The 81,560-nt window shown below is 35.3% G+C and carries 68 protein-coding genes; 32 read left to right on the forward strand and 36 right to left on the reverse strand.

The features are described 5' to 3' along the window. Positions 1 to 1,794, reverse strand: a 1,794-nt coding sequence (locus tag AACZ92_RS03970) for a metallophosphoesterase (protein WP_339697371.1), incomplete at its 3' end; no start/stop codon positions are given. 22 nt (positions 1,795 to 1,816) lie between these two features. Then, positions 1,817 to 5,509 (reverse strand): phosphoesterase, encoded by a 3,693-nt coding sequence (locus tag AACZ92_RS03975; protein WP_339697373.1) that lies wholly within the window; start codon positions 5,507 to 5,509, stop codon positions 1,817 to 1,819. A 56-nt stretch (positions 5,510 to 5,565) separates the two neighbouring features. Here AACZ92_RS03975 and AACZ92_RS03980 point away from each other — a divergent pair, with 56 nt between their 5' ends. Then, positions 5,566 to 6,774, forward strand: coding sequence for a Pycsar system effector family protein (locus AACZ92_RS03980; protein WP_339697375.1), 1,209 nt, complete (start codon positions 5,566 to 5,568; stop codon positions 6,772 to 6,774). On the opposite strand, the gene AACZ92_RS03985 is transcribed toward AACZ92_RS03980, so the two are convergent. Continuing rightward, positions 6,771 to 9,143 (reverse strand): GAF domain-containing protein, encoded by a 2,373-nt coding sequence (locus tag AACZ92_RS03985; RefSeq protein WP_339697377.1) that lies wholly within the window; start codon positions 9,141 to 9,143, stop codon positions 6,771 to 6,773. The genes AACZ92_RS03980 and AACZ92_RS03985 overlap by 4 nt on opposite strands. Positions 9,144 to 9,294: 151 nt before the next feature. On the opposite strand from AACZ92_RS03985, the gene AACZ92_RS03990 reads away from it, so the two are divergent. Further along, complete coding sequence (locus AACZ92_RS03990; protein WP_339697378.1) at positions 9,295 to 10,416, forward strand: TlpA disulfide reductase family protein; 1,122 nt, start codon at positions 9,295 to 9,297, stop codon at positions 10,414 to 10,416. 78 nt (positions 10,417 to 10,494) lie between these two features. Here the strand turns inward: AACZ92_RS03990 and AACZ92_RS03995 are convergent, their stop codons facing one another. Further along, positions 10,495 to 11,184 (reverse strand): SIMPL domain-containing protein, encoded by a 690-nt coding sequence (locus AACZ92_RS03995; RefSeq protein WP_339697379.1) that lies wholly within the window; start codon positions 11,182 to 11,184, stop codon positions 10,495 to 10,497. An 11-nt stretch (positions 11,185 to 11,195) separates the two neighbouring features. Beyond that, on the reverse strand, positions 11,196 to 11,846 hold the full coding sequence (locus tag AACZ92_RS04000; RefSeq protein ID WP_339697381.1) for a rhomboid family intramembrane serine protease: 651 nt from the start codon (positions 11,844 to 11,846) through the stop codon (positions 11,196 to 11,198). 66 nt (positions 11,847 to 11,912) lie between these two features. Between AACZ92_RS04000 and AACZ92_RS04005 the strand changes: the two genes are divergently transcribed. Further along, positions 11,913 to 12,782, forward strand: coding sequence for a lysophospholipid acyltransferase family protein (locus AACZ92_RS04005; protein WP_339697383.1), 870 nt, complete (start codon positions 11,913 to 11,915; stop codon positions 12,780 to 12,782). Positions 12,783 to 13,045: 263 nt separating this feature from the next. On the opposite strand, the gene glmM is transcribed toward AACZ92_RS04005, so the two are convergent. Continuing rightward, positions 13,046 to 14,431 (reverse strand): phosphoglucosamine mutase, encoded by a 1,386-nt coding sequence (gene glmM, locus AACZ92_RS04010; RefSeq protein ID WP_339697385.1) that lies wholly within the window; start codon positions 14,429 to 14,431, stop codon positions 13,046 to 13,048. Positions 14,432 to 14,503: 72 nt separating this feature from the next. Here glmM and AACZ92_RS04015 point away from each other — a divergent pair, with 72 nt between their 5' ends. From AACZ92_RS04015 to AACZ92_RS04075, 13 genes are all read left to right on the forward strand, one after another. Next, entirely contained in the window at positions 14,504 to 15,088 is a 585-nt protein-coding gene (locus tag AACZ92_RS04015; RefSeq protein WP_339697387.1) for an acyl carrier protein phosphodiesterase, read from the forward strand. Further along, positions 15,085 to 16,815 (forward strand): gamma-glutamyltransferase, encoded by a 1,731-nt coding sequence (ggt, locus tag AACZ92_RS04020; protein ID WP_339697389.1) that lies wholly within the window; start codon positions 15,085 to 15,087, stop codon positions 16,813 to 16,815. The genes AACZ92_RS04015 and ggt overlap by 4 nt, the downstream gene beginning before the upstream one ends. A gap of 252 nt (positions 16,816 to 17,067) precedes the next feature. Continuing rightward, on the forward strand, positions 17,068 to 18,078 hold the full coding sequence (locus AACZ92_RS04025) for a hypothetical protein (protein WP_339697391.1): 1,011 nt from the start codon (positions 17,068 to 17,070) through the stop codon (positions 18,076 to 18,078). Between the two features lie 87 nt (positions 18,079 to 18,165). Then, positions 18,166 to 21,000 carry an excinuclease ABC subunit UvrA gene (gene uvrA / locus AACZ92_RS04030; RefSeq protein ID WP_339697393.1) on the forward strand — a complete coding sequence of 945 codons (2,835 nt, stop codon included), beginning with the start codon at positions 18,166 to 18,168 and terminating at the stop codon, positions 20,998 to 21,000. 91 nt (positions 21,001 to 21,091) lie between these two features. Further along, positions 21,092 to 21,781: a TIGR00730 family Rossman fold protein gene (locus AACZ92_RS04035; protein WP_339697395.1), complete on the forward strand. Its 690-nt coding sequence runs from the start codon at positions 21,092 to 21,094 to the stop codon at positions 21,779 to 21,781. 109 nt (positions 21,782 to 21,890) lie between these two features. Next, the gene (locus tag AACZ92_RS04040; protein WP_339697397.1) at positions 21,891 to 24,704 is read left to right on the forward strand and encodes a metalloprotease; all 2,814 of its coding nucleotides are present in this window, start codon (positions 21,891 to 21,893) and stop codon (positions 24,702 to 24,704) included. Positions 24,705 to 24,876: 172 nt separating this feature from the next. Beyond that, positions 24,877 to 27,291 (forward strand): thiamine pyrophosphate-dependent enzyme, encoded by a 2,415-nt coding sequence (locus AACZ92_RS04045; protein WP_339697399.1) that lies wholly within the window; start codon positions 24,877 to 24,879, stop codon positions 27,289 to 27,291. Positions 27,292 to 27,357: 66 nt separating this feature from the next. Next, entirely contained in the window at positions 27,358 to 27,882 is a 525-nt protein-coding gene (locus AACZ92_RS04050; RefSeq protein ID WP_339697401.1) for a hypothetical protein, read from the forward strand. Positions 27,883 to 28,154: 272 nt separating this feature from the next. Beyond that, positions 28,155 to 29,825, forward strand: coding sequence for an asparagine synthase B (gene asnB, locus AACZ92_RS04055; protein WP_339697403.1), 1,671 nt, complete (start codon positions 28,155 to 28,157; stop codon positions 29,823 to 29,825). 150 nt (positions 29,826 to 29,975) lie between these two features. Further along, complete coding sequence (locus tag AACZ92_RS04060) at positions 29,976 to 31,814, forward strand: tyrosine/phenylalanine carboxypeptidase domain-containing protein (RefSeq protein WP_339697405.1); 1,839 nt, start codon at positions 29,976 to 29,978, stop codon at positions 31,812 to 31,814. A 3-nt stretch (positions 31,815 to 31,817) separates the two neighbouring features. Next, on the forward strand, positions 31,818 to 32,870 hold the full coding sequence (locus tag AACZ92_RS04065) for a glutathione synthetase (protein WP_339697407.1): 1,053 nt from the start codon (positions 31,818 to 31,820) through the stop codon (positions 32,868 to 32,870). Positions 32,871 to 32,922: 52 nt separating this feature from the next. Next, entirely contained in the window at positions 32,923 to 33,819 is an 897-nt protein-coding gene (locus AACZ92_RS04070; protein ID WP_339697409.1) for a succinylglutamate desuccinylase/aspartoacylase family protein, read from the forward strand. Between the two features lie 138 nt (positions 33,820 to 33,957). Then, entirely contained in the window at positions 33,958 to 34,929 is a 972-nt protein-coding gene (locus AACZ92_RS04075; protein WP_339697411.1) for a sterol desaturase family protein, read from the forward strand. Positions 34,930 to 34,932: 3 nt separating this feature from the next. On the opposite strand, the gene AACZ92_RS04080 is transcribed toward AACZ92_RS04075, so the two are convergent. Next, positions 34,933 to 35,772 (reverse strand): 1,4-dihydroxy-2-naphthoyl-CoA synthase, encoded by an 840-nt coding sequence (locus AACZ92_RS04080; protein ID WP_339697413.1) that lies wholly within the window; start codon positions 35,770 to 35,772, stop codon positions 34,933 to 34,935. 193 nt (positions 35,773 to 35,965) lie between these two features. Between AACZ92_RS04080 and AACZ92_RS04085 the strand changes: the two genes are divergently transcribed. Then, positions 35,966 to 37,087: a C1 family peptidase gene (locus AACZ92_RS04085; protein ID WP_339697415.1), complete on the forward strand. Its 1,122-nt coding sequence runs from the start codon at positions 35,966 to 35,968 to the stop codon at positions 37,085 to 37,087. Between the two features lie 31 nt (positions 37,088 to 37,118). After that, a complete protein-coding gene (locus AACZ92_RS04090) occupies positions 37,119 to 37,682 on the forward strand; it encodes a hypothetical protein (protein WP_339697417.1) in 564 nt (187 codons plus the stop codon). Here AACZ92_RS04090 and AACZ92_RS04095 read toward each other — a convergent pair whose 3' ends face one another. Continuing rightward, complete coding sequence (locus tag AACZ92_RS04095) at positions 37,683 to 38,513, reverse strand: S1-like domain-containing RNA-binding protein (RefSeq protein WP_339697419.1); 831 nt, start codon at positions 38,511 to 38,513, stop codon at positions 37,683 to 37,685. An 86-nt stretch (positions 38,514 to 38,599) separates the two neighbouring features. Here AACZ92_RS04095 and AACZ92_RS04100 point away from each other — a divergent pair, with 86 nt between their 5' ends. After that, complete coding sequence (locus tag AACZ92_RS04100; protein ID WP_339697420.1) at positions 38,600 to 39,031, forward strand: hypothetical protein; 432 nt, start codon at positions 38,600 to 38,602, stop codon at positions 39,029 to 39,031. On the opposite strand, the gene menD is transcribed toward AACZ92_RS04100, so the two are convergent. From menD to AACZ92_RS04115, 3 genes are read right to left on the reverse strand one after another with little or no spacing between them, the layout of a single operon-like run. Beyond that, positions 39,015 to 40,679, reverse strand: coding sequence for a 2-succinyl-5-enolpyruvyl-6-hydroxy-3-cyclohexene-1-carboxylic-acid synthase (menD, locus tag AACZ92_RS04105; protein WP_339697421.1), 1,665 nt, complete (start codon positions 40,677 to 40,679; stop codon positions 39,015 to 39,017). The two genes, AACZ92_RS04100 and menD, sit on opposite strands and share 17 nt — an antisense overlap. A gap of 31 nt (positions 40,680 to 40,710) precedes the next feature. Continuing rightward, on the reverse strand, positions 40,711 to 41,778 hold the full coding sequence (locus AACZ92_RS04110; RefSeq protein WP_339697423.1) for an isochorismate synthase: 1,068 nt from the start codon (positions 41,776 to 41,778) through the stop codon (positions 40,711 to 40,713). A gap of 6 nt (positions 41,779 to 41,784) precedes the next feature. Continuing rightward, positions 41,785 to 42,204: a hotdog fold thioesterase gene (locus tag AACZ92_RS04115; protein WP_339697425.1), complete on the reverse strand. Its 420-nt coding sequence runs from the start codon at positions 42,202 to 42,204 to the stop codon at positions 41,785 to 41,787. Positions 42,205 to 42,240: 36 nt separating this feature from the next. Here AACZ92_RS04115 and AACZ92_RS04120 point away from each other — a divergent pair, with 36 nt between their 5' ends. Further along, positions 42,241 to 42,885, forward strand: coding sequence for an esterase (locus tag AACZ92_RS04120; protein WP_339697427.1), 645 nt, complete (start codon positions 42,241 to 42,243; stop codon positions 42,883 to 42,885). A gap of 96 nt (positions 42,886 to 42,981) precedes the next feature. Beyond that, positions 42,982 to 43,692, forward strand: a complete 711-nt coding sequence (locus tag AACZ92_RS04125; protein WP_339697429.1) for a Two component regulator three Y domain protein — start codon at positions 42,982 to 42,984, stop codon at positions 43,690 to 43,692. Between the two features lie 264 nt (positions 43,693 to 43,956). Here the strand turns inward: AACZ92_RS04125 and AACZ92_RS04130 are convergent, their stop codons facing one another. From AACZ92_RS04130 to dnaK, 5 genes are all read right to left on the reverse strand, one after another. Continuing rightward, positions 43,957 to 44,610: a hypothetical protein gene (locus AACZ92_RS04130; protein WP_339697431.1), complete on the reverse strand. Its 654-nt coding sequence runs from the start codon at positions 44,608 to 44,610 to the stop codon at positions 43,957 to 43,959. Next, positions 44,607 to 45,437, reverse strand: coding sequence for an ABC transporter permease subunit (locus AACZ92_RS04135; protein ID WP_339697433.1), 831 nt, complete (start codon positions 45,435 to 45,437; stop codon positions 44,607 to 44,609). The genes AACZ92_RS04130 and AACZ92_RS04135 overlap by 4 nt, the downstream gene beginning before the upstream one ends. Next, positions 45,434 to 46,288 carry an ABC transporter ATP-binding protein gene (locus tag AACZ92_RS04140; protein ID WP_339697435.1) on the reverse strand — a complete coding sequence of 285 codons (855 nt, stop codon included), beginning with the start codon at positions 46,286 to 46,288 and terminating at the stop codon, positions 45,434 to 45,436. The genes AACZ92_RS04135 and AACZ92_RS04140 overlap by 4 nt, the downstream gene beginning before the upstream one ends. Next, the gene (locus AACZ92_RS04145; protein WP_339697437.1) at positions 46,285 to 46,824 is read right to left on the reverse strand and encodes a hypothetical protein; all 540 of its coding nucleotides are present in this window, start codon (positions 46,822 to 46,824) and stop codon (positions 46,285 to 46,287) included. The genes AACZ92_RS04140 and AACZ92_RS04145 overlap by 4 nt, the downstream gene beginning before the upstream one ends. 127 nt (positions 46,825 to 46,951) lie before the next feature. Continuing rightward, positions 46,952 to 48,874 carry a molecular chaperone DnaK gene (gene dnaK, locus AACZ92_RS04150; protein ID WP_339697439.1) on the reverse strand — a complete coding sequence of 641 codons (1,923 nt, stop codon included), beginning with the start codon at positions 48,872 to 48,874 and terminating at the stop codon, positions 46,952 to 46,954. Positions 48,875 to 49,147: 273 nt separating this feature from the next. Between dnaK and AACZ92_RS04155 the strand changes: the two genes are divergently transcribed. From AACZ92_RS04155 to AACZ92_RS04165, 3 genes are all read left to right on the forward strand, one after another. Then, the gene (locus tag AACZ92_RS04155; protein WP_339697441.1) at positions 49,148 to 49,846 is read left to right on the forward strand and encodes a CPBP family intramembrane glutamic endopeptidase; all 699 of its coding nucleotides are present in this window, start codon (positions 49,148 to 49,150) and stop codon (positions 49,844 to 49,846) included. Between the two features lie 82 nt (positions 49,847 to 49,928). After that, on the forward strand, positions 49,929 to 50,933 hold the full coding sequence (locus tag AACZ92_RS04160; protein ID WP_339697443.1) for an alcohol dehydrogenase: 1,005 nt from the start codon (positions 49,929 to 49,931) through the stop codon (positions 50,931 to 50,933). A 77-nt stretch (positions 50,934 to 51,010) separates the two neighbouring features. Next, positions 51,011 to 51,769: an SDR family oxidoreductase gene (locus AACZ92_RS04165; protein WP_339697445.1), complete on the forward strand. Its 759-nt coding sequence runs from the start codon at positions 51,011 to 51,013 to the stop codon at positions 51,767 to 51,769. Here the strand turns inward: AACZ92_RS04165 and AACZ92_RS04170 are convergent. Continuing rightward, positions 51,762 to 53,024, reverse strand: coding sequence for a Y-family DNA polymerase (locus tag AACZ92_RS04170; RefSeq protein WP_339697447.1), 1,263 nt, complete (start codon positions 53,022 to 53,024; stop codon positions 51,762 to 51,764). The two genes, AACZ92_RS04165 and AACZ92_RS04170, sit on opposite strands and share 8 nt — an antisense overlap. 5 nt (positions 53,025 to 53,029) lie before the next feature. Then, the gene (locus AACZ92_RS04175; protein ID WP_339697449.1) at positions 53,030 to 53,446 is read right to left on the reverse strand and encodes a S24 family peptidase; all 417 of its coding nucleotides are present in this window, start codon (positions 53,444 to 53,446) and stop codon (positions 53,030 to 53,032) included. 57 nt (positions 53,447 to 53,503) lie between these two features. Here AACZ92_RS04175 and AACZ92_RS04180 point away from each other — a divergent pair, with 57 nt between their 5' ends. Beyond that, the gene (locus AACZ92_RS04180; protein WP_339697451.1) at positions 53,504 to 54,928 is read left to right on the forward strand and encodes an L-serine ammonia-lyase; all 1,425 of its coding nucleotides are present in this window, start codon (positions 53,504 to 53,506) and stop codon (positions 54,926 to 54,928) included. Between the two features lie 7 nt (positions 54,929 to 54,935). On the opposite strand, the gene AACZ92_RS04185 is transcribed toward AACZ92_RS04180, so the two are convergent. Then, complete coding sequence (locus AACZ92_RS04185) at positions 54,936 to 55,397, reverse strand: nuclear transport factor 2 family protein (RefSeq protein ID WP_339697453.1); 462 nt, start codon at positions 55,395 to 55,397, stop codon at positions 54,936 to 54,938. Between the two features lie 72 nt (positions 55,398 to 55,469). Between AACZ92_RS04185 and panB the strand changes: the two genes are divergently transcribed. Together panB and AACZ92_RS04195 are read left to right on the forward strand one after the other, a co-directional pair. After that, entirely contained in the window at positions 55,470 to 56,288 is an 819-nt protein-coding gene (panB, locus tag AACZ92_RS04190; protein WP_339697455.1) for a 3-methyl-2-oxobutanoate hydroxymethyltransferase, read from the forward strand. A gap of 25 nt (positions 56,289 to 56,313) precedes the next feature. After that, positions 56,314 to 57,015: an RNA pseudouridine synthase gene (locus AACZ92_RS04195; RefSeq protein ID WP_339697498.1), complete on the forward strand. Its 702-nt coding sequence runs from the start codon at positions 56,314 to 56,316 to the stop codon at positions 57,013 to 57,015. Here AACZ92_RS04195 and AACZ92_RS04200 read toward each other — a convergent pair. Genes AACZ92_RS04200 through AACZ92_RS04215 form a run of 4 tightly spaced genes read right to left on the reverse strand, consistent with a single transcriptional unit; the run spans position 57,012 to position 59,481 of the window. After that, the gene (locus AACZ92_RS04200; RefSeq protein WP_339697457.1) at positions 57,012 to 57,662 is read right to left on the reverse strand and encodes a response regulator transcription factor; all 651 of its coding nucleotides are present in this window, start codon (positions 57,660 to 57,662) and stop codon (positions 57,012 to 57,014) included. The two genes, AACZ92_RS04195 and AACZ92_RS04200, sit on opposite strands and share 4 nt — an antisense overlap. Next, on the reverse strand, positions 57,655 to 58,431 hold the full coding sequence (locus tag AACZ92_RS04205; protein WP_339697459.1) for a histidine kinase: 777 nt from the start codon (positions 58,429 to 58,431) through the stop codon (positions 57,655 to 57,657). The genes AACZ92_RS04200 and AACZ92_RS04205 overlap by 8 nt, the downstream gene beginning before the upstream one ends. After that, complete coding sequence (locus tag AACZ92_RS04210; RefSeq protein ID WP_339697461.1) at positions 58,404 to 59,111, reverse strand: hypothetical protein; 708 nt, start codon at positions 59,109 to 59,111, stop codon at positions 58,404 to 58,406. The genes AACZ92_RS04205 and AACZ92_RS04210 overlap by 28 nt, the downstream gene beginning before the upstream one ends. 13 nt (positions 59,112 to 59,124) lie before the next feature. Beyond that, positions 59,125 to 59,481, reverse strand: a complete 357-nt coding sequence (locus tag AACZ92_RS04215; protein ID WP_339697463.1) for a hypothetical protein — start codon at positions 59,479 to 59,481, stop codon at positions 59,125 to 59,127. Positions 59,482 to 59,710: 229 nt separating this feature from the next. On the opposite strand from AACZ92_RS04215, the gene AACZ92_RS04220 reads away from it, so the two are divergent. From AACZ92_RS04220 to AACZ92_RS04240, 5 genes are all read left to right on the forward strand, one after another. Next, entirely contained in the window at positions 59,711 to 60,583 is an 873-nt protein-coding gene (locus AACZ92_RS04220) for a hypothetical protein (protein WP_339697465.1), read from the forward strand. A gap of 10 nt (positions 60,584 to 60,593) precedes the next feature. Then, the gene (locus tag AACZ92_RS04225; RefSeq protein ID WP_339697467.1) at positions 60,594 to 62,024 is read left to right on the forward strand and encodes a phage tail sheath C-terminal domain-containing protein; all 1,431 of its coding nucleotides are present in this window, start codon (positions 60,594 to 60,596) and stop codon (positions 62,022 to 62,024) included. 11 nt (positions 62,025 to 62,035) lie between these two features. After that, complete coding sequence (locus AACZ92_RS04230) at positions 62,036 to 62,476, forward strand: phage tail protein (protein ID WP_339697469.1); 441 nt, start codon at positions 62,036 to 62,038, stop codon at positions 62,474 to 62,476. 63 nt (positions 62,477 to 62,539) lie between these two features. Beyond that, positions 62,540 to 63,091 carry a hypothetical protein gene (locus AACZ92_RS04235; RefSeq protein ID WP_339697471.1) on the forward strand — a complete coding sequence of 184 codons (552 nt, stop codon included), beginning with the start codon at positions 62,540 to 62,542 and terminating at the stop codon, positions 63,089 to 63,091. Positions 63,092 to 63,124: 33 nt separating this feature from the next. After that, on the forward strand, positions 63,125 to 65,734 hold the full coding sequence (locus tag AACZ92_RS04240; protein WP_339697473.1) for a hypothetical protein: 2,610 nt from the start codon (positions 63,125 to 63,127) through the stop codon (positions 65,732 to 65,734). On the opposite strand, the gene AACZ92_RS04245 is transcribed toward AACZ92_RS04240, so the two are convergent. The 13 genes from AACZ92_RS04245 to AACZ92_RS04305 all read right to left on the reverse strand — a co-directional run bounded on the left by AACZ92_RS04245 (position 65,729) and on the right by AACZ92_RS04305 (position 81,318). Next, positions 65,729 to 66,583: a biotin-dependent carboxyltransferase family protein gene (locus AACZ92_RS04245; RefSeq protein ID WP_339697475.1), complete on the reverse strand. Its 855-nt coding sequence runs from the start codon at positions 66,581 to 66,583 to the stop codon at positions 65,729 to 65,731. The genes AACZ92_RS04240 and AACZ92_RS04245 overlap by 6 nt on opposite strands. Next, complete coding sequence (pxpB, locus tag AACZ92_RS04250; protein ID WP_339697477.1) at positions 66,576 to 67,301, reverse strand: 5-oxoprolinase subunit PxpB; 726 nt, start codon at positions 67,299 to 67,301, stop codon at positions 66,576 to 66,578. Before pxpB ends, AACZ92_RS04245 begins: the two co-directional genes overlap by 8 nt. After that, positions 67,298 to 68,110 carry a 5-oxoprolinase subunit PxpA gene (pxpA, locus tag AACZ92_RS04255; RefSeq protein ID WP_339697479.1) on the reverse strand — a complete coding sequence of 271 codons (813 nt, stop codon included), beginning with the start codon at positions 68,108 to 68,110 and terminating at the stop codon, positions 67,298 to 67,300. Before pxpA ends, pxpB begins: the two co-directional genes overlap by 4 nt. 147 nt (positions 68,111 to 68,257) lie before the next feature. Continuing rightward, entirely contained in the window at positions 68,258 to 69,481 is a 1,224-nt protein-coding gene (locus AACZ92_RS04260) for an Nramp family divalent metal transporter (protein ID WP_339697480.1), read from the reverse strand. Positions 69,482 to 69,489: 8 nt separating this feature from the next. Then, positions 69,490 to 70,632 carry a DUF2891 domain-containing protein gene (locus AACZ92_RS04265; protein ID WP_339697481.1) on the reverse strand — a complete coding sequence of 381 codons (1,143 nt, stop codon included), beginning with the start codon at positions 70,630 to 70,632 and terminating at the stop codon, positions 69,490 to 69,492. Positions 70,633 to 70,759: 127 nt separating this feature from the next. Further along, positions 70,760 to 73,630 carry a pitrilysin family protein gene (locus AACZ92_RS04270; protein WP_339697482.1) on the reverse strand — a complete coding sequence of 957 codons (2,871 nt, stop codon included), beginning with the start codon at positions 73,628 to 73,630 and terminating at the stop codon, positions 70,760 to 70,762. A 68-nt stretch (positions 73,631 to 73,698) separates the two neighbouring features. Continuing rightward, positions 73,699 to 76,098, reverse strand: a complete 2,400-nt coding sequence (locus AACZ92_RS04275) for a T9SS type A sorting domain-containing protein (protein WP_339697484.1) — start codon at positions 76,096 to 76,098, stop codon at positions 73,699 to 73,701. 142 nt (positions 76,099 to 76,240) lie between these two features. Continuing rightward, a complete protein-coding gene (locus tag AACZ92_RS04280) occupies positions 76,241 to 77,782 on the reverse strand; it encodes a YifB family Mg chelatase-like AAA ATPase (protein ID WP_339697486.1) in 1,542 nt (513 codons plus the stop codon). 83 nt (positions 77,783 to 77,865) lie between these two features. Beyond that, positions 77,866 to 78,177, reverse strand: coding sequence for a DUF6122 family protein (locus AACZ92_RS04285; protein WP_339697488.1), 312 nt, complete (start codon positions 78,175 to 78,177; stop codon positions 77,866 to 77,868). A gap of 25 nt (positions 78,178 to 78,202) precedes the next feature. Beyond that, positions 78,203 to 78,871 (reverse strand): response regulator transcription factor, encoded by a 669-nt coding sequence (locus AACZ92_RS04290; protein WP_339697490.1) that lies wholly within the window; start codon positions 78,869 to 78,871, stop codon positions 78,203 to 78,205. Beyond that, positions 78,861 to 79,679, reverse strand: a complete 819-nt coding sequence (locus AACZ92_RS04295; RefSeq protein ID WP_339697492.1) for a histidine kinase — start codon at positions 79,677 to 79,679, stop codon at positions 78,861 to 78,863. Before AACZ92_RS04295 ends, AACZ92_RS04290 begins: the two co-directional genes overlap by 11 nt. Before the next feature lie 604 nt (positions 79,680 to 80,283). Next, positions 80,284 to 80,928 (reverse strand): hypothetical protein, encoded by a 645-nt coding sequence (locus AACZ92_RS04300; RefSeq protein WP_339697494.1) that lies wholly within the window; start codon positions 80,926 to 80,928, stop codon positions 80,284 to 80,286. A gap of 9 nt (positions 80,929 to 80,937) precedes the next feature. Further along, entirely contained in the window at positions 80,938 to 81,318 is a 381-nt protein-coding gene (locus tag AACZ92_RS04305; protein WP_339697496.1) for a hypothetical protein, read from the reverse strand. Between the last annotated feature and the right edge of the window lie 242 nt (positions 81,319 to 81,560).

Consider the following 81,560-nt stretch of genomic DNA (forward strand, 5'->3'; position numbering starts at 1 on the left):
TATTGATACTTCACGACCTCTTCGAAGTTTTATAAGGATATCATCTGCTGTTTCAATATCGTCTGGATACTCAAAAAGAGGCTCACCCTGCGTGCTTTCAGCAGGTTCTGTTGTAAGTAAGTAAAGAGCATCCCCAAAATTTTCATTGTAAACGCCTAATTGCTCTTGCTTGGGTATATAAAAGAGTTCTGTTTGATTATGGAATATCCTTGCGGCCTTTGCCAGTGTAGGAAGAGCAAGTGGTGCGTATGGATGAGTTGCAGTATAAAAATCTACCCCAAATGTATTTTTAGGTGTAACTTTAGAATCTTCTTTATCTATCTCTTGTGACTCTGTGTCTTCTTCAAAAACTATTTTTTGAGAAAACTCTAAAGCATTCTTCTTCAAGGCTCGCATACGATACCTATTCCCTTTGGTGTCTTCCAAAATTAAAGCATTATATTCTTCATTCTCTGTTTCTCGTATCACTTTGAGTCCTCCATAAAGCGTATCTAATGATGTGATTTTTGCAGTTACTTTATTGGTATAAGCGTCTTTGTATTTAGCTCCCCAAATGGTTTTAAAAAACAATGCCTCACTAACGCTATCTTGCTCGTAAATAGCAACTTCTTTAGTAGGCTCATAGTTATTAGGCAATACAGAGGCTGGGTATGTTTTATTTGAAGGAAATATTTCTTTCTGAAACAAAAGTTTTGGTTGGTTGTCTTCCGTTCCACCATAATACTTTACAAAGGAAGAACCATCTTCAAAAACATCAAAAACGGCAAAACCTTGTCCTCCATAACTAAAAACACCATTCTGTCCTAAAGCTGCGTATGATGATTTACCTCCAGAACCTGATAATATTTGTACCAATCCTTCTTTTTCTACGTGTTGAAGTGTATGTTCATGCCCTGACGTGAAAACCACTCGACCATGTTTTTTAGCCAAAGCGGCCAAACGATTCATCAGTTTGTTGTAAAGTTCATTATATCTATCTTGAACTGAAACCCCTCCCTGAGAACGTATTTGCACCACTAAAGATGATAATATAGGTAAGGGAAACTTACTCTGTGTAGGGTATAAATGCTTTTCTAACGCAAAATAGCCACCGTGAGTTCCATTGGTGAACATAGGGTGGTGCATCGCAAAAAGAACCGTTTTATTTTTATTTTTTTCAAGTTCATTGGCTATTTCAATAAACAGTTTTTCACGCGTTTTAATTTCACAGTTTTTATTGAAGTCTGGATCACTATTCCAGTCTTCAAGATACCATTGGGAGTCAATAATTAATAATTCAACATTTTCTGAAACTGAAAAATTTATTAACGGGCATCCCCCTGTAGGCTGAAAAGCCAAAGAATCTAAATGTTTTTGAACATACTCCTGCTCACGCTTAAGCCCAACTAACCCTCCAGAATAATATTCATGATTTCCAGGAATAATATAGGTTTGCCCCTTAAAGTCTTCTAGTGCTTTAAACTGGTTGTCCATGTAATATTCGCTGATCTCCCTGTTGGGATGCCCTTCTGCTGGCATGCCATCATCATAGATATTATCACCTAAAAAAATAGCATGATCACTAGCCTTAGTTGGGTTTTTCTTTATGTAATTGTTGAAAATAGTAAGACCATCACTCATTCTATTTAGCGGTGAAATCCCTGCATCACCTACTAAATAAAAAGTGCGTTCTACTTTTCTATCTGCTGGAAAAGAAGGTTTTTCTTCTAGATTTTTATACTGCGGTTCATAAGTAGCACACGCACTTACTATAGTAATTAAAATTAAAAAAAGAGAGTTCTTTTTGAAACGCATACACAATAATAGTATTCTTATTTTACATTGAAAAAGCTACTTTGAAAGAAAACTGAACACCTTCATCTGAAGTAAAAACATTTACCGTACCGCTTAACAAATCGGCAGCATTAATCCAAACACCTCCACCGTAGCTATTATGCCAAACATCTGAAGTATCATTCGGAATCCATACTCTACCCACATCGTACCCGCCAAATACTCCTATTTGTACAGGTGTCACTGCTGTTCTAAAACTATTAAAGCTATATCGTAAATCTGCTCCTCCAGCTAATGCACTACGACCGGTGAAACGGTCTCTTCTATATCCTCTTAATCCATAGTCTCTACCTAATTGCGCGCCTTGATAGAATTCAAAGTTGTTTCCTACATTAAAGTGTCCGACTGCTTTGGTTTTTAAAACCACTTTTTTGTCTTTTGTCAAAGCGTTGTAAAAAGTTAACTTCGGAATTACATATCCAAAAACACGATCACTATCATCAATGCTTTGAGTTCCTCCTGCCGTTAAGCTTGCATGCATCCCTCTACCAGGATTAGCTTTATTGTCAAAACTTTCATAGGTGTATGTACCTTCAGCAGATGCGAAATATTTTCTTTCCTCAACATCTGGGTATCCAATATCTGAAATAAACCTTTCGTCGGTATCTTCTACTTCAACGCCTTCAAATTTCGCTTTAAATTCAAAAGTGCTTCCGTAGCGGCCATCTTTTTTAATTCCTAATGCTCCACCATAACTTCCTATACGCACTCGGTTATAATCTCTACCAAGATCTTCTTCATAATCAAGGTTTACAGTTTCATTTCCGAAGCCAAAAAAGTTTTCAGAAAAATTTGGGTTACGGAAATGCCCTTCGACTAAGAAGTTCCAATCTCCAAAAATATTGGCAAACTCACCGCTATAATTTATATCAAAGCTTTCAGTAGCAAAATAATACCCCGCTTTTATACTGTGCTTTTGTTTAAAAGGATTTTCTTGGAAACCGTGAACGGTAAACGTATCAGAAAGTCCAAGTAAAAACCCATCATCTACATTGTAACCAAAAGCTGGCAATAAGAGATTAATAGTTTTATTTTCTTTTATATAGTCGTAGGTATTGAAATTGTAATTATTGGTAATTCTAAAAGCAGCCCCACCTTTATTTTTAATAGTGTTTTTCTTACTTTTCTGATCATAAACCTTTATTCTACTTCCGTTTTCAATATCGTAGGTATCATTGTTTTGACCACCAACGATCCGAATAAAAATAGGGCGGTTGCCTTTCCCTTTTACTTCAAACACATCATCGTCATCTAAGCCATAAATCCAAAGTTCTTTAGTGTCATCTTTGCTAAAGGTTCTATCAATTATGAGGTCGCCTTTATCACCGTCTTTAATTCTGTAGGCTTTAATATTTGTTTTTCCTTCAGGAAGTCGAGTAATTTCAAAAATATCATCTTTATCGGTTCCTGTAATAATTTGAAGATTTGAAAAATAATCGTAATATTCTGAAGCAATTCTTACAATGTTATCGCGTCTCCCTTTTAGGTTTTCTTTAATTTCTTCAGCAGTTTCATCTTGCACTTCTTTTGGCAAGTCATTAAAAGCATTTTCTATAACTTCATCTGTTACATTTTCTTTTATATATTCTGCTTGTGCCATCCACTCTTCTCTTCCGTAGTTTTCAGCTAAGGCGCGGTCTAGTTTTATTCCGGCGCTATTAAACCATTTGGTATGTTCTAATTCTGGGCCATACACTTGAAATTGACGGGCCGTACTAAATAAAGCACGTACCGCATCTAACAATCCGCCATCAAAATTTGCAAAAACCTGATCTCTATCCCTTGGAATTGGTGTATAAATCTTATCACCATTTTCATCTTCTTGCAAGGCAAATCTCCACTGGTCATTATGACGGTCCCAATCTCCAATCAACATATCGAACATTCGAGCACGGATGTATGCTTTTTGGTTTATTTTATTTTCTTCGTCGTCACGGATTTCTTCCAGCACATCGTCTGTACTAATAATATCTTCAGCATAATCAAATATTGCTTCGTCATATTCTTCGTCAGGACGTTCAACAATCATATACAGTTCATCTCCATAAGTTTCATTAAATTTACCAAGCGCCTTTTGTTTAGGGACGTAAAATAATTTGGGATTGGTATGGAATACTTTCGCTGCATCTGCCAGTTTTGGAATGGCGAAAGCTCCATAGGGATGCGCTGCCGTATAAAAATCTAGGATTAAATCTTCTGGTAAAGTGTTTTTAAAATCGCTTTCAATTACTTCATTTTTAAGAATTACAGTCTGTAAAAACTGAACAGCACTCTTTTTTAACGCTCGCATATTATAATCGTGCCCTTCTTTGTCCACTAACCGAAGAGACACCGTTTGATGACCTCCACCAGCACGTTCTACGGTTAAACCACCGTACAATGTATCTAAGTCTACCGTTGGAGCTAAAACTTCTTTACCGTATGTTTTACGATAATGATCGCCCCAAACAGTTTTGAAAAAACTGCTTCGGTTTACTAAACTATCGTTATAAACAGCTGATTTTACCGTTTTGGGAAACGATTCAGGTAATTTTGAAATATCGTATTCTTTTTCTGAAGCGATTATTTCTTTTTCAAATAGTTTAGTTGAAGTTCCATCTTCTTCTGCTTTAAAAAAGGCAACTGAAGTAGAACCGTCCTTATAAATTGTAACGCTACTGAAACCTTGCCCACCATAGGAAAACAGTCCATTCTCACCTAAAGCTGCAGCGGTAGCATCGCCACCAGAACCTGAAACCACTTGTTTTGCATTCGCTCCTTCAATGTATTGTAATGAACGGTCGTGACCAGAAACCAACACTAAGTTTTTGTGGTCTTTCACTAATACTTCAACTCTTCCCATTAATTCGTTGTAAGCTTCATTATATCTATCTTGCGAAGATATTGCTCCTTGGCTTCTTACTTGAGTTATTAAAGAAGCAATACCAGGAATTGGCAATAAATGATTTTTAGCAGGATATTTCCCTCCATATTTACCATTGGTGTACAACGGATGATGCATTGCTAGAATAATGGTTTTTTGCTTTGCCTTTTTAAGCTCTCCTTCCAGTTCAACTAAAAACTTAGCTCGGTTTTTAATCTGGCACTTATCATTCATTTTTGGATGCTTATTCCAACTTTCAATATACCATTGCGTATCGATCATTATTAAATGAACAGAGTCGCTAATATCTACCTCTTCAATGGGGCATCCGTTGTTAGGTTCTAATACAGAATCTGAGTTTAAAGCTTCTTTCAGTAAATCTTCTTCCAGTTCAAGACCATCTACACCAGATTTCCAATCTAGGTTTCCTGGCAACACATTTACAGTGCCTTGAAACCCTTTAATAGCTTCTAATTGTTTTTCAATTATTTGTTTTGCTTGTTCTTTTTCAGGTGTTTCATCTTCAGGAAGACCTTCAGGATAAAAACTGTTTCCGAGGAACAACAGATTGTCATTCTCTGTATTTTTTTCAGCTATATACTTCTGAAACGATTGTAATGCTAAGTTTTTTTCTGTTTCACCTATGGAAATATAACCGGCATCTCCAATAAGATAGAAGGTTTTATCCACTTCTTTTCCAGCCATTTCCGTAGAGATGGGTTTATTAGTTGAAGAATATTGAGGTTGGTATGTAGCACAAGCAGAAAACAGCAGTGCGATTACAAAAGTTATAAAGATGTTAATTTTTTTCATAAGCAAATTAAAGCGTAGTATTTTTAGTAATTTGGATATTTAAAACTGAAATTTTTATGAGCGATAAAGATATAATTGAAGCAGCGGATAATTTTGTGCTTAATCTTTTTAAGGAGAAATTACCCAACACCTTTGTCTATCATAACTATTCGCACACAAAACGTGTTTATAAAAGTATAAACGAAATTATTGAAGACTCCCAAATTTCTGTTAAAGATGCTACTATCCTTAAATTAGCTGCCATATTACACGATACGGGATACATTAAAACACGTGAAGGACATGAAGAAGAAAGTGTGAAAATTGCCCTCGAATTTTTAGAATCTAAAGATGTTGAAAAAGATATAATCGATGGTGTTGAAAAATGCATCATAGCGACCAAGTTTAAAAACACAACTCCAAAAGATCACTTAGAAGAGATTATGCGCGATGCAGATTCTTCGCATTTTGGAAAAGATTATTTTGAAGAAGCCAGCGAATTTTTAAGGCAAGAATATATAGCCCAGAATATTAAAAATTATACTCCACAAGAATGGCGCGATGAAAACATTGATCTTCTTATAAATAAACACAAATTTTATACTTCTTATGCTTTAAACAATTGGCAAAATACCAAACAGGAAAATCTTGCTGATTTAATTAACAAAAACAAAAAGATTAAGAAGAAGATTAAAAAAGAAGAGTTAAAAGCGCAATTAAAAGCAAAGTATAAGGATAAAAGTGTAGATCGCGGAATTCAAACTTTTTACAGAACTGCGCTTAGAAACCATATAAAACTGAGTGATATTGCCGATACCAAAGCCAACATTTTGCTTTCGGTAAATGCTATTATCATTTCGTTGGTGCTTTCTAATTTACTTTCAAAATTGGATAATCCTTCCAATGATTATTTAATAATTCCAACAGCGATATTTGTGATTTTTAGTGCCGTCACTATGATTCTTTCAGTAATTGCCACACGACCTAATGTCACAAGAGGTGAGTTTACCAAAGAAGATGTTGACAATAAGAGTGTAAATCTAGCTTTTTTCGGAAACTTCCATCGTATGGAACTTTCAGAGTTTGAATGGGCTATGGATGAATTATTGAAAGATAGAGATTATGTGTACTCATCTCTTACTAAAGATTTATATTTTTTAGGAAAAGTACTAGATAGAAAATATCGAATTTTAAGATGGACCTATACCATATTTGTTACAGGAACTATTATTTCAATTCTAGCTTTTGCAATATCTTTCTATTTAGGCGGTTCTAGAATGTCTTAATTATTGATTTCAGTAATTAAATCATCGTAGGTGTAGTATTCTTTTTTATTGTCTTTATTTTTAGAATACAACACACTAACTCGTATTGCTTTGAGCCCTGTAACCCCTTGCAGGTCTTCTAGTTCTACAATCTCAACATCTTTATCTAACTGTCTTTTATGCTGAAGGAATGATATATATTTTAAATATTCTCTCTCATCTTCTCGTTGCGAGTAAATAATAACGATTTTCCCTTCTTGAGTAACGCGTTCTTCAGTGCCTTTTATATTTGCTTTATCAACTCGTTTTTTTACAACTTCGTAACGGGCATTGTAGGTTCCGTCAACATCAAAACGTTTTTCATCCATTCTAAATCGAAGCGATAAGGAGCCGTTAAAAGCTAAAATCATAGAAGCGACATTTAACTTCACCGGCAACTGCTCTTTAAGTTTATAATAGCTATTTTCCATTTCGCACATTACCTGCAATTGCCACAATCTCAAATTATATAAATATACTTTGTTAAAACTTTTATGTTTAGTAATCGCTTCACCTATATACAAATTATGCTCAACCCCATCAGTTTTAAAGCGCTCAAAATAATGTGGGTACATTTCTTGGGCTTCCAATTGTTTTTTATCGATAATTGAGGCCATACGCTTATTGATAGTCATTACAGCATCATCGTAATCTTTTCTATATTTATAAATTAGACCGCTGTTTTCATCTACTTGCTCATGATAGTCTATAATTAAACCCTTTAAATTCTCACTTTTACTACTTAAATGTTTAAATAAAGGAATTATCTCAATGCGTAAAAACTTCAACACTTGGCGCTCACTATCTACTTGCAAACCTTCTTTAAGCTCTGTAAGGTAATTTGAAATTCTAAATTCCAAATGTTCATATATAGGAAGTGGTTCAAGGTTATCTATCTTATTAATAATTTCCTTAATTTGCTTCAATTGAAGTATTAAATCTTTAATAGTGGCATTATTTCTGGCTTCCGAAGAACCTTTCACATCAATTTGTCCATATAATGGATGTACATCTTCAAAAACAACCTCTTTAAAATAAGTTGGGTTTCCTTGTGCAATTTGGTTTAAATATCGTTTAGCTTCTTTTCTAAATTTCCAGTGAACACTTGGGTGTAGTGAAGTACATTCTTCTTGAATAATTAATTCGAGTTTATTCTCAATTTGTTTTTTTCCACGAATCACCGAATCTACTAAAAACGGCATAACCGTATGTAGCTTATTGGCATTTATAGAGTTAAGGTCATTGATGTTTGGCGAAACTAACTCTAAAATACCTAATACTTTATCTTCTTTATTCACTATGGATGCTAAGATGGCACTTTTAATGCCTTGATCCTGTAACTTTTTGTATAAAATATTATCAGGATATAGTTTACGGTATTTTGGTACGTTCGATATACAATAGAACTCTTTCTGCTTAAAAAGTTTGTAGTATGATGCATCGCAAAGTGCTGTTTGGCAATGCTGTTTGTCTTTATCGTTTAGAATGAAACTATCAACGTTCTTAAATATGAATTTTTCGAACAATTGATCTTCTTCATTAAATTCTGAAAATCCAATTTTTAAGTCTTGAAGTTGAAAAATAGATTTGAAAATAGATTCAAACGTTTTAGTGTTATCTTCAGTTTCGGGGTTATTACGTAATAAATTGGATTTAAAGTCTGAAATGGAAGCATCTAAGGTAACATCGAACATATTGGCAATTACAAAGCCTTTAAAAATCCAACTTCCAGGAGGAAATTTTTCTTTCCAAAGTGCAATATTGTCAAACCCATCTAACAACTCTTCAACATCTTCTTTTGTAATATCTTTCGCCTTATCAGTTGGTATTAGATCAACAAAATCACCATTATATAGAATACGGTACGTATGGGTAACACCGTCAGCATCTGGTATTTTATAGTGCAATGGGCTTTTAAAATCTACATTATACCCATAATGCACATTTAAAATGATGCTACAGCTCATTATATAGGTATAGTCATCATCAAAATTGGTTAGCTGTGGTATATATTCCTTTCCAGCTGCTGCAAGGATGTCTTTATATCTTTTTGACGATTTAAAAACGAATTCCTGAAAAGGAATAGTGGCCAACTTTATTTCATTTTCCTGCAATATAGAAGAAAACAACTCATCCAGAATAATATCGATTTGTTCATCATATTTCTCAAATTCAGCCTTGGTGGTAATACCTTCTTCTAGAATAGGATACTTATCAGCAATTTCCAATACAGCTTTTGCACGATCCCTAATCATTCTTTGAGGATCATCCAGGTGAGCGCGATACTTATTAAAAAGCTTACTGAAGCTTACTTGTATCTTTAAGGGAAATTCCCTGCTTTGTGTTTTCATTTTCAATTAATTAACCGCTAATTATTTTACTCTAAATTATAATTTTCTTTCTATAATAATTGATTGTTTTAACAAATTAACAATAATTTGAGAGTTGCATTTTTTTTCAGAAACAAATACTGTTATTTTTGCGCTTACAAATATACCTATTATGAGACGATTATTAGTTACATTACTTACAGCAACATTATTGATTTCCTGTGCAGGTGATAGCAATACATTCACCCTTAAAGGCACAGCCAATAACTTTGATGACGGCACCGAAGTATATGTTTACAGTATCAAAGACAGCAACCAACCCAAGGTAATAGACACACTTACCATAAAAAATGGCACTTTTGAGGGCACGTATCCAAAGAGTGATAGCATTTCTGTTAACTATATTAACGTAGAAGGTGTTCAGGCAAATATTGTTTATTTTCCTGAAAACGAAGATATGAATGCCACGCTTTATAAAGACAGCATTGGCTCTTCTTTTGTTTCTGGAGGAAAACAAAATGAAGCTTTTACTTCTTTTTCTGAAAAAATGCGAACTATCAACGAGAAGAAACAAGCTCAAATGAAAGAGTTTAGGTCTGCTCAACAAAGTAGCGATGTAGCTACCATTAAACAAATTCAGCAAGAAAATGCGGCTTTAACAAAAGAAGAAACTGAATTTAAAAAGGAATTTATAAAGAACAATAAAAATTCTCTTTTTTCGGTAATGCTTCTTTCTGAAATGATTTCTCGTAAAGAGATGAATGCTGAAGAAGCAAGCGAGGTATTAAACAATCTTTCTCCAAAAGTAGCTGCCTCTCCTATTGTTACGCAAGTTGAAGCAATGATTGCAAATGCTAGAAAAGCAGATATCGGCTCAATAGCTCCAAACTTTAGTGCTCCTACTCCAGAGGGCGAAACATTATCCTTAAAAGATGCAATGGGAAAATATACCATTATTGATTTCTGGGCATCTTGGTGTAAACCTTGTAGAATTGAAAACCCTAATGTGGTTAAGGTTTATGAAAAGTACCATGACAAGGGGCTGAACATTATAAGTGTTTCATTAGACCGTCAAAAACAAAAAGACAAATGGATAAAAGCCATAGCCGATGATAATATGGATTGGCACCACGTATCAAACCTACAATTTTGGCAAGACCCCATTGCAAGACAATATAACGTTAGAGCGATTCCGGCTACATTCCTTTTAGATGAAAACGGAAAGATTATCGATAAAGATTTACGCGGTCCTGCTCTAGGGGCCAAAATGGAATCATTGTTAGGTAGTGAATAATTAAACACTAATACTACAAAATAAAAAGCCTTGAAACAAAACTAGTTTCAAGGCTTTTTATTTGATTTGACTTGCATTCTAATTTAATAAAAAGCTAATATTTACTGTTGCTTTTAATTTAATTTCTCCGGGTGCGAGTGGTTGTTGACCACCAGAAGCGTCATTTTCCATCATAGCCGATTTATACATTCTTGGTTGCGGATAATCGGGTTGTTGAAATTCACTGATCAACACCGCTTTACCGATGGATTGATTCAATACACTTGCATATTCCTCTGCCTTCATTTTAGCGTTTTCAACTGCTTTTTTTCTAGCTTGTGCTTTTAATTCATCTTCATTTGAAGCCGAAAAACTTACTCCATCAATACGGTTAATACCACTTTGTAATAAACCATTCATTAAATCTTCATATTTTGAAAGATCTTTCAACTTAATTGAAATTGCTTGGTTCGCACTATAATTATATGTTTTACTGTTATAATCATAATTTTTGTTCAATCGTATGTATTCTGTTCTTACATCTTTCTCATCGATACCCATTTTCTTTATAAATGATAATACTTTTGAAACGGTACGGTCATTTTCTTGTTTAATTATGGTTGCATCTTTTCCGGTGTTTTCTACACGAATATCTATGTTAGCTTCATCTGGAACAGTATTTATAATCCCTTCGCCAGTAACTGATACCGTAGGTGTTGATGTATTTTGAGCGTGTGTCATCATAGTAGTTGTTAAGAGAATAACTAAAATTTGAAATGTTTTTTTCATAATGTTCTTTTTTAAATTTTTCCGAGTTTATGTAATACAAATAATAAAATAATAGGAATGGCCAATACGGCAACAATCCACAATTGCGTTTGCAATAATATAGGTGCAAATGCAATAGTTAAAACATACCCTGCAATAGCCCCGCCAAAGTGTGCATAGTGACCAATATTTCCTAATCTACTTTTCATTCCGTAGATAGAATACAGTAAATACAGGATGCCAAAAATCCAAGCAGGAATGGCGATTGGAATAAAAAACAAGTACAACCCCATATCGGGATAAAATAAAATTGCAGAATACAAAACCCCCGTAACGGCTCCACTTGCTCCTACTGCACTGTAATGGTATTCTTCTTTATGAAAAAAGAAGGACAGTAAATTCCCTACAATCAAACTTGCCAAATAAATCAATACAAACTTGATTACCCCAACCGAACTGATTACGACATTGGCAAAAAAGAATAGGGTAAACATATTAAAAAACAAATGTGACCAATCTGCGTGTAAAAAGCCCGAACTTGCCATTCGTATTTGTTCTCCGCGACGTATTCCGGCTATGTTAAATTTATACTTTTCAAAAAAAGAAAAATCATTAAAGCCTTTTATTGAGATAATTACATTGGCTGCAATGATTATAATGGTTGCAATATGAAGTTCTGGCATATCTTTTCAGTAAAATTAAACGGTTGTTATGCAATAAAATTAGTTAGTTTTGTAGTAAAATCACCTATGCAAAGGCTACTTTATTATTTGTTGTACCCCATACTTTGGCTAGTTTCTATTCTACCCATGTGGCTATTATATATCAAATCGTCAGCACTGTACATAATTACATATTATATAATTGGCTACCGAAAAAAAGTAGTTAAAAACAACTTAAATCTCGTTTTTCCAGACCATTCTTCGGAAGAAATAAATCGTATAGCCAAAGGCTTTTACAAGCATTTATGTGATATTATTTTTGAAACCATAAAGAGTCTTACTATTTCTGAAAAAGTAATTAGCAAACGCTTTCAGTTTGAAAATTTAGAGCTGTTGGAAGAGTTGAAAGCAAAAGGAAAAAGTACTTTGCTTATGAGTGGTCATTATGCCAATTGGGAATGGATGGGGATTTTAAACAAGAAAACAAGCTATAAATGTTACGCGGTTTATAAAAAACTAGATAATCCTTATTTTGATTCCCTCGTAAAAAACATTCGTGGACGTTTTGGGGCTGAAACAATCACCAATAAAAAGATAGTACCATTACTTTTTAGGAATGCGAAAAAAAATATAAACTCAGCAGCACTTATCCTCTCAGACCAATCCCCTAAAAAGAACGCGTACAAACATCGGGATACGTTTATGGGTATTGATGTTCCTGTTTTTACTGGTACCGAAGAACTTGCTAAAAGATTAGACTTCGCAGCTGTTTACTTAAAGATTAAAAAAATAAAAAGAGGCTATTATAAAGCTTCTTTTGAATTGCTTGCCGAAAACCCAAAAGAATACCCTGATTTTGAAATCACCCGAATGTTTTTAACGGAGATTGAAAACCAAATTAAAGAGCAACCAGAGTTTTACCTCTGGTCGCATAAACGTTGGAAGCACCGGTTGTAAGTACGAGTTTTAAGATACAACTTTCAAGGTACTAATGACGATTTAGCCGCAATTTATTGCCAAAGGTGGCTGAGTGATTCCGCTGAAAAGCGGAATTGTATCGAAGCAACCGCCAGACGAATTAGAATTGTCTTCGATAAAATTTTATGGAATCAAGGTTTGACAGTTTTATTGCTATACTTGCACCATAAAATCACTCAGACACCCTTGAATTAAGATGTGGGTTTTGCCTTAAAAGTTTATCAACTCATAACTAACATAACCTACCCCGCAATCGCCTTAATTTCTGTAATAAAGCGATCTGCTAAAGTATCGGCATCTTTCTGTGATGGCCCTTCCGTATAGATTCTAATGATTGGTTCTGTGTTCGATTTGCGAAGATGAACCCAATTTTCAGCAAAATCTATTTTAACGCCGTCAAGCGTATTAATTTCTTCTGAAGCATACTTACTTTCAATCGATTTCAGAATTTTATCTACATCTAATTGAGGGGTTAGCTCAATTTTTTTCTTACTCATATAATATGATGGGTAGTGATTCCTGAGTTCACTTACTGCAATTTTTTCTTCAGCTAAGTGACTCAAAAATAGAGCGACTCCTACCAAGCTATCCCTTCCGTAGTGTAATTCTGGATAAATAATACCGCCATTTCCTTCGCCTCCTATCACGGCTTTCGTGTCTTTCATTTTCTGAACCACATTCACTTCACCAACAGCACTTGCAGTATACGTTCCGTTGTGTTTTTCGGTAACATCGCGCAAGGCACGAGAAGAAGACATATTGCTAACGGTATTTCCCGGATTGTGCTGTAGCACATAATCTGCAACGGCAACCAAGGTATATTCTTCACCAAACATTTCGCCTTTTTCGTCTACAAAAGCCAATCTGTCAACATCGGGATCTACCACAATACCAAAATCGGCGTTTTCATCTACTACTTTTTTCATTAAATCGGTAAGGTGCTCTTTTAAAGGCTCTGGATTATGTGGAAACTCACCCGTAGGTTCACAAAATAACTCTACAGCTTGAACGCCCAACGCTTTAAGTAATAATGGGATTGCAATACCACCCGTTGAATTTACGCCATCGACAACCACTTTAAAATTTGCTTTTTTAATAGCTGAAACATTTACCAAAGGTAATTCCAGTATCTCATCAATATGTAAGTCGATATACGCATCGTTTGTAGTTATTTCTCCTAAGTCGTCTACTTCAGAGAAATTGATGTTTTCGGCTTCAGCAATATTCAAGATTTCTTGTCCGGCTTCAGCATTTAAAAACTCACCGTCTTTATTTAATAACTTTAGCGCATTCCATTGTTTGGGATTATGGCTTGCTGTTAAAATAATACCGCCATCTGCATGTTCCATCACCACAGCCATTTCAACTGTTGGTGTTGTTGATAGGTTAAGATCAATTACGTGGATTCCCATCCCCACTAGGGTATTCATAACCAATTGTTGAACCATCTCGCCAGAAATACGGGCATCACGCCCTACAACTACACGGTATTCTTCTTTCTGTCGTTGTTTTTTCACCCAACTGCCATAAGCCGCTGCATACTTTACAGCATCAATTGGAGTTAAATTTTCACCTTGCGAACCGCCAATGGTTCCACGTATTCCCGAAATAGATTTTATCAATGTCATGAGTTCAAATTTTTAAGCAAATATACTTTTTTTAAGATGCATTACTACCTCATGATTTTGTAAATTGTACCGATGAATTTTTTAGCACACATCTATCTTTCTAGTGAAGATGAAGGTATAACCATAGGAAACTTCATTGCCGATGGCATTAAAGGTAAAAAGTATAAAAAATATCCTTCTAACATTCAGAAAGGTATTTTATTACATCGTGAGATAGACACCTTTACTGATAGTCATCCTACGGTACGGCAAAGTACAGCGAGACTTCACGAGAACTACAGTCACTACAGCGGAGTAATTGTCGATATTCTATACGATCACTTTTTAGCTAAAAATTGGAACCAATATCATAAGCTTCCACTAGATGTGTATGTAGAAAATTTTTATGATTTACTTCGGAGTAACTTTGCAATGCTACCTACACGCATTCAACGTATGATGCCGTATATGATTGCAGACAATTGGTTGTTGAGCTATGCTACCGTTCGTGGTATTAGCACCATTTTAGACCAAATGAATGTTCGCACCAAAGGAAAATCTAAAATGAATTTTGCCGTATTGGAACTCGAACAATATTACGATGAATTTGAAGCCGAATTCACTTCCTTTTTTGATGAGCTAATACTATTTTCAGAAGAAAAACTAAAAGAATTATGAAAGCACTCCCCTATCTTTTTTTCTTTTTACTAATTATATCGTGTAAAGAAGTACCTCAAGTAAAAGAACTTCAAGAAGAAACCAAACAAGAAATAACAAAAAAGCCTGTAAAGAAAGCAGTCATTGCCGATAGTGCTATGGTTGTTTCTGCTCGTGAAGAAGCTTCAAAAATTGGAGTCGAAATCTTAAAAAAAGGTGGTAATGCTTTTGATGCGATGATCGCTACCGAAATGGCACTGGCCGTAACCTATCCCTATGCAGGAAATCTGGGTGGTGGCGGATTTATAGTGTACAGAACCCAATACGGCGAATTAGGAAGCATCGATTACCGTGAAAAAGCTCCCAAGAGGGCTAGCCGCGATATGTATTTGGATGAAAATGGAGTGTACAATACCGAAGAAAGTAAAACAGGAGGTTTGGCTGTTGGCGTTCCAGGAACCATTGCTGGTATTTTTGCAGTTCATGAAAAACTGGGTTCTTTACCTATGGAAGTTATTTTACAACCAGTAATAGACCTCGCTACAAATGGGTTTTCATTAACCGAAAGCCAAGTAAAGCGTTTTAACGAGTACGGTCCTATTTTTAAAAAAGTAAATAGTGAAGAATCCATCTACACTAAAACCTATAGTGCCGGAGATACGTTAAAAAACAAAGCGTTGGCAAACACTTTATCTCGAATTGTAAAAAAGGGATTAGCTGGTTTTTATGAAGGGGAAACAGCAAAAACGTTAGTTAATTTTATTCAGAAAAAAGGAGGCATTATCACTCAAAAAGACCTTGAAAGCTATGAAGCTGAATGGCGCGAACCCGTTGTTTTTGAGTACAAAGATTTAAAAGTAATTTCCATGGGGCCTCCTTCAAGCGGTGGAGTTGTGTTGGGGCAGATTTTAAATATGATTGAGCCGTACCCCATTGAAACGTATGGGCACAATTCGGCTAAATATATTCAATTACTTACCGAAGCAGAACGCAGAGCGTATGCAGATAGAAGTCATTATCTGGGCGATCCAGATTTTATAACTATTCCCACCGATTCTTTATTATCAAAAAACTATGCAAAGCGAAGAATGGATAATTTTTCTTTTGAAGTCGCAACACCTTCAACGGAAATAAATCCTGGTAATGTACAAGGTTATGAAAGCACTGAAACAACGCATTATTCAATAGTTGATCAGTTAGGAAATGCTGTTGCAGTCACGACAACGCTAAATGCTGCTTTTGGTTCAAAATTATATGTAAAAGACTTGGGGTTTTTCTTAAACAATGAAATGGACGACTTTAGCGCCAAGCCAGGAGAACCTAATATGTTTGGCCTAATTGGTGGCGAAGCAAATGCCATAGAATCTCAAAAACGTATGTTAAGTTCTATGACGCCCACTATTATTGAAAAAAATGATAGCCTCTGGATGAGTGTTGGTACTCCGGGTGGCTCTACTATTATTACTTCTGTGTTGCAGACTATCCTAAATGTATCAGAATTTAATATGGACATGCAACAAGCTGTGGATGCCCCGCGTTTTCACCATCAATGGTTCCCAGATGAAATTATATTTGAACCTCAAGGGTTTTCAGAAAAATTAATGGATAGCCTACAAACAAAAGGTTATATTATTAATAAAAAAGAGACTCCCGTTATAGGAAAAGTAGATGCTATTTTAGTATTACCAAATGGAAAATTAGAGGGTGGTGCCGATAAAAGAGGTGATGATACCGCCAAAGGTTTTTAAAATAAGCAGAAAACATCAACACTTAATCGATACTTTTTAACCTTATATCTAATTGTAAGTATTATACTACAATTTGTAAGAAAATTAGTTAATTTTGAGAGAGTTAAATAAGTATAAAAAAAGCTGGGGAGCCTAAATTATATCACACAAAATTTTACCATTTATCTATTTTAATACAAGCCCTACATTGTAGTTGGTTTGTCACGAGTTTCCTTTGCTTTTACACTAAAACTATTTATTTGCCGAGCCCCTATGAAGAAGAGATCTTTTATTAAAGATTTACACACTCTCATTCCACTAGTGTTTAGTGGGCTTCTTTGTATTGGACTAACTTTTATTCTTTGGCAGAAAACTACCTTATTGCTTCAGTTTGAAAAACAATTAATTGATCTTTCTCCAATATTTATTGCTATTAGTGGTTTTCTATCTGTTTTTATTTTGTTGTACTTAATCTTATTAACGGTTAATTTAAAAAAAGACAAAGAAATTGGAGTTAGTGGTATAGAAGTCTTAAACCAGAAAATGCATGCTTTTAGAGAAATCATAGAGATTTTACTTCAATCAAAAATGTGGTTACCTGGATTGAAGGAGTACATTGATGAAGAATTTTCCGGACTTACCTTTTTTCAAGTCAAAGAGTTTTATAAGGGAAAATCAAAATTAGCAATTGAGTTTTTACAAGAAAAAAACAATTATGCCGATACTGAAAATCTCTATCTAGAACTAAAATCACTAGTACAAACAGATGTAAAGCAAAAACACATCCCCGAAATTATTACTAAACCAGAATTTTATAAAAAAGACCTTATTCAAAAATGGTTAGAACATAAATGTGGGTCTGGACTGTGGTACTATTTTGGTTACAAATATGGAGCATATAAAGACGCATTAGACCTTGAAGCTATCTACGAAAGGCATCAAGAAAAAATTATGATGCTTGCTAATTCTATAGATAGTAAAGAGTTTGAAGATTCATCATTTAATGAGGTTTTTTTATCAAAATTAGGAGAATACATGACCAATAACGTTTTACCAAAACTATATCAACTTCAAGAAAAATCATCAGAAAAACTTCCATCTATTTCTCGTTACTTATATGTTATCTTTTTAGTATTGGTGTTTTTTGGTGTGTTGCTTCCTTTGGCGTATTTTCTGTTCAGCCTAAGTATATTGTCATTAATTATTAGCTATGCATTTGTAATCAGTGTTGTTTTCTTTATAAGCACAACTTTTTTCCGCTTTTTGAATAACTCAATTAACTAATAATGAGTTTTTTTTCTTCAGAAAAACATTAGAAGCAAGCCAAACCAAGTTCTAAAATTTCAGTTCAAATGAGTACCTTTGCAAACTATGGCAAAAAATGATGATTTTATTGAAGTTTTAGGGGCACGTGTTCATAATTTAAAGGACATAGATGTTAAAATTCCGAGGGATAAGTTGGTTGTCATTACTGGTTTATCTGGTAGCGGAAAATCTTCATTGGCTTTTGATACTATCTACGCAGAAGGTCAACGAAGATACATTGAAACATTCTCTGCCTACGCTCGCCAATTTTTAGGAAATTTAGAACGTCCAGATGTCGATAAAATTGATGGACTCTCTCCTGTTATTGCTATTGAACAAAAAACCACCAGTAAAAGCCCACGATCTACCGTAGGTACCATTACCGAAATTTATGATTTTCTTCGTTTGTTATATGCACGTGCCAGCGATGCGTATAGTTATAATACAGGCGAAAAAATGGTGAGTTATAGCGATGAGCAGATTAAAAATTTGATTATTGAAGAGTTTAATGGAAAAAAAATTAGCGTTCTAGCTCCAGTTATCCGCTCTAGAAAAGGTCACTACCGTGAACTTTTTGAGCAAATTGCCAAGCAAGGTTTTGTAAAAGTTAGAGTTGACGGCGAGGTGAAAGATATTGTAAAGGGAATGCGCACAGACCGCTATAAAACCCACGATATCGAGATTGTAATTGATCGCTTAAAAGTTTCAACTGCAACAGAAAACAGCAAACGTCTTAGCGAAACCATCAATACCGCAATGTATCACGGCGATGATGTGCTAATGGTTTTGGATAACGAGACCAATAAAGCTCGATTTTTTAGTCGTTCGTTAATGTGTCCTACTACTGGCATTTCGTACCCCAATCCCGAGCCGAATAACTTCTCATTCAATTCCCCGAAAGGAATGTGCCCAAATTGTAAAGGGCTAGGGACTTTATATGAAGTAAACCGCAATAAAATTGTTCCAGATGATAGCTTATCAATCAAGAAAGGAGCGTTGGCACCACACGGCCCTCAAAAGAAAAATTGGGTGTTTAAACAACTTGAATTGATTGCACAGAAGTTTGATTTTGAATTAAGTGATCCATTCAGTAAAATTCCTGAAGAAGCGAAAGAAATGATTTTCCACGGTGGAAATTCAGCTTTTGAAGTAGACTCAAAAACTCTTGGGATTACCCGAAAATATAAAATAGATTTTGAAGGAGTCGCTACTTTTTTGCAAAATACTTTTGAAGCAAACGAATCTAGGTCGTTACAACGCTGGGCAAAAGAATATATGGATAAAGTACTTTGTCCAGAATGCGAAGGAAGCCGATTGCGAAAAGAGTCCCTATTTTTTAAAGTGAACGATAAAAACATAGCCGAGCTTGCTCATATGGATATTATAGAGCTGGCAAGCTGGTTTAAAAATATTGAAAAAGACTTAAGCGAAACACAGCTTAAAATCGGTTCTGAAATTATAAAAGAAGTACGAACACGTATCCAGTTTTTGGTCGATGTAGGACTAACCTATCTAGCGCTCGACAGAAGCTCAAAATCACTTTCCGGTGGGGAAGCCCAACGTATTAGGTTAGCTACGCAAATTGGGTCTCAATTAGTTGGTGTTCTTTATATCTTAGATGAACCAAGTATTGGTCTGCATCAACGCGATAATGAAAAACTAATTGAATCGTTGGTTTCTCTTCGAGATATTGGCAATTCGGTGCTCGTGGTGGAACACGACAAAGACATGATTGAAAGCGCCGATTATGTGATAGATATTGGTCCAGCGGCAGGGAAACATGGTGGTGAAATAGTTTCAGAAGGAACCCCTTCGGAAATATTAAAACATAAAACTCTCACAGCCGAATACCTAAGCGGTAGCAAGGAAATTGAAATCCCCAAGAAAAGACGGGAAGGAAACGGAAAAACCTTAAAGCTTTCAGGAGCCACCGGAAACAACTTGAAAAATGTAACGGTCGAGTTTCCTTTAGGAACTATGATTGGAGTTACAGGCGTTTCAGGAAGTGGAAAATCTACGTTAATTAATGAAACCCTCTACCCTATTCTAAATGCCGAAATATACAATGGTGTTAAAAAACCCATGCCGTATAAAAAAATTGAAGGGTTAGAGCATCTTGACAAAGTGATTGATATTAACCAATCGCCCATTGGCCGTACGCCACGTTCCAACCCCGCGACATACACCGGTGTTTTTTCAGAAATACGGAGTTTATTCGCCAAAATCCCTGAATCTATGATCCGGGGTTATAAACCGGGACGTTTTAGCTTTAATGTTAAAGGCGGGCGTTGTGAAACCTGTAAAGGAGCTGGTTTAAAGGTTATTGAAATGAACTTTCTACCGGATGTGTATGTAGAATGCGAAACATGCCAAGGGAAACGCTTTAACCGTGAAACATTAGAGATTCGATATAAAGGAAACTCAATTTACGATGTGTTAAGTATGACCATTAATGAAGCATGTGAGTTTTTTGAGCATATCCCAAAAATTTACAGGAAACTTAAAACCATACAAGATGTTGGTTTAGGTTATATTACATTGGGACAACAATCTACAACCCTATCTGGTGGAGAGGCACAGCGTGTAAAACTTGCTACAGAACTTTCAAAACGTGGCACAGGAAACACCTTTTACATCCTTGATGAGCCTACAACTGGTTTACATTTTGAAGACATTAGAGTATTAATGTTAGTATTAAACAAATTGGTAAAAAAGGGCAATACAGTACTCATCATAGAGCATAATCTAGATGTTATAAAAACGGTGGATTATATTATAGATATTGGTCCAGAAGGTGGAAAAAAAGGAGGAAAAGTAATTGCAAAAGGTACTCCCGAGGAAATTATTAAAAACAAAAAAAGCCATACGGCTCATTTTCTTAAAAAAGAATTACATTCGTGAGCAAAAGCTGGTAATTGAATCATAAAATAGTTGTAAAAAAATTAATTCAAGCACCTATTTTACATTCAAAGAAAACTACAGATTATAAATTATGAGAAACGAACAAAAAAATAAAAACTGGAACTTAGTAAAAACCAATGACTCTTGGGCTATTTTCAAGATAATGGGTGAATTTGTAAATGGGTACGAAAAGCTCAGCAAAATTGGCCCTTGCGTTTCTATTTTTGGTTCGGCCCGTACTAAACCAGACCACGAATATTACAAACTAGCCGAACGCATCGCTGAAAAAATAACAAACAATGGCTATGGCGTTATTACCGGTGGTGGACCAGGTATTATGGAAGCTGGTAATAAAGGTGCTCATTTGGCTGGAGGAACATCTGTAGGCCTAAATATCACATTACCTTTTGAGCAACATGACAACCCCTATATTGATAGCGATAAAAGTATTGATTTTGATTACTTTTTTGTGCGTAAAGTAATGTTCGTTAAATATTCACAAGGCTTCGTGGTTATGCCCGGTGGTTTTGGAACATTAGATGAATTTTTTGAAGCACTAACGCTTATACAAACGCATAAAATAGATAAATTCCCTATAATTCTTGTAGGAACTAAGTTTTGGGGCGGATTATGGGATTGGGTAAAAGGAACCCTGCTAGAAGCTAATAATAATGTTAGTAAAGAAGACCTAGAATTGGTTCACATTGTTGACAATGAAGATGAAGTGCTCGATATACTAAATCAGTTTTATAATGAGTATAATCTAAGTCCTAACTTCTAAAATATTCAAAATCAATATTCTTCCTCTATTTACGTTTTTCATCTGTTATTTAATGTAATACAACAAAGTCTTTTAGATTTTAAAAACACTATAACCTCATAAAAATTTCTTGAAAATAAAAAACTTCATAACCAGTATCTGTTTCTTGTTTGTGGTCAGTATGTCCGCTCAATATGATATATCTATTGATGCAGAATTAAAACCAGAAACTAAAAGCATCCAAATAAACCAGCAAATAGTGTTTGAAAACAACTCAAACAAAGCTTGGAATGAAGTTTATTTAAACGATTGGGCCAATAGTTTTTCAAATAAAACCACTCCATTAGCAAAACGTTTTGCTGAAAACTATAATAGCTCTTTTCATTTTGAAAAAAAAGAAGACCGCGGAAGAACAGACCTTCATAGTATAACAGACAACAGCAATAATCCTGTTGTTTGGGATCGCAATAAAGCAGCAGATATCATTAAAATTACACCCCAAAACCCAATAATGCCTGGGGAAACGTATACCGTTAATTTAATGTACTCTGTAAAGTTGCCAAATACCAAATTTACTCGATTTGGAGTAACTGCTAATAACAATTATAAACTTAAATATTGGTACATCTCTCCTGCGGTTTTTGATGGAGACTGGCAAGTATATAGTAATAAAAATACGGATGACCTCTTTTTAACGCCTTCCTCTTTTTCAATAAACTTTAAAATACCTCAAGAATATACACTCACTTCAGACTTCAATATAGTTTCTGAAACGATATCTGAAAATCAAAAAACCGTTTTATTACAAGGCAAGCAACGAAATCAAGCTACAATTTATATTGAAAAACAAAACTCCTTTGAGACTATTGAAACCGATAAACTTACCCTTGTTACCAACTTAAAAGATGAAAAGGTTTCTCCGCAAATTACTGCTCTTTCAATTGATAGAATAGTTCATTTTTTAGATAACAATCTTGGTGAGTATCCATTTAAAAAAATGGTTATTAGTGAAGTTGAATATCGTAACAGCCCTGTATATGGCTTAAATCAACTTCCTGATTTCATCAGCCCCTTCCCTGCTGGTTTTGAGTATGATATGGAGCAACTTAAATCCATAACAAGAAAATATATAGAATCTTCTCTTTCACTCAACCCACGTAAAGACAGTTGGTTAATTGGTGCGTTACAAATCCATTTAATGATGGAATATGTAGACACCTATTACCCTAAAATGAAAATTTTAGGTAGCTTAAGTAATTTTTGGGTAATTCGTTGGGCGCATGCAGCTGATTTAGAGTTTAACGATCAATATCCATTGTTATACCAAAATGTCGCACGAAACAACTTACAGCAAGCCTTAACAACTTCTCGCGATTCGCTATTAAAATTCAATAAAAACATTGCAAACGACTATTATGGTGGGTATGGATTAAGATACCTCTCCGATTATCTAGGAAAAGAAACGGTTTCAGAAAGTATTAAAGAGTTTTATTCTGAAAATAAATTAAAACCAATTAAGCCAGTTGCTTTTCAAGAAGCGTTTCAGAAAAACACAAATTTACCCATCAATTGGTTCTTTACAGATTATATAGATTCTCGTACTACTATTGATTTCAGAATAAAAAAAGTTGAAAAATTAGAAGATTCGCTTAAAGTAACTGTTAAGAATACTCGTAAAAACAGCATGCCGGTTTCCCTTTACGGAATTAACAAAGACAGTGTTCTATTTAAAAAGTGGCTTTTGCCAATTGATAGCACCGCAACGGTTACTGTACCTAAAAAAAATGTAAGAAAACTTGTTTTAAATTTCGAAAAAACCATTCCAGAATACAATCAACGTAATAATTACAAAGCTGTAAAGGGGTTGTTAAACAGACCGTTTCAGTTTAGGTTGTTTCAAGATGTTGGTGACTCTCGTTACAATCAGGTGTTTTTTATGCCTGAATTTCAATACAACTTATACGACGGCTTTGTAGTAGGGCCAAAAGTGTATAATAAAACCGTATTAGCTAAAGGGTTTCATTATAAGTTAACACCACAAATTGGGCTTAAATCTAATACCATAATCGGGAGCGGGTCTCTTGTTTACACTCAAAATTTAGATAAAGAATCGCTATATTCTATGCGATATGGTTTTTCTGGAAGTTATTTCTCGTATGACCGAGATTTGTTTTATAGACGCTATACACCGTTTATGACCTTTGCTTTCCGCAACAAGGATTTGCGTGACAATGAAAAGCAGTTTATCAACCTTAGAAGTGTAAATGTAATCCGGGATGAAAATCCAAACGATCCTGAACAAGAACCAAATTATAGTGTTTTTAACCTTCAGTACGTATACTCGAATCCCAACTTGATTAACTATTTTAAAGGGTCGGTCGATTATGAAATCTCATCAAAATTCAGTAAAATATCTACCACGTTTGAGTACCGGAAACTGTTTTTAAACAACCGCCAATTAAACGTTCGTTTTTTCGCGGGTGCCTTCCTTTTCAATGATACCAGAGAAAATGAAGACTTTTTCAGTTTCGCATTAGATAGACCTACTGATTACCTTTTTGATTACAATTACTACGGAAGAAGTGAAGAAAGCGGTCTTTTTAGTCAGCAATTAATTGTTGCTGAAGGCGGATTTAAATCTCAACTTAAACCAAAATTTGCCAATAGTTGGATAACTACGTTAAATGCAAGTACCAATATATGGAAATGGGTTTATGCATATGGAGATGCAGGCTTAATTCATAATACAGACCGAGGCACGCAAGCGGTGTTCGATACCGGAATTCGTTTAAGTTTGGTTGCAGATTATTTTGAGCTTTACTTCCCGCTGTATTCTAATTTAGGTTGGGAACCCGGACTCGAAAATTACGATCAACGCATTCGCTTCATTGTAACACTTGACCTAAGAACATTATTGGGCTTATTTACCCGAAAATGGTACTAAAAAGACATCTTTTTAGAAAAAATTATTTTAACCTTTTATAGTAAATTCGTTAAAATAACACTTCAAATTAATAAATTCATAATTTTTAGTATTCATTACTAACAATCTAACAACAAACAAGCATTGCAAAATTCGGTGGTTTTCGCTACTTTTGTAACTCAAAATTTAGACTATGCAAACAGAGCCAAAAACCAATAGTGACCTTTCCTTCGAAGATTTTAAAACTGAAGTGCTTACTGATTATAAACTCGCTGTAACTAGCCGCGAATGCAGCCTTTTAGGTCGTCGTGAAGTTTTAACTGGAAAGGCAAAATTCGGAATCTTTGGTGATGGTAAAGAAGTACCACAGTTGGCTTGGGCCAAAGCATTTAAAAATGGCGATTGGCGAAGCGGTTACTATCGTGACCAAACATTTATGATGGCGATTGGTCAATTAACCATTCAACAATTTTTTGCAGGCCTGTATGGTCATTCAGATCTTGATGCAGACCCAATGAGCGCTGGACGCCAAATGGGTGGTCATTTTGCAACGCATAGTTTAAACAAAGACGGAAGTTGGAAAAGCTTAACCGCTCAAAAAAATAGTAGTGCCGATATTTCTCCTACAGCAGGTCAAATGCCACGTTTATTAGGATTAGCACAAGCTTCAAAAATTTTCAGAAACGTTAAGGGCATTAAAGATAAAACCAATTTCTCTATCAACGGAAATGAAGTTGCTTGGGGTACCATTGGTAACGCTAGTACGAGTGAAGGCCTGTTTTGGGAAACTATCAATGCCGCGGGTGTATTGCAAGTACCTATGGTTGTTAATGTTTGGGATGATGAATACGGAATTTCGGTTCACGCAAAACACCAAACTACTAAAGAGAATATTTCTGAAATATTAAAAGGATTTCAACGTACCGAAAATGAAGAAGGTTACGAAATTATCCGTGTGAAAGGATGGAGCTATCCAGAATTAATAGAAGCATATCAAAAAGCAAGTAAAATAGCTCGTGAAGAGCACGTCCCTGTTTTAATTCACGTGCAAGAATTGACTCAACCACAAGGTCACAGTACTAGTGGTAGTCACGAACGGTATAAAAGCAAAGAACGTTTAGAGTGGGAAGCCGAGCACGACTGTAATGTACAGATGCGTAAGTGGATGATTGAAAATGATATCGCTACAGACGAAGAGCTTTCTGAAATAGAAAAAGTAATCAAAAAAGAAGTTCGTGATGGTAAAAAAGCAGCGTTAAAAGCCTTTTTAGCACCACAAAAGAAAGAACAAAAAGAAGCGGTAACACTTTTAGGTAACTTAGCCGAAAGCAGCCAGAATAAAAACTTCATTGAAAAAATAAAGAACGATTTAGCTTCTGATACAGAACCACTTCGTAAAACAATATTAGGTGCTGCGAGAAAATCACTTCGATATGTTACTACTGAAGATTCTTCAGAAAAAAGACAACTAATCGATTGGATTGAGAACTACTACGAGTTAATTCAGCCAAAATACAGCGCTCATTTATATTCTGAAGCAGAAGAGAATGCAAAAACAATTTCCGAAGTAAAACCAGATTATAATGATGACGCAAAAGATGTTGATGGTCGTGTGGTACTTCGTGATAATTTTGATGCTATTTTCAGTAAGCATCCAGACACGCTAATTTTTGGTGAAGATAGTGGTGAAATTGGTGATGTAAATCAAGGTTTGGAAGGCATGCAAGAAAAATATGGAGCATTACGAGTTGCCGACGTAGGTATTCGTGAAGCGACTATTTTAGGACAAGGTATCGGGATGGCTATGAGGGGCCTCCGCCCTATCGCCGAAATCCAGTATTTAGATTATGTGCTGTACTGTCTGCAAATTATGAGTGATGACTTGGTAACACTTCGTTACCGAACGAACGGTACGCAAAAAGCACCGTTAATTGTTCGTACAAGAGGACACCGTCTTGAAGGTATTTGGCACAGTGGTTCGCAAATGGGTGGGTTAATTCATCTTTTGCGTGGTATGTATATTTTAGTTCCTAGAAATATGACTAAAGCTGCCGGTTTTTACAATACGTTGTTAGAAACTGACGAACCTGCTTTAATTGTCGAATGTTTAAACGGCTACCGATTAAAAGAAAAGATGCCTAATAATTTGGGTGAATTCCGCACACCAATTGGTGTAGTTGAAACCATAAAAGAAGGTGAAGATATCACGCTGGTTTCCTACGGAAGTACACTTCGCGTTGTTGAAGAAGCTGCTAAAGAATTACAGCAAGTGGGTATTAATGCTGAAATTATCGATGTACAATCCTTACTTCCGCTCGATCTTAATGAGGATATGGTAAAAAGTGTCGCCAAAACCAATAGATTATTAGTGGTAGATGAAGATGTACCGGGAGGTGCTGCTGCATATATTTTAAATACTATTGTAGAAAAGCAGAATGGATATCGCCATTTAGATAGCAAACCACAAACGTTGACTGCAAAAGCGCACCGTCCAGCGTATGGAACCGATGGTGATTATTTTACAAAACCATCTGTAGAAGATATTTTTGAAAAGGTATATGCCATTATTCACGAAGCAAACCCAGAAGACTTTCCAAAGTTAAGATAGTCATAAAGCACTGTTTTTCTAGCTGTTATATTTGTATCTTTTATTGAATTTATAAAGATAACGACTATGAAAAACAGTACTTTACTAATTTTAGCATTACTTCTCATTCCTTTATTTACGAACGCCCAAGATGCCAATTTGGATCAACCAACTATTGCAGAATCTGATGTTCCACAAGAAGTTTTGACCAATCAAGATACATTATTTCCTAGTGGATTTATCTCTGAATGGCAGCTTCAAAAGGAATTTAATAACACTGATTCTACTGCTATACGATATATTTCAAAATTCGAAGAAAACGGAAGCTCTGGTTCTTCAGCTTCTTATCTTCCAGACGGTACCTTGATATTTCATTCAAAATATATGCAAGCAGATAATATTCCTGAAACAGTCCGGTTGAAACTTCAATTTGATTACAAAGATTTTGAAGCAGATTATGCCGATTTTATTACGGTTTATATTCAGAAAAGAGAAATTTATCGTATTCACCTCAGAAAAGATACGAGAGTTCAACATGCTTTTTACGATATAAATGGAAATCAAATTCCAGAAGAAGCACTCCCAATTGAAATAATTTTATTTGACCGCTAGACCTTTACTTTAAAGCATTTAAAAGCTATTTTTACTAAAAAAAATTAAAAATTTTACAAATAAAATTTGGAATCCTCATTTTTTTTAATGAATATTTACAAATAATCATAAAAGACAAAACAAGTAGTATGTTACTTTTCAACTTAAATAACAACAATAATAATAACCCGTTGCCGTAGCAAAAACTTGTCGCGATATATAGCCCGTCAGGTTTTTTAACTTGACGGGTTTTTTTGTGTTTTAAAACTACTAACCAATAAAATATAGAAATTATGTGTGGAATTGTATGTGCCTTTAAACTAAAAGAACCAGCAGAAGCCTTGCGTCTGCAAATTTTATCAATGAGTAAATGCATCCGCCACCGAGGGCCGGATTGGAGTGGAATTTTTGATAATGATAAAGCCATTATGGCGCACGAGCGTTTAGCAATTGTAGATCCTACTTCAGGAAAACAGCCGCTTTTCAGTAAAGACAAGAAGTTTGTATTGGCTGCCAATGGTGAAATTTATAATCACTTGGAGCTACGCAAGCAGTTTGAAGGGAAGTATGAATTTCAAACAAAATCTGATTGTGAAGTAATCTTACCCCTTTTCAAAGAAAAAAGAGGCAAATTTTTAGATGAACTAAATGGAATCTTCGGTTTTGCCATTTATGATGTTGAAAATGATGAGTATTTAATCGCCCGCGACCATATGGGAATCATTCCATTGTATATGGGCTGGGATCAAAATGGAACTTTTTACGTAGCTTCAGAATTAAAAGCATTGGAAGGTATCTGTACCAAAATCGAGCTCTTCCCTCCTGGTCATTACTTATACAGCAAAGAAGGCGATTTAAGAAAATGGTACACCCGCGATTGGATGGAATATGAAGCTGTAAAAGACAATGAAACTAGCATTAAAGAATTGCGTGAAGCTTTAGATGCCGCTGTGCATCGTCAATTAATGAGTGATGTGCCATACGGGGTCTTACTTTCCGGCGGATTGGATTCTTCCATCACCTCAGCTGTTGCCAAAAAATATGCAGATAAACGTATTGAAAGTGGTGATAAAGAAAATGCTTGGTATCCTAGATTACATTCGTTTGCCATTGGATTAGAAGGAAGCCCAGATCTTGCTGCCGCTCAAAAAGTAGCCGATCATTTAGATACTGTGCATCACGAAATAAAATTTACCATTCAAGAAGGGGTTGATGCCATTCGCGATGTAATTTACCATCTAGAAACCTATGATATTACAACCATTCGAGCTTCTACACCTATGTTTTTAATGGCTCGAGCTATCAAAGCGTTAGGGATAAAAATGGTTTTAAGTGGTGAAGGAAGCGACGAAATATTTGGGGGCTATTTATACTTTCACAAAGCCCCAAACGCTGAAGAACTTCATAAAGAAACCGTTAGAAAGCTTGATAAGCTCCATCAATACGATTGCCTTCGCGCCAATAAAAGTCTAGCTGCTTGGGGTATTGAAGGCCGTGTTCCGTTTTTAGATAAAGAATTTATGGATGTGGCAATGCGACTAAACCCTGAAGATAAAATGATCAATGGAGAGCGCATGGAAAAGTGGGTGCTGCGAAAAGCATTTGAAGATATGCTTCCCGAGAGTGTTGCTTGGCGCCAAAAAGAACAATTTAGTGATGGTGTAGGATATAGCTGGATTGACAAATTAAAAGAATTGGTAAATGAAAAAGTATCTGATGAACAAATGGAGAATGCACAGTATAAATTCCCAATACAAACTCCAACCAGCAAAGAAGAATTTTACTATCGATCTATTTTTACAGAACACTTCCCTAGTGATACAGCTGCCTTGAGTGTTCCTTCTGTTCCTTCAGTAGCTTGTAGTAGTCCTGCAGCGTTAGAATGGGATGAAAGTTTTAAAAACATGAACGATCCTAGCGGACGAGCGGTTGCCAATGTACATAGTGATGCGTATAGCAAGTAATCATTTTTTGAAGCTATTAATTTAACAAAAAGCTCTTTGGTTGCTAATTTAGCGTTAAATAACTTTTAAACGTCTCGGTCTCATCGAGGCGTTTTTTTATCTTATGCTTAGATAGAATTATTAATAATATATCAAGCAATAAGAAAAAGAATGGAGGTATCTGAAACTTCAAAAAAAACAGAACAAATTTTAAACGATTTAACCCCTGGCGAACGCACCGTTTGTCCATTGCCACATGACGGTTATTTATTTTTAGAGCACGATGTACCATCCTTACTTATTTATAGAAAAAAACCAGATGATAAAGCTACTTTGCGATTGGCTCGAAGTGGGGCTTCTTATTTAATTATTGGAGAGGAAAATTTTAGTTTTTTTCAAGAGTTTATCTCAAACCTCACTGAGAAAATGGCGGCGAAATTTGGCTCTTTTATTCTGTTAGAAGTTTTCAGCGGAGAAACTAATAGCATCGAATTTGTAATTCGAGGTCCTTCACATAAATTACCGGTTTCGTTAGATGTATTAAAGGACGAGCTCTGTAAAATTCCGAGTAGAAAGTATAACGTACAACTAGACGCAAGGATTGAACAAACCAAACAACGTCAACTCGAAGAGTTAACGCCTCTTTTCAGTATTGAGGATATAAAATCAAAGGGTGGTACATTGATTGGGCTGGAAGTACCACCGGTTTACAGGAATGCCGATGATAATGTGTATCCTGTTTACTTTAGGAAATTTAGAGATAGTTTTATTCAAGCCATTCAAAAAGCAATTTTTGAATTTGTGAGAGTACAGACAACTTCAAAACTGGTTAATTACCATGCTTTAGGAAAACGAGATATTCATCGTGAAGTATTTAAAATTGACAAACAACTTACCGAAATTGAATCCAGTTACCAATTTTTACTGTTAGTAGCCCCGGTAAATATTCAAGCCCTTAGAGAACGGTTTTTTGAAACCAATTTTGAAGAAATAAATAAATACCACTATCGGTTACTTCCTGTAGATCCAGATATACTAAAGCGTAAATTATACAACTTACGGATTGATGAAATTGATGACCCCGCTCTTTCCTATCTCTTTGATGAAAAAAGAGAAGAAATAGATCATCAACTTACGATGTTGAAAGAACGCGATTCAAAAAATTTCTTTTACAGCAGTGTACGTTTATATAAAGGTCTTGAAAAAAATGTTTTAACCGAAGCTAAGCTTATTCTTCAAAATATTTCTGAAGACCATACACAAGAAGAGAGGCTCCTCATTAGTGCTAAAGATTTTGCTAAAATAGCCGAAAAAGAATTTGAATATTTTAGAAGACAATCACCAGATTATAAAGGGAAAATTCACATTCGGGATGATGTGAATATTATGATGGTTTCGCAAGGTGAATTGTATTTGCCTTCAGATTATAAAATGACAAAAAATGGTGCTGCGGCATTATTACAGCACGAAATTGGTACTCATGCCTTAACATATTATAATGGAAGCCAACAGTCATTAAGCCAAATGGCGGCTGGTTTTGCCGACTATGATGCCTTACAGGAAGGAATTGCAGTACTTTCAGAATATTTAATTGGTGGTTTATCTAGTAACCGACTTCGAGTATTGGCTGGACGGGTAGTAGCAGGAGAGGCCTTATTAGATGGGGCAGATTTTAAACAAGTTTTCAGTTTGTTACATACAAACCACGGATTTTCAAAAGAACCTGCTTTTAATATTACCTCTAGAATGTTTCAAGGAGGCGGATTTTTAAAAGATATTATTTACTTAAAAGGACTGGTAGAGCTTCGCGATTATTTAGTTGACGGCGGGGAACTTGAACCACTCTTAGCTGGAAAGTTTGCTTTAAAACACGTTAATGTGATTAAAGATTTAACTGATAGGGGACTTTTAACACCACCTAAATTAAAACCTAGGTATTTAGAACAAAAAGACTTTAAACAAAAAATTGATAAACTTAAACAAGGGTTAGCCCTTTCTAAAATGATATAAAAAATGAAAATATGTTTTGTAATTAGTGATATAGAATCTGAAGCCATTGGGACTTCGGTAGTATTAATGAAAAAAGCACATGAGAGAGGGCACGACTTGTACGTGATGAGTGTGGGTGATTTTATATTTCACCACGATAAACCTATTAGTTTACGCTGTAAAAAGGTACCAAAAACCCCCAAGTCTAGAACCGTAGATAAGTTCTGGGAACGCGTGCAAGATGAAGAATTGAAATATAAAGTGATAAGCAGTTCTGACCTTGATGTCCTTTTTCTTCGGAATAATCCAACGGAAGAAGCCGACGATAGACATTGGGCCGAACATAGTGGAATTGCATTTGCACGTATGATTCAACAAAGTGGCGTTCTAGTATTAAACGATGCTTTCGCCATGTCTCACGCTTTTATTGACAAACTATATTTTGAAGAGTTACCTTCTATTATAAAGCCAAATAGCTTAATTAGCCGAAACAAAGAAGACTTATTGAAATTTTGGAAAGACAACGGTAAAAAGATGGTTTTAAAACCCTTGGAAGGTTCAGGAGGTCAAAATGTATATTTAATTGATAAAGACAAGAAAAACCTCAACCAAATTATAGAAACTATTACAGAAAAAGGATACGTCATTGCGCAAGAATTTTTGCCTGAAGTTTCAAAAGGAGATGTGCGCGTCATTTTAATGAACGGAAAAATTTTAGAAGAAGATGGTGAACAAGCTGTAATAAGAAGGGTTAACAAAGATGATTCAGAATTTAGAAGTAATCTTGCTCTTGGTGCCAAAGCTGAAAAAGCAAAGCTAACCCCAGAAATGCAGCGCATTGTTGATGTGACTGCGCCTAAATTAATAAAAGATGGGCTCTTTTTTGTGGGGCTGGATATTGTGAAAGATAAGCTCATTGAAATAAATGTATTAAGCCCTGGTGGTTTAGACTATTGCCAAGACATTGGTCTTCCCGCTTTTACGGATACTGTAATTGAAGCTATTGAACGAAAAATGGAGTATAAAAAGTACTATGAAACTAACTTATCCAATAGAGAGTTAGCCACGATGGATTAGAAACGCAGTAGGCAAAATTTAGTAATAGTTTTTTAATTTAAAAACATATATTTTGAAGAAAGACATTCCAAGAATAATAGGAAAATACAGTAGTAACAATAAAGGACCTCTGCTATTTGTTACCGCAGGTATACACGGTAACGAACCTAGCGGAATTATTGCTCTTGAAAAGGTTTTTGCCGAACTTTCAGTTGCAAAACCTGACATTAAAGGGACTATTATCGGTGTTTCTGGTAATAATGAAGCTTTAAACAAAGAGGTTCGTTTTATTGACGAAGATTTAAACCGCACGTGGACGAAAGATACTATTGAGAACCATATTACAGACACCAATGAAAAAGAGGAAATGTTCAGTATTATTGAAGTGCTGAATAACTATCCCGCTTCAGAGTATACAAAGCGCTATTTTTTAGATTGCCACACTACGTCATCAGATAGTTTACCGTATGCTTCGGTGCAAGATGTACACGATAACGATAGTTGGGCGCACCACTTCCCTACTCACATAATTAGAGGGTTTTCAGATATTGTTTATGGAACTACAGATGGGTATATGAGCCGACAAGGTTTAACCGGTTTTGTATTGGAAGCTGGACAACATGATGACCCAGAATCAATCATAAATCATGAAGGTACCATTTGGATTGCATTACAAGAAGCTTGTGATTTAGATTTAAATAAACTTTCAAAGTTTCCCGAATCAGTTTCAAAACTCCAGAAACAAAAAGAAAATCAAAAAACATTTGAAATTGAATACCGCCACGGACTTAAAGACGATGACACCTTTTCTATGGAACCGGGTTATAAAAATTTTCAGCAAATCAAAAAGGGTGAGTTATTAGCGCATCATAATGGTAAACCTGTTACAAGTGAATGGGAGGCCTATATTTTCATGCCACTATATCAAAAGCAAGGCAATGATGGTTTTTTTGTGGTAAAAGAGGTATAGTTTTAGCCTAACATTGTTTCTCTGTATTCTTTATACAATTTAAAAGAAAAAACTGGGTTATAATCTTGTGTTGCATTTATAACCTTTATCTTGCACTTTTTAGTCCCAAAAATTAATAATTTCAATAATTAATAGAGAATGGATTTTACAAACCCGTTAGTATATGGGGTACCTTGTTTTTTAGGATTTATTGCATTAGAACTTTCTTATAGTAAGGTTTTCGATGATAAAAGCCTTTATAAATGGAAAGACTTTTTCTCAAGTTTATCGCTTGGTATTGGTTCTGCTATTTTAGGAGCGCTGATTAAAACGGTTTCTATTATCCTCGTTTTTAATTTTGCGTATGATATTTTTAATCCTGTTGTAGATGGAGTTCGCACCAACATTATGGGGTACGAATCTTTTGGATATGCTTGGTATGTTTGGATAATCTGCATGTTGTTAGATGATTTTACTTACTATTGGTTTCATAGACAAAACCATATGGTTCGTTTTCTTTGGGCAGCACATATTGTTCATCACTCATCCGATAATTTTAATTTGGGGACTGCAGTCAGAAACGGTTGGTTCACCATATTGTACAAACCGTTTTTCTATGTTTGGATTGTCATCATCGGCTTTCCACCAGAAATGCTAGTAGTTTGCTTAGGTATTGAAGCATTGTGGCAGTTTCAGTTGCACACCAAATACATCAAAAAATTAGGTTTTATTGAAAAGTTCATCAACACCCATACGATGCACCAAGTACATCATGCTTGCAACATTGAGTATATGGATAAAAACCATGGTGGTATTTTAAATGCTTTTGATAGGATATTTGGTACTTGGAAAGAACTAGACGAGGATATCAATATTCAATACGGTGTTTCTACCCCACCAAATTCTTACAATCTCTACGTAATATTAATGCACGAATACCAAAACATTTGGCAGGATATGAAGAAATCTAGCAATTGGTATCACAAGTTTATGTACGCTTTTGGCCCTCCGGGTTGGAGCCATGATGGCAGTACCTTAACGGTAAAGCAAATTCGCAAAGAAATGGCCAAGGAAAAGCTGGAAGCAAAAATTAATGAGGATAAAAAAGAAAAAGAGTTAAAGGTTGCCTAGTTTTTAAGGCAACCACTTTTTATCAAAGTTCGGCTTTCTTTTTTCTAAAAAAGCATCTCGGCCTTCTTTTGCTTCTTCTGTCATATATGCTAAACGTGTGGCTTCTCCTGCAAATACTTGTTGACCAACCATTCCGTCATCGGTTAGGTTCATTGCAAATTTCAGCATTTTTATAGAAGTTGGTGATTTACCTAATACTTCTTGTGCCCATTCGTAGGCAGTTTGCTCCAATTCGTCATGCGGGATTACGGCATTTACCATACCCATTTCAAAAGCTTCTTGTGCGCTGTAATTTCTTCCGAGGAAAAAGATTTCACGTGCTTTTTTCTGCCCTACCATTTTAGCTAAATAAGCACTTCCGTAGCCTCCGTCAAAACTGGTTACATCGGCATCGGTTTGTTTAAATATAGCGTGTTCTTTACTAGCTAATGTCATATCACAAACTACGTGTAAGCTATGACCACCACCTACAGCCCAACCAGGGACTACACAAATAACAGCCTTAGGCATAAAACGAATTAACCGTTGAACTTCTAGTATATTTAACCTGTGATATCCATCTTCACCCACATAACCTTGTTGCCCGCGTGCTTTTTGATCACCTCCACTACAAAAACTATACACACCATCTCTAGAAGAAGGCCCTTCAGCAGACAGTAAAACCACACCAATACTGGTATCTTCTTGTGCATCGTGAAAAGCATCGAGTAACTCGGAAGTGGTTTTAGGTCGAAATGCGTTACGAACATCAGGGCGGTTAAAAGCGATTCGGGCTACGCCATTTGACTTTTTATAGGTAATATCTGAATATTCTTTAGCTGTTTTCCAGTTGGGTGTGTTCATATTTTATATTTTTACGGTAAAGATACTAATTTAGTCGTGTCCGACTAAGACTTTAGAGCGCTGCGCTATTAAATTATCGGTGTTAGACTAAGCGTATACTATTATACATCAGTATTTATAATTATTTTAGCAAGTGCTTAAAATGCTAACATCCAAAAATTTGATTATCAAAAACAAACACTTTTTAACTTCTATGCGAACGCTACTTTTTTTCTTCGGAATTGCCTTAACAACTCTTACTACAACCGCTCAAGAGGCTTATAAATTTACTACGGAAATTGACTTAGAAGCAACACCCGTTATAAGTCAAGGTCGTACGGGAACCTGTTGGAGTTTTTCGACTTCTTCTTTTTTAGAATCTGAAATAATTAGACTGACCGGAAAAGAAATCAATCTCTCTGAAATGTACCAAGTACGAAACACCTACCCTAAAAAAGCTGAAAATTTTGTAATGCGACAAGGGAAGGCACAATTTAGTGAAGGCGGATTGGCGCATGATGTAATTAACTCCGTCCGCGATTATGGTTTGGTAACACAAGAAGCCTACAGCGGTTTATTTACTTCAGAAGAAAACCATAACCACGCCGAATTAGTAGCTGTTTTAAAATCGATGCTTAAAACCTACATTGATAATCCAGCAAAAGCTTTAAGCCCTAAGTGGAAAAAAGCAGTTTCTAGTGTGTTAGATGTATATTTAGGAACTAACCCTAAAACCTTTCAGTTTGAAGGGAAACAATACACTCCAGAGTCCTTTTTAAAAATGACGCAGCTTGTACCTGAAGATTATGTAACAATAACGTCATTCAGTCACGCTCCTTTTTATTCAGAATTTATATTGAATATTCCCGACAATTGGAGTAATGGTAGTTTTTATAATGTTCCTTTAGATGAAATGATGTCTACTATTGACAATGCACTACAAAATGGTTTTACCATAGAGTTGGATTGTGATGTAAGCGAACGTACTTTTTCCTCAAAAGATGGAGTTGCGGTGATTCCTGAAAATTCAGAAAACAATATAAAAGCGTTGCAAGGTGTTTATTCAGAAAAAAATATAACACAAGAATACCGTCAGGTAGAATTTGAAAACTATGATACAACCGATGATCATTTAATGCACATTACTGGTTTGCTACGTGACCAAAATGGCACAAAATACTACAAAGTAAAAAATAGTTGGGGCACCGATGAAAGCCGAAATGCAAATGGTGGCTATGTGTATTTTAGCGAGGCGTATATGAAACTGAAAGCTATAAGTGTTATGGTACACAAGGATGCGGTGCCAAAAAGTACTTTCAAAAAATTAGCATTGTAATTTGGCTTAAAATTTGCTATATTTTATAGAGATGAAAAAACTCCTATTTATATTATTTTTAATCCCTGTATTAGCCATTGGCCAATCAGATTTTGATACCCGACAGGTATCTATCGAAGCAACTCCTTCTGTAGAAATAAAAGGGTTAGAATTAATGCCATACAGAGTTTTTGGTAACCGCCAAGGTTTTGGTGCGATACCGGTTTATACACCAAATCTAGCTCCTGTTTCTGTTTCAGGAAATGATTATTGGCAACCGGTTGATATGGTTCAAGCAGCTAATCAAGACAATAATTTTATTGATGCTAGACCTACAAGTAACAATCCATTTGCAGCTCGTTTAAATAACCAATTTGTACAACCAGGCTTACAAGGAGCTAATAAGTTTAATGTATACAACAACGACGAGTATTCGCGTGTAAATAATTCGGTTTACCAAAACCAAACAATGCCATATTATGGAAATCCGTATTATAGAAGCTCACAATATGGAAATCCATATTATTACAATCCATATTATAGGCAATCTGGCATAAACCTATATAAAAACAAAGAAAATAAAAGCACGATAAGCATTCAGGTGCGAGAATATTAATTAGATTAACTCAATACCATCACTCTTAATAATAATCTGTTTATCCTTGTAGAGACTACCGATAGCTTTTTTAAAGCTTTTTTTGCTTAAGCCTAATTCATTTTTAATACTATCAGGGTCACTTTTGTCGTGTAGTGGTAAAAATCCTCCAGCAGCTTTTAATTCGTCTAAAATATAATTAGCATTGGGTTCAATACTTCGGTAACCTGGCGCTTGAAGTACCACATCTATTTTATTGTCCTCACGTACTTTTTTAATGTATGCTTTCATGCGGTCTCCACTACGAATATCTTCAAAAATTTCATCAATATAGATGAGTCCGTGGTGTTTTCCATTTACAATGACATTGGCTCCTTTATCAGTCAGGTGAGTAACAAGTATATCTACTTTGTCATATTTCTCTACGGTAACATTGCTATTATCTAAAAAGCGATTTGTTTTACTAGAACCCACTAAACGGTTGGTCTTATCGTCCAAATACAAATACACAATATACCAGCTACCTACCGTCATTGGACGGGCTTGTTCTTTAAAAGGAACAAAAAGTTGTTTTTCCAATCCCCAATCCATAAATGCACCATATTTGTTTACATCACTACAAACTAGGTAAGCAAATTCATTTAAAATAACATACGGTTCTAGGGTTGTTGCAATAGGGCGTTCTTCATTATCTAAATAAACAAACACTTCAATTTCATCTCCTATTTCGAATGTTTCGGGTTTGTATTTGTGAGGTAATAAAAGTTCATTTTCTTCTTCATCTCCAAGATATAAACCAGGATCGGTTTCTCTTAAAATGGTAAGTGTTTGGTATTGTCCTATATTAATCATAGCTACAAAGGTACTATATAATGTGAGGATTAAATTATTAAAAAAGATATAAATGATATTAAAATATTTGCTATTTTTATCCCAATATGTATAAGGAAAATCCCCACAACTTCCCAACATCAGCCAAGTTTAACAAAATCATTGAGTTAACTGTTGGTACGGTTTACCTTTATGACAAAGTTGTTGTCGTTGAAATTAAAGAAGGTATGAATGTAAGTTATATCTCATCTTTTTCGGCACTACTATTAGTTTTGCGGCATGTTGGTATGAAACCAATGGTTTATATATCGCATAGAATAAACTCTTACTCTTTAACCCCAACAGACTATAAGTATTTACATAGAATCCCAAATTTAAAAGGTATTGCTGTAGTATCTGCTTCGACCATTGGGTATAAAAACTTAGAAATTGAAGCTGCATTTTTTAAAAAACCTTTTCAAGCATTTTCCACACTTGAAGATGCCTATAATTGGTCGCAAAACCTTTTAGAAAATCAACAGGTTACTTCAGGCATTTAAAATATTCTTTTAATACAACATCATTTATTTCAGATGGTGTTTTTACTTCTAATAATGATGGAGTATTTTTCTCTTCAAAGAAAATAGGTAATGTTTCCTTTAAGCTATTTTCATTATTCACTGAAAAGTATTTAAAGTTATACATACTAGATAAGTGTTTAGCAGATAACTTATGTTCTGTTTCAAAAAACTGATTAAAATGCTGTGTGTTTTGCGCATGGGGCAAAATTCTGAAGATTCCACCACCGCTATTATTGATTAATATTATTTTAAAATTCTTTGGAATATAATTACTCCACAAAGCATTGCTATCGTAAAAGAAACTTAAATCGCCGGTAATTAAAAGAGTAGGCAATTTTGAAGCATAAGCTGCTCCTACTGCTGTACTTACACTACCATCAATTCCGCTAGTTCCTCGATTACAAAATACTTGAACAGATGACGGAAGGTCAAACAATTGCACATACCGTATCGCAGCACTATTGGCGACCTGGAATTGTATTTTTTCTGGTAAACTATTTAAAATTTCGGAATATACCTTAAAATCTGAATAAGGAACCGATTCAACATACTTGTTATGCTTTACGGTACGCTCGTTTTTAACAGTCAGCCATTGGGTTTGGTAAGTATTGATAATGGTTTCGGTTCTAGGCAAAAAGGCTTTTAAAAACGTATTAGGAGTGATTTTAAAGTGATGGCTCAATGAAAAATATGTATCATACGCTTTTTTAGCATCAACGTGCCAATGTGCCTTCGGTTTATAGCTTCGTAAAAACTTTTTGATTCGTTTTGAGACTACCATCCCCCCAAACGTAAGCAAGATATCGGGTTGCAACTCTTTAAAACCGTCTTCATCCAAAACCGTTATAAGCTGATCTATTGCAGGGATAAAGTTTTCGTGATGCAAATTTGAAGTTGCTTCGGTCAATACTAAAACACTTTCATCTTCTGCTAATATCTTAATGTATTGTTCTTCTATACTGTTAGGTGGTAATACCCCAATTAAAATCATTTTTTTAGCACTATTATTCCACGCTTTCACAAATTCATCTATATTTTCAGAAATTTCGTCTGAATCAATCCTCGCTGGAACGTGCTGTGGACTCACTTCTAATGCTTTTACTTTATTGTATAAAGGTTCAGAAAAAGGTATATTTATATGTACGGGTGCTTGTAACTCAATTGCTGTGTTTAAAGCAATGTTTATTTCGGTTTCATTGTAGGTTTGGTGTTCTTCTCCTTCTTTGCAATTTGCATTATAAAGGATGTGTTTTCCATACACATCTTCTTGCTGAATGGTTTGACCATCCCCTATTTCGAGTAATTCTGATGGACGATCGGCAGAAAGAACAACCAATGGAATATCACTGTAAAAAGCTTCGGCCACGGCTGGGAAATAATTTAGCAAAGCCGAACCTGAAGAACAAACCAAAGCAACCGGCTTTTTAAACTGTTGCGCCATTCCTAACGCAAAAAAGGCAGCGCAGCGTTCGTCTACAATACTAAAACATGAAAAATCAGGATGTTCCGTAAAACCAATAGTTAAAGGAGCATTCCGGGAACCCGGAGAAATTACAATATGGTCTATACCCTTAGATAAACAAAGTTGTGTTACGGTTTGCGAGAGGCGTTTAGCAGAAAAATTCATTATTACAAAGGTACAAACTGCCCTGTCAATTTTAAAGCATTGGTTGCACTACTTGCAACATAGTTTGCAATTTATTTTGGGTTTCATCCCACTCTTCTTCTGGGTTTGAATCAAAGGTAATTCCACCCCCTACATATAAATAGGCTTTGTTCTTTTCAATCTTCATACAGCGAAGGTTTACATATAAACAAGACCTTGAATCATTATTATCTACAGAACCTATAAAACCTGTGTAATATTCTCTATCATATCCTTCATTTTTATTTATAAAATCTAATGCTGCAGATAAAGGTCTGCCACAAACTGCAGGAGTGGGATGCAAGGCAGCGGTAATGGTCGCTAAAGTGGTTTTTTTATTTTTCAGCATTCCGGTAATATCGGTCCGTAAATGTGCTAATGAACCCGCTTCGTGCGTATAGGTTTTTGAAACTCGTAAAACTGAAGTAACCTTTTGAAGACAATTGCTTATGGCATCGGTCACTACTTTCTGTTCATTTTTTTCTTTCAGTGTCCACTCTGGAGTTTTTTGGTTTTCAATCTTTTTTGTTCCTGCCAATGACATAGTGGTAAAAGAAGTTCCGTTGGTCATTAAAAGTGTTTCAGGTGTAGCGCCACACCACAATCCAGTTTCAGGGTGAAACCATACATAACGAAATGCTGTTGGGTATAATTTCAATAAACGAGGTACAAAACTTAAGAAATCAATCGGGTTAATGTCAAGTTCCTTTCTTCTGGAAACCACAACTTTGTGCGTATTTTTATGGCTTATAACCCTAATTGCTCTTGAAACCAGCCGCATGTAATCTTCCTTTTCCAATGTTTTAAAACTTGGAGCGATGGTTTCTGTTTCTAATGTTTCTTTTGAAATTTTACAAGTTATATGTTCAGATTCTTGTAAGGGAATACAGACAGCTTGACCTTCATACTTAAAAGGCGCCATCACAATTCCGCGTTTATCAAACGCTTCGGAAGTATATTTTTTTATATTTTGTTGAAGCAAAACTTCAACGGTATCACTTTCAGGGTGAGAATAAAGGACAAAAGGTTTTTGATTTTCATAATGATCGGCAACTTTTTGGAGGAGTACTTTTAAATTCATTAGCGATTAGTTTTCTAGGCTTAAGGTAGTCAATTTAACCAAAGAAACCAATTGGTCAGCTTCATTTACAATTCTAATCTGCCAAAGTTGTGTGGTTCGGCCTTGATGTAACACTTTTGCATGAGCATACACAAAACCTTCTCGCACACTTTTCACATGGTTTGCAGCGATTTCAATTCCTCGAATGCTCACCTTTTCAGCATCCATAAAAATAAAGGCTGCTGCACTTCCCACACTTTCAGCTAAAGCAACCGATGCACCACCATGTAACACGCCGTCGGGTTGATGTACTTTTGGAGTAACAGGCATTTTGGCAATAAGGGTGTCTTCGGTGACATCTATAAATTCAATCTCTAATGTTTCCATTAATGTATTTTGACACATTTTTTTGCAACCTGCCAATACTTCCTCTTTAGTATACTTCATCTGTTTCTTTTAACTTTGTAAAAATACAAAATAGAAATGGCGAACGAAAAAGAGGTTTCGTATACTTCAACAAATACATATACTACCGTAAATACATTTACTTCAAAAACCAAAAATATATGGATAACTTTCCACGGGTTAGGATATTTAAGTCGCTACTTTGCAAAGTATTTTAGACACTTAAATCCCGAAGAAAATTACATAATTGTACCCCAAGCTCCTTCTAAATATTACCAAGGTAGCGATTTTAAACACGTGGGAGCTTCATGGCTTACCAAAGAAAATACCGTGGCCGAAACCAAAAATGTTCTAGAATATATTGATGCTGTTTGGAAAAATGAAAAGCCAGAGACTATGCCCAATTTTATAGTAATGGGGTATTCGCAAGGGGTCTCCATCGCTACAAGATGGCTTTCTAGTAGAAAGATTCAATGTGATCAATTGCTGCTTCATTCTGGCGGGATTCCGGTAGAATTAAAACCTGAAGATTTTTCATTTCTGAAACCTGAAACCAAGGTAATTTACCTGTACGGAAGTAAGGATCCATACATTACTGAAGCACGTAAAACAGAAGAACAGTTAAAAGGTACTTCGTTATTTGGGAATAGATTACAAATATCTGTTTTTGAAGGAGTTCACGAAGTAAACACGTCTTTTCTACAGCAAGTAGCAACCGAGTAATCATTTTATATTGTGCAGTTCATCGATTTTTTTTGCACTTAGACAAAAAAAGTAGTTTCTTTATAAAGTTTTGTAAGAAAACCAAAGCTCCGAATTATGAAAAAACAACTACTAAGTCTTTTATTTATAGCTTTTTGCACTACGCTGTTTGCTCAAGTAAGCACACAAGAAAAGCAAGCTCTTATCGATTTTTATAATGCCACCAATGGGGAACAGTGGAACAATAGTTGGGAAGTAGACCAACCCGTTTCTGAATGGCAAGGAGTAACATTAGAAAATGATAAAGTAATTGGAATCACGTTGCTTTTTAACAATGTTGAGGGCACTATTCCTTCTTCTATCGGAAACCTTACCAATCTTGAAACATTAGAATTATCTTTTAATAAAATCAATGGTGAATTACCTACCACTATCGGAAATTTAAAGACTTTAAAGGTATTAGCCCTTAACGGAAACAATCTATCTGGAGCTATTCCTACCAGCTTGGGGAATCTTACCCAGTTAAAACAATTTCATGTAAGCAGTAATAAATTAACAGGAGCTATTCCTGCATCCGTACAAAACTTGACACTATTAGAAGTGTTTAATGTTTTTGATAATCAATTAACGGGTATTTTACCAACCGATTTAGCTCAAAACAACAATTTAAAAGAATTGATGGTAGCCGAAAACAATTTTACAAACCCAGAAATATTTTCAATGGTTTTACTTTCAAACTCTGGAGCATTATTAGATCTTACAAAAGAACCTTCAATAACGTCTCCAGCCAACAGTATTATTGCTATTGAAACAAGTGACGATGAATAAACATAGTATTATTTCTCGTGCGAATTTTCAGAATAGCTGAAAAAAAACATACCGATAAAAATCCAAAAATACCGTTAAAACACTTTGCGAGAAAAAAATTAATAATTACTATTGCATTAATTAATTAGTTTAGTTGCTAATTGATTTATTTGGTTTGAACGGTTCTCTACTAAGAACCGTTCTTTTTTTTTCCGTAAATCGCTGTAGAATAGGTGTTATGGCTACTTAATTTCTCAAAGTATTTTTCTTAAGCAAGGTTGAAAATTAATACGAAATGGTTTTGTAGTTCAACGTCAAGAAAATTTTACCGGTTTTTATTTCTTCTTTTCGCATCTTTTTTCTGTCAACATCAATGTCTTTTCCCATAAAGTTAAGCGGAATACGAATACGTTCCATTTCAAATTGCACTTCTACTTTTGTTGGCAGAACAGATTCGGAAGTCGGGTAATCTAATAGTAAGGTATATGTACCATCCTTTTTTGTACTTATTTCTGAAATGGCTATTCGTTCTGCATTTAAATCTAAATACAAGGTTGCAATTGAAAAATCGGCTTTTTTATCCGTTGGAATTATATTCACAACTTTCAATTTGTTTCCTTCAACCGTTTTCATTCCACGATCAACAGTGATAAAAGGATATTCAAACAATTCTTGAAACGAAAAGTCTAGACCACGCTTTGGGATAAGCGCAAAGTCTTCCGAAGAAAAAGCCATTGGCTCTCCTTTTTTAAATTCTACAGTCGCTTTTTTCTGTGGCATATTAATAAAGCTAATATCCACATCCAGTTTTAAATCGGCCGTAAATGCCGAAACCGTGTCCAGCCGTTCTTTAATGTGCAAAAGATCTTTATCTTGCTCTTGAGCCAAGCTTGAAAACGAACTCACAAATAGTAGTATCAATATCAATCGTTGTATCATCCTATATCTTTTTTCTGAAATACATACACTCCAACTCCTATAGTAATCAAGGTGTATGCTATTAATAAAGCGACATTGGTGTATATGGTGCTCCACGGTATTTCAAATGTAAAAAAGTACTGCCACGTATCATTCAGTTTTACGTATAGTAATTTATTTAGCAATTCACTTCCAAAATCAACTTTCAGAAGAATGTTTGAAAGTATTAAAAAGAAAGCTGCAATAATCCAAGTTTTCATCGCTTCTTTAAAGATAACGGCCAAGGTTACACTTACTACCGAAAAGAACACCATAGACACCGCTCCTACTATAAAAGCATATACCAACCTCAACAAAGCATCATCATGTTCAAAAAAGGTAAGACCGTTTACATACACAATTAAATCCCCTTTTCCGAACAAAGCATACGATAGTAAAAAGGACGTCAGCGCCAATACAAACACCACACAGGTGGTAAAAACAATGGCTACAATGTATTTACTGAGTATATACTGCCACTTTTTTACCGGCTGCATCATCACGGTTTGCAAAGTTTTGTCTTTATATTCTGTGGTGAGTAAACCCGACATAATAATGATCAAAATCAGTGGAACGTGAAACCACAGCGAGTTTAATATAAAGTAGGTGACTAAGTTTCCATTCAGCAGATTTCCTTCAAAATAGAAGGTATCTTTTAAATTGCTCAACACGATATCGATAATACCGGCACCTTGGTAATACGCACTAAACAAGACTACACCTTCTATCACAAAAATGGCAGCGAGTGCATAATACGTCCGGCTTTGCTTTATGAGTTTGTAAAATTCGGTCGCTAAAAGTGCTCTCATTGCGATATTGGGTGAAAAAGTTTCTGTAAATCTACTTCGGGTGTACAGGAAGTGATGCTAATCTGTTCTTCGGCCAATTGTTGCAATACCTTCGGAATTTCTTTGGAAGAAACAGAAACCATCACACAATTACCGCGTTCTATCGTTTCATATTTCTGTAATGTTTTTGAATCTGCAATTCCAGAACCGCAGATGGTATATTCATTTGTGTTTTCAGAAATTAATGTAGCCGTGTCCCCTGAGTTAACAATACTGCCATTATTAATAACATATAGCTTTGAACATAATTTACTCAATACATCAACAATATGAGAGGAAATTAAAATAGCTAGATTCTCTTCAGATAATTTCAGAATAAGATTTCGTAGTGATTCAATTCCCATTGGGTCGAGGCCTGAAAATGGTTCATCCAAAATTAAGCAAGAAGGATTGTTTAGCAACGCAATGGCAATGCCCAGTCTTTGTTTCATCCCCATGGAATAATTACGCACTGGGTCTTTTCTATCTATCGGTAGCCCTACTCGCTTTAAAAATTGATATAGTATATTTTTATCGGTACTTGCACCTTGCATTTTGGCAAATACTTTAAGGTTTTCATATGCCGTGAGATATTCGTACAAAGCAGGTTTTTCTATAATACCTCCCGCTTTTTTCTTTCCTGTATTTTCAATAGTAACGGAGCCATTATCGGGTGTTACCAATCCTATTAATATTTTAAACAAGGTTGTTTTACCAGCTCCGTTGGCGCCTACAATTCCACAAATTTCACCGGCTTTACAGGAGATACTTACGTTTTGTAACGCAATTACCGAACCGTATTGTTTGCTTACTTGTCTACACGAAATACTCATACCGTGGCTTGTGGCATATTTTGAAAATCAAATTTTGGCGTGTAATTCTTTTCTAAAAAGGTACGAGACCAAAAGTCTTTTTTAAACATAAACAGAGGTTCTTTTACCATAAAATAAGGAATATAGTGATACCATTTTACTCCACAGCTTTTATAATAAGCTTTTACTTCTTCTTTTATTCCTAATTCTTCAGCAGCGGTTTCAGCTGCCATACGTTGACATTTTGAAACGATGTATATATCTGCAATACGCGGACGAAAACCGTGTATAAAAAACTGATCCTTTGCTCGTTTGTAATTCTGGTACCGTGACCAGCCATCCATAATGACCAAATAAATATGAATAAAGGAAAACAGAAAGCACCATGCCCAAATAGCAACAATATAAACCGAAGCATTGTTCCAAGCTTCCATAAGTTGCACACCATACACCCACGACTCTATAATAAATAAGATGAGTGAAAAATACAGCAACCTCCCTACACGTAGGTATGAAACCACCGGATGCGGCTGTTTGGGAAGTAGTACAGATTCCATAAATTCAAATATACTGATAAATGGTATAGTGGGGTGTTATACTTGTCTTAAACAACTTTATGGCCTTTGTATAAAAAAAACCGCAACTATTAAGTTGCGGTTTTTCTATTATATATAAACTTCGGTCTTACTTAACTTCTTCGAAGTCTACGTCTTCTACATCACTGCCTTCTTCTTCTGAAGAACCGCCTGTAGCACCTTGCTCAGCTCCAGCTTCACCGCCTGGGGCAGCTCCACCTTGTTGATCAGCTTGCGCTTTGTACATCTCTTCACTTGCAGTTTTCCACGCTTCGTTGATTTTATCCAACGCTGGTTGAATGGTTTCAACTTCTTGTGTAGCATGCGCTTTCTTAAGCTCCTCTAAAGCATCTTCGATTGGCTTTTTCTTATCGTCAGATAATTTATCACCAAATTCTTTCAGTTGCTTTTCAGTTTGGAAAATCATCGCGTCAGCTTCGTTGATTTTGTCAACTTTTTCTTTCGCTTTTTGATCAGCATCAGCATTTGCTTCAGCTTCTTGCTTCATCTTTTCGATTTCCTCTTCTGTTAAACCTGAAGAAGCTTCAATTCGAATATCTTGCTTCTTACCAGTCGCTTTATCTTCAGCACTTACTTTAATGATACCGTTGGCATCAATATCGAATGTTACTTCAATTTGAGGTGTTCCTCTTGGCGCAGGTGGAATTCCATCTAAGTGGAAACGTCCTATTGTCTTGTTATCTGATGCCATCGGGCGCTCACCTTGCAATACGTGAATCTCTACACTTGGCTGATTGTCTGCCGCTGTTGAGAATGTCTGACTTTTCTTAGTTGGTATCGTTGTATTGGCTTCAATAAGTTTTGTATTAACGCTACCCATTGTTTCAATACCTAATGAAAGTGGTGTAACATCTAATAACAATACATCTTTTACATCACCAGTTAACACACCACCTTGAATAGCTGCTCCAACTGCAACAACCTCATCAGGGTTTACTCCTTTACTAGCCGCTTTTCCGAAGAAATTCTTTACAGCTTCTTGTACAGCAGGAATACGTGTTGATCCACCTACTAAAATTATTTCGTCAATATCACTCTTAGAAAGACCAGCTGCTTTCATAGCTTTCTCACAAGGAGTGATAGTTCTTTTTACTAGATCGTCAATTAATTGCTCGAACTTAGAACGTGTTAACGTTTTTACTAAGTGTTTTGGTCCACTGCTAGTAGCAGTTACGTAAGGCAAGTTAATTTCAGTTTGTGTAGAAGATGATAATTCAATCTTAGCTTTTTCAGCAGCTTCTTTCAAACGTTGTAACGCCATAGCGTCTTTACGAAGATCTAAATCTTCTTCCTTTTGAAACTCATCTGCTAACCAGTTAATGATTTTGCTATCAACATCGTCACCACCTAAATGTGTATCACCATCGGTAGAAAGTACTTCAAAAACGCCGTCTCCTAATTCAAGGATACTAACATCGTGTGTACCACCACCAAAGTCAAATACTACAATTTTCTGGTCGCTGTCTTTTTTATCAAGTCCGTATGCTAACGCAGCCGCTGTAGGCTCGTTAATAATACGTTCTACTTTAAGACCAGCGATTTCACCAGCTTCTTTTGTTGCTTGACGCTGACTATCGTTAAAGTAAGCCGGAACTGTAATTACAGCACGGTCTACATCTTGCCCAAGGTAATCTTCAGCGGTTTTCTTCATTTTCTGAAGAATCATCGCACTCAGCTCTTGTGGCGTGTACATACGATCATCGATTTTAACACGTGGTGTGTTATTATCGCCTTTTTCTACATCGTAAGCAGCGTTATCAATTTCTTTTTTTGATTCGGAAAACTTATTCCCCATAAATCTCTTAATGGAAGATATAGTCTTCTTAGGGTTTGTAACAGCCTGACGCTTTGCAGGGTCACCAACCTTAATTTCGCCACCTTCCACAAAGGCGATTACTGAGGGAGTAGTTCGTTTTCCTTCGGCGTTAGGTATTACCGTTGGCTCGCTACCTTCCATTACAGCAACGCAGGAGTTGGTTGTACCTAAGTCGATTCCAATTATTTTACTCATAGTGTTATAGTTATTGTTTTACTAATTCAAATTTTTAATTCGCTATGTATAAGTCAATGATTATGCCATCAGAAACTTTATGACAGGGTGTCATATTTTCTAATAAATTGACAGTTTTAGTAGGTCTTTTTATGGCAAGCCCCTACCCTTTGGCTTCGCCCAGGGTACGGTCGGGCTTTCGTGGGTACACGGTACCATTACACTATCCCTCTTGCAAATGTATATCTGTTTAAGACAATTTATTCCTTTACTTTTGCTGCTTCCTTTAAAAATATGATTGCAACAAAAACATATACCGTAAAAGAAGGTGCAAAACTATTAGTTAAAAGCTACTTGCTAGTTTGGGCGTTTTATTTTTCGTTTTTTATAATTTTGGGTCTATTGTCAAAATGGTTTCCTGAGCTTATAAACAACGAATACAAGCAGGAACGTCTACTAGAAATGCTCAATAACCAACCCATACAACTGCTTATTTCCGCAGTAATCATTGCGCCCATTTTTGAAGAAATCATGTTCCGCTCTCTTATAAAGCCCAGCTATGAAGACTTGTTGCTATTTATAAGTGGTTGGCTCAGCTTTCTTTTTATGGGTTTTTCGGAAGGACTAACAGATTGGTATATCCGGCTGTTAATAATGTTCGCAGTTTTTATTGGCACCTATTATCTGTTGCAATTTCTTGTACCTAAAAAAGCGCTTGTAGGTATTCAAAATTTTCTTGGCAAGTACGTATTAGTAGTTTTGGTTATTACTTCTGTAATCTTCGGAATGGCACATATTTATAACTATGTAGAGTCTTTTCTCATTAATGCAGCATTATTTGCTATGATTGTTCCACGAATTGTTCTTGGTGGGATTGCCGGTTGGCTAAAAATTAAAACAGGCGTGCTAATTTGGCCTATTTTACTTCACTTTCTTAATAATGCGTTTGCAATCGGAATTATGCTATTGTTTACATATGTGATTTCTAACTAACCATTCCTGTTTAGGGTTTAACACAGCTTTAAAATAATAACACGTTTACTCTTTGTATCTTCAAGTCTCAAAAAAAAGAACTATGAAAGCAGTACAAGTACAAGAAGCAGGAGGTGATTTTAAAATAGTAGAACTCGATAAACCTTCCCCAAAAGAAAATGAAGTCTTACTAAAAGTAGAAGCCTGCGGAATTTGCCACAGTGATAATTTTGTAAAAGCAGGCGGATTCCCCGGTTTAGAATATCCACGTGTTCCCGGTCACGAAGTAGTGGGAATTGTTGAAAGTGTTGGCAGTAACGTCTCCAACTGGGAAAAAGGGCAACGCGTTGGTGTAGGCTGGCACGGAGGTCACTGTTTTAATTGCGAACCTTGCCGTCGTGGTATGTTTATTAACTGTGAAAATGCTCAAGTTTGTGGAATCTCTTATGATGGTGGCTATGCCGAATATATGACTGCGCCTCAAGAAGCGGTTGCTAGCATTCCTGAAGAGCTTTCCAGTGAAGAAGCCGCCCCTTTATTATGCGCCGGAATTACCGTATACAACGCCATGCGAAATAGTAATGTAAAAGCCGGAGATGTGGTAGCTGTTCAAGGTATTGGTGGTTTAGGGCACTTAGCCGTTCAATATGCCAATAAAATGGGGATGAAAACCGTAGCTCTTTCCACGAGTGATGATAAAAAGAAGTTAGCAAAAGACTTAGGAGCACATCACTACATTAATATCAAGGAACAAAATGCTGTTGAGGAATTGCAAAAATTAGGCGGCGCAAAGTTAATTGTTGCTACTGCACCACACGCTGATGCAATCTCGTCTGTTATTGATGGATTGGGTATTGACGGACAATTAATCTGTATAGGTGCTACACCTGATGCTGTAGAAGTATCACCTATGCAACTATTGATGGCTCGCAAATCGGTTACCGGATGGCCAAGTGGTACCGCAATTGAAAGTGAAGATACGCTTAACTTTAGCGCTTTGACTGACACTAAACCAATGATTGAAACATACAAGTTAGACGATGTTGCCGAAGCATTTGAAAAAATGATGAACAACGAAGCTCGTTTTAGAGTCGTTTTAACTCCGTAGAGAATAAAGACACAACACACCTTCCGTTACTTTCGATATGAATGCAGCGGAAGGTTTTTTAATTTTAAAATATAATTATGTGGAATTTAAAAGGTAAAAAAACGGTTATAACTGGAGGCACCAAAGGAATTGGTAAAGCAACGGTTTTAGAGTTTCTTTCACTCGGTGCCGATGTGATTTTTACAGCACGGAGTGAAAAAGATGTAAAAGCTTTTGAAGGCGAGCTACAAAAAGAGAATCATGCCGCTTTTGGAGTCGTTAGTGATGTTTCAGAAAATGACGGCATTGAAGCAATTGTTTCCGAAGTACGAAAACGTTGGGATACTTTGGACATTCTTGTAAACAATGCAGGAATCAATATTCGAAAAAAAGCATTGGATTATTCAGAAGAAGAAATCTCAAAAGTTATTGCCATTAATATGACGGCACCTTTTGAGTTGAGCAGAAAACTGCATCCGTTTCTTCAAAAACCCGGTAAGGCAACCATTGTCAACGTTGCGTCTGTTTCTGGAGTGTTAGATACGAATACGGGATCTCCCTACGGCATGTCGAAAGCCGGGTTGGTGATGCAAACTAAAAACCTTGCTGCTGAATGGGCTAAAGATGGAATCCGCGTCAACGCCATGTCGCCTTGGTTTACTCAAACCCCGCTTACGGAAGGACTTCTTAAAATTAAGGAGCGTATTGAACCCGTTTTAAAACACACACCACTAGGTCGTGTTGCACAAGCTGAAGAAATGGCAAATGTGATTGCTTTTTTAGCGATGGATAAATCATCGTACATTACTGGACAAAATATTTCAGTTGATGGAGGGATTGGTATTACGGCTATTTAGCTTCAATTTTCAGCAATTCTTCCCACTGTGTAGTATATCGCGGACTTCGTTCTTTTTTAATGAGTTCCCATTCGTTCATACGTGTTCCGGTCATCGCTGAAGCTACGGTAGACTTTCCATACTTATTGTTCAGCTTATCGAACGTTTGAATAAGCTTATGGTTATTTAATTTAGATGGCTGATGAAACAAATTACCTTGCACATATTCCTGCGGAATGATTCCGCTTAAATTCACTCCTACTTTTTTATAGCGATAGCCTGGTTTGTATATTTCATGTAATGCTTTTCGCGCTTCAGAAATCAACTGAAACGTATTATTGGTAGGAATTGGCATCGTTGCCGTTATACTATTAGAATATTGCTTATCAACATTGCTATGGTAATTGGTATGTACAAACACCTGTACATAGGTGGCACAGGAATTTTGAGCACGTAGCACTTCGCTCACTTCACTTATATAATACGCGCAGGCTTCCTCGATACGCTCCAAGTCTTCCAGTTTTTTTCCGAATGATTTAGCAGTGCCGATTCCTTTTTTGGGTTTAGGCACTTCTGTAAACTCTATGCACGGTTCACCTTGTAATTCTCTCCATAATCGCTCACCCACCACGGTCATTTCTTTGCGAACCCAAGCGAGTGGCTTTTGGGTAAATTCATAGGCCGTAAATACCCCTATATTCTTCAATCGCTCTACGTGTTTTCTCCCCAACCCCCAAACGTCTTTTGTTTTTGCCCACTGCAAGGCTTTAATCCGTTTTTCTTCAGAATCAATTATACATACGTGATCATAGCCTTCTATCTTCTTTGCCATTTTATTAGCTAACTTTGCTAATACCTTGGTGGGCGCTATCCCCACTCCTACCGGCAAACCGGTTAATTGTTTAATGGTATCTTTTATTTCATGTCCATAGTTTTCAAGGTTTAAGTAATCCATCCCGCTTACTTCTACGAAAGATTCATCAATACTGTACACCTCAACCATAGGTGAAAAGGTTTTTAATATATTCATAACCCGTTGCGACATTTCGCCATACAAAGTGTAATTGGAAGAGAAGAACGTTACTCGGTTTTTTATCAATTGATCTTTTATTTTGAAGACCGGCTCAAACATTGGGATGTCGGTTATCGCTTTTGCTTCCTTATTTGCTGCAATTATACAACCGTCATTATTACTTAATACCACTACTGGTTTCCCCCACAAATCTGGACGGAATACTTGTTCGCACGACGCGTAAAAACTATTGCAGTCGACCATAGCTATCATAGCGCATTATGAATTATGTATGTAACAACACCCCACAAGGTATATTCTTCTTCTGAAGGTTTTTCTGAAATACGAACCAATAAAAACTCACCATTTATAACCACCAAAGCGAGCCTATTGGGGGTTGCCTTAAGAGAACGGTCTACAATTAGTACATCGTTATGATGTATTTTGAATGCCGTATACCCATCACCATCAACCCGGATAAAAAAAGTAGCATCCTGATTGTGCATCAATTCTTTGTGCAAATCGATAGGTGCTTCTAAATAATGTGTAGCCGCGCTAGGAAAGCCTGTTTGTTTAGAGACTTCAGGCGCATGGCGGTTTTTCACTTTCTGTAATTTTCCAGAGGTTGTAATTTCCATAGAAACAAAATTAGGAAATAATCCATTTAAAAATAGGATTATTTCCATATACTTTTCAACAAAAATCTATAAAAGAAAATTTACATTTGTGTTATATTATAGCCTATGGAAAGTATAAGTGTTTTTGATATGTTAAAGATTGGTGTGGGACCTTCAAGTTCGCACACTTTAGGGCCTTGGCGTGCTGCAGAACGTTGGGTCGATGAATTGATTGAGAAAGGTCATTTTAATCAAGTAGAAAAAGTGCAGGTGAATTTATACGGTTCGCTATCTCTTACTGGAAAAGGCCATGCTACCGATGTTGCTACAATGCTTGGTTTATGTGGTTTTGACCCGGTAACTTTTCCTATTGAAAAAATTGACGAGACCATCGATTTTATCACATCAAACCATAAACTTAGGTTGAATGATGAAAAAGAGATTGATTTCAATCCAAAAGAACATATTAAATTCAACAGAAAATTTTTAGATTTTCATCCTAACGGAATTACATTTCATGCATATTTAACTAACGGTTCTAAAAAAACAGCTACCTTCTACTCTATTGGTGGTGGTTTTGTAATTAAGAAAGAACGGAAGAACAAAAAAATGAAGGAGCAGAAATTTGCACAATTTCCGTTTCCTGTCCATAGCGGTGTTGAGTTGCTATCTAATTGTAAAGCCGAAGGGAAATCCATTAGCGAAATTGTTCTGGAAAATGAAAAATCGCTTCGTTCAGAAGAAGAAATAAACGAGGGTCTACAAAAAATATGGAATGTTATGCTAGATTCTATGTATGTAGGCTGCCATACAGAAGGAAAATTACCAGGCGGACTTAATGTAAAACGACGTGCTTTTGACATGCATAAGAACTTAATAGGCGATGCCCCATATAATGATGCTCAAGAATGGATTGAAGCCATTAGAAGTACAGAAGTAAAGTTTAGACAAATATTGAAATGGGTATCCTGTTTTGCACTTTCGGTTAACGAAGTAAATGCTTCGTTAGGAAGAGTGGTTACCGCACCTACAAACGGAAGTGCCGGTGTTATTCCAGCTGTAATTATGTATTATATGGTTATTGAAAACCATAAAGCTGATTTTAAAGATATTCGCAAGTTTATGTTAGTTGCGGGTGAAATTGGCAGCCTGTTTAAAAAGGGAGCTACCATTTCAGCTGCTATGGGCGGTTGCCAAGCAGAGATTGGCGTTTCTTCTTCAATGGCAGCTGGTGCCTTGACCGAATTAATGGGCGGAACTCCAGAACAATGTTTAATGGCTGCTGAAATAGCTATGGAACATCATCTCGGATTAACCTGTGATCCTATTGCCGGTTTGGTGCAAATACCATGTATTGAACGAAACGCTATGGGAGCTATAAAAGCCATTAACGCTTGCGAGATGGCGCTTGATAGTGATCCACTTTCTGCAAAAGTCCCATTAGACAAGGTTATTGAAACGATGTGGGAAACTGCTAAAGATATGAGCAATAAATACAAAGAAACCAGCGAAGGTGGCTTAGCGGTACGTGTAAATATGAGCGATTGTTAACGCTACATTAATTATCGCAACTACCTATTCGCCTAGAGTCTAAAACTAAAATAATTTTCCAACCTTCATCGGTATAGGTTAATGTAAACGAATTTGCCCCACAATGGCTAAACGCATCATTTAAGTAAAACTCATACGGTGTCCAAACATGAGCCAAGTTACCATCAGACTGTACTTGGTAATCTAGTAACCGTTCTTCCCATTTTTGGTCTTCAGGTCTTGCTGCCACAGCTTTTAAAAAATCTTCAATTCGCAAATAACGCACCTTGTTTTCCCCATCTTTAGATAGATAAAACGTACGCAATTGTAAATGAGGTGAAGTGACACTTTTCATCCTAACGGTATCGCGCTCGTGAAATCCTCTAAAAAATTCACCTATAATTATTTTTGCATTGTTTTCTGAAAGTTCGTTTTGAGCAAAAACTGAAGTCAGAGTAAATAAAAACAACAGATAAAGTACAGTTTTCATATTAAGAAATTTATTTGGTTCCTTTCAAAATTAGTATTTTTATACTCTAATTGATAGAATAAGAAAAAAAATATGTCGATCGCAAAAAAAGAATACAAACGTATTACCACCAAAACTTTGGTGGATATGAAAAAGAAAGGTGAAAAAATATCCATGCTCACCGCCTACGATTTTACTATGGCAAAAATTGTGGATGGCTCGGGCATAGACGTCATACTAGTAGGTGATTCGGCCTCCAATGTTATGGCTGGACATGAAACCACGTTGCCAATCACCTTAGACCAAATGATTTACCACGCCAGTTCAGTAGTGAGAGCCATTGAACGAAGTCTGGTTGTTGTTGATATTCCCTTCGGAAGTTACCAAAGTGACCCAAAAGAAGCGCTACGCTCTGCTATTCGGATTATGAAAGAAAGCGGCGGTCACGCAGTAAAACTAGAAGGCGGGAAAGAAATAAAAGAATCGGTTAAACGAATTTTAAACGCCGGAATTCCTGTAATGGGTCATTTAGGACTTACGCCACAATCCATATATAAATTTGGAACCTACACTGTTCGTGCAAAAGAAGATGAAGAAGCCGAAAAACTAAAAGCTGACGCTAAATTATTGGAAAAAATAGGCTGTTTTGCTATTGTACTTGAAAAAGTTCCTGCCAAATTAGCTGCTGAAGTAGCCAAAGAATTAACTATTCCAATTATAGGAATAGGTGCCGGAAATGAAGTGGATGGACAAGTTTTGGTTACACACGATATGGTCGGGATGACTCATGAGTTCAATCCTCGTTTTTTACGTCGGTATTTAGATTTATATGCCGAAATGACGGGCGCTTTTAAAAATTACATTGATGATGTAAAAAGCGGTAATTTCCCTAGCGATAAAGAGCAATACTAGTACTTATTTTCAAAAGAATATTCCGCTGAGTTTAAAAAAAATCATATCTACAAAAGATAACTTACAAGTTTTATTTGAAGACAATCACCTGCTTATCGTAAATAAACGTGCAGGTGATATTGTTCAAGGTGATAAAACTGGTGACAAACCACTTTCAGAAGTTGTTAAAGAATATATTGCTGAAAAATACAATAAACCTGGAGCTGTTTATTTGGGCGTGGTACATAGGTTAGACCGACCTACAAGTGGGGTTGTTGTTTTTGCACGTACCTCGAAAGCCCTATCACGTTTAAATAAATTATTTGCTGAACGTGATACTGAAAAAACCTATTGGTCCATAGTTAAAAATGAACCGCCAAAAGCTTCAGATACCCTAATACATTATTTGAAAAGAAATCCGAAGCAAAACAAATCATATTCTCATATAAACGAAGTCCCTGATAGTAAGAAAGGAATACTCCACTATCAGGTTATAAAGAAGTTGGATAATTATTTTTTGCTGGAAGTAAAATTAGAAACTGGACGTCATCACCAAATACGCTCCCAACTTTCAGCAATAGGCAGCCCTATAAAAGGTGATTTAAAATACGGTTTTGACCGAAGTAATAAAGACGCGAGTATTCACTTGCACTCTAGGAAGCTAACCTTTGTACATCCCGTTAAAAAAGAAAAACTTACCATTATTGCTCCTTTGCCTAAAGATCCGTTATGGAAAGCCTGTGATTAAATTTTTGTAATCTCATTTTTTAAAGCATAAATCACCAAGCCCACCCTATTTTTAATATCCAATTTATTGAAAAGTTCTTGGCGATAGCCATCAATGGTTTTCGGGCTCAAATTCATTTTATCAGCAATTTCTTTATAGGTCATTTCACTACAAGCTAACTTCATAAAATCAATTTCCCGTTCTTTAAATGCTGGTTTTTCAGTTTCATCTGAATGTAAAGAATGTAACAAGGATTCAGCTACTTTTTCTGAATGATAATATCCTTTTTTAAGTGTTTGCACTAAGGCCTCATTTAGTTTATCGGGATGAATATCTTTTAGCAAATACCCCTTGGCACCCAAACTCAACATTTTAAGTATTTTTCTTTCATCATCTTCCATGGTAAGCGCCAATACTTTAATGCTTTTTTGGTTTTCATGTAACCATTCCATCGTCTCAAAACCATCCATTACTGGCATATTGAGGTCTAATAAAATTAGTTCAGGAACCTCTGAGTACTGTTTTAGTTTTTGCTGCAAGTCTTTACCATTCTTGGCATGATAGAGTACATTAAACTCTTCAAAAGAGTTCACTAGTTTCTCTAATGAACTAGCAAACAAGGAATGATCATCTACTATTACTATGTTGTGAGAAGTTGTTTTATTCATTTTTATAAGGGTAATTTAAGCGTAAAATTGTTCCTTCCTGTTTTTTAGAATCTATCGAAAATTGAGCTTTTAACAGTTCAGCGCGGCTTTTCATGGTTTCCATTCCAGAATTCCCTTTTTGCTCTGACATGTCAAAACCAATACCGTTATCTCTTGCTTCAATTTGAAAAAAGGTTTCTGTATAATTTAAATGTACAAATAATTCTGTTGCTCGGGCGTGTTTTAATACGTTAGTAGAAAACTCTTGAAGGATTCGGAAAATTATTATTTCGTTGGTTCTATCTATTTCTTTTATTTTACCAGTTATCTCTAAAGTTGCATTTAAAAAGTCGAGGCGATTAAATCGCTCTAATTCAACTTTTAATGATTCAACTAATCCATTTTTATACACAACATCATTATTTAGAGTTTTTGAAAGACTCCGTACTTCGGTAACGGTTTCCTGTACAACAGATTTAGTTTCTAGTAATTGATTATGGAATTCTGTAGGAAGTGTTGGTAGTATCATATTCAATTGGATATTTGCTACAGAAAGCAATTGGCCAATGTTGTCGTGCAACTCCCACGCAATGTTTTTAAGGGTCTGTTCTTGAATCTCAATTCTAGATTTTGAGATTTCATTCTCAAATTGCCGCTTTTGCTCGGCTTGCCGTAACAATAATTTATTTTTTCGTCGTTGAAATGCGATAAAGAATACTACTGATACAACAACGGTAAGCACCAATATTGCAATAAAGTATATTATGAGAAGCCTTTCTTCTTTAGACATATAACAAATCCGATAGTATAAAGTAAATATACCAATAGGTTTGTAAAAAGGAGTATGGTTTTGTACAATTCTACAAATTCGGGACTTTCAGAATCAAAATGATGGCTATAAATAAATACAGGAGTCAAAACCAAATGTAATAAAATAGCCCCTAAAGAAATATAAAAAGGAAGTGATTTATCAAACTTTAAAATCTCATCGCTATTCAACAGTTGATAGTAATACAGACTTATTGAAAATAACACCAAAATTGTTCCTATTACTTCAGTAAACGAAGAAAATGCTATAAAATAAACGTCTGAAAAAATCAAGTTTAACATACAAGAAATCACAAAAAGCACCAATATTACATTTAAAAAGGTACGGATTCTGGGACTGTTTAATTGCCACTTAAAGTAACTTACATATATAACATAACTAATTATTGAATTGATGTTGTACAACCAATAATTGTTTTCAAAAACGGTTCCTTCTACAAAGTAGAACAATTTATAACCTGAAAAATAAGCTAGTGGTGCATAGTAGCCCACAATTTCAACTAAAACAGTAAAACACAAAAAATAAATAAAATATTTTGTTGCCGCATCGGTTTTACGCTTACTAATCAAAAAAAGCCCCGCTACAGCTGCCAAAAGTTCTATAGTTGTAATAGGAAAGGCATATACTAAGAATTCTTTCAAAATAACACAGGTTTTAATAGCTTTTAGGCGGCCAACCTCCTATACTTTTATTAAAAGGATCAATATTATAATTAATATTAGAACTCGGTGTAGCCCCTTCTGTAGGTGCTAAGAAAACAGTTGCTTTATCATCTGAAATGTCATCATAAGCCGCAAAATAAATCCTGATTCCAGGGTTATCGATTTTTTGTTTTTTAGATAACTCTTTAACGTAATCTAAATACTCCTGTAATTCATCTACTGTATAAAAAAACTCACGGGTATCAACATTCCCTTGGGCACGTTCAATTTCTAATGCTCTCGTGCTTATCCAATTATCTTGCAATTGTCTTGCCTGGTCAACACTAATACATTTTGCTGGTTTAGCCATCTTTATAATTTTGGTTAGTTAGTAAAGCAATGTATACAATTTCTTGCTTTGTTGATACATTAAAGGTGTGAATTAGGAAAAATCCCTCATTGAAATAAGGATTTTCCCTATTTGCTATTAAGGGATATGCCTATTTTTTTAAAGAAAAACCTTCTATTTTTCAAGTTAATTACCTGCTGAAATACAAACAATTACACTTTAAATTTGTGTTGTACCAATATTAGACAACTTGAATTTTTTAATTACATATAAACCACTTTGCAGCCTAGATATTTATCACGAATATTTTTTAAATGATGGCCTCGTTCCTTTTGATATTTCAGAAAAACTAAAAGAAAAGCAACTTTCCAACTATGATGCACGGGAGTTTATTGACGTTGTTCCTTCTGAAGAAACATATCATTATCTTAATGCACATAAGATAATTTTTAAACCTACCGAAACAGGTTTTACACTATTAATCCAGGTTGAAGAGATTTCAGAAGAAGCGCAAAATTACATTCCAAAAATTCCTGTTTTAGAGAACTTCAACCTATCCTTTTTACTATATATCAATGACTTTTTATTTGAAAATTACTCAACAGTAAATGCCATTCCTGTTGTTCCTTTTTACTTTTCTAATACAAAGCCTGCTTCAGAAAACAATAATTTCACGTATATAGATGTAGCAGAAACAAAACATCCCATTTCAGATTTTAAAATTTCTGAAACCACCTGGAAAAGCATACGGAAGCAGTTTTCAGAAGAAGAGATGGAAAGCCTATTTGGAGTAATCTCTTTAAATATTACAGACGACAACTTGCAAACTTATACCGCTAACAAAAGAAAATTACTAAGTAAGAAAGATGAACTTAGCGTTGAATCGAAAAAATTTAAAATTCAGTTTGCCAACCGCAAAACCATTTGGCACTATAAAAATGCACTTAATAATACGCTTGTACATTCAACCGAACCTACCGAGTTGCCTTTAGTGAAAAACGGTAAGATTGACTACAAGTTTAATAGTCGGGAACAACCACCAGCTTGCCCTACCCGGCTCATCGTTGAAAAAGACCCGCTGGGTAATATTACCAAAACAATTTATGAAATCTACATTAATTAAGCAAAGGCACATGAAAAAACCCCGCAAACCATTTAGTTTCCATAGTACTAACATAAGCTATAACACTACCGCAATAACACAAGTAGAAACTGCCATTCCTGCTTTCATTGGCTATACTGAAAAAGCTGAAAAAAGTGGCCAAGACCTCACCAACTTACCTACAAAAATATCCTCCCTTCTTGAGTATGAAGACTTCTTTGGGGTATCACAAAACGAAAAAAACCTCACAGTTACTATTACAGATACATTAAACAATAATGGCCTTACACAAACACAGGACCGCAAAATAAGCACACACAATAGTGCTCCAAGTCCATTTACAATGTATTATGCTTTACAACTATACTTTATTAATGGCGGAACATCCTGCTACATAATTTCTGTGGGAGATTATAACAATACAACGGTTTCAAAAAGCCAACTTGTGGATGGTTTCTCTGTCCTTGAAAATTATAAAGAACCTACTTTGTTGGTATTTCCAGATGCGGTGAACATTTCAACTGCTTATAATTACTATGATTTGATACACCAAGCATTGCAACAAGCAAAACAGCTTAAAGATCGGTTTGTAATTGCAGACACCTACGAAAATAATCCTACCACAGTACGTAATACCAACACCTTAGGAAATGATACCGAGCTTTTAAAATACGGTGCTATATATTATCCATATCTAAAAACGCTTTTCCCGTATGCTTTTAAAGATGGTGATATAGCCATAGAACATACAAGTGTCGATGAAACGGGAATTCAAAACCTTGGCTCATTTAACGGATTGTCACTTGCTGACTTAAAAATTGGAGGAAGTCACGAAAATACCATTTTGTTTAACGATATAAAAAGCCAGCTCGACCAAACGACAGTCACCCTACCATCAAGTAGCGCGATGGCAGGTATTTATGAAAGAGTAGATAAAAACAGAGGTGTATGGAAGGCGCCGGCAAACGTTTCAGTAAATGGATGTATAGAAACCACCCAAAGTATAACAGATCTCGAACAAGAAACCCTGAATGTTCACCCTTCAGGAAAATCAATTAATGCCATCAGGGAATTTCAAGGTAGTGGCATTTTGGTATGGGGAGCTCGTACATTGGCAGGTAATGATAATGAATGGCGGTATGTTTCGGTAAGACGCTTTGGTATTATGGTTGAAACATCTATAAACAGAGTGGTTAACAGTTATTTAAATGAACAAAACAACAATACCACTTGGCAAAAATTAAAGGTACTAATCGAAAATTTTTTAATGCTTCAATGGCGAGATGGTGCTTTAAGCGGTAATACTCCTAGTCGTGCTTTTTATGTAAGTATCGGCTTAGGGCAAAGTATGACACAAAACGACATACTGGACGGCCTTTTAATAATTGAACTTGGTATCGCCCCGATACGACCCGCAGAGTTTATCACAATGCAACTAACATATAAGATGCAACAAAATTAAAAGCTGAAAATATGAACAAAACAATTGCACAAAAACAATTTTACCTTAATGTTCATTTCTTTGAAAATGAAAAAAGAGAAAGCAATGCACAATTCAAATCGGTTTCTGGTCTTACGGTTCATATAGATGTTGAAAACTTAGTTAAAAACCCAGAAAAAGAGTTTAAACATTTTTTTCCATCCCGAACACGTTTTCCAAATCTTATATTAAAAGGAGTACTATTAAAAGATTTAAAAGTGATTGAATGGTGTAAAAAAGCAATAGATCAATATCAATTTTCTCCAACCGATTTAAAAGTTAAACTGGTAAACGGTAAAAAAGAATCTGTTTTAGCTTGGAATATTATACGTGCATATCCAGTAAAATGGACGGTAAAAAAACAGATAGAAAAAGAAAATAGTCTTGCTATTGATACCATGGAATTAGCATATAATTATTTTAAACTAGTTTAGTTATTCAGGTTAAAAAAATAGAAAATTACAGTTTATAATACTCAAAATAAAACCAAATAAATCATGATTAAAACTGAAATAAATACAAACAAAATAGAAGAAGAATTAGTGTCTTTCTTACAAACTAAAATACATATGTGCACACTCGAAAACACTTCATTTTTAGATAAAAAAAGCATTGAAAACATAGTAATTATAGAAGAAAGTAATATAAGTGTGAACTCAAATTTAAATCAAACTAAGACTTTAATTAATTTAATTAAAAAAATTGATAATCAAAACATTATAAATATTTTAATTAAATTTTTAGGCGCGCCTAAAACGAGTAAGACGCATATTTTAAAGATACCTAAATCCTTACGTGAATCAAAATACAAAATATATTTTTGGATGCTGTTTTTTTGTCATAAAAATCTAGAAGATTTCCAGCTTGGACTTCATAAATTAATTAAAGAAACTTCAAAGGAATATTCTAAAAAAACAATTTTTGAAACGCTTAATTTCGGCGTGACATTATCCAAATTAAAAACAGAAAAAAAAAGGTTGTTCACCCCTCCTATTTCAATAAACAGTGGTGACAAAAAAAAGAATGCAACTCATTTTAACTATAATTAATAAGTATCTTTAATAACGAGTTACCGTTGTTTTATGAATACAAAAAAACAAAAGACATCTATCTTTGTCCATTTTGTAAATGGAATCAATCACTTTATACGCTCATTTAAAAACTTTTTTAAATCTGCTGTTTTAAGCTTGATTGTCATTGTAATTATCCTGTTGTTATTAACACAAATGGATCAAGCATTGACAATGTTGGTCGATATGATGGAAACTAGCAAGTTTTCTCTATTGCTATGTTTCTTTCTTATTAATGCCTTGGCTTTGGTTCTTTCTCACTACCCTATTTACACTTATTATGCGGCAGATTTAAATGATTCAAGAGATTACACCAATTGGCACAAAACCAATCCAATCCCCTTTTGGCCTTTTAAGAAGTTTCCCATTTTTGTTTTCACGACTAACCCAGAATCTAACTATAAGCCGGATAACTGGGCTAATTACCTACGGTATTCCATCGGAATATTGATCCATTGTGTTTGGGTTCATTTTATAATCAGTAGTTTTTCACCAAACTTACTTTTTGATTCCTTTCCCTTCGCACCGGTTAAGAGTGTTATGTACGTGCTACTACTTGTTCCCTTTGTTGTTTACATCTTTTATAAGGAAAAATTTACAGCACTTAAAAAAACACTTGATGCCAAAGAAGGTGTAGCTTCAGAAAAAAAGCATCAAAAAAGTCTCAATAAAATAAATAAGCTCTATAGAAAACTAGGGATTTGGTATGTAATTTTGGCGCTTGCATGCTTTCTGTTGTTGGCTTTGACGTTACTAGTAGGCAACTTTAGCCCCGGAGGGTTTATTTTGTTGCTTCTTACCAGCTATGCCCTTATGTTTAATTACGTGTTTTTTAGGTTATTGCGAACCAAATTAACACTTGTTTACAATGCAATGGGCACTTCCAAAGCATTTGTTCCTTTTAAATTTTGCATTAAAAATCTACTTTTCCTGGAACGCTCTGAAAATTACCTGGTTATGTACAACCTTAATTTTTTGGTTGCGTTTATCATCATCGTTTTTTCAACCATTGCGAGTATTAAAGACTGGTCGCTGCTTAATGGAATACCAATACTACTGGCATTTTTCTATTTCTATTATTTTATTGTAGCAAGCTTGGGCAAATACTTTTTTGTAACCAAAAAACTCAATCTCTTTGGATCACAATTATACAAAGGAATCTTTATTGTATTGGGAACTGTCATCGCCTTATTTATCATTACTTTTTTTGCTCCTATTGAGGTTAAAACCCACCAACTGGATCGAGTAAAAAACTCAAAAACCGAAATTACCGAAGCTGTTTTTATCGACAGTTTACGAGCCAAAGATGACAACACCCTGTTTTTTATCGCTTCACATGGTGGCGGACTTAAGGCCAACGTTTGGACGCTAAATGTAGTAAATATGCTTCAAAAAAATACTGAAGGCAAGTTACTAAACCAGACCATTGCGCTTTCTGGGGCCTCAGGCGGGTCTTTGGGTTTAGCTTTATATACTGGACTGTATAAAGAAAACGGGCTTGATTTTGAAGAAATTCAAAAGAAAATTGACCACCTGGCAGCACAAAATTATACCTCCCTAGATCTTTCCCTAACGTTCGGGCTCGATTCCTACCGAAAAATATGGCCTTTTAGTCAACGTTTTGGCTTACGTGACCGGCCGTATTATGCTATGCGTAAGTATCAGAATGAAATTCAAGATATAAACAGCACTAGGCTCTCTAAAACCTCATTCAGGGATTATTGGAAAGAGGCATTTAACAAAAACGGTTATTTTCCTTCATTGATAATGAACACAGCAGGAACACAAGGTAGTCGCGGTATTCTTTGGTCTGTTAAGCAAAATAATTTTGAAGAAATCTTCCCTTTTGCAATAAATCTGGCCGATCTTACCAACAATGAAACCATCCCCTATTATCAAGCAGTATCAACCACCAACCGTTTTCCTGTTTTCAGCCCGGCAGCAAAAATCCCTGGTTATGGCTATTTTATCGATGCTGGGGCCATTGACAATAGCGGCTTGTTAGGGTGTCTGGATGTTCATAACTATTTAGCCCGTGACAAAAAAGTACTGGGAGACAAACAGATTGGGTATATCGAGATAATTAATAGTAAAAGCTTGTATATAGACCATCTAATAAAGAAATTCAAAAAACAATATTACATTGATCACATTGCCATCAACGAAAATGAGACAGACAACATCATTGCCGATTTAGAAACGGGTTTAAACCTTGATAAAATTCCCGGATATTTAAGTGATTACGTTACGAGCCTTGAAAAAACAAGCGATGGTTCCACTCGGTATTTCAAGATTATGATGCCGCATAAGGTAACTTTTAATGATATTGAAGCTCATTTAAATGGATTTATACTTTCAGCAAACATTGAAAACACTCTTAAAATATTTCTTTCTGAAGAGAACAACCTTATCCTTTCGCTTACTGAGAAGCAAAATAAATCCTTCTTCGAGCCTTGGGAGTATTATGAACCAACATTATCCCGCCATTTAAGTAAAAGCAGCATAAATTATGTGAAAGCGATACTGAAACACCCCATACTTACCGAACAGTTTGAAGAAATTGAAAGTATTATCAACACCAAGAAAATAGAAGAAAACAAAGCGCCGCAGTTGTCTTTATAGGTGTTCGATTAATTTGAAATAAACCGTTTTTCCCACCCGCTTTTGGGCAAGTCTACAAATAGCTTGTTCTGTTAATTGCAGTATTCGTGAATAACCACCAGTAGTTTGGGCATCGCGCATTAATACCACACTTTTGCCTGAAGGCGTCAACTGCACCGTTCCTGGCTGCACTGGAGCTGTTATTATTTCTTTTGCTGAAATATCCTCCAAACCTTCTATTACATACGCCATACGACTACTTTGTGAACCTATTTTCAATGTAGTATCCATTATTATCTTCTGAAATTTCTTCGGAAGTAAATCAAATTCAGGTCCTGGATATACTTCTATTGCTTCATCATTAAAATGATGTTCATCTATTGAAAAAGAAGCATGTCTAACTATTTTTTTAGAAGTAGTAGTTGAAAATTTCAAAACATCTCCTTTCTCTAATCGTTTCTTTTTTGTGATGTTGTTATAAAAGCTTCGGCTACCCAATATAATTTCAGTTTTAAAACCACCTAAAACTGCCAGATAACCATAGTTTCCAAAGTCGGGATGGTCAATTTTCAAAACATTGTTTTCAGAAATTTCTGTGGCTTTACCCAACTCTATGGGCACATCGTTGATTGTTGCATGAAAACCAGCTCCGCAGATCGCTATAAACGTGGGAGCTTTAAATTGAAGTCTAGGGCCCATCATCGTAAATTCCATAACGGCAGCTTGGGTTGAGTTGTCCAAAAGTTTATTAGCCATAGCCGCGGAAACAGTGTCCATCGCTCCGCTTAGAGGCACACCCAACCGACGGTAGCCCGTTCTTCCTTTATCTTGTATGCTTGTAAAAAGACCTGGTTTTAATACTTCAACCATGTTTTGCCTCCTCTCCTATTGTGTAGATATCTGCATCGACTTCCACTTTAATTTTACGGTATTCGTCTTCTGAAATTGGGATAAATTTTATAAAATCTCCAGCTTTTAATAAAGCGGGTGGGTTCTTCTCTATTGAAAAATAGTTTAGCGGACTTTTACCGATAATGTTCCACCCTCCAGGAGAAGAAGAAGTATAGACTCCCGTTTGCGATCCACCAATTGCAACAGATCCAGCTTCGATTATTTCTCTTGGAGTTTGTTTCCGTGGTGTTTGTAAGCGTTTGTCTAAGCCACCTAAGTACGGAAAACCGGGTAGAAATCCCAAAAAATAAACTTTATAGGTAGGTTTGGTATGAAGTTCTATTACTTCAGAAGTAGTTAAATTATTTGTTTTTGCAACGTCTTCAATATCCAACGCAAATTTTGGATTATAGCAAACCGGAATATGTAATACCCGAGAAATTTCCGATTGTGCTTTGGGTATCTTTTTCAGTTTTTTTGATAGTTGATTGATAAAATCGTATTGCTGCACTCCTTTTTTTAAAAACACTGCCAATGAGCTGTACGCAGGGACCGTTTCAAGGACCTCTTTTGTATAGGTTTGCAAAACAAGTTGCTTAACCTGTAAAACAGCTGTCAATGTTTTATTGTCAACAGATGGTTTCCACTCAATCAATATGGCTTGTTCGCCAAATGGTTTTATAGTTGGTTGTTTCATCGATCTAAAGTTAAGCCTTTAACCCTCATTTGTTTGTGGATGTGATGCAAAATTTCAATCGAATGTTGGTTATCACCGTGAATGCAATATGTGGAGGCAGTAATTGGTTTAGCCATACTGTTAATAGTTTGAATTTTTCTTTCAGAAACCATTTTAAAAAGTTGTTCCCAGGCGTCTTTAGGACTTTCTATAAGCGCTCCCTCTTCACTCCGTGAAACCAAAGAGAGGTCGTTGTTATAACGCCTATCTATAAAAGCTTCAAATTCTAGTGGCAATAAATTTTCTGCTTTGCGATGCAAAACGGAGTTGTGTTGTACGTACAATTTAGGACGCACTTTTGTTTGCAATACGGCTTCTACTACAGCATCTGCCGTTGGGGCGTCTTTCGCCGCATAATTATACAGAGCGCCGTGCAGTTTTACGTGATTGATGGTAGCTCCTTCGGTTTCGCAGAGTGCAAAAAACTGTATCAGTTGATTAAAAACGGTTTGTGTCAACTCGTTTTTTGTCATCGTGATAATCTTTCTTCCAAAGTTGTCCTTGTCGGGAAACGAGGGATGCACTCCAATTTTTACGTTGTGTTGCTTTGCCAACCTAATAGCGGTCCGCATTGTTTTTTCTGTTCCAAAATGCCCTCCAGAAGCAATACTGCACGAAGAGATTAACGGCATGATGGCTTCGTCAAAGCCACTACCTTCGCCTAGGTCTGCGTTGATGTCTATATGTTTGGTTTCTTTATTCAAGTTTCTAGTTTTATCTCCTGGGCTTCGACTCTGCCTGTCCTGAGCATGGTCGAAGGGCTCAGCCACATTGATTATTTATCATTAAGGTAAAAAATAATCATCAATTAATCGGTAGCTTCGATACAATTTTATGGATTGAAAGTCTACTGTTTCATTCTGTATCTTCCGCCATAAAATCACTCAGCCACCTTTTTCTAAAATTATTATATTCTATCAAACATCAAAAAATACTTTTGAGAGGCTTCGAAGGCCTAACACAAGTGCAATAAGTACGATGATGATTCCTATAGCGTTTTGAGCTTTATTATTTTTATAGGTTCCTAAAACTGATTCTTTATTAACCACCCACACTAAAAACCCTGCAATTACGGGTAGTAAAATTCCGTTGGCTACTTGTGCAAATTGGATAACTTCAATAGGTTTGAAGCCTACTGAAGAAAATATGACACCCGTTAACAATACAAGCATCCAAACGGCACGAAATTTTTTAGATTTTAAACTAAGTTCCCAATCAAAGCAACCTCTGGCTACATATGCAGCTGCTAAAGGCGCTGTAATTGCTGAGGAAATCCCGGCGGCAAACAAACCAATACTTAAAAAGTATTTTGCAAAGCTGCCAAAAAGCGGTTCTATACTTTTTGCCAAATCGGCTGCATTGCTAATTTCTGAATTTTTAATAGAAGCGGCACAAATAATAATGGCAATAGACACCAACCCGCCCAAAATGATAGATACATATAAATCGGTTCGGGCAGCTTGTAATTCTTCTTTGCCATTCCATTTTTCCTTCACCAAAGAGGCATGTAAAAACAGATTATAAGGTACCACTGTCGTTCCTACTAAAGCAATGATAGCTAGCACACCTTCTTTAGGGATTGAAGGCATAAACATACCCTTTAAGACTTCTATCCAATTGGGATTGGTTACAATAGCTGTTACTAAAAATGAAATGCTCATCAATATGACTAATACGACAAGACTTCGTTCAATTACTTTATAATTTCCAATAAAAAGCAAAATAAAAGCAATTCCTGCTATTAACATGCTTAAGTAGTTAAGTTCTAAACTACCTATTAAAACAGTAGATTCCGTAAAAATAGTTTCTAAGCCTAACATTCCGCCGCTGATGTTCCCGGCTTCATACGCGGCATTCCCTATTAATATTGCTGAAAGAATAAGGAGTATAGCAACAATTCGCACCGTTTTTAAAGGAATTTCGCTCCGTACCGCTTCCGCTAAACCTTTTCCATATACCAATCCTAACCGAATGGCCATCTCTTGCAACACAATCGTGGCAATGATCGATAAAACCATAGCCCATAACAATGTGAAACCAAATTCAACACCGGTTAAAACACAGACAGTAACGGTTCCCGGACCTATAAATGCCGCTGCTATTAATGCACCTGGACCTATATTTTTAAATATGTTTTTCACCTGTGTTTTTAGTTTTGTTGCAGAGCGTAAATAGCGAAACTTGCCAACCAATGACCGCCCTCGTAGGTATCGCCTACCAAATTAGGGTAGGAATATGAAATATGCTGATTTGCCACATTTTTTAAGTATTCATACTCTGGATATTGATTTGCCAAGCCATACAACACCCAAGCTCGGCTAAAATTAAGCCCATCTAGATGAACCAACTTTCCATCACTCCTATCGCCTACTTTCCCCGGTTCAAGTTGATAATTTTTATCTTCTAAAGTTGGTAAGAAAGAATCAAGCCAGCCTGTAAATTCTTCCTTCGGAAGCACACGACGCATGATATCCACTTCTTCTAAACACGGTGAAAGAAAATCGTATCCGCTGGGTTCCCATGTCATAGGACAACCTTCATCGTTTAAATAAAATTCTTTAGCTCGTTTTGAAATAAGAATTTGTAATTGAGTGTTCTCTGTAGCATTAGCATAGTCCCACGCAAATGCCAATCCAAAAGCAGTATTGGCATGTTCCCCTACTCTAATTGGATAGACTAGTTTAGGTAGATACTCTTTATATTTCGAAACGATCTCGTCTGTTAAAGGTTGTAAGTTTTCGGCCAATTGTTTTGCCATTGGGTCGTCCCAAGTGTGTAATGCTTCTGAAAGTTTTAGTAACCATGCCCATCCATAAGTACGTTCGTAACTTTTATTAATGTCTTTTTGAAAATACTCAAGTTCTTTTGATACATTTTTAGCCGTAATATTTTTCTGAAGTATCTCTTTAACCCTATCTGCCTTTTCCATATCTGGAAACTGTTTTACTAGTGTAACCATAGACCAATAACCGTGAACAGCGCTATGCCAGTCAAAACAGCCATAAAAAATTGGGTGTAGCGCCTCTGGGGATTGTAAATCTTCATCACTGCCAATGGTCTGTCCCAGTTTGTTTGGATATTCATTTTCCACACAATGCAATGGAAGTTCTATTAATTGATTGGCTTCAGCTAGTGTAAAGGAAGGAGAATCGTATTGCTGAATTTCAGTTTCGTTTTTAGTTTCAATCTTATTTTCATGTTTCATTTTGTTTTCAGGACTCTTTTTTTCTTCGGACGAATTACAACTCACCAATATGGAAAGTAAAAAAAACAAGGAAAGGACATTTTTCATAGTAGGATATTTCAGAAACAGTTTCTATTAAAATATTAAAGATATTAAATATAGTTTCTATTTAAGTTTTAGAAACAAAAAAAGGGATACCAATTGGTATCCCTTTTACTTTTTAGTGAATTCTGAATTACATTTTAACGTCTTCCAGTTTTACTTCTTCACCTTCTTTGTTGATTAATTTAACTTCATCAAAATCCATGTCTTTAAATTGAGCAAACTGTGTTTCAGCATCACCAACAACCAAATAAGCCATTTTAGACTCGTCTAGGTATTTATTTGCCAATTCTTTATGCTGCTCAAGCGTCATGTTTTTAACGATGCTCTCTTCGTTTTCAATATAATTTGAAGGAAGGTCGTAACTGCTCATTTCTTGAAGCATACCCAATAATGAGAATTGCGTTTCAAAACGACGCGCGTTCGATTTAATCATTGCATTTTTAGTGAAATCTAGATCTTCCTTACTGATTCCTTCTTTGTAGTTAGCGATCTGATCCTTAAATATTTGAACAGACTCACCTGTAGTATTGGTACGAACACTAGAGGAAGCAGTAAACGTTCCTGGAATTTTGCTTCCGCTGAACCCCGTACGTGCTCCATATGTATATCCTTTTTCTTCACGAAGAATAAGGTTTACATTTCCGCTAAAAGAACCACCTAATTTATAGTTCATCACCTCAACAGGGTAAAAATCCTTATCGGTACGTGGTAATGCGATATATCCAATATTGATAACCGATTGCTTGGCTTTAGGAATATCTACAAAATACAAAGAAGCTTTATCACGACTTTCCGGAATTGTATATTCTGGAATGGTTACTTCTTTTGCTGCCCATCGCTCTTTTAATCCATTAAGTTGCTTTAAGGTTTCTTCTTTGTCTATTTTACCAACTACGTGAAATGTACTAATTGATGGTGAAAAATTGTTGTTATAGAAGGACTTTAAATCTGCCATTTCTATGGCTTCTACAGATTCTTCCGTTCCGCTTGTTGGAAGGCTGAAAATATGGTCTTCACCGTACAACAATTTATCATAGACATTGCTCGCTACCCTGTTTGGATTCGCGGCATTACGTTTTATCTGGTTGATTGTTTTGGTTTTAACACGTCCCAATTCTTCTTCATCCCAACGTGGTTCTAGTAAAATTTCTTCTACTAAATCCATTGTTTTATCGAAGTTACGTGTTAATGTGTTTCCACGAATTACAATAGACTCGTTGGTAGTGTACATATTAATAGAAGCTCCTAGAAGATCAATGGCCTCTTCAAGCTCTTCTGGAGTTTTGTTTTGCGTACCCTCCATTAAAATATCTGTCATTAAGTTAGCAACACCATTTTTATTTTTATCGTCCATTAAATGTCCGCCTTCGATTACTAAACTGAAGTTAACCGTTGGAATTTCATTTTGCTCAATTCCGTATACTTCTAATCCGTTATCTAATTCTGCCGTCCAAGTATCTGGAATGCTTAATTCTGGTGTAGCACCTTGCTCAGGTTGAATAGAACGATCAAAATTTGAAGGAGTTTTAGCTACTTCTTCAGTTGATTCTTCAATATTCTTCTCTACATTCTCCTTAATTTCTTCTTCTACAACTGGCGCTTTTTCTGAATTTTCAGCAATCAACTCCATTTGTCCTTTCGGTACGAAGCTTGTCAACACAAAAGGCTTATCTTTTATGTACTCGTTATACACACGCATAACATCTTCCTTGGTTACTTTTTTGATGTTTTCAATATCATCTTCGATAAATCCAGGATCTCCAGTAAATGTGTTATAACGTGCTAATTGGAATGATTTCCCTAATACACTACTTATTCCATTGTAAAAATCTGTTTCTAAACCAGCTTTAATACGCTCGATATCACGATCGGTCACGCCATTCTTTTCAAACATCGCCATCGCTTCATTAATTCCAGTTTCTACGCTATCTAAGTCAACACCGTTATTAGCGGTAATATTAATTCGGAATTCACCCGCCAATTCTTGCGAACTATTGTAAGCGCTAGTTCTTGAAGTAAGGTCTTTCTCTTTTACCAATACCTTATACAATGGTGCTTTTTTTCCATCGGAAAGTATTTCAGCTAAGAAATCTAATGCATATGCATCCTCAGTATATTGCTCAACTGTTGGCCACACCATATTTAGTTGTGGTGCATTCGCAAAATTATCTTCGTGGTACAGTCTTTTGGTTTCAGAAATAGTAACCGGTTGTGGTTCCATTTTTTCAACTTCTTGACGTTTTTTGATTTCGCCAAAATACTTTTCAATCATTTCTTTAGCCTCGGCTGTTTCAAAATCACCTGCTAACACCAATGTCGCATTATTAGGACCGTAAAAACGATCGTAAAATTCGCGAACATCTTCTATAGTTGAATTTTGAAGGTCTTTTAATTCACCAATAACTTGCCAATTGTAAGGATGTCCTTCTGGATAGATATTTTTATCGATTACCCAACCAGTGTGGCCATAAGGATTATTATCTACACGTTGTCTCTTTTCGTTTTGAACCACTTCTTGTTGGTTATAAAAAGCAGACTCGGTAACTGTATTAATAAAGTATCCCATACGGTCACTTTCTAACCACATTACCATTTCCATGGCATTTTTAGGTACCACTTCGTAGTAAATAGTTCCATCTTTCCAAGTACCGCCGTTTAATGTACCGCCAGCATCTTGAATCTTTTTGAAAAACTGATCTTGTGGAACGTTCTCAGATTCTTGAAATAGCATATGCTCAAATAGGTGAGCAAAACCAGTACGGCCCGTTTTTTCACGGTTAGAACCTACGCCATATTGAATGGCAACTGAAACAATCGGGTCACTTTTATCTTGGTGTAACACGACATCCAGACCGTTTTCAAGTTCATACTTTTCAAAATCGACAGAAAGTGAAGCACTTTCTTCTGTGGTTTCAGTTTCTTCATTTTTACAGGAAGTAAAAGTAAAAGCCACTGCAAGCAGAGCAATAACTGTAATTTTAATTTTGTTTTTTGCAATCATATTGGTTTAGTTTTGTAAGCGCTAAAGATACAACTGCAGTTTTGCTGAAATCTTAACGAAATGTTAAATCAATTAACAACTATTTTCTTTGTAATTATTTTTTCATCAATAACTATCTTTATTAAATAAACTCCTGCTGAAAAATTTGAAATGTCTAATTTATTAGTTTTACTTTCAATTAATTCCTTTTTTAATAGTTTCCCCGTTAAATCAAATATTAGTACTTGAGAAGGTTTTTTTATTGATGTAAGTAAAAATTCAATAAATAACATATTATTAGCAGGATTGGGATAAATATTTACACCCGATTTATAGTCATAAATAGATAAGGTTTCTTCAGTAATTTCAGTGTTTTCAGTATTGGTTTCAATGGGGAAATTATAGTCAAAATATATTTCAGCATTATTCATAATATTTTCCCCAACCTGTAAGTTTCCTCTAGTTTTTATCTTAAATAAAACAAAGCCTTTATTATTTGGCGATGTAAAGGGTAATTGAATATCTTCAAAAACAAACTCTAATATATTGTCATTTTTTAATCTAGTAACAAAATTATGGCTTGAACTTAATGGAACTATAGACAATGGATTGAGGGTTTCTGTATTTAAAACATCCTTAATTACAATATTTCTAGCGTTTACTGTTCCTAAGTTTTCAAAGCGAATTAAATAGTGAATATAGTCTCCAATCTTATTTACTGGTAGAGTATTGCCTTGTAAACATTTAATGTCATTTGGATCCATAGAGTTGAAAACAGTTTGTTCTAAAGTGAAAGTATTGTCTTCTATGGTTTCATCATTTTCTTGGGGAAAAATTGACGTTTTAAAATTTAATATTTCACCTCCGTTTAACGGAGGCACATCGGTTGGAGCATTTAAATGCATTGCAACCTCAATTTCGTTGGTTTGAAAAGGTAATAGATCATTAAAAATCCAATTAATAGTATCTGTAGATTGTGAATTTTCAGAAGGTGTAGCATTTAAAAAATCCATAAATTCATCTTGAAAGGTTAATTTCACTTCTCCAGAAAGGGTAGTATTCCCTTTATTTTTATATATAATTTTATATCTACAATCAAATCCTGGTACTGCTTGCTCTAAGGGAACAATTGTTATTTCTAAGTCATCATGTATTCCATCGGGTACTATACAGTAGTTTTGAATATGTGGGTTTTGTCCCGTAGGGATATCTAGTTGTACAATACTAGGATCAATTGTGAAATATGATATCTCTTCCAGCATTGGCACAAATGTGTGAGGCCCTTCTTGCAAAGGAATTTTATAGTTACCTTCTCCATTTGCTATAAAAATTGCCTCTTCAGTTCCATTAGACACTTTAAGTTTTAAATAAGGATAAATAGCATCTGTAATGTTACATCCATTTCCATCAATATCAAACCTGGTTTCTCCTATTACATCATAATATCCCCCCCCTGGAACAAAAGAACAATATGAATTAACTTGGCAATCTACATATCCATAATCTTCAAGCTTATTTGTCACTTGAAAATACTCCACTAACGAACCATTTATCTCACTATCTATACAAATAAATCTTATATCAGGATTATTATCAAAACCTAAAGAGACTAAAGAACTACCGTTTTTAATAAACAAAGTTTCTAAGGCGTTATTGTTAATTGCTAAAGTTTTAAGTAAGTGATTTGAAGTAATATCTAATGAAGTGAGTGAATTATGTTCAGCGCTAAAGTTATATAACATTTTACTATTTGAAATATCTATCTCAGTAAGGTTGTTATAGTCACAATTTATATTATCTAGTTGATTACTATTCGTTAATATTTCCGTAAGTTCATTATAAGCACAATTTAAGGAACGTAAATTAGTGTTGTGACTTAAATTAAGAGATTGAAGTTCATTAACAGCACAATTCAATATTTCTAATTCTATATTTTGAGATAAATCTAATTGGGTTAAGTTGTTTCCCGTAACATATAATTCTGTTAAATTAACATTACTAGCTAAGTCTATATTCAAAATATTAGGATTAAAGCTAAAATTTAAATGAATTAAATTAGGAGCTTCATTTAAGTATAAGTCACTAAAATCATTACCAGAAACATTTAAATGTATTAATTCCTGATTATCTAATAAAGTAAGTTCTTGTAATTCATTATCATCTGCAATCACTGTCCTTATGTGTTGATTTTCAGAAAAATTTAAACTCGTTAGAGAATTATTTTTGATATCTAAAGTTTTGAGCTGAACATTTGAACTAAAGTTTGCTGTAGAAATTTGATTACCGTAAATTAAAAGACGTTCCAAATTAATAAAATAACCAATTTCATCTATTGAAGAGATCTCACTATTTTTTAAAGACAAGTATCTTACTTCTTGAGCTTCGTAAATATCTATTTCACCATCATCATTAATATCTGCATCTTCTGTAGGTAATGAGCCATTTGGTGAAGTAATGACGCAATTAGTATTTACTAATCTATTTTTCAAATTTTGGTCTGTAAATTCTATTATTTGTGCATGTATATGTAAACTACAAATAAAAAAAAGTAAAAAGTAACACAGTTTCATTAAAGTATATTTTGGGGTAAATTAAATATTTTATTCCTTTATAATAAAAATTAGTTAAAAATTAACCAAACCAACCGTCACGATCCAAGCTTCTATATTGAATAGCTTCGGAAATATGATTACCCGTTATATTTTCTGAATTATCTAAATCGGCAATCGTTCTAGATACCTTTAAAATACGGTCGTACGCTCGAGCGGAAAGGTTAAGGCGTTCCATAGCTGTTTTCAATAGTTGTAAGGAAGCTTCATCTAATTTACAAAAGGTTCGTATTTGCTTAACGCCCATTTGCGCATTATAATGGATATTTTCAAACTCTTCAAAACGTTTTGACTGTAATTTTCTGGCCTGTGTAACTCGCTCTCGTATGATGATGCTCGCTTCGCCTTTTCTTTCTTCGCTCAATTTTTCAAAAGGCACAGGAGTTACTTCTATATGAATATCAATTCGGTCTAGTAACGGACCCGAAATCTTGCCTAAATAACGTTGCATTTCGGCTGGTGAAGAAGTTATTGGCGCATCTGGATCGTTAAAATATCCACTAGGACTGGGGTTCATACTCGCAACTAACATGAAGCTGGACGGATATGTAACTGTAAATCGTGCTCGTGAAATGGTTACATCGCGGTCTTCTAGCGGTTGTCGCATTACTTCGAGGACGCTTCGCTTAAATTCAGGTAATTCGTCTAAAAACAAAACACCATTATGTGCCAATGAAATTTCCCCTGGCTGGGGGTATTGTCCGCCGCCGACCAGTGCTACATCACTAATTGTATGGTGGGGACTTCTAAAAGGGCGTGAAGTCATTATCCCTCCTTTTTGTTTCGTTCTTCCGGCAACACTGTGTATTTTGGTAGTTTCTAACGCTTCATTAATAGTCAATGGAGGTAAAATACTGGGCAAACGCTTTGCCAACATGGTTTTACCCGAGCCTGGAGGGCCAATTAATATTATATTATGTCCACCAGCGGCAGCGATTTCCATACAACGCTTAATACTTTCTTGGCCTTTTACGTCGCTAAAGTCGAATTCTGGGTTTTCAAGATGTTCATAGAACTCAGCTTCCATATCAACGATGGATTGTTCTAGAGGAATTTCAGCATTGAAAAAATCGATTACTTCTTTTATAGTTTCTACGCCGTATACTTCCAACCCATCAACAATTGCAGCTTCTTTTTCATTTTGTTTGGGGAGAATAAAACCTTTAAACCCTTCTTCTTTAGCTTTTATAGCGATAGGCAAAGCACCACGAATAGGCTGTAAACTTCCATCTAGAGAAAGTTCGCCCATAATAATGTATTCTGAAAGGGGATGATTTTCTTTTATCTGTCCAGTAGAAACTAATATTCCAATAGCCAAGGTAAGATCGTAAGCCGAGCCTTCTTTTCGAAGATCGGCCGGAGCCATGTTTAGAGTTATTTTTTTTCCAGGAATTTTAAATCCGTTGTTTTGTAAGGCAGCAGCAATGCGGTAATTACTTTCTTTAATAGCATTATCTGGCAGACCAACTAAATGGTAGCCAACTCCAATATCAGTATTTACTTCAACAGTAATAGTTGTGGCTTCTACGCCAAAAACAGCACTCCCATATACTTTTGTGAGCATATTTTTTAGTATTTAAAACAAGGGAGTTGAATAAAAAGGAAAGATAGTAATTTTTTATTTATACCGTTTTCAGAAAAAAAGTATTATTTCATCCACCAGCAATCAATAAAATCTGTTACCATATGAAACAACAATCCTACCGCAATAATTCTGGTTTTTTTGAAGAATAAAAACACCAAATAAACACAAATGGCATAATAGGAATGCAGTGGATGAAACCCGATACTACACCTTCCGGGAGAAAAAATAGGGTCTGCCAGCAAATGATCCAGATCGACAAGCATGGTGGCAATCATAATGAGCCAAGCGCGTTTCCAGTTATTTCTGAAAAAAATCCACGCTAATAAACCTGGGGCTAAAAAGTGAAGCGAATAATGTGTAACTGTTTGCAGCATTTCTTACTAGATAAGCTAAAAGCATCTATTCAATAATAATGGGAGGCACCAATTCATTTTTAATTGCGAAGATGACAAGTCCCGCTACGTTTTTCACATCTGCTTTATCCAATAAATTTTTACGGTGTACTTCCACAGTTCTTGGGCTTATAAATAATTTTTCAGCAATTTCAGCGGTTTTATGTTGTTTGCAGATTAACTCTAAAACCTCTGCTTCCCTTTCAGTTAAAAATTCGTCATCAAAAACAGTTTTATCACTGTATTTACTTCCTCCTTTTTTACTATTCACTACTTCCATCACGTGTTTATCGTAATAGAAACCATTGTAATATACTTGTTTTATGGTATGTAAAACTTTTTCAGGTGGTGAATTTTTCACTAAGTAAGCGCTTGCCCCTACATCTATCATGTTTCTAATAAATGGTTTGGTATTGTATGTAGTAAGAGCAATAATTCCTATTTCACCGTACGCTTGGTGTATCGCCTTGGTAGCTTCGACACCATTTAATCCTGGCATTTTTATATCCGTAACAACTATATCGGGTAATTGTTCGCAACCTGCCAAGTGTTCCAAAAGCTCGTTCCCGTCACTGGCCTGATATGTAATTTCTATGGCTGAATCACGAGAGAGAATGTGCACCATCCCTACTCTAAACAGTTCTTCATCATCTGCGATTACTACGTTAATTTTCATCTTTACTGGGGTTTAAGGCTAAAGTTACAGAAATTCCATTATCTGGTGAAGATATTATAGTATGAGTTGCATTTAAAATGGCAACTCGGTTTTCAATACCGCTCATCCCTAATCCTTTTGCTTTTTTGGCAATTGAAACATCAAATCCTTTTCCATTATCGGAATAGTACAGAAGTAGTTGTTTTCCTTCCATTTCGGTTTTTAAAGTTAGATTTGTAGCTTCAGAATATTTTATGGAGTTATTGAACAGCTCTTGCACGATACGAAATACATGCAATTCTTTATCCTTGTTAAGAAAATGTTCTGGATACTGTAAATTACAATTTACCTCAAAGCTATTGGTGTCGGCAACTTCTTCGCACAACTCTTCTAGGGCAGCTTCCAGTCCGAATTTATCTAAAGTAGGTGGCAACAAATCGTGAGCAATCTTTCGGGAGCTTTCCAAAACGTTTCCGGTTACCTTTAAAATGCTATTGGCTATTTTATTTGTTTCTTCAGAAGAAATATCTTTTAATGACAACATGTTAGCATTTAATGAAACAATGTTGAGTTTTGAACTAATGGCATCATGCAAGTCTTGAGCAATTCGCTTTCGCTCCTCTTCTTGGGTGATTATGGTAGTTTGTAGTATTTCTTTTTGATTGGCAATTTTCAAGTTTGCCTTTTCCAGTTCACTTTTGATAATCCGTTTTCTTGAAAAGTAAAAAAACAAAATAATAGCTACCGCCATTGCTACCAAAAGGGCAATGGCAATGAGGATAAGATCGACTATTTGATAGTCTTCTTGGAATAGTAATTCTTCCACCATGTCACGAAGATAAGAAATTGAAGGCCAAGATAGAGTACATTATTTAAGTTCAATAATAAGCGATAACCATACTTTGTAATTAATTCCATATTAAACACGAGGTTACCAGAGGCAAAAATTAAAATACTAGACAGTAAATAGAAAAAAAGACCTATGTTAATGATAAGAAATTCATTTGTTTCGTGCAGGTACTTATAAAAAAAGAGGACTGAATATATTACAATAATACCTTGGGTGATTGTAACACCTAATGGATTGTAGCGAAAAAACATAGCTGGGGTTTCAATAAACTGAAACGTGATAATACCTAGAACTATCCCCAAAACAACATACATCCATTTATGTTTCAACAGCTCAAAATAAAAAAATGTGAGAAAAATAAACTGAAGAATGTAATAAAAATGAAAGAGAAAAAGATTGTTATTTATAGGAACAATAAATTTTAAAAACGATGCATTAAGCTGTATAATGGCTATTACAACTAAATAAACCGCAAATATTTTAAAGGCTTTATTGTTTCCTTTAAGCCTAGAGATATAAAGAAGCGCATTTAACACACAAAATGCTATCGCAAAATTACTTGAGATATCCAACAACGTATCCATTAGCTTAAATAACGTATAGTTTTCTTTCTGAAGTTTCCATACCAAGCGATAAAAACTAAAATTTGAAAAATAATATAGAATACACTGTTTAAGGTTAGCAATAATATATAGTCTTCTTTCGAAATTAAATCGAAATTAAACACTAAGTTTCCCGATGCCAAGATTAAACTACTACTAATCATATATAGAAAAATGCCTAAATTGATTAATAAGAACTTCGAATCTTTTTTAGTCAGTGAAAAGTAAAAATATAATAAAGCATATACCGTAATAATCCCTTGCGTTAAGGCAATACCAACAGAATTGTATTTTAAAAATAAAGAAAAATCACTTACATATTGGTACCCTAAAAAAGCAAGTACCAAAATACCTATATATAAAAGTATTTTTAAGTTTAATAGTTCACGGAAAAAAAGAGTCAAAACTGCAAATTGAACAATAATATATACGTTAGACATATATAAATTATAGTCTGTAAATAAATGTAATAAATAACTTATTACCTGGATAATGGATATTAATAACAAGTAGTAAGTAAAGATTTTAAAAGCTTTACCGTTGTAAGTAAAGCTTTTAAAGAATAAAATAGTATTAATTACAACTGTAATAACCCCTATTTTTCCTAAAAGAAGAAATAATTCCATTTAATGGTTTTAATTCAAAGGGCTTAGGGGATCGGAGGCTGGTGGATCTGGTAAAGTAAAATCATACAATTTACCTCCCGTTTGCAATCCATTGTATCCATTTATCATATCGCGATAGATAATACTACCATCATCTTGATCGTCAGGCTGTGTTGCTACAAAAATTAATTTTTCTTCATTGGTTGTAGGATCTACCCCTATATAAGCACGAACTTTTTTCTTGCCGCTTCTTTGCGTTGCCATTTCATCTAAAACAGCTTGCAAATCTTCGGCGGGAATTAAAAATCCATTACATTCATTGTGTTTGTTGTAAGTAGATTCTACGGAGCGCCATTCGGTGGTCCAATCTTGTGCTGTTTGTAATGAAATTGAGTTGTCTTCTTGACTCATAAATAGAATTTTTGGTTAGTAAAGTATAAAAGTAAGAAACCTTTTTATGAAAACTAACTTAAATTAACCTCATATTTATGAACTTTTTAGGTCATATTTAAAGACGTTATTGAAATTTCATCATCCGCTTGATCCATTTCAATTTTCTATTGGTATGAGGATAGTATTTTATGGGTAATTCTAACCACGTAGGTTTATCAAGAATACTTTTATAATGTGTAAAACAGTCAAAACCTGCTTTA

The sequence above is a fragment of the uncultured Marixanthomonas sp. genome (assembly GCF_963974425.1).
In the GTDB taxonomy this organism is placed as follows: Bacteria; Bacteroidota; Bacteroidia; order Flavobacteriales; family Flavobacteriaceae; genus Marixanthomonas.

Coding starts and splice junctions, on each gene's coding strand:
- AACZ92_RS03975 (WP_339697373.1), bottom strand. CDS start 5,509: ATGAAAAAAATTAACATCTTTATAACTTTTGTAATCGCACTGCTGTTT.
- AACZ92_RS03980 (WP_339697375.1), top strand. CDS start 5,566: ATGAGCGATAAAGATATAATTGAAGCAGCGGATAATTTTGTGCTTAAT.
- AACZ92_RS03985 (WP_339697377.1), bottom strand. CDS start 9,143: ATGAAAACACAAAGCAGGGAATTTCCCTTAAAGATACAAGTAAGCTTC.
- AACZ92_RS03990 (WP_339697378.1), top strand. CDS start 9,295: ATGAGACGATTATTAGTTACATTACTTACAGCAACATTATTGATTTCC.
- AACZ92_RS03995 (WP_339697379.1), bottom strand. CDS start 11,184: ATGAAAAAAACATTTCAAATTTTAGTTATTCTCTTAACAACTACTATG.
- AACZ92_RS04000 (WP_339697381.1), bottom strand. CDS start 11,846: ATGCCAGAACTTCATATTGCAACCATTATAATCATTGCAGCCAATGTA.
- AACZ92_RS04005 (WP_339697383.1), top strand. CDS start 11,913: ATGCAAAGGCTACTTTATTATTTGTTGTACCCCATACTTTGGCTAGTT.
- glmM (WP_339697385.1), bottom strand. CDS start 14,431: ATGACATTGATAAAATCTATTTCGGGAATACGTGGAACCATTGGCGGT.
- AACZ92_RS04015 (WP_339697387.1), top strand. CDS start 14,504: ATGAATTTTTTAGCACACATCTATCTTTCTAGTGAAGATGAAGGTATA.
- ggt (WP_339697389.1), top strand. CDS start 15,085: ATGAAAGCACTCCCCTATCTTTTTTTCTTTTTACTAATTATATCGTGT.
- AACZ92_RS04025 (WP_339697391.1), top strand. CDS start 17,068: ATGAAGAAGAGATCTTTTATTAAAGATTTACACACTCTCATTCCACTA.
- uvrA (WP_339697393.1), top strand. CDS start 18,166: ATGGCAAAAAATGATGATTTTATTGAAGTTTTAGGGGCACGTGTTCAT.
- AACZ92_RS04035 (WP_339697395.1), top strand. CDS start 21,092: ATGAGAAACGAACAAAAAAATAAAAACTGGAACTTAGTAAAAACCAAT.
- AACZ92_RS04045 (WP_339697399.1), top strand. CDS start 24,877: ATGCAAACAGAGCCAAAAACCAATAGTGACCTTTCCTTCGAAGATTTT.
- AACZ92_RS04050 (WP_339697401.1), top strand. CDS start 27,358: ATGAAAAACAGTACTTTACTAATTTTAGCATTACTTCTCATTCCTTTA.
- asnB (WP_339697403.1), top strand. CDS start 28,155: ATGTGTGGAATTGTATGTGCCTTTAAACTAAAAGAACCAGCAGAAGCC.
- AACZ92_RS04060 (WP_339697405.1), top strand. CDS start 29,976: ATGGAGGTATCTGAAACTTCAAAAAAAACAGAACAAATTTTAAACGAT.
- AACZ92_RS04065 (WP_339697407.1), top strand. CDS start 31,818: ATGAAAATATGTTTTGTAATTAGTGATATAGAATCTGAAGCCATTGGG.
- AACZ92_RS04075 (WP_339697411.1), top strand. CDS start 33,958: ATGGATTTTACAAACCCGTTAGTATATGGGGTACCTTGTTTTTTAGGA.
- AACZ92_RS04080 (WP_339697413.1), bottom strand. CDS start 35,772: ATGAACACACCCAACTGGAAAACAGCTAAAGAATATTCAGATATTACC.
- AACZ92_RS04085 (WP_339697415.1), top strand. CDS start 35,966: ATGCGAACGCTACTTTTTTTCTTCGGAATTGCCTTAACAACTCTTACT.
- AACZ92_RS04090 (WP_339697417.1), top strand. CDS start 37,119: ATGAAAAAACTCCTATTTATATTATTTTTAATCCCTGTATTAGCCATT.
- AACZ92_RS04095 (WP_339697419.1), bottom strand. CDS start 38,513: ATGATTAATATAGGACAATACCAAACACTTACCATTTTAAGAGAAACC.
- AACZ92_RS04100 (WP_339697420.1), top strand. CDS start 38,600: ATGTATAAGGAAAATCCCCACAACTTCCCAACATCAGCCAAGTTTAAC.
- menD (WP_339697421.1), bottom strand. CDS start 40,679: ATGAATTTTTCTGCTAAACGCCTCTCGCAAACCGTAACACAACTTTGT.
- AACZ92_RS04110 (WP_339697423.1), bottom strand. CDS start 41,778: ATGAATTTAAAAGTACTCCTCCAAAAAGTTGCCGATCATTATGAAAAT.
- AACZ92_RS04115 (WP_339697425.1), bottom strand. CDS start 42,204: ATGAAGTATACTAAAGAGGAAGTATTGGCAGGTTGCAAAAAAATGTGT.
- AACZ92_RS04120 (WP_339697427.1), top strand. CDS start 42,241: ATGGCGAACGAAAAAGAGGTTTCGTATACTTCAACAAATACATATACT.
- AACZ92_RS04125 (WP_339697429.1), top strand. CDS start 42,982: ATGAAAAAACAACTACTAAGTCTTTTATTTATAGCTTTTTGCACTACG.
- AACZ92_RS04130 (WP_339697431.1), bottom strand. CDS start 44,610: ATGATACAACGATTGATATTGATACTACTATTTGTGAGTTCGTTTTCA.
- AACZ92_RS04135 (WP_339697433.1), bottom strand. CDS start 45,437: ATGAGAGCACTTTTAGCGACCGAATTTTACAAACTCATAAAGCAAAGC.
- AACZ92_RS04140 (WP_339697435.1), bottom strand. CDS start 46,288: ATGAGTATTTCGTGTAGACAAGTAAGCAAACAATACGGTTCGGTAATT.
- AACZ92_RS04145 (WP_339697437.1), bottom strand. CDS start 46,824: ATGGAATCTGTACTACTTCCCAAACAGCCGCATCCGGTGGTTTCATAC.
- dnaK (WP_339697439.1), bottom strand. CDS start 48,874: ATGAGTAAAATAATTGGAATCGACTTAGGTACAACCAACTCCTGCGTT.
- AACZ92_RS04155 (WP_339697441.1), top strand. CDS start 49,148: ATGATTGCAACAAAAACATATACCGTAAAAGAAGGTGCAAAACTATTA.
- AACZ92_RS04160 (WP_339697443.1), top strand. CDS start 49,929: ATGAAAGCAGTACAAGTACAAGAAGCAGGAGGTGATTTTAAAATAGTA.
- AACZ92_RS04165 (WP_339697445.1), top strand. CDS start 51,011: ATGTGGAATTTAAAAGGTAAAAAAACGGTTATAACTGGAGGCACCAAA.
- AACZ92_RS04170 (WP_339697447.1), bottom strand. CDS start 53,024: ATGGTCGACTGCAATAGTTTTTACGCGTCGTGCGAACAAGTATTCCGT.
- AACZ92_RS04175 (WP_339697449.1), bottom strand. CDS start 53,446: ATGGAAATAATCCTATTTTTAAATGGATTATTTCCTAATTTTGTTTCT.
- AACZ92_RS04180 (WP_339697451.1), top strand. CDS start 53,504: ATGGAAAGTATAAGTGTTTTTGATATGTTAAAGATTGGTGTGGGACCT.
- AACZ92_RS04185 (WP_339697453.1), bottom strand. CDS start 55,397: ATGAAAACTGTACTTTATCTGTTGTTTTTATTTACTCTGACTTCAGTT.
- panB (WP_339697455.1), top strand. CDS start 55,470: ATGTCGATCGCAAAAAAAGAATACAAACGTATTACCACCAAAACTTTG.
- AACZ92_RS04200 (WP_339697457.1), bottom strand. CDS start 57,662: ATGAATAAAACAACTTCTCACAACATAGTAATAGTAGATGATCATTCC.
- AACZ92_RS04205 (WP_339697459.1), bottom strand. CDS start 58,431: ATGTCTAAAGAAGAAAGGCTTCTCATAATATACTTTATTGCAATATTG.
- AACZ92_RS04215 (WP_339697463.1), bottom strand. CDS start 59,481: ATGGCTAAACCAGCAAAATGTATTAGTGTTGACCAGGCAAGACAATTG.
- AACZ92_RS04225 (WP_339697467.1), top strand. CDS start 60,594: ATGAAAAAACCCCGCAAACCATTTAGTTTCCATAGTACTAACATAAGC.
- AACZ92_RS04230 (WP_339697469.1), top strand. CDS start 62,036: ATGAACAAAACAATTGCACAAAAACAATTTTACCTTAATGTTCATTTC.
- AACZ92_RS04235 (WP_339697471.1), top strand. CDS start 62,540: ATGATTAAAACTGAAATAAATACAAACAAAATAGAAGAAGAATTAGTG.
- AACZ92_RS04240 (WP_339697473.1), top strand. CDS start 63,125: ATGAATACAAAAAAACAAAAGACATCTATCTTTGTCCATTTTGTAAAT.
- AACZ92_RS04245 (WP_339697475.1), bottom strand. CDS start 66,583: ATGGTTGAAGTATTAAAACCAGGTCTTTTTACAAGCATACAAGATAAA.
- pxpB (WP_339697477.1), bottom strand. CDS start 67,301: ATGAAACAACCAACTATAAAACCATTTGGCGAACAAGCCATATTGATT.
- AACZ92_RS04265 (WP_339697481.1), bottom strand. CDS start 70,632: ATGAAAAATGTCCTTTCCTTGTTTTTTTTACTTTCCATATTGGTGAGT.
- AACZ92_RS04270 (WP_339697482.1), bottom strand. CDS start 73,630: ATGATTGCAAAAAACAAAATTAAAATTACAGTTATTGCTCTGCTTGCA.
- AACZ92_RS04280 (WP_339697486.1), bottom strand. CDS start 77,782: ATGCTCACAAAAGTATATGGGAGTGCTGTTTTTGGCGTAGAAGCCACA.
- AACZ92_RS04285 (WP_339697488.1), bottom strand. CDS start 78,177: ATGCTGCAAACAGTTACACATTATTCGCTTCACTTTTTAGCCCCAGGT.
- AACZ92_RS04290 (WP_339697490.1), bottom strand. CDS start 78,871: ATGAAAATTAACGTAGTAATCGCAGATGATGAAGAACTGTTTAGAGTA.
- AACZ92_RS04295 (WP_339697492.1), bottom strand. CDS start 79,679: ATGGTGGAAGAATTACTATTCCAAGAAGACTATCAAATAGTCGATCTT.
- AACZ92_RS04300 (WP_339697494.1), bottom strand. CDS start 80,928: ATGGAATTATTTCTTCTTTTAGGAAAAATAGGGGTTATTACAGTTGTA.
- AACZ92_RS04305 (WP_339697496.1), bottom strand. CDS start 81,318: ATGAGTCAAGAAGACAACTCAATTTCATTACAAACAGCACAAGATTGG.